The sequence below is a fragment of the Myxococcus sp. CA051A genome (assembly GCF_013336705.1).
Classification (GTDB): Bacteria; Myxococcota; Myxococcia; order Myxococcales; family Myxococcaceae; genus Myxococcus; species Myxococcus llanfairpwllgwyngyllgogerychwyrndrobwllllantysiliogogogochensis.
On sequence record NZ_JABUMS010000001.1, the window covers coordinates 399655 to 514086 of the forward strand.

General features: G+C 69.0%; 96 protein-coding genes (2 of these 96 cut by a window edge). 64 read left to right on the top strand and 32 right to left on the bottom strand.

Annotated features, from left to right (window positions below; genetic code table 11):
* The 14 genes from HUA74_RS01610 to ftsZ all read left to right on the top strand — a co-directional run.
* Positions 1-1512, top strand: the 3' portion of a protein-coding gene (locus HUA74_RS01610; protein WP_141648201.1) for a penicillin-binding protein. It extends 507 nt beyond the left edge of the window; 1512 of the gene's 2019 nt are visible here — the last part of the coding sequence; its start codon lies off the left edge, out of view; it ends in the stop codon at positions 1510-1512.
* A gap of 51 nt (positions 1513-1563) precedes the next feature.
* A complete protein-coding gene (locus tag HUA74_RS01615) occupies positions 1564-3087 on the top strand; it encodes a UDP-N-acetylmuramoyl-L-alanyl-D-glutamate--2,6-diaminopimelate ligase (RefSeq protein ID WP_141648200.1) in 1524 nt (507 codons plus the stop codon).
* Between the two features lie 32 nt (positions 3088-3119).
* Entirely contained in the window at positions 3120-4523 is a 1404-nt protein-coding gene (murF, locus tag HUA74_RS01620; protein WP_174453136.1) for a UDP-N-acetylmuramoyl-tripeptide--D-alanyl-D-alanine ligase, read from the top strand.
* Positions 4523-5701 carry a phospho-N-acetylmuramoyl-pentapeptide-transferase gene (gene mraY, locus HUA74_RS01625; protein ID WP_141648328.1) on the top strand — a complete coding sequence of 393 codons (1179 nt, stop codon included), beginning with the start codon at positions 4523-4525 and terminating at the stop codon, positions 5699-5701. Before murF ends, mraY begins: the two co-directional genes overlap by 1 nt.
* A gap of 23 nt (positions 5702-5724) precedes the next feature.
* Positions 5725-7092 carry a UDP-N-acetylmuramoyl-L-alanine--D-glutamate ligase gene (gene murD, locus HUA74_RS01630; RefSeq protein WP_174453137.1) on the top strand — a complete coding sequence of 456 codons (1368 nt, stop codon included), beginning with the start codon at positions 5725-5727 and terminating at the stop codon, positions 7090-7092.
* A gap of 4 nt (positions 7093-7096) precedes the next feature.
* Positions 7097-8260, top strand: coding sequence for a putative lipid II flippase FtsW (ftsW, locus tag HUA74_RS01635; protein WP_141648326.1), 1164 nt, complete (start codon positions 7097-7099; stop codon positions 8258-8260).
* A complete protein-coding gene (gene murG, locus HUA74_RS01640; protein WP_141648325.1) occupies positions 8257-9402 on the top strand; it encodes an undecaprenyldiphospho-muramoylpentapeptide beta-N-acetylglucosaminyltransferase in 1146 nt (381 codons plus the stop codon). The genes ftsW and murG overlap by 4 nt, the downstream gene beginning before the upstream one ends.
* Positions 9399-10817 (top strand): UDP-N-acetylmuramate--L-alanine ligase, encoded by a 1419-nt coding sequence (gene murC / locus HUA74_RS01645; RefSeq protein ID WP_174453138.1) that lies wholly within the window; start codon positions 9399-9401, stop codon positions 10815-10817. Before murG ends, murC begins: the two co-directional genes overlap by 4 nt.
* A gap of 5 nt (positions 10818-10822) precedes the next feature.
* On the top strand, positions 10823-11758 hold the full coding sequence (gene murB, locus HUA74_RS01650) for a UDP-N-acetylmuramate dehydrogenase (RefSeq protein ID WP_174453139.1): 936 nt from the start codon (positions 10823-10825) through the stop codon (positions 11756-11758).
* Entirely contained in the window at positions 11755-12711 is a 957-nt protein-coding gene (locus tag HUA74_RS01655; protein ID WP_141648322.1) for a D-alanine--D-alanine ligase, read from the top strand. The genes murB and HUA74_RS01655 overlap by 4 nt, the downstream gene beginning before the upstream one ends.
* Positions 12712-12848: 137 nt before the next feature.
* A complete protein-coding gene (locus tag HUA74_RS01660; RefSeq protein ID WP_174453140.1) occupies positions 12849-13703 on the top strand; it encodes a cell division protein FtsQ/DivIB in 855 nt (284 codons plus the stop codon).
* 44 nt (positions 13704-13747) lie between these two features.
* A complete protein-coding gene (ftsA, locus tag HUA74_RS01665; protein ID WP_141648320.1) occupies positions 13748-14980 on the top strand; it encodes a cell division protein FtsA in 1233 nt (410 codons plus the stop codon).
* A gap of 373 nt (positions 14981-15353) precedes the next feature.
* Positions 15354-22685, top strand: a complete 7332-nt coding sequence (locus tag HUA74_RS01670) for an Ig-like domain-containing protein (RefSeq protein WP_174453141.1) — start codon at positions 15354-15356, stop codon at positions 22683-22685.
* Positions 22686-23127: 442 nt separating this feature from the next.
* Positions 23128-24354 (top strand): cell division protein FtsZ, encoded by a 1227-nt coding sequence (gene ftsZ / locus HUA74_RS01675; protein WP_141648353.1) that lies wholly within the window; start codon positions 23128-23130, stop codon positions 24352-24354.
* Between the two features lie 19 nt (positions 24355-24373).
* On the opposite strand, the gene HUA74_RS01680 is transcribed toward ftsZ, so the two are convergent.
* The gene (locus tag HUA74_RS01680; RefSeq protein WP_246137771.1) at positions 24374-24757 is read right to left on the bottom strand and encodes a hypothetical protein; all 384 of its coding nucleotides are present in this window, start codon (positions 24755-24757) and stop codon (positions 24374-24376) included.
* Positions 24758-24898: 141 nt separating this feature from the next.
* Between HUA74_RS01680 and HUA74_RS01685 the strand changes: the two genes are divergently transcribed.
* Genes HUA74_RS01685 through HUA74_RS01695 form a run of 3 tightly spaced genes read left to right on the top strand, consistent with a single transcriptional unit; the run spans position 24899 to position 27276 of the window.
* A complete protein-coding gene (locus HUA74_RS01685) occupies positions 24899-26251 on the top strand; it encodes an acetyl/propionyl/methylcrotonyl-CoA carboxylase subunit alpha (protein ID WP_174453142.1) in 1353 nt (450 codons plus the stop codon).
* A 42-nt stretch (positions 26252-26293) separates the two neighbouring features.
* A complete protein-coding gene (locus HUA74_RS01690; RefSeq protein ID WP_141648351.1) occupies positions 26294-26506 on the top strand; it encodes a biotin/lipoyl-binding carrier protein in 213 nt (70 codons plus the stop codon).
* A gap of 5 nt (positions 26507-26511) precedes the next feature.
* Positions 26512-27276, top strand: a complete 765-nt coding sequence (locus HUA74_RS01695; RefSeq protein ID WP_141648355.1) for an enoyl-CoA hydratase/isomerase family protein — start codon at positions 26512-26514, stop codon at positions 27274-27276.
* Positions 27277-27306: 30 nt separating this feature from the next.
* Here HUA74_RS01695 and HUA74_RS01700 read toward each other — a convergent pair whose 3' ends face one another.
* Together HUA74_RS01700 and HUA74_RS01705 are read right to left on the bottom strand one after the other, a co-directional pair.
* Positions 27307-27900 carry a response regulator gene (locus HUA74_RS01700; RefSeq protein WP_141648350.1) on the bottom strand — a complete coding sequence of 198 codons (594 nt, stop codon included), beginning with the start codon at positions 27898-27900 and terminating at the stop codon, positions 27307-27309.
* A 95-nt stretch (positions 27901-27995) separates the two neighbouring features.
* A complete protein-coding gene (locus tag HUA74_RS01705) occupies positions 27996-29780 on the bottom strand; it encodes an FHA domain-containing protein (RefSeq protein ID WP_371817183.1) in 1785 nt (594 codons plus the stop codon).
* Positions 29781-29831: 51 nt separating this feature from the next.
* Between HUA74_RS01705 and HUA74_RS01710 the strand changes: the two genes are divergently transcribed.
* Positions 29832-31490, top strand: coding sequence for a rhomboid family intramembrane serine protease (locus HUA74_RS01710; protein WP_174453144.1), 1659 nt, complete (start codon positions 29832-29834; stop codon positions 31488-31490).
* A 59-nt stretch (positions 31491-31549) separates the two neighbouring features.
* On the opposite strand, the gene HUA74_RS01715 is transcribed toward HUA74_RS01710, so the two are convergent.
* From HUA74_RS01715 to HUA74_RS01725, 3 genes are all read right to left on the bottom strand, one after another.
* Positions 31550-32548 (bottom strand): RNA ligase (ATP), encoded by a 999-nt coding sequence (locus HUA74_RS01715; RefSeq protein ID WP_174453145.1) that lies wholly within the window; start codon positions 32546-32548, stop codon positions 31550-31552.
* A gap of 116 nt (positions 32549-32664) precedes the next feature.
* The gene (locus HUA74_RS01720) at positions 32665-33540 is read right to left on the bottom strand and encodes a hypothetical protein (protein WP_174453146.1); all 876 of its coding nucleotides are present in this window, start codon (positions 33538-33540) and stop codon (positions 32665-32667) included.
* A gap of 2 nt (positions 33541-33542) precedes the next feature.
* Positions 33543-34802, bottom strand: a complete 1260-nt coding sequence (locus HUA74_RS01725; RefSeq protein WP_174453147.1) for a hypothetical protein — start codon at positions 34800-34802, stop codon at positions 33543-33545.
* Positions 34803-35039: 237 nt separating this feature from the next.
* Here HUA74_RS01725 and HUA74_RS01730 point away from each other — a divergent pair, with 237 nt between their 5' ends.
* The 4 genes from HUA74_RS01730 to HUA74_RS01745 all read left to right on the top strand — a co-directional run bounded on the left by HUA74_RS01730 (position 35040) and on the right by HUA74_RS01745 (position 40335).
* On the top strand, positions 35040-37349 hold the full coding sequence (locus HUA74_RS01730; RefSeq protein WP_174453148.1) for a glycosyltransferase family 39 protein: 2310 nt from the start codon (positions 35040-35042) through the stop codon (positions 37347-37349).
* On the top strand, positions 37346-38263 hold the full coding sequence (locus tag HUA74_RS01735) for an ABC transporter ATP-binding protein (protein ID WP_141645501.1): 918 nt from the start codon (positions 37346-37348) through the stop codon (positions 38261-38263). The genes HUA74_RS01730 and HUA74_RS01735 overlap by 4 nt, the downstream gene beginning before the upstream one ends.
* Positions 38264-38266: 3 nt before the next feature.
* The gene (locus HUA74_RS01740) at positions 38267-39067 is read left to right on the top strand and encodes an ABC transporter permease subunit (protein WP_141645500.1); all 801 of its coding nucleotides are present in this window, start codon (positions 38267-38269) and stop codon (positions 39065-39067) included.
* Between the two features lie 221 nt (positions 39068-39288).
* Complete coding sequence (locus HUA74_RS01745; RefSeq protein WP_141645499.1) at positions 39289-40335, top strand: SPFH domain-containing protein; 1047 nt, start codon at positions 39289-39291, stop codon at positions 40333-40335.
* 74 nt (positions 40336-40409) lie between these two features.
* Here HUA74_RS01745 and HUA74_RS01750 read toward each other — a convergent pair whose 3' ends face one another.
* On the bottom strand, positions 40410-42185 hold the full coding sequence (locus tag HUA74_RS01750; RefSeq protein WP_174453149.1) for a chromosome segregation protein SMC: 1776 nt from the start codon (positions 42183-42185) through the stop codon (positions 40410-40412).
* A 30-nt stretch (positions 42186-42215) separates the two neighbouring features.
* Here HUA74_RS01750 and epmA point away from each other — a divergent pair, with 30 nt between their 5' ends.
* From epmA to HUA74_RS01765, 3 genes are read left to right on the top strand one after another with little or no spacing between them, the layout of a single operon-like run.
* Positions 42216-43220, top strand: coding sequence for an EF-P lysine aminoacylase EpmA (gene epmA / locus HUA74_RS01755; protein ID WP_174453150.1), 1005 nt, complete (start codon positions 42216-42218; stop codon positions 43218-43220).
* A complete protein-coding gene (locus tag HUA74_RS01760; RefSeq protein WP_174453151.1) occupies positions 43217-43960 on the top strand; it encodes a lysophospholipid acyltransferase family protein in 744 nt (247 codons plus the stop codon). Before epmA ends, HUA74_RS01760 begins: the two co-directional genes overlap by 4 nt.
* Complete coding sequence (locus tag HUA74_RS01765) at positions 43957-44646, top strand: inorganic pyrophosphatase (RefSeq protein ID WP_174453152.1); 690 nt, start codon at positions 43957-43959, stop codon at positions 44644-44646. The genes HUA74_RS01760 and HUA74_RS01765 overlap by 4 nt, the downstream gene beginning before the upstream one ends.
* 60 nt (positions 44647-44706) lie before the next feature.
* Here the strand turns inward: HUA74_RS01765 and HUA74_RS01770 are convergent, their stop codons facing one another.
* A complete protein-coding gene (locus tag HUA74_RS01770) occupies positions 44707-45777 on the bottom strand; it encodes a hypothetical protein (RefSeq protein ID WP_174453153.1) in 1071 nt (356 codons plus the stop codon).
* A gap of 122 nt (positions 45778-45899) precedes the next feature.
* On the opposite strand from HUA74_RS01770, the gene HUA74_RS01775 reads away from it, so the two are divergent.
* Positions 45900-46415: a hypothetical protein gene (locus HUA74_RS01775; RefSeq protein ID WP_174453154.1), complete on the top strand. Its 516-nt coding sequence runs from the start codon at positions 45900-45902 to the stop codon at positions 46413-46415.
* A 6-nt stretch (positions 46416-46421) separates the two neighbouring features.
* Here the strand turns inward: HUA74_RS01775 and HUA74_RS01780 are convergent, their stop codons facing one another.
* Complete coding sequence (locus tag HUA74_RS01780; protein ID WP_371745485.1) at positions 46422-47357, bottom strand: TonB C-terminal domain-containing protein; 936 nt, start codon at positions 47355-47357, stop codon at positions 46422-46424.
* A gap of 749 nt (positions 47358-48106) precedes the next feature.
* Between HUA74_RS01780 and HUA74_RS01785 the strand changes: the two genes are divergently transcribed.
* From HUA74_RS01785 to HUA74_RS01800, 4 genes are all read left to right on the top strand, one after another.
* Positions 48107-49552 carry a nicotinate phosphoribosyltransferase gene (locus HUA74_RS01785; protein WP_174453155.1) on the top strand — a complete coding sequence of 482 codons (1446 nt, stop codon included), beginning with the start codon at positions 48107-48109 and terminating at the stop codon, positions 49550-49552.
* A 25-nt stretch (positions 49553-49577) separates the two neighbouring features.
* The gene (locus HUA74_RS01790) at positions 49578-50549 is read left to right on the top strand and encodes a nicotinamidase (protein WP_174453156.1); all 972 of its coding nucleotides are present in this window, start codon (positions 49578-49580) and stop codon (positions 50547-50549) included.
* Between the two features lie 107 nt (positions 50550-50656).
* Positions 50657-53137: a type VI secretion system tip protein VgrG gene (gene tssI / locus HUA74_RS01795; protein WP_174453157.1), complete on the top strand. Its 2481-nt coding sequence runs from the start codon at positions 50657-50659 to the stop codon at positions 53135-53137.
* A gap of 24 nt (positions 53138-53161) precedes the next feature.
* On the top strand, positions 53162-55924 hold the full coding sequence (locus tag HUA74_RS01800) for a peptidoglycan-binding protein (protein ID WP_174453158.1): 2763 nt from the start codon (positions 53162-53164) through the stop codon (positions 55922-55924).
* A gap of 24 nt (positions 55925-55948) precedes the next feature.
* Here HUA74_RS01800 and HUA74_RS01805 read toward each other — a convergent pair whose 3' ends face one another.
* The 4 genes from HUA74_RS01805 to HUA74_RS01820 form a co-directional block, all read right to left on the bottom strand.
* Positions 55949-56647, bottom strand: a complete 699-nt coding sequence (locus HUA74_RS01805; RefSeq protein WP_174453159.1) for a hypothetical protein — start codon at positions 56645-56647, stop codon at positions 55949-55951.
* Positions 56648-56936: 289 nt separating this feature from the next.
* On the bottom strand, positions 56937-58055 hold the full coding sequence (locus tag HUA74_RS01810; RefSeq protein ID WP_174453160.1) for a glycerate kinase: 1119 nt from the start codon (positions 58053-58055) through the stop codon (positions 56937-56939).
* 239 nt (positions 58056-58294) lie between these two features.
* A complete protein-coding gene (locus tag HUA74_RS01815; protein ID WP_141645486.1) occupies positions 58295-58792 on the bottom strand; it encodes a YkgJ family cysteine cluster protein in 498 nt (165 codons plus the stop codon).
* A 51-nt stretch (positions 58793-58843) separates the two neighbouring features.
* Positions 58844-60151, bottom strand: a complete 1308-nt coding sequence (locus HUA74_RS01820; protein WP_174453161.1) for a class I SAM-dependent rRNA methyltransferase — start codon at positions 60149-60151, stop codon at positions 58844-58846.
* 30 nt (positions 60152-60181) lie between these two features.
* On the opposite strand from HUA74_RS01820, the gene HUA74_RS01825 reads away from it, so the two are divergent.
* Together HUA74_RS01825 and HUA74_RS01830 are read left to right on the top strand one after the other, a co-directional pair.
* The gene (locus HUA74_RS01825; RefSeq protein ID WP_141648065.1) at positions 60182-60721 is read left to right on the top strand and encodes a hypothetical protein; all 540 of its coding nucleotides are present in this window, start codon (positions 60182-60184) and stop codon (positions 60719-60721) included.
* 81 nt (positions 60722-60802) lie between these two features.
* A complete protein-coding gene (locus tag HUA74_RS01830) occupies positions 60803-61354 on the top strand; it encodes an FxsA family protein (protein WP_141648064.1) in 552 nt (183 codons plus the stop codon).
* 18 nt (positions 61355-61372) lie between these two features.
* On the opposite strand, the gene HUA74_RS01835 is transcribed toward HUA74_RS01830, so the two are convergent.
* Complete coding sequence (locus tag HUA74_RS01835) at positions 61373-62524, bottom strand: acyltransferase (RefSeq protein WP_174453162.1); 1152 nt, start codon at positions 62522-62524, stop codon at positions 61373-61375.
* 71 nt (positions 62525-62595) lie between these two features.
* Between HUA74_RS01835 and HUA74_RS01840 the strand changes: the two genes are divergently transcribed.
* From HUA74_RS01840 to HUA74_RS01890, 11 genes are all read left to right on the top strand, one after another.
* On the top strand, positions 62596-63468 hold the full coding sequence (locus HUA74_RS01840) for a YfiM family protein (RefSeq protein ID WP_174453163.1): 873 nt from the start codon (positions 62596-62598) through the stop codon (positions 63466-63468).
* Positions 63469-63652: 184 nt separating this feature from the next.
* The gene (locus HUA74_RS01845; protein WP_174453164.1) at positions 63653-64765 is read left to right on the top strand and encodes a cytochrome-c peroxidase; all 1113 of its coding nucleotides are present in this window, start codon (positions 63653-63655) and stop codon (positions 64763-64765) included.
* A gap of 41 nt (positions 64766-64806) precedes the next feature.
* Positions 64807-65205, top strand: coding sequence for a hypothetical protein (locus tag HUA74_RS01850; protein WP_141648060.1), 399 nt, complete (start codon positions 64807-64809; stop codon positions 65203-65205).
* 457 nt (positions 65206-65662) lie between these two features.
* A complete protein-coding gene (locus tag HUA74_RS01855; protein WP_174453165.1) occupies positions 65663-66505 on the top strand; it encodes a c-type cytochrome in 843 nt (280 codons plus the stop codon).
* A complete protein-coding gene (locus HUA74_RS01860) occupies positions 66502-67134 on the top strand; it encodes a respiratory nitrate reductase subunit gamma (protein ID WP_174453166.1) in 633 nt (210 codons plus the stop codon). Before HUA74_RS01855 ends, HUA74_RS01860 begins: the two co-directional genes overlap by 4 nt.
* Entirely contained in the window at positions 67131-67754 is a 624-nt protein-coding gene (locus HUA74_RS01865; RefSeq protein ID WP_174453167.1) for a cytochrome c3 family protein, read from the top strand. The genes HUA74_RS01860 and HUA74_RS01865 overlap by 4 nt, the downstream gene beginning before the upstream one ends.
* 12 nt (positions 67755-67766) lie before the next feature.
* Positions 67767-70748 carry a TAT-variant-translocated molybdopterin oxidoreductase gene (locus tag HUA74_RS01870; RefSeq protein ID WP_174453168.1) on the top strand — a complete coding sequence of 994 codons (2982 nt, stop codon included), beginning with the start codon at positions 67767-67769 and terminating at the stop codon, positions 70746-70748.
* A complete protein-coding gene (gene nrfD, locus HUA74_RS01875) occupies positions 70745-72220 on the top strand; it encodes an NrfD/PsrC family molybdoenzyme membrane anchor subunit (protein WP_174453169.1) in 1476 nt (491 codons plus the stop codon). Before HUA74_RS01870 ends, nrfD begins: the two co-directional genes overlap by 4 nt.
* The gene (locus HUA74_RS01880) at positions 72217-72738 is read left to right on the top strand and encodes a DUF3341 domain-containing protein (RefSeq protein ID WP_174453170.1); all 522 of its coding nucleotides are present in this window, start codon (positions 72217-72219) and stop codon (positions 72736-72738) included. Before nrfD ends, HUA74_RS01880 begins: the two co-directional genes overlap by 4 nt.
* A complete protein-coding gene (locus tag HUA74_RS01885; RefSeq protein ID WP_174453171.1) occupies positions 72735-73304 on the top strand; it encodes a cytochrome c in 570 nt (189 codons plus the stop codon). Before HUA74_RS01880 ends, HUA74_RS01885 begins: the two co-directional genes overlap by 4 nt.
* A complete protein-coding gene (locus tag HUA74_RS01890; protein WP_174453172.1) occupies positions 73301-74497 on the top strand; it encodes a hypothetical protein in 1197 nt (398 codons plus the stop codon). The genes HUA74_RS01885 and HUA74_RS01890 overlap by 4 nt, the downstream gene beginning before the upstream one ends.
* Before the next feature lie 53 nt (positions 74498-74550).
* On the opposite strand, the gene HUA74_RS01895 is transcribed toward HUA74_RS01890, so the two are convergent.
* From HUA74_RS01895 to HUA74_RS01905, 3 genes are all read right to left on the bottom strand, one after another.
* Entirely contained in the window at positions 74551-75921 is a 1371-nt protein-coding gene (locus HUA74_RS01895; RefSeq protein ID WP_174453173.1) for a hypothetical protein, read from the bottom strand.
* 194 nt (positions 75922-76115) lie between these two features.
* Positions 76116-76352 carry a hypothetical protein gene (locus tag HUA74_RS45340; RefSeq protein ID WP_254614265.1) on the bottom strand — a complete coding sequence of 79 codons (237 nt, stop codon included), beginning with the start codon at positions 76350-76352 and terminating at the stop codon, positions 76116-76118.
* Positions 76353-76493: 141 nt separating this feature from the next.
* A complete protein-coding gene (locus HUA74_RS01905) occupies positions 76494-77405 on the bottom strand; it encodes a hypothetical protein (protein WP_174453174.1) in 912 nt (303 codons plus the stop codon).
* 408 nt (positions 77406-77813) lie between these two features.
* Between HUA74_RS01905 and HUA74_RS01910 the strand changes: the two genes are divergently transcribed.
* Positions 77814-78749, top strand: a complete 936-nt coding sequence (locus HUA74_RS01910; protein ID WP_174453175.1) for a hypothetical protein — start codon at positions 77814-77816, stop codon at positions 78747-78749.
* Between the two features lie 220 nt (positions 78750-78969).
* Here HUA74_RS01910 and HUA74_RS01915 read toward each other — a convergent pair whose 3' ends face one another.
* Both HUA74_RS01915 and HUA74_RS01920 read right to left on the bottom strand, forming a co-directional pair.
* Positions 78970-79398, bottom strand: a complete 429-nt coding sequence (locus HUA74_RS01915; protein ID WP_371817184.1) for a hypothetical protein — start codon at positions 79396-79398, stop codon at positions 78970-78972.
* Between the two features lie 225 nt (positions 79399-79623).
* A complete protein-coding gene (locus HUA74_RS01920) occupies positions 79624-80067 on the bottom strand; it encodes a hypothetical protein (RefSeq protein ID WP_174453176.1) in 444 nt (147 codons plus the stop codon).
* Between the two features lie 199 nt (positions 80068-80266).
* On the opposite strand from HUA74_RS01920, the gene HUA74_RS01925 reads away from it, so the two are divergent.
* The 4 genes from HUA74_RS01925 (at position 80267) to HUA74_RS01940 (ending at position 84664) form a co-directional block, all read left to right on the top strand.
* The gene (locus HUA74_RS01925) at positions 80267-81223 is read left to right on the top strand and encodes a helix-turn-helix domain-containing protein (RefSeq protein ID WP_174453177.1); all 957 of its coding nucleotides are present in this window, start codon (positions 80267-80269) and stop codon (positions 81221-81223) included.
* 69 nt (positions 81224-81292) lie between these two features.
* Positions 81293-82399: an oxidoreductase gene (locus tag HUA74_RS01930; RefSeq protein ID WP_174453178.1), complete on the top strand. Its 1107-nt coding sequence runs from the start codon at positions 81293-81295 to the stop codon at positions 82397-82399.
* Between the two features lie 74 nt (positions 82400-82473).
* A complete protein-coding gene (locus HUA74_RS01935; protein WP_174453179.1) occupies positions 82474-83232 on the top strand; it encodes a hypothetical protein in 759 nt (252 codons plus the stop codon).
* A gap of 133 nt (positions 83233-83365) precedes the next feature.
* Complete coding sequence (locus tag HUA74_RS01940; RefSeq protein ID WP_174453180.1) at positions 83366-84664, top strand: SEC-C metal-binding domain-containing protein; 1299 nt, start codon at positions 83366-83368, stop codon at positions 84662-84664.
* 45 nt (positions 84665-84709) lie between these two features.
* Here HUA74_RS01940 and HUA74_RS01945 read toward each other — a convergent pair whose 3' ends face one another.
* Positions 84710-85321: a TetR/AcrR family transcriptional regulator gene (locus tag HUA74_RS01945; RefSeq protein WP_141645459.1), complete on the bottom strand. Its 612-nt coding sequence runs from the start codon at positions 85319-85321 to the stop codon at positions 84710-84712.
* 171 nt (positions 85322-85492) lie between these two features.
* Here HUA74_RS01945 and HUA74_RS01950 point away from each other — a divergent pair, with 171 nt between their 5' ends.
* Positions 85493-86725 (top strand): acetyl-CoA C-acyltransferase, encoded by a 1233-nt coding sequence (locus HUA74_RS01950; protein WP_141645460.1) that lies wholly within the window; start codon positions 85493-85495, stop codon positions 86723-86725.
* 96 nt (positions 86726-86821) lie between these two features.
* Here HUA74_RS01950 and HUA74_RS01955 read toward each other — a convergent pair whose 3' ends face one another.
* Positions 86822-87406: an SRPBCC family protein gene (locus HUA74_RS01955; protein ID WP_141645461.1), complete on the bottom strand. Its 585-nt coding sequence runs from the start codon at positions 87404-87406 to the stop codon at positions 86822-86824.
* A gap of 379 nt (positions 87407-87785) precedes the next feature.
* Between HUA74_RS01955 and HUA74_RS01960 the strand changes: the two genes are divergently transcribed.
* Both HUA74_RS01960 and HUA74_RS01965 read left to right on the top strand, forming a co-directional pair.
* Entirely contained in the window at positions 87786-88202 is a 417-nt protein-coding gene (locus HUA74_RS01960; RefSeq protein ID WP_141645462.1) for a YciI family protein, read from the top strand.
* Between the two features lie 47 nt (positions 88203-88249).
* Positions 88250-89065, top strand: a complete 816-nt coding sequence (locus tag HUA74_RS01965; protein WP_174453181.1) for a hypothetical protein — start codon at positions 88250-88252, stop codon at positions 89063-89065.
* Positions 89066-89131: 66 nt separating this feature from the next.
* Here the strand turns inward: HUA74_RS01965 and HUA74_RS01970 are convergent, their stop codons facing one another.
* Entirely contained in the window at positions 89132-90940 is a 1809-nt protein-coding gene (locus HUA74_RS01970; RefSeq protein ID WP_174453182.1) for a DUF885 domain-containing protein, read from the bottom strand.
* A 98-nt stretch (positions 90941-91038) separates the two neighbouring features.
* On the bottom strand, positions 91039-91740 hold the full coding sequence (locus HUA74_RS01975) for a sulfite exporter TauE/SafE family protein (protein WP_174453183.1): 702 nt from the start codon (positions 91738-91740) through the stop codon (positions 91039-91041).
* Positions 91741-91788: 48 nt separating this feature from the next.
* Here HUA74_RS01975 and HUA74_RS01980 point away from each other — a divergent pair, with 48 nt between their 5' ends.
* The 8 genes from HUA74_RS01980 (at position 91789) to HUA74_RS02015 (ending at position 101281) form a co-directional block, all read left to right on the top strand.
* The gene (locus HUA74_RS01980; protein WP_174453184.1) at positions 91789-94398 is read left to right on the top strand and encodes a heavy metal translocating P-type ATPase metal-binding domain-containing protein; all 2610 of its coding nucleotides are present in this window, start codon (positions 91789-91791) and stop codon (positions 94396-94398) included.
* Positions 94395-94592 carry a cytochrome oxidase gene (locus HUA74_RS01985; RefSeq protein ID WP_141645466.1) on the top strand — a complete coding sequence of 66 codons (198 nt, stop codon included), beginning with the start codon at positions 94395-94397 and terminating at the stop codon, positions 94590-94592. Before HUA74_RS01980 ends, HUA74_RS01985 begins: the two co-directional genes overlap by 4 nt.
* Before the next feature lie 4 nt (positions 94593-94596).
* On the top strand, positions 94597-96957 hold the full coding sequence (gene ccoN / locus HUA74_RS01990; RefSeq protein WP_174453185.1) for a cytochrome-c oxidase, cbb3-type subunit I: 2361 nt from the start codon (positions 94597-94599) through the stop codon (positions 96955-96957).
* Entirely contained in the window at positions 96957-97136 is a 180-nt protein-coding gene (locus HUA74_RS01995) for a CcoQ/FixQ family Cbb3-type cytochrome c oxidase assembly chaperone (protein WP_141645468.1), read from the top strand. The genes ccoN and HUA74_RS01995 overlap by 1 nt, the downstream gene beginning before the upstream one ends.
* On the top strand, positions 97129-97677 hold the full coding sequence (locus tag HUA74_RS02000) for a cbb3-type cytochrome c oxidase N-terminal domain-containing protein (protein WP_174453186.1): 549 nt from the start codon (positions 97129-97131) through the stop codon (positions 97675-97677). Before HUA74_RS01995 ends, HUA74_RS02000 begins: the two co-directional genes overlap by 8 nt.
* A 24-nt stretch (positions 97678-97701) precedes the next feature.
* On the top strand, positions 97702-99120 hold the full coding sequence (gene ccoG, locus HUA74_RS02005; protein ID WP_174453187.1) for a cytochrome c oxidase accessory protein CcoG: 1419 nt from the start codon (positions 97702-97704) through the stop codon (positions 99118-99120).
* Between the two features lie 141 nt (positions 99121-99261).
* Positions 99262-100632 carry an oxygen-independent coproporphyrinogen III oxidase gene (gene hemN / locus HUA74_RS02010; RefSeq protein ID WP_174453188.1) on the top strand — a complete coding sequence of 457 codons (1371 nt, stop codon included), beginning with the start codon at positions 99262-99264 and terminating at the stop codon, positions 100630-100632.
* 106 nt (positions 100633-100738) lie between these two features.
* Complete coding sequence (locus tag HUA74_RS02015; protein ID WP_174453189.1) at positions 100739-101281, top strand: hypothetical protein; 543 nt, start codon at positions 100739-100741, stop codon at positions 101279-101281.
* An 81-nt stretch (positions 101282-101362) separates the two neighbouring features.
* On the opposite strand, the gene HUA74_RS02020 is transcribed toward HUA74_RS02015, so the two are convergent.
* The 3 genes from HUA74_RS02020 to HUA74_RS02030 all read right to left on the bottom strand — a co-directional run bounded on the left by HUA74_RS02020 (position 101363) and on the right by HUA74_RS02030 (position 103650).
* The gene (locus tag HUA74_RS02020; RefSeq protein WP_254614262.1) at positions 101363-102079 is read right to left on the bottom strand and encodes a DUF4476 domain-containing protein; all 717 of its coding nucleotides are present in this window, start codon (positions 102077-102079) and stop codon (positions 101363-101365) included.
* 96 nt (positions 102080-102175) lie between these two features.
* Positions 102176-102784 (bottom strand): 2,3-diphosphoglycerate-dependent phosphoglycerate mutase, encoded by a 609-nt coding sequence (locus tag HUA74_RS02025; protein ID WP_174453191.1) that lies wholly within the window; start codon positions 102782-102784, stop codon positions 102176-102178.
* 11 nt (positions 102785-102795) lie between these two features.
* The gene (locus tag HUA74_RS02030) at positions 102796-103650 is read right to left on the bottom strand and encodes an AraC family transcriptional regulator (RefSeq protein ID WP_217439743.1); all 855 of its coding nucleotides are present in this window, start codon (positions 103648-103650) and stop codon (positions 102796-102798) included.
* Positions 103651-103731: 81 nt separating this feature from the next.
* Between HUA74_RS02030 and HUA74_RS02035 the strand changes: the two genes are divergently transcribed.
* Positions 103732-104637: an MBL fold metallo-hydrolase gene (locus tag HUA74_RS02035; protein ID WP_141645475.1), complete on the top strand. Its 906-nt coding sequence runs from the start codon at positions 103732-103734 to the stop codon at positions 104635-104637.
* A 19-nt stretch (positions 104638-104656) separates the two neighbouring features.
* Here HUA74_RS02035 and HUA74_RS02040 read toward each other — a convergent pair whose 3' ends face one another.
* From HUA74_RS02040 to HUA74_RS02050, 3 genes are read right to left on the bottom strand one after another with little or no spacing between them, the layout of a single operon-like run.
* A complete protein-coding gene (locus HUA74_RS02040; protein WP_174453192.1) occupies positions 104657-105370 on the bottom strand; it encodes a TenA family transcriptional regulator in 714 nt (237 codons plus the stop codon).
* A complete protein-coding gene (locus tag HUA74_RS02045) occupies positions 105340-106260 on the bottom strand; it encodes a GNAT family N-acetyltransferase (RefSeq protein ID WP_174453193.1) in 921 nt (306 codons plus the stop codon). The genes HUA74_RS02040 and HUA74_RS02045 overlap by 31 nt, the downstream gene beginning before the upstream one ends.
* Positions 106257-107231, bottom strand: a complete 975-nt coding sequence (locus tag HUA74_RS02050; protein ID WP_174453194.1) for a DUF3419 family protein — start codon at positions 107229-107231, stop codon at positions 106257-106259. The genes HUA74_RS02045 and HUA74_RS02050 overlap by 4 nt, the downstream gene beginning before the upstream one ends.
* Positions 107232-107307: 76 nt before the next feature.
* On the opposite strand from HUA74_RS02050, the gene HUA74_RS02055 reads away from it, so the two are divergent.
* From HUA74_RS02055 to HUA74_RS02070, 4 genes are all read left to right on the top strand, one after another.
* Positions 107308-108246, top strand: a complete 939-nt coding sequence (locus HUA74_RS02055; protein WP_174453195.1) for a fatty acid desaturase — start codon at positions 107308-107310, stop codon at positions 108244-108246.
* Entirely contained in the window at positions 108239-109138 is a 900-nt protein-coding gene (locus tag HUA74_RS02060) for a phosphatase PAP2 family protein (RefSeq protein ID WP_174453196.1), read from the top strand. Before HUA74_RS02055 ends, HUA74_RS02060 begins: the two co-directional genes overlap by 8 nt.
* A gap of 153 nt (positions 109139-109291) precedes the next feature.
* Positions 109292-109681, top strand: a complete 390-nt coding sequence (locus HUA74_RS02065; RefSeq protein WP_141645481.1) for a hypothetical protein — start codon at positions 109292-109294, stop codon at positions 109679-109681.
* A gap of 118 nt (positions 109682-109799) precedes the next feature.
* Complete coding sequence (locus HUA74_RS02070; protein WP_174453197.1) at positions 109800-111413, top strand: NAD(P)/FAD-dependent oxidoreductase; 1614 nt, start codon at positions 109800-109802, stop codon at positions 111411-111413.
* Positions 111414-111481: 68 nt separating this feature from the next.
* Here HUA74_RS02070 and HUA74_RS02075 read toward each other — a convergent pair whose 3' ends face one another.
* The 3 genes from HUA74_RS02075 to HUA74_RS02085 all read right to left on the bottom strand — a co-directional run.
* Complete coding sequence (locus HUA74_RS02075; RefSeq protein ID WP_174453198.1) at positions 111482-112225, bottom strand: hypothetical protein; 744 nt, start codon at positions 112223-112225, stop codon at positions 111482-111484.
* Positions 112226-112363: 138 nt separating this feature from the next.
* On the bottom strand, positions 112364-113101 hold the full coding sequence (locus HUA74_RS02080) for a hypothetical protein (protein ID WP_174453199.1): 738 nt from the start codon (positions 113099-113101) through the stop codon (positions 112364-112366).
* Positions 113102-113223: 122 nt separating this feature from the next.
* Positions 113224-114432, bottom strand: partial view of a Hint domain-containing protein gene (locus tag HUA74_RS02085; RefSeq protein ID WP_174453200.1) — the 3' portion only. Its footprint extends 675 nt past the window's final position; 1209 of the gene's 1884 nt are visible here — the last part of the coding sequence; the start codon falls outside the window, past its right edge; its stop codon occupies positions 113224-113226.

The window sequence follows — 114432 nt, forward strand, 5'->3', positions numbered from 1 at the left end:
GGCATGGTGGGCATGGACGGCAAGGGCCTGGAGGGCCTGGAGCTGGCCTTCGAGGACGAGCTGTCCGGGCAGAACTCCCGCATGTCGGGCTTCCGCGACGCCAAGGGCCGCAAGCTGCTGGTGCAGGGCGCGTTGGATCCGCTGGAGCGACAGGGCGCCGCCGTCACGCTGACCCTGGACCGGCATCTGCAGTACGTGGCCGAGAAGTCGTTGGCCAAGGCCGTGGAAGAGGCCAAGGGCATCGCCGGCATGGTGGTGGCGTTGGATCCGAAGACGGGGGAGCTGCTGGCGCTGGCCAACCACCCCCGCTTCAACCCGAACACTCCGGAGAGCATCGCTCGCGGAACGGTGCGCAACCGAGGCGCGCTGGACACCTTCGAGCCCGGTTCCACCACCAAGCCCTTCGTGGTGGCCACGGCGCTGGAGGAGAAGTCCATCACCGAGGAGAGCGTCTTCTTCTGCGAGAACGGCGCCTGGCGCGTGGGCCGCCACACCATCAACGACACGCACTCCTACGGGTGGCTGGCGCCCCGGGGCATCCTCCAGGTCTCCTCCAACATCTGCATGGCGAAGATGGCCCAGGTGCTGGGCCGCGAGAAGATGGTGGCCGGCTACCATGCCTTCGGCTTCGCCGAGCGCACGGGCCTGGCCCTGCCGGGCGAGGGCCGGGGTGTCATCCCGTTCCCCAAGGCGGAGGTCTCCCTGGCCACCCAGTCGTTCGGGCAGGGCATGACGGCCACCGCCGTGCAGATTGCGGCGGCCTATGGTGCGCTGGCCAACGATGGCGTGCTGATGCGGCCCTACCTCGTGTCGAAGGTGGTGGACCCCGACGGGGTGGTGCTGCTTGAAAACCGTCCCACCGAGGTCCGCCGGGCGGTTTCCGCGAAGGTGGCCCGGCAGGTGGTGGGCATGCTCGAAAGCGTGGTGGTCAAGGGAGGTACCGCGCCCAAGGCCGCCATGGAGGAGTACCGGGTCGCCGGCAAGACGGGAACCGCCCAGAAGGCGGATCCAGTGGCCCGGGGCTACTCGGACAAGCGGATTGCCTCCTTTGTCGGCATGGTGCCGGCCGAGGATCCGCGCATTGTCATCCTCGTGGTGGTGGACGAACCCAAGACAGACGTGTACGGGGGGCTCGTGGCTGCCCCTGCTTTCAAGGAAATTGCGACCGCTGCCATGGCCCACCTGGCCGTGCCCCCGTCTCGGACGGTGGCACCCGGGGTGGCCATGGCCGCCGCAACCCCCGTGCCTGTCGCGGCGAAGCCGGTGGCGAAGGCCACCGAGCCCGCTCGGCCGGTGTTGGAGGAGGCGGTTTCGGAGAGCCCTGAGGCCGGCACGGTGCGTGTGCCGGACGTCCAGGGCGCCGGAGGTCGTGAGGCCGTGGTGAAGCTGCTCGCCGCGGCACTCGAGCCACAGGTGATGGGCAGTGGACGTGTGGTGTCTCAAACCCCCGCCGCCGGCTCACTGGTGGAGAAGGGGGCCCGGGTGACGCTGGAGCTCGCGACGCGGCAATGAGGCCGCGCTCGTTCCAGGCCCCGCGCTTGCAATTCGTGTGAAGGGGAAGAGATGAAGCTGACGGATGTCCTCGCAGGGTGTGGTGCCGAGCAGACCTCGGGTGGTCGTTCCGCGGTCGACGTCACCGGTGTGACCCAGGACTCGCGGCATGTGAAGCCTGGCGACTTGTTCATCGCCATTCCCGGCACCAAGGAGGATGGTGCCCAGTTCATCGGGGAGGCCGTGTCACGCGGAGCCGTGGCGGTGGTCTCCGAGAAGCCGGTGCCTTCCTCGCAGGTGCCCTTCTTCAAGGTGGGCAGCGCGCGCAAGGCGCTGGCCCTCATCGCCGCGAACTTCCATGGCCGGCCGGCCGACAAGCTGACGTTGCTGGCGGTCACCGGCACCAACGGAAAGACGACGACGTCGTTCCTGTTGGAGGCGATGAGCGCGGCGGCCTACGTGTCCACGGGTGTCATTGGCACGCTGGGCTACAAGTTCGGGGGCAAGACGGTCGAGACGGCCAACACGACGCCGGATCCGCTGGAGCTGCACCGCATCTTCCGGGAGATGGTGGACGCGGGTGTGGAGACGGTGGTGATGGAGGTGTCCAGCCACGCGCTCGCGCAGGAGCGCGTGCACGGGCTGACCTTCAAGGCCGCGGGCTTCAGCAACCTGAGCCGCGACCACCTCGACTACCACAAGGACATGGAGGACTACTTCCAGGCGAAGCGGAAGCTCTTCGCGGAGAACCTGTCCTCCACGGGCGTGGCCGTCGTGAATGGCGACGACACGTATGCCAGCCGCATCTACAACGAGCAGCGCGGCCAGAAGCGCATGGCGTGGAAGTTCAGCCGCACCGGCAACGGTGAGATTTCGGCCTCGGACGTCACCTTCACGCTGGCCGGCATCACCGGCACGCTGAAGACGCCCTCGGGCGACATCGCGCTGAAGAGCAAGCTCTTGGGCCCCCACAACCTGGAGAACATCCTCCTGGCGGTGGGCATCGGCATCGGCGCGGGCTTCTCGCGCAGCGACGTGAAGGTCGGCATCGAGCGGATGACGCCCGTGGCCGGCCGCATGGAGCGCGTGGAGAACTACGGCCCCGCCGGGGCGCCCGCCGTGTTCGTGGACTACGCGCACACCGACGACGCGCTCAAGCGCGCGCTGGAGGCTGCGCGCGCGATGGCCAAGGGCCGCGTCATCACGGTCTTCGGCTGCGGAGGAGACCGGGACAAGGGCAAGCGTCCGTTGATGGGCGCGGTGGCCGCGGAGGCCGCGGACCTGACGGTCATCACCAGCGACAACCCGCGCACGGAGGACCCGGAGGAGATCATCAGCCAGGTGACGTCGGGCGTGGAGAAGGGCGGCCTGCGCCGCATCTCCGCGAACAAGGCGAAGTCGGGCGAGAAGGGCTACCTCGTCGAGGCGGACCGTCGCACCGCCATCGAGCAGGCCATTGCACTGGCGAGCGCGGACGACGTCGTCCTCATCGCGGGCAAGGGCCACGAGACCTACCAGCAGGTGGGCAAGGAGAAGCTCAGCTTCGATGACCGCCAGGCCGCCGCCAAGGCACTGGCGAGCCGCACCGCCGGCTGAGAAGGCTCGCGGACGGGACGCCCCACACCCCTATGGCAGCTCGATTCAGCGACGAAGAGGTGGTGCAGGCGACGGGGGCGACCCGGCTCGGAAGTCCCGGGCCGGCCGCCTTCGAGGCCGTCTGCACCGACACGAGGGCACTCACCCCGGGGTGCCTCTTCGTGGCGCTGGTGGGTGAGCGCTTCGACGCCCACGCGTTCGTGGACGTCGCGGCCAGGGGTGGGGCGGCCGGCGCGGTGGTGGGGCGGGGCCGTGCCCTGCCCGCGCTGCCCGCCGGTTTCACGCTCTACGAAGTTGACGACACGCTGATGGCGTTGGGGGCCCTGGGCCGCCACCACCGTCAGCGCTTCCGCATTCCCATCTGCGCGGTGGGCGGCTCCAACGGGAAGACGACCACCAAGGAGATGGTGGGCGCCATCCTCGCCACGCGGGGCCCGGCGCTGAAGACGGAAGGCAACTTCAACAACGAGGTGGGTGTCCCCCTGACGCTGTTCCGGCTGGAGCCCCAGCACGTGGCGGCGGTCATCGAGGTGGGGATGAACCGGCCCGGCGAAATCCAGCGGCTCACCCGCGTGGTGCGGCCGGATGCGGGCGTCATCACCGTCGTCCAGCCCGAGCACCTGGAGGGGCTGGGCAGCCTTCAGGGCGTGGCGGACGCGGAAGGGGAGATGTTCCAGGAGATGGGGCACGGGACGACGATTGTCGTCAACGCCGATGACCCGCTCATCCCCGCGCAAGCCGAGCGCAGTGAAGCGAACCGGCTGACCTTCGGCCGCGCGGAAGACGCGGACGTGCGGCTGGTGTCGGTGGAGACGAAGGGCCGCGACGGCATGGTGGCCACGGTGCGCCACCTGGGCCGCGAGTGGCCGGTGCGGCTGGGCTTCATCGGTCCGCACAACGCGCAGAACGCGACGGCGGCCTTCGCGGTGGCGCTGGCGCTGGGCTACACGGCGGAGGAGTGCGTGAAGGGGCTGGAGGCGGCGAAGCCGTACGCGCGGCGCCTCAACGTGGTGGACGGGTTGGGGGGCGTGACGGTGATTGACGACTGCTACAACGCGAACCCCGCCTCCATGGACGCGGCGCTGGAGACGCTGGGCACGCTGGTGACGCCCGGGGGCCGCGCCGTGGCGGTGCTGGGCGACATGCTGGAATTGGGCCCGGGCGAGCTGGAAGAGCACGCGCGGCTGGGCGGGCAGGTCGCGAGCAAGGCGGCGCTGGTGGCCTTCTTCGGCCCGCGCTCCGCGGAAGGGTTCAAGCACGCGGGGCTGGGTGGGTCCGCGGCGCATTTCACGGAGGTGGAGCCCCTGGTGGCGTGGTTGACGCCGAGGCTGCGCCCCCACGACGTGGTGCTGGTGAAGGCAAGCCGCGGAATGCGGCTGGAGCGGGTGGTGGCCGCATTGACGGGCACGACCGCGTCCTCCGGAGGAAACCACTAGTGCTGTATCTGCTCTACGAGCTCATCCAGAACACGGAAGCGGGGCGGGTTCTCAACTTCCTGCGCTACCCCACCTTCCGCATCATCGCCGCCGGGGTCTTCGCGCTCGTGCTGGGCATGTTGATTGGGCCGCGCCTCATCGCGAGGCTGCGCCTGAAGCAGCACGGACAGAGCAACGTCCGCGAGGACACGCCGGACTCGCATCAGAAGAAGAAGGGCACGCCCACCATGGGTGGCGCGCTCATCCTCATCTGCATCGCCGCGGGCACGCTGCTGTTCGCGGACCTGAAGAGCCGCGCCGTCTGGGTGGTGCTGCTCCTGACGTTCGGCTACGGCTTCATCGGCTTCCTGGACGACTGGCTCAAGCTGTCCAAGCGCAACTCCAAGGGCCTGGCGGGGCGCAAGAAGATGGTGCTGCAGACCGTCTTCTTCCTCATCGCCGTCTTCGGCCTGCTGACGACGTGGACGCAGCCGGACGGCTCGTTCGGCCCCACGCTGCTCATCAACACGCGGCTGACGCTGCCCTTCATTCCGTCCCACTGGTTCAACCTGGACCTGGGCTGGTTCTACGTCGTCTTCGCCTGGATTGTCATCGTGGGCACGTCCAACGCGGTGAACCTCACCGACGGCCTGGATGGGCTCGCGATTGTCCCCACCATCGTCTCCGCGATTACCTTCGCGGTGCTCTGCTACGTGGCGGGCACCACGCTGAGCATCGCGGACTCGGTGACGGTGGGCGGCACGACGAAGCTGGTGGCCACGCCGCTGTGGCAATACCTGGGCATCCTCCAGGTGCCGGGCGGGGCGGAGCTGGCCGTGTTCTGCGCGGCCATCGTCGGCGCGGGCATCTCCTTTCTCTGGTTCAACACGTATCCGGCCTCCGTGTTCATGGGGGACATCGGCTCGCTGGCGCTGGGTGGCGCCCTGGGCGGGCTGGCGGTGCTGTCCAAGAACGAGGTCGTCTCCGCCATCATCCACGGCATCTTCTTCGCGGAGGCGCTGAGCGTGATGATTCAGGTGGCCTCCTTCAAGATGACCGGCAAGCGCGTGTTCAAGATGGCGCCGGTGCACCACCACTTCGAGCTCAAGGGCCTGGCCGAGCCGAAGATCATCGTCCGTTTCTGGATCGTCTCCATCCTCTGTGGTGGCGTGGCGCTCCTGTCGCTCAAGCTGCGCTGATTCTCCCGAGGGGTGGAACATCCATGACGTTCGCGCTGTCCGGGCAGAAGGTGCTGGTGTACGGGCTGGCGAAGAGCGGCGTGGCGGCGCTGCGCTTGTTGTGCCAGCGGGGCGCGCGCGTGACGGCGCTGGACGCCCGGAGCGAGGACGCGCTGGGTGACGTGGCCCGCGAGGTGAAATCGCTGGGCGCCACGCTCGTCACCGACCCCGCGACGCCGGGCCTCTTGGAGTCGCAGTCGCTGGTGGTGGTGAGCCCGGGCGTGCCGCTGGCGCTGCCGGAGCTGCGCGCCGCCGCCGCCGCCGGCGTTCCCATCTGGGGCGAGGTGGAGCTGGCGTGGCGCTTCCTGGAGTCGGTGCCGCTGTTAGGCATCACCGGCACCAACGGGAAGAGCACCACCACGGCGCTCACCGGAGAGCTGTTCGTCCAGGGAAAGAAGCGCACGTTCGTCGGTGGCAATCTGGGCCGGCCCTTCAGCGAGGCCGCGCTGTCCCCTGGAGACTGGGACGCGCTGGTGGTGGAGCTGTCCAGCTTCCAGCTCGAGGGCATCCAGACGCTGCGCCCGCGCGGCGCCGCCATCCTCAACCTCACGGCGGACCACATCGACCGGTACGCGGACCATGGGGCGTACGGCGAGGCCAAGGCCCGCATCTTCCACCACCAGCGAGAGGGCGACTTCGCGGTGGTGAACGCGGACGACGCGGACGTGCTCGCGCTGGCGTGCCAGGCGCGGGTACCCGTGTACGGCTTCAGCGTCACGGGCAAGCCGGTGGCGGACGCACCGACGCTGGCGGGGCTCGCGGTGGCGGAGGCGGGCGGCTTCCGGCTGGATTTCCAGGGGGAGAAGTACCGGCTCTCCAACCGCGCGCTCAGAGGCGCCCACAACGCGCAGAACGCGATGGCGGCCACGCTGCTGGCGCGGCTGGGCGGCGTCCCGGCCGAGGCGGTGCAGGCGGGACTGGACAGCTACCCGGGCCTGCCGCACCGGCTGGAGAGCGTACGGGTGTTGGACGGGGTGGAGTGGGTGAACGATTCGAAGGCCACGAACGTGGACTCCGTGCTGGTGGCGCTGCGCGCGTTCCAGGGCGGGCTGTGGCTGATTGCCGGTGGCAAGGGCAAGGGCGCGCCGTACGCGCCCATGGTGGAAGAGGGGCGGGGCAAGGTGAAGGGCGTGCTGACCATCGGCGCGGACTCGGACCTGCTCGCCCGGGCGTACGAGGGGCAGGCGGCGGTGCATGCGTGCGGCACGCTGGCGGCGGCGGTAGCGAAGGCGCGTGAGCTGTCGAAGTCAGGTGACACGGTGCTGCTGTCGCCCGCGTGTGCGTCGTACGATCAGTTCAAGAACTTCGAGGACCGGGGCGACAGTTTCAAGCGCCTGGTCGGAGCGCTGTGACGGCATGAAGACCTCTCCTCCGTCGAATGCTCCCGTGCGGTTCGACCCCATCCTCCTGTGCGCCGTGCTGGGCCTGGTGACGATGGGACTGGTGATGGTGTACTCGGCGAGCGCGGTGCTGGCGCAGGACAAGCTCGGCGACAGCCTCTACTTCTTCAAGCGACAGGTCACCGCGGCGGCCCTGGGCCTGGTGGTGATGGCCGTGGCGATGAAGCTGGGCTGGCGCAAGCTGGCGCGCTGGGCGTATCCGCTGCTGCTCGCGGCGATTGTGCTGCTGGTGCTGGTGGCCATTCCCGGCATCGGCTCCACGGCGGGCGGCGCGCGGCGCTGGATTCGTCTGCCGGGCTTCAGCCTCCAGCCGGCCGAGGTCGCCAAGTTCGCCTGGGTCGTCTACCTCTCCTACTCGCTGGCGAAGAAGCGCGAGAAGGTGGCGACGTTCTCCGTGGGCTTCCTCCCGCACCTGGCGCTCTGCGGCATCCTGGTGATGCTTTGCATGCTCCAGCCCGACTTTGGCAGCAGCGTGCTGCTGGTGTTCATGTTGTTCGTGCTGCTGTTCGCCGCTGGCGCGAAGCTGAGCTACCTGGTCGGCTCCGTGTTGCTCGCGCTGCCGCTGGCGTACGTGGCGATTGCCTCCAGCCCGTATCGCATGAAGCGCATCCTGGCCTTCCTGGACCCGTGGGCGCACCGGCATGACGTGGGCTACCAGGTCGCCGAGTCGCTCATGTCCATCGGCTCCGGCGGCGTGGTCGGCCTGGGCCTGGGCGACGGCCGGCAGAAGCTCTTCTTCCTGCCGGAAGCACACACCGACTTCATCTTCTCCATCCTCGGCGAGGAGACGGGGTTGATTGGCGTGGGCGTGCTCGTCTCGCTCTATGCCATCGTCCTGTGGCGCGGCGTGCGCGCGAGCCTCGCGGCCGGAGAGACCTTCGGCACGTACCTGGGGTTGGGCTTCACCTCCATCATCGCGTTCCAGGCCACGGTGAACATGTGCGTGGCCATGGGGCTGTTGCCGACCAAGGGCCTGACGCTGCCGTTCGTGTCGTACGGAGGCACGTCGCTGGTGGTGCTGATGGGCGCGGCGGGGGTGCTGCTGTCGCTGAGCGCCAGCGCGCAGGGAGCGCCTCGGAGCGCGCGGGCGGGTTCGGACTTGAGGGAGGTGGCGGCGTGAAGGTGCTCATCGCGGGGGGCGGCACCGGGGGCCATCTCTTCCCGGGCATTGCCCTGGCGGAAGAGGTGGTGACGCGTCACCACGCCAACGAGGTCGTCTTCGTGGGGACCGAGCGGGGCCTGGAGGCGCGCGTGGTTCCGCGCGAGGGCTATCCGCTGGAGCTGGTGAAGGTGCAGGGCCTGAAGGGCAAGGGCTTCTTCTCCCTGCTCAAGGCGCTCTTCGCGCTGCCCCTGGCCTTCATCGAGTCGTTCCGCATCCTCGCCCGGCAGAAGCCGGACGTGGTGGTGGGCGTGGGCGGCTACGCGAGTGGGCCTGTCGTCCTGGCCGCGTGGCTGATGGGCATCCCCACCGCCATCCAGGAGCAGAACGCGCTGCCGGGCCTCACCAACAAGCTGTTGGGCAAGGTGGTGCGGGTGGTCTTCATCGCCTTCGATGAAGCGCGGCGCTTCTTCCCGGAGAAGAAGGTGCAGCTCATCGGCAACCCCATCCGCCGCAAGCTGATGGACAACTACCTGCGCAGCCACGTGGCGCACGAGAACTTCTCGGTGCTCGTCTTCGGCGGCAGCCTGGGCGCGCGGGGCATCAACCAGCGGATGTTGGAGGCGCTCGACTCGCTGGGCGACTTGAAGGAAGGCCTGCGCTTCGTGCACCAGACGGGGAAGAACGACCTGGAGATGGTGCGCAAGGGCTACACGGACAAGGGCTTCCACGCGGACGTGGTGGAGTTCATCGACGACATGTCGAGCGCGTACGCGATGGCGGACCTGGTCATCTGTCGCGCGGGCGCCACCACGCTGGCGGAGCTGACCGTGTGCAAGAAGGCGAGCATCCTGATTCCCTTCCCGCATGCGACGGATGACCATCAGACGGTGAATGCGCGGGCGCTGGTGGACGCGGGCGCGGCGCTGATGTTCCAGGAGTCGGAGCTGACGGGCGCGAAGCTGGCGGAGACGCTGCGGACGTTGAAGTCGCAGCCCGAGCGGCTCAAGGGCATGGAGAAGAAGGCGGCCCTGCTGGGCCGTCCCGAGGCGGCGAAGGAGCTGGCCGACGTGTGTGTGGACCTGATGGTGCAGACCTGGGGCCCCACCGGCCGCGAGCGTCCCACCCCCGAGGCGAAGACGGCACCCAGGAGCAAGTCGTGACGAAGAACAAGCCCCCCAGCCTCTTCAAGACGCGGCACGCCGCGCAGGTGCACTTCGTGGGCATCGGCGGCATCGGCATGAGCGGCATCGCCGAGGTGCTCATCAACCTGGGCTACCGGGTGTCCGGCTCCGACTTGAAGGAGAGCGACATCACCCGGCGCCTGACGCGCATGGGCGCCACCATCTTCGAGGGGCACAAGGCGCAGAACCTCGTGCAGGCGGACGTGGTGGTGATTTCGTCCGCGGTGCGCAAGGACAACCCGGAGGTCGTCACCGCGCGCCAGCGGAAGATTCCCGTCATCCCCCGCGCGGAGATGCTCGCGGAGTTGATGCGGCTGAAGTACGCCGTCGCCGTCGCGGGCAGTCACGGCAAGACGACGACGACGTCCATGGTGGCCACCGTGCTGAGCGCGGCGGGCCTGGACCCGACGGCGGTGGTGGGCGGCAAGGTGAACGTGCTCGACTCCAACGCCAAGCTGGGCAAGAGCGAGCTGATGGTGGTGGAGGCGGACGAAAGCGACGGCAGCTTCCTCAAGCTGCACCCGTCCATCTCCATCGTTACCAACATCGACCCGGAGCACATGGACCACTACGGCTCGCTGGAGGTGCTCCAGACGGCCTTCGTGGAGTTCTGCAACCGGGTGCCCTTCTACGGCCTCAACGTGTTGTGCCTGGACAACCCCAACGTCCAGGCGCTCCTGCCGCGCATCGAGAAGCGCTTCGTCACCTACGGCAGCTCGCACATGGCGGACTACCGCCTGGAGCGCATTGCCCTGGACGGCTTCACCACCACGTTCCATGCGTTCCGCCGCGAGGAGGACCTGGGCGAGTTCCGCGTGCGCATGGTGGGCGCGCACAACGCCTTCAACGCGCTGGCCGTCATCGCCGTGGCGGAGGAGATGGATATCCCCCTGGAGACGGTGCGCACCGCGCTGGCCGAGTTCGGCGGCGTGCAGCGACGCTTCACCGTGAAGGGCGAGGCGAAGGGCATCACCGTGGTGGATGACTACGGTCACCACCCGACGGAGGTGCTGGCCACGCTGGCGGGCGCTCGGCGTGCTTTCGGTCGCCGCGTGGTGGTGGCCTTCCAGCCGCACCGCTACACGCGCACGCATGACTTGATGAAGGAGTTCACCACGTCGTTCAACGACGCGGACGTGCTCTTCGTCACCAACGTCTACGCGGCCGGCGAGGAGCCGATTCCGGGCGCCACCGGTGACGCCCTGGCGGACGCCATCCGCGCGCACGGCCACCGCGATGTGACGTTCGTTCCCAAGCGCGCGGACCTGCCGGCGGCGCTGCTGCCCCGGCTGCGCGAGGGAGACCTCGTGTTGACGCTTGGCGCGGGCGATATCACCCACGTGGGGCCGGACCTGCTCGGCCTGCTCGGCAACGCGGCTCCGACGAAGGGCTAGCCGACATGGTGGAAGCGGGCGTGAAGACGGCGCTGGCGGCTCGCGTGGAGCGACTGCCGGATTGCGAAGTGAAGGCCGGCGAGCCGCTGGCTCCGCTCATCAGCGTCCGGGTGGGCGGCGCGGCGGAGGCGCTGGTGCGTCCGCGCTCGCCCGATGCGCTCGTCGCCGTGCTGAAGCTCGCGCGGGACGAGGGCGCGCCCGTGGCCATCCTCGGGGGTGGTGCCAACACGCTGGTGGGTGACGGCGGCGTGCCCGGTGTCACGGTGAAGCTGCCGGGAGACCTGTTCCCCGAGCTCATCGAGGTGGGGCCGGAGGACGGGCTCATCACCCTGGGCGCGGGCGCGGCCATCGTGAAGCTCGTCAACGTGATGCGCGGCCAGGGGCTGGTGGGCGCGGAGTTCCTCGCGGGCATCCCCGGGACGCTCGGCGGCGCGGTGTCGATGAACGCGGGCACCAAGAATGGCGAGGCGTTTCGCGTCATCGAGGCGGTGGAGGTCGCCACGCCTGACGGGGTGGGGTGGCTGACGAAGGCGCAGGTGCCGCATGCGTACCGGCACTCAGAGCTTCCGCCCGGGGGCGTGGTGACGCGGGTGCGCTTCCGGCTGCCCAAGGGCGATGTCGCCGCCTCCAAGGTCGCCATGGACGCGGACCTGGGCTACCGCAAGCGGACGCAGCCGTTGAGCCAGCCCAACTTTGGCAGCGTCTTCACCAATCCCCCCGGAGACCATGCCGGGCGGTTGATTGAGCTCGTGGGCCTCAAGGGGCACACGCTGGGGCGGGCACAGATTTCGACGCTGCACGCCAACTGGATTGTCAACCTGGGCGGGGCGACCGCCCGGGACGTGCTGGGGCTCATCACGCTGATGCGGACGCGTGTACAGGAGCACTCCGGTGTCGATATGAAACCCGAAGTCAAACGCGTGGGAGAGTTCCTGCCATGACAGCGAATCGCGGCGCCTTCTCGAAGGACGAACTCAAGAACAAGCGCGTGGGCGTGCTGTACGGCGGCCTGTCGTCCGAGCGCGAGGTGTCCTTGCGCACCGGCGCCGCCGTGGCCGGCGCGCTGCGCTCCCTGGGCTACGACGTGGTGGACATCGACGTGGGCAAGGACCTTCCCGCGCGCCTCATCGCGGAGAAGGTGGACGTGGCGTGGCTGGCGGTGCACGGCCGCTACGGCGAGGACGGCAGCCTCCAGGGCCTGCTGGAGTCCATGTTCATCCCGTACACCGGCAGCGGCGTGCTCGCGTCGGCGATGGCCATGGACAAGGTCTACGCCAAGCTCGTCTTCATCGCCCAGGGCATCCCCACGCCCGCATACCGCGCCTTCGCCGACGAGGCGTCCGCGCTGGCGGCGGGGGACTCGCTGGGGTTCGACTTCCCGGTGGTGGTGAAGCCCAGCCGCGAGGGCAGCAGCGTGGGGGTGCACATCTGCAAGGCGCGCGCGGACTACGACGCCGCCGTGAAGGACGCCGCGAAGTATGCGGGCACCCTCCTGGTGGAGCAGTTCGTCAAGGGACGTGAAGTGCAGGGTGGAGTGTTGGACGATGAGGCCCTGGGCGTCATCGAGGTCCGCGCCGCCCGCGAGTTCTACGACTACGATGCGAAGTACAAGGCGGGCACGGGAACGCAGTACCTCTTCCCCGCACCCCTGCCTCCGGATCAGTATGCACGGGTCAACGAGGTGTGCCTGGGCGCGCACCGGGCCCTGGGCTGTGCGGGGGCTTCGCGCTCGGACGTCATAGTCACCGACGGAGGCGATGTGTTCCTGCTGGAAACAAACACGCTGCCAGGCATGACGGCCACCAGCCTCCTGCCCAAGATTGCCGCAGGACGTGGTATCGACTTCCCAGCCCTGTGCGAGCGCCTGTTGCAAGGCGCATGTCTCAAGGCCTGAGACGGCCTTCCCCCTCGTCAAATCCCCCCTCGAAGTCCTGGCCTCTCGTGGGGCCGGGGCGCTACAGCGACGTCGCTGTAGCCAAAAACTGGCGTGGAGATCCATCCGCGCGCAGCATGGGTCCCAGCGTTCCCACCATGGCCTTCGGTCGAAGCAAAAACCGCCGCCGTCAAGACACTGCCCAGCGAAATGAGGCCGTGAAGAGCGTGGTGCGCTCGCAGGGGCCGGGCGTGGTGAAGGTGGTGGCGCTGACGCTGGTGACGGGGCTGCTGGTGTGGGGTGGGGTGGAGCTGCGCCGGTGGGCGCTGGTGTCGCCCCGGTTCGAACTGGCGGCGGTGTCCTTCACCGGCCTGCAGCGCGCGTCGCGCGTGGAGCTGCTGCGCCTGGCGGCTTTGACGAAGGGTCAGAACCTCTGGGCGTTGGATGTAGGGGGGCTGGAGCGGGCCATGCTTCAGCACCCGTGGGTGAAGAAGGTGGACGTGACGCGGCGCTTCCCGAACCGTGTCTCCGTGGAGGTGTCCGAGCACGTCCCGGAGGCGTTGGCGGTGATGGGGGAGCTGTACGTGCTGGACGAAGAGGGCGAGCCCTTCAAGCGGGTGACGCCGGGGGACGGGCTGGATTTGCCGCTCGTCACCGGGGTGGACCGCGAGGGCTACGTGACGGACCCCGCCGTGGCGCGCCAGCGGTTCCAGGCGGCGCTCGAGGTGGCGCGGGCGTACGCGAAGGAATCGCCGGGCAAGCCGGAGCGGCTGTCCGAGGTGCGGATGGAGGGGCGGGAGGTGACGCTGGTGGCCGCTTCCGGGCAGGAAGTGCGCCTAGGCGAAGGGAATTCCGAGGTCAAGCTGCAGCGGTTGGGCCGTGTCCGGCGCGAACTGGGCGCCAGGGGGCTTGCAGCGGAGATCATTCACCTGGATAACCGGGCCCGGCCCGGTTGGGTGGCGGTGAAGCTTTCGAGCCCCGTGTCCGAGAGGAACGGGAGCGCGAGGCAGTAAGAGGACGCCCCTTTCACGAGAGTGGGGGGCCTGGGAGGGTTGTCATGGCGAAGCAGAAGTCGGGGGAGATTATTGTCGGCCTCGACATCGGCACGACGAAGATTTGCGCCATCGTCGGGGAGCTGACCGACAGCGGTATCGACATCATCGGTATCGGGACGCATCCGTCGAAGGGGTTGCGCAAGGGCGTGGTGGTCAACATCGAGGCGACCGTCTCCTCCATCCGCCGCGCGATTGAAGAGGCGGAGCTGATGGCGGGCGCGGAGATTTCCCACGTCTACACGGGCATCGCCGGTGGCCACATCAAGGGTTTCAATTCCCAGGGCATCGTGGCGGTCAAGGACAAGGAGGTCCGCGAGGCGGACATCGCGCGCGTCATCGACGCGGCGAAGGCGGTGGCCATCCCCCTGGACCGGGAAGTCATCCACGTCCTGCCCCAGGAGTTCATCATCGATGACCAGGGCGGCATCAAGGAGCCCCTGGGCATGGCGGGCGTGCGCCTGGAGGCCAAGGTGCACATCGTCACGGGCGCCGTCTCCAGCGCGCAGAACATCGTCAAGTGCGCGAACCGGACGGGCCTGAATGTCTCCGACATCGTCCTGCAGCCGCTGGCGAGCGCCGAGGCGGTGCTGGGCGAGGACGAGAAGGAGCTGGGCGTGTGCCTCGTCGACATCGGCGGCGGCACCACGGACATCGCCATCTTCTCTGGCGGCTCCATCGTCCACACGGCGGTGATTGCGCTGGGCGGCAACAACCTCACCAGCGACATCGCCATCGGCTTGCGCACGCCGGCTCACGAGGCCGAGCGCATCAAGCAGAAGTACGGCTGCGCGCTGGCGTCGCTCATCAACAAGGACGACACCCTGGAGGTGCCGAGCGTGGGCGGCCGTCAGCCCCGCGTCCTCGGGCGGCAGATTCTGTGCGAAATCCTGGAGCCGCGCGTGGAGGAGATCTTCCAGCTCGTGCACCGTGAGATTCAGAAGTGCGGCTACGAGGACCTGCTGGCCTCGGGCGTGGTGATTACCGGTGGCTCCACGCTGCTGGCGGGCATGCCGGAGCTGGCCGAGGAAGTGCTCGGGCTGCCGGTGCGTCGGGGCATGCCGCGCGGCATCGGCGGGTTGGTGGACGTGGTGAAGAGCCCCATGTACGCGACGGGCGTGGGCCTCGTCGTGTACGGCGCCAAGCACCTGGACCGGCGCATGTTCCGCATCCGCGAAGAGAACGTGTACAAGAAGGTGAAGGGCCGCATGCGCGAGTGGCTCGAGGAAATCTTCTAGCGCCTCGGGACGCGTCCGCATCCTGGCGCCACGCGAAGGGGCTCTCCGGAAGGAGGGCCCCTTTTGCTTTTTCGACGGGGCGCGTCACGAACCGGCTCGGACGCCACGGTCTGTGCTGACGCGTCAACGAGGACCCGAGGCCCTGGGTTGACGAGTCAATGCGGGCCCGCAAGGCCCCAGTGGGGTGGGTCATCCGGTCCGGTTTCCAGAATCCGGATCCGTGATTCGGATCCGCTGCTTCGTCTCAGAGGGGACGGGAGGGAGAACCCCCCTGGGCCGGGGTAGGACCAGAAGTGGACGGAGGGTGGCTCCTGGATTGCTATGTGCCGTCGATGCCGCCCGGGCCCCACTTCACTCCGCGCGGCCCAGGCCTATGAAACCGAACCCACAAACTCCTACTTCGCTGGTCGAGTCGCGGCGCGTACGTGCTCGCTTGCCCGCCGTCGGCCTGCTGGCGCTCCTGTGTGCCGCGCTGGTGGCCCCTTCTGCCTACGCGTCCGCTGACACCGTCCACCTGGGCGATGGCTCGGATGGAGCGCTCACCGTCAACGCGGCTGGCACCATCGTCAACACCTATACGCGGGTGACGGCGGCGGTTCCCGCCGGCCAGAACTTCGTCACGGTGGCCTCGTCGACGGGCTTCGCGATGAACGACCTGGTGCTGGTGTTCCAGGCAGCGGGCCTCACGGCCCCGACGTCGGGCAGCCAGACGCCCATCGACCTGAACGCTCCCGCCAACGTGGCGGTGGGCCGGTGGCAGTTCGGGCGCGTGCAGGCGCTGACGGCGACGCGCCTCACCTTCACCGCGCCGCTCACGGTGGCCTTCGCGGCCAACACCGGGACGCAGGCCATCCGCGTTCCCGAGTACTCCACGGTGACCGTCAACGCGGCGGGAAGCCTCGTCGCCAGGCCGTGGGATGGCACCACGGGTGGCGTGCTCATCTTCCTGGCCACGGGCGCGGTGAACAACGCGGGCTCCATCTCCGCGACCAACGCGGGCTTCCGCGGCGGCATCTTCTGGAATGGTGCCGGAGATGGCTGCACCGGCATCAACCAGGCCTATCCGGGCGGCGCGCCGAAGGGCGAGGGCGTGGCGCTGGGGAGCTACGACAACACGGACCCCTTCGCGGCGGGAACGACGGGCTACGGCAACATCGCGAACGGCGCGGGCGGCGGTATCTGCCACAACTCGGGTGGCGGCGGTGGTGGCAGCGCGGGGGCGGGTGGCAAGGGCGGCCGCACATGGAGTGGCGATACTCATGCCACGACTGGCGCTCCTGCTCCCTCTCGTGACGTGGGCGGTCTGGGCGGCACGCGCATGGACTTCAGCGCGGTGGACCATCTGCTCTTCGGTGGTGGTGGCGGTGCGGGTCATAGCAACGACGACTTTGGCGGCGGCGGCAGCGCGGCGGGCGGCATCGTGTTCATTCGCGCGGCTTCGCTGGCTGGCGCGGGGACGATTTCCTCCAATGGCGTGGCGGGTGAAAACGCTCGCGAGGATGCCAACGACGCGGCGGGTGGAGGTGGCTCGGGTGGAACGATTTATCTGCGCGTCACGGGTGCGTTGACCTGCGGCAACAACCTGGTGTTGGCGCGCGGCGGTAACGGCGGCAGCACGGTCTTCCCTGAGCACGGCACGGGCGGCGGCGGTGGTGGTGGTCACATCCTGCTCCAGGGCGGCACGATGAATTGCTCCCCCTCCGTCGCGGGGGGCATCCCGGGCACGCAGCCCACGGCGGGCGCTCCGGATGGCCTCACCTACGGCGCCATCGCGGGCAGTCCCGGTGTCATCACCACCCTGGCGGGCCCCTTCGTGACGCCGTCGGCCCCGGTGGTCGTGACGCCCGCCAACGGCTCCACCACGGGCGTGCGTCCTCCCATCACTGGCACTGCGACCCCGAACTCCTCGGTCGTCATCTCCGTGGACGGCGTGGTGCTGGCCACCGTCACGGCGGATGCCGCGGGCAACTTCACGTACACGCCGGTCGTGGACCTGACGACGGGCGTGCACACGGTGAATGCCGTGTCCGTGCTGAACGGCGCCTCGAGCATGGTCAGCAACACCAACACCTTCACGGTGCAGAACGCGCTGCCTCCGCCGGTCGTCGTCACTCCGGCGAACAACGCGGTGCTCATGACCGCGCCAACGCAAATCACTGGCACGGCGTCGGGCGGTGCCACGTCCGTGGTGCTCACGCTGAATGGCGTGACGTACCCGGCCATCGCCGTGACCGGCGGTAACTGGACGTTCCCGATTCCCGTCGCGGTGACGGACGGCGTCTACAACATCTCGGTCGTGTCCCAGGATGCGACCCGTACGAGCACGGCCACGACGTCCACCTTCACGGTGGACACGGCGACGTCGGTGAGTGTCACGACGCCGGCCGAGGGTGCGGTGCTGACCAACGGTGTGGTGACGTACTCGGGAACTGCGGAGCCCGGCGCCTCGGTGGCGGTGGTGGTGGATGGCACCACGGTGGGCACGGTGACGGCGGCGGCGAACGGCACCTGGTCGGTGCCGGTGGCCGCGGCGCTGGCGGACGGCGCGCACTCGGTGACGGCGACGGCGACGGATGCGCTGAACCACACCGCGACGGACACGAACACCTTCACGGTGGACACGGGCACGTTCGTGAGCGTGACGACGCCGGCCGAGGGTGCGGTGCTGACCAACGGAGTGGTGACGTACTCGGGCACGGGTGAGCCGGGCGCCACGGTGGTGGTGCGTGTCGACGGCGCCACGGTGGGCACGGTGACGGTGCCGGCGAACGGAATCTGGTCGGTGCCGGTGGCGACGCCGCTGGCGGATGGGCCGCACTCGGTGACGGCGACGGCGACGGATGCGCTGAACCACACCGCGACGGACACCAACGCCTTCACGGTGGATGCGACGACGAACGTGAGCATCACCACGCCGGCGGAAGGCGCGGTGCTGGACGACGGCGCGGTGACGTACTCGGGCACCGCGGAGCCGGGAGCCACCGTGACGGTGGTGGTGGACGGCAATACGGTGGGCACGACGACGGCGGCGGCGAATGGCACCTGGTCGGTGCCGGGCAACTCGTCGCTGGGCGACGGTCCTCACTCGGTGACGGCCACGGCCGAGGACGCGAGCGGCAACACCGCGACGGACACGAACACCTTCACGGTGGACGCGTCGACGAACGTGAGCATCACCACGCCCGCGGATGGCTCGACCATCAGCGACCCGATGGTGACGTACTCGGGTACCGCGGAGCCGGGCGCCACGGTGACGGTGGAAGTGGATGGTACGGTGGTGGGCACGACGACGGCGGCGGCGAACGGCAGCTGGTCGGTGCCGGGCAACTCGTCGCTGGGTGAAGGTCCTCACACGGTGACGGCCACGGCCGAGGACGCGAACGGCAACACCGCGACGGACACGAACACCTTCACGGTGGACACGTCGACGAACGTGAGCATCACCACGCCTGCGGATGGTTCGACCATCAGCGACCCGATGGTGACGTACTCGGGTACCGCGGAGCCGGGCGCCACGGTGACTGTCACCGTGGACGGCACGGTGGTGGGCACGGTGACGGCGGCGGCGAACGGCAGTTGGTCGGTGCCGGGCAACTCGTCGCTGGGCGAAGGTCCCCACACGGTGACGGCCACGGCCGAGGACGCATTCGGCAACACCGCCACGGACACGAACAACTTCACGGTGAACACGTCGACGAACGTGAACATCGCCACGCCGGCGGACGGCTCGACGGTCGGCAACCCCGTGGTGACGTACTCGGGTACGGCCGAAGCGGGCGCCACGGTGACTGTCACGGTGGACGGCACGGTGGTGGGCACGGTGACGGCGGGTGTCGATGGCAGCTGGTCGGTGCCGGTGGCCACGACGCTGACGGACGGCTCGCACACGGTGGTGGCCACCGCCGAGGACGGCGACGGCAACACCGCGACGGACACGAACACCTTCACGGTGGACACGGCCACGACGGTGAGCATCACCACTCCCGCCGAGGGCGCGGTGCTGACCGACGGAGTGGTGACGTACGTGGGGACCGCGGAGCCGGGCGCCACGGTGACTGTCACGGTGGACGGCACGGTGGTGGGCACGGTGACGGCGGCGGCGAACGGCAGCTGGTCCGTGCCGGTGGCGGCGGAGCTGGCGGATGGAGCGCACTCGGTGACGGCCTCGGCGGAAGACGCCCAGGGCAACACCGCGACGGACACCAACGCCTTCACGGTGGACGCCACGACGTCGGTGAGCATCACCACGCCGGCGGAGGGCTCCACGGTGACCAACCCGGTGGTGACGTACTCGGGTACGGCGGAGCCGGGCGCCACGGTGACGGTGGTGGTGGACGGCACCACGGTGGGTACGGCGACGGCGGGCGTCGACGGCAGCTGGTCGGTGCCGGTGGCCACGCCGCTGGTCGACGGGCCGCACTCGGTGACGGCCACGGCGGAGGATGTGAATGGCAACACCGCCACGGACACGAACACCTTCACGGTGAACTCCGTGCCGGACACGCGCATCACCGCGAGCCCGCCCGTGAACACCGCCAGCACCGACGCGGAGTTCAGCTTCAACTCCGTCACGGGAGACCCGCGTGACACCTTCGAGTGCTCGCTCGACGGCGCGGCCTTCACCCCCTGCACCAGCCCCATCAACTTCACGGGCCTGCCCGAGGGAACGCACACCTTCCAGGTGCGCGCGGTGGACGCGGACGGCGACGTGGACCCCACGCCCGCCCACTTCATCTGGTCCATTGGCCTGGACACGGACGGCGACGGCCTGACGGACACGGAGGAGATTGCCATCGGCACGGACCCGAACAACCCGGACACGGACGGCGATGGCGTGTCGGACGGCATCGAGGTGGAAGTCGGCGGGACGGATCCTCTCGACGACGACTCGGATGACGACGGTCTGATGGACGGCACCGAGGACAAGGACCACGACGGCATCGTCGACGCGGACGAGACCGACCCGAACGAGGCGGACACGGACGGCGACGGCATCCAGGACGGCACGGAGCTGGGCCAGACCGTGCCCGAGGGCTCGGACACCGACGCGACGGTCTTCATCCCCGATGCGGACCCGACCACCGTCACCAACCCCCTCAACCCGGACACGGACGGTGGCAGCGTGCGTGACGGCGTGGAGGACGCGAACCACAACGGCCGCATCGACCCGGGCGAGACGGACCCGAACCTGGCCGCCGACGATGTGGACTCCGACTTGGACGGCGTGAGCGACGAGCGCGAAATCGAGCTCGGCATGGATCCGCATGACGCGGACACGGACGACGACGGCGTGCCGGACGGCGATGAGGCCCTCACCGACACGGATGGGGACGGCACCATCGACGCGTTGGATCCGGACAGCGACAACGACGGCATCAACGACGGCACGGAGAGCGGCGTGACGCGGGAGACGGCGCCTCCGGGCACCAACGTCGACTCGCCGAACTTCGAGCCGGACCTGGACCCCACCACCACCACCGACCCGACGAATCCGGACACGGATGGTGATGGTCTGAACGACGGCCGGGAGGACGCGGACCACAACGGCCGCGTGGACGCCACGGAGACGGACCCGAACGACGCCGACACGGACGACGACGACCTGAACGACGGCGTGGAAGTCACGGGTACCAATGCGACGAACCCCCTCAACCCGGACACGGACGGGGACGGCCTGAACGACGGCCGCGAGGACGCCAACCACAACGGTGGCTTCGACAACGGCGAGACGGACCCGAACAACCGCGACACCGACGCTGGTGGTGCGAGCGACGGTGACGAGGTCAACGGGGGCTCCAACCCGCTGAACGGCGATGACGACTTCGTCGTCGTGGGCCGTGGCTGCAGCACGGGTGGGGCGGGCACCTTCGCTCCGCTGGCGCTGCTGTTCCTGGCACTGCCCCTGTTCGGTCGCCTCCGCCGCGTGGCGGGGCGCTCGTCGCGGGGCGTGGCGGCGGCCGTCACCGGAGGCCTGGTCCTCGCGGGTACGCTCGCGGCCCAGCCTGCCCATGCGCAGGTGACGACGCCGGGCCCCGTGTCGCAGTCCATCGACGTGCAGCGCTTCAAGCCGGGCCCGGGCGCCGAGGACATCCTCGGCATCCACAGCGCCCGCGTGCAGCGCCACCTGGGGTTGAACCTCGGCCTGTCTCTCAACTACGGGAGCAAGCCGCTCAACTTCCTGGACCCTCGCTCGGACCGGTTCATCACCGCGCTGGTAAGCCGTCAGCTGGGCATCGACCTGATGGGCGCGGTGGGTCTGTTCGACCGCTTCGAAATCGGCGTGATTCTGCCCGTGACGATTCAGGGCTCGGACCCGGCGCCGCAGGTGGACTCGTCCTTCTCGCAGGGCGTGGGCGGCGGTGGTATCGGCGACCTGCGACTGGTGCCGAAGGCGCGCCTGATTGATGGGGAGCGCTTCGGCCTCGCGCTGGCGGTGCCGGTGTCGCTTCCCACGGCGGGTGGCAACGACTTCCTCGGCGGTTCCGGGGTGAGCGTGCAGCCCAAGCTGGTGGCCGAGTACGGCGAGAAGGTCCGCTTCGCCGCCAACGTCGGCGTGGACATCCGCGAGAAGCAGGTGCTGCGCAACCTGACGGCGGGCAACGCGTTCACCTACGGCCTGGGCACGGAGATTCCCTTCACGCTGGGCCGACTGCCGCTGTCCGCCGAGGCGACGGTGATTGGCGCCATCGGCCTGGACGAGCAGGACACGGAGGAGAGCCCGCTGGAGCTGCTGGCCGCGCTGAAGTACCGCGCGGTGAGCGGATTCACGGCGCACCTGGGCGGTGGACCGGGCCTCACCCGGGGCTACGGCACGCCCGGCTACCGGCTGCTGGCGGGCTTCGGCTACAGCCCTCCGCCCGAGCCCAAGAAGGCGGCGCCTCCTCCGCCGGTGGACACGGACGGCGACGGCCTCTACGACCCGGACGACAAGTGCCCCACGCAGCCCGAGGACAAGGACGGCTTCGAGGACGCGGATGGCTGCCCGGACCCGGACAATGACCAGGACGGCATCCTCGATGGCGACGACAAGTGCGTGAACGAGCCAGAGACGAAGAACGGCTTCCAGGACGAGGAAGGCTGCCCCGACGAGGCTCCGCCCGTGGACACCGATGGCGACGGCCTCTTCGACCCGGATGACAAGTGCCCGAACCAGCCCGAGGACAAGGACGGCTTCCAGGATGGGGACGGCTGCCCGGACCCGGACAACGACAAGGACGGCATCCCGGACGTCGCGGACAAGTGCCCCAACGAGCCCGAGGTCATCAACGGCGTGGCGGACGAGGACGGCTGCCCCGACAAGGGCAAGGTGAAGGTCCAGGTGGATGGCGAGCGCATCCTCATCCTGGAGAAGGTCTACTTCGCCACGGGCAAGGACATCATCCTCCCGCGCTCCTTCCCGCTGCTGAAGCAGGTGGCCGCGGTGCTGCGCGCCAACCCGCAGGTGGAGCTGCTGCGGGTGGAGGGGCACACGGATGACCAGGGCAACGACGCGTCCAACCTGGACCTGTCCAAGCGCCGCGCCGCCAACGTGCGTGCCTTCCTGGTGAAGGAGGGCATCGACGCCGCCCGCCTGGAGTCGCAGGGCTACGGTGAGACGAAGCCCGTCGACACCAACAAGACGGCGAAGGGCCGCGAGAACAACCGGCGCGTGGAGTTCAACATCGTCCGCATTGGCAAGGTGGAAGTGGAGCGCGTGGCCCCCTGATGTCGTCGCGCCGCCCCGGGCGCCCACCGTGGTGCCCCGGGGCTGACAGCCAAAGTCGTTGACGCGAGGGTGGTTCCGGCAAGTCGTCCGGGGCCACCCTCGGTTTTTTAGGGGAGGTCCGTCCACCACCCGGAGTCGGGGGCGCGTGACGCTCCGTGAAGACCCTCCACGTGTGTCGTGGAACAGGGGGGAAAGGGGTGGCGCCGATGCGGGGAGACCTGCCAGGGTGCTCCATCCAGCGCGAGTCAAGGGGCGAAGTGGACCCGCCACGCCGCGCTGCCTGCTTTCGGGGCCGCTGCGTAAGTCCGCGTCAGGACTCGGCGCCGCGCCATCCCGCTACATGTGCGTAGCGGAATACTTGCCAAAGATCCGGACTTGCTGATGATTGCGGAGGTTGGAGGCTTGCGCGCTGCATCGCGCGACGCCTGCCGAAAGGACCGCCATGGACCAGTTCGATCAGAACAAGCAGGCCGCCAAGATTCGGGTCGTCGGGGCGGGTGGGGCCGGCTGCAACGCGGTCAACACGATGATTCTGTCCAAGCTGGACCGCGTGGACTTCATCGCCGCCAACACGGATATCCAGGCGTTGGCCGCCAGCAAGGCGCCCACGCGGCTGCAGCTGGGCCAGACGCTGACCAAGGGCCTGGGCGCCGGCGCCAACCCGGAGATGGGCCGCGAGGCCGCGCTGGAGTCGCGAGACCAGATTGCCGCGGTGCTCGAGGGCGCCGACATGGTCTTCGTCACGGCGGGCATGGGCGGCGGCACCGGCACGGGCGCGGCGCCCATCATCGCCGACATCGCCAAGAGCCTGGGTTGCCTCACGGTGGGCGTCGTCACCAAGCCCTTCCTCTTCGAGGGCAACAAGCGCCGCAAGCAGGCCGAGCAGGGCATCGTCGAGCTCAAGGCCGCGGTGGACACGCTCATCACCATTCCGAACCAGCGCCTGCTGTCGCTCTCCAACGAGCCAATGCCGCTCTTGGAGACCTTCAAGCGCGCCGATGAGGTGCTGCTGAATGCCGTGCAGGGCATCAGCGACCTCATCCAGTACCACGGCTACATCAACGTCGACTTCGCCGACGTGAAGACCATCATGAGCGACAAGGGCCTGGCGCTCATGGGCACCGGGCACTCGTCCGGCGACAAGCGCGCGCTCACCGCCATGCAGCAGGCCATCTCCAGCCCGCTGCTGGAGGACGTCTCCATCGACGGCGCCACGGGCCTGCTCATCAACATCACCGGCGGTCGGGACATGACGCTCCAGGAGGTCAACGAGGCGTTGACCCTGGTCCACGATGCGGCGGACAGCGAGGCGGAGATCATCTTCGGCTCGCTCATCGACGACCAGATTCAGGATGAGGTGAAAATCACCATCATCGCCACCGGCTTCGTCCACCGCGACGCGCCCAAGGTGCGCACGGTGACGCCGGTGGTCCAGGTTCCCCTGGCGCGGCCCGCGCAGCAGTCGGTGCTCATCCACAGCGTGCGCGAGGAAGTGGCCAGCCTGGTGCCTGCCAAGAGTGGCGCTTCCCGTCCGCTGGCGGCCGTGGACAACAACAAGTCCGTCAGCAACCGGACCGCCGTGGTGAAGGACTCCGCGCTCCCCCTGGACGAGGACCAGTTCGACATCCCCACCTTCCTGCGCCGCCAGGGGCAGACCGAGCTGCCGTAGCCGTCAGGCGACGTGGGGCTCAGCGGGCGGGCAACCGCGCCACGCTCGCCTCGTCACGCCCGGCCAGCTTGTCCGCGCGGGTGAAGAGGGTGTCCAGCTCTTCATACAGCGCGTCGATGCGCTCCTGCTTGCGGGGCGCCGGAATCACGCCGCCACCGGCCAGCTCCTCCAGCCGGGCACTGGCGCGCTGCAGCAACTGGAGCGCCTTGAGGAGCGACAGCCCTCGGCGCGTACCCTCCTGGGTGAAGAGCGTGCCGCTCTGCGTGAGGGCTTCGAGCGTGCCTCGGACGCTGCGGACGCGGTCCGACTGGCGGGTCCGGTAGAGGTCCAACCGACGCGCGCGGCGAGCGCCATGGAGGTCGACCACGCCAACGCCGGTGCCTGAGGAAGAGGTGGGCTTCACGGTGTGGCAAGGTACGTCATGCCTTTGTAGAGCCGCAAATTTACTGGACTGTAGGGACCTGTTGCACGCCTGCCCGCGCCCTTGTCAGGGAGGGGGGCGGGGGTTAGGTTCGCCGCCCTTCCGCACACGAGGGCACGCGCCATGTTCCAGAAGTTGCTCATCGCCAACCGGGGAGAAATCGCCCGTCGCATCGGCGCGGCGGCCCGGCAGATGGGGCTCAAGACGGTGGCCGTGTACTCGGACCCGGACGCGGAGCTGCCGTTCGTGAAGGAAGCGGACGAGGCCGTGCGCATCGGCCCCGCTCCGGCGAAGGACAGCTACCTGAGCATCCCCGCGATTCTCGAGGCCGCGAAGAAGACGGGCGCCCAGGCCGTGCACCCCGGCTACGGGTTTCTGTCCGAAAACGGAGAGTTCGCCCAGGCGTGCCAGGACGCGGGACTCATCTTCGTGGGTCCGCCGCCGGAGGCCATGGCGCGGATGAAGGACAAGAGCCAGGCGCGCAAGCTGGTGTCCGCGGCGGGCGTCCCCGTGGTGCCCGGCAGCGAGGGTCTGGTGCCGGACGTGGCCACCGCGCTGGCCGAGGCCGAGCGCATCGGCTACCCGGTGTTGTGCAAGGCCGCGGGCGGCGGCGGCGGCATCGGCATGGCGGCGGCGAACAACCCCGCCGAGCTGGAGAAGGTGTTCCGCCAGTGCACGGACCGGGCGAAGTCCGCCTTCGGCCGTGAGGGCGTGTACCTGGAGCGCTACTTCCCCGCGCCTCGCCACATCGAGGTGCAGATTCTGGGAGATCACCACGGCCACCTCATCCACTGTCTGGAGCGCGAGTGCTCCATCCAGCGGCGCCACCAGAAGGTGGTGGAGGAGGCGCCGTCCGTGCTGTTCGCGGACGGGAAGAACGCGGAGCTGGCCCAGACGCTCTTCACCGCGGCCGTGACAGCGGCCAAGACGTTCGGCTACGCCAACGCGGGCACGGTGGAGTTCCTGTACTCGGACGGACAGGTCTACTTCATCGAGATGAACGCGCGGCTCCAGGTGGAGCACCCGGTGACGGAGCTGACCACGGGGCTGGACCTCATCGGCTGGCAGCTGCGCATCGCCGCGGGCGAGCACCTCACGGTGAAGCAGGAGGACGTGAAGCGGCGCGGGGCGGCGCTGGAGTTCCGCATCTACGCGGAGGACCCGGTGAAGTTCTTCCCGTCACCGGGGCCGCTGAAGGTGTTCCAGCCTCCCACGGGCGAGGGCGTGCGCCTGGACGCGGGCTATGCCGAGGGCAACACCGTCACGCCGAACTACGACCCGCTCATCGCCAAACTCATCATCTCCGGCGCCACGCGCGCGGAGGCGATTGAGCGCTCGGTGACGGCGCTTCAGTCCTTCCGCATCGAAGGCATCAAGACGAACATCCCGCTCCACCTGCGAATCGTTCAGGATGCGGCCTTCAAGGCCGGCGAGCTGGATACGCATTTCCTGGAGCATCACGCGAAGCCGGCGTAGTGGCAGGCTCCCGCTTCATCACCCCTTTGGAGGAACGGACTTATGGCGGACGTTGCGGCGCATATCACCGGCACCGTGTGGAAGATCGAGGTGCAGGTCGGCCAGCAAGTCAAAGAGGGCGACACGCTGGTCATCCTCGAGTCCATGAAGATGGAGATGCCGGTGGAGACGACCGAGGCCGGCACCGTGAAGGAGATTCGGTGCAAGGAGGCTCAGTCCGTCAACGAGGGTGATGTCCTCGTGGTGCTCGGGTAGTCGTGGTGGAGCCCTCGGTGGAGGTGGAAGACCGCGAGGGCGGCGTTCGGGTGTTGACGCTGTCCAACCCGGCCCGGCGCAACGCGCTGAATGACGCGATGCTGGCCCGGTTGGACGCGGCGCTGGAGCCCGCGCCACACGTGCGGGTGCTGCTGGTGCGGGGCGCGGGTGGCACCTTCTGCGCGGGCTACGACTTGACGCACCTGGGGCCCCCGGGTGCGGACGGGCGCCTGCCGGATGACGCGCTGGTGGAGTGTCTGCTCAAGCTGGAGCACCACCCCGTGCCCAGCGTGGCGCTGGTGCAGGGGGCGGCCGTGGGCGCGGGCTTCGACCTGGCGGCCTCGTGCGACTTCCGGGTGGGCGCGCCGGACACCGTCTTCCTCATGCCCCCGGCGAAGCTGGGCATCGTCTACTCGCCGGAGGGCCTGGCGCGGGCGACGCGCCTGGTGGGCCTGTCCCGGGCGAAGCAGCTCTTCCTCACGGCGCGGAAGCTGGATGCGCGTGAGGCGCTGGACTGGGGACTGCTCGACGCGTGCGAGGACGACGCGGAGGCCCAGGCCTTCGCGCTGTGCGCGACGCTGGCGGGCCATGCACCGGGCGCGGTGTCGGGGATGAAGGAGTCCTTCGGGCTGCTGTCGCGGGCGCCACTGCGTGACGCGGAGCAGGCGAGGCTCAGAGCGCTTCGCGCGACGGCGTTTGGGAGCGAGGACGCGAAGGAAGGGCGTGCGGCCTTCCTGGAGAAGCGTCCGCCCCGCTTCACCGGCCGCTAGTCACGCGGCCGGCGAGGCGGTTTCGGGGCTTCAGGTGTCGCCGAACAGCTCGCCCATGCGCAGCTGCAGCGCCGAGGCAATCTTGTAGAGCGACGAGATGGACGCGGAGGACTCCGCGCGTTCAATCTGGGACAGCAATGACACGGACAGGCCGGTGCGTCGCGCGAGCTGCTTGAGCGTGAGCTCCTGCGTCTTGCGCGCGTCGCGGATGGTGCGACCGATGGCGCGGTGCAGGTCCGCCTCCGGGTCCTGGGACAAGCCCTTCTTCTGGAGGGCGTTGCGGACCGCGGTGATGAACTGCTCCGGCTCCATGGGCTTCTTGACGTAGTCAGAAGCCTGGGCCTTGAGCGAGGCGACCGCCGTATCCACCGTGGGGTACGCGGTGGCGACGATGACGGCAACGTCCGTATCGTACTTGCGGATCAGCTCAAGCACCTCGGTCCCCGACATCTGCGGCATCATCATGTCGAGGATGACGAGGTGGAAGTCGGAACCTCGGAGGATCTCCACTGTCTGCGTGGGGTCCGTCGTGGTCACGACCTCGTAGCCTTCGCGGGTCAGCACCAGCTTGAGGTAGTCGCAGTTGTCCTGCTCGTCATCAACCACCAGGATGCGAATCTGCACAGCGTCTCCTCGCTGCAGGTGAACTTCGTCGAGCTGGGGCTCGGGGAGGGGGCGAGCACGCGCAGCCGATGGGGGGATGGTTCTCCTCCCTGGTTTTACTGCTTTCTGCCGTCGTAGTCTTTCAGTTGTGACTCGACGCCCTTGCGATAGGGATGGTCGGCCGGAGCGAGTTCCAGGAACCTCCGGTAGTGCTTCGCGCCGTCGTCAATCTCGTCGAGCCGGGCTTTGGCGATGCCCAGCATGAGATGGCAGTCGGGGTTCTCTCCATCCAGCTTGGCGCATTGGTCCGCGACGGCGAGCGCCTCTCGGTACTTCTGCTTCTTGATGAGCGCGCCAGCACGCGCCACGAGCTGACCGGTCTGCTCGTTGAGCGCGTCCGCGGCGTTGGCAACAGGCGGGGGCTCTTCCTTCCCGGCGGCCGGCACCGCCGCCGGAGGAGGCTTCGCCCTGGCCGCTTCGAGCTCCTTCATCTTCGCATCGTACTGGGCCTTCAGCGACGTATACCGCGCGATATAGAGCTTGGTCTTTGCGCTGGCTTCGAGCGGCGCCTTCGCCTCATCGGGCCTGTTCGCATCCAGCGCCTGCTTGGCCTTGTTGAGTTCGGTCTCGACGACCTCTTCGACCGCCACGTCGTCCAGGAGCTTCTTCGCGTCGCGGGGGTATTTTCCGTCCGCGCCGCGGGTCTTCTCCAGCTCGGTCCGGGCGCCCTTGAAGTCCAGGGCATCGAACGCCTTGAGCGCCGCGGCCATGAGCTCTTCGGTCGTCGGCTTCACCGGCTCGGGCGGGGTCTCCGGAGGGGCCGTCGTCCCGGTCTGCGCCGTCGGCGGAACCCGGGTGTCCTCGGGCGGCTTCACGGGAGGGGCGGGCGGAGGCTCCACGGGCTGGGTCGGCTGAGCAACCACCGGGTCCTGGATGGGCTGATTGCCCTGGCCCTGCTTGGACATCCAGAACGCGACGCCACCACCGCCCAGGAGCAGGGCGATGAGCCCGGCCACCAGCGGCATCTTCGACATGCCGCCTTCGCTGGCGGGAGCGTCCTCGCCGTCGCCGGCATCCCCCGCGCCCATGAAGCGCAGCTTCACGTGACCCAGCTCGACGATGTCGCCGCTGTTCAGGGTGGCCTGGGCGTAGCTCTCGCCGTTGACGGTCATCCCGTTCGCCGACTGCATGTCGATGACGCGCCACTCACCCGTCGCCTCGCGCACCAGCTTGGCGTGGGTGCGTGACAGCGAACGATGGTCCAACGTGATGTCGTTGTCGTCCGTGCGACCGATGCGCAGCTCGGTCCGGATGCACGCGAACTCCTGGCCCCGCAGCTCGTCCGGGGTCAGCACCACCAGCCGGGGCGCATCCTTTGTATCGATGTCCTCCAACTTCCGGGGCCGGTCGGCCTCGACATGATCCAACCGGATGATGGAGGTCGAGTTCCGCCGCTTGTCCGCGGAGGCTTGGGATGGGGGCGTGTGGTCGTGCTCGTCGCCGTCTCCAGGTGCCTCCTCCTCACTCTCCGAGCGGTCAGGCTCCTCGGGCTCGGCTTCCTGCCGGCGTGTGGGTACCTTGGTGGTGATGGGGCCAACGGCATTCGCGGCGCCCTCGGCCTGGAGTGCCAGGTCGTAGTCGCCAATCTGGATCAGATCGCCCTCACTGAGGGGCGACTGACCAGCGATGCGCTCTCCGTTGATCCGGGTGCCATTATAGCTCCCCAGATCCTCCACCACGACATGGCCGTTCAACCGCACCAGTCGTGCGTGACGACGAGACACGTTACGTTCGGTCAGGCGGATGGTGTTTCCCTCCTGACGTCCGATGGTGATCTCGTCGCGCACGAAGGGAACAACGGTCTTGCGCCCCTCGTCGTCTTCGATGATGAGCTTCAGCACGGGTCCGATCCGCGTACAGTCATAGCAGAACGGCCTTTCAACGCACAAGTCATGCATCCCCCTCAAATGACAGGGCTTTCTCCCCAGGAGGCGGGGCAGCCGGGTCTGTTGTCCATCGGTCAATCGGCCGGCCAAGGGAGCGCACGTCCGATTCCCTGGGTCACCCTGGCCCTCGCGGGGCTCCTGGTGGCTGTCCACGGGGTCCTCGTTGCCCTGGGTCCCGTCGACGTGGACGCGCTGGTGCGTTGGGGCGCGAAGGCGGGGCCGTTGGTGCTCGAGGCGGGGCAGGTCTGGCGGCTCTTGTCGGCCAACCTGCTGCACCGGGATGCGCTGCACCTGGCCCTCAATGTCACCGTGCTGGTGGCGGCGGGGACGGCGCTCGAAAGAGCCTGTCGCCGTCGTGACTATGCCGCGCTGCTCATCGCCACCGGACTGACCACGATGGCGAGTTCGCTCGCCTGGTCGGGCGCGGTGAGCGTGGGTGCCTCCGGGCTCGTCTATGGATGCATGGGCGCGCTGCTGGTGCTGGGCCGGCGTCACCGCTCGCGCCCGGGCTTCCGTGTGCGGTGGCTCTCCGGGGAAAGCGCGCTTCCCACGGTGCTCGTGTTCCTCTGGATGGGTTGGACGTCCGTGGGCGTGGACAACGCGGGGCACCTGGGTGGACTGGTGGCCGGGTTGCTGGCGGGAGCGTTCCTGGATCCACGCGATTCCGAGCGGGCCTCTCGGACGAGTCTGGCGAAGCCGCTGGCAGGGGTGCTCGCGGCGCTGTTCGTGGCGGGCGGGGTGGTGATGGAGCGCTCGGGCTGGCGCGTGGAGCGGGACGACGGGTTCGGCGTCGCGGTGGCGATGCCCGAAGGCTGGCGAGGCGAGGTGGACGGGCAGGGACGGAGGACCTTCTCCAATGGATTGCCCGGACTGGGGCGCGCCACGTTCTCCGCGGAGGCCATCGAGGCGGGCGAGCCGGTGGATGGTCTGGCGCAGGCCCGGCACTTCCATGACGAGACGCTGCCCTTGGGAGCGCCCGGACCCGAGGGGCGGACGTTGTCCGTGCAGGGGCCGTCGCGGACGCTGGTGGGAGGACGTGTCGCGCAGCGGCTGCGCGCGGAGCTCGAAGGGCCCGATGGAGGGCGCCATCTGCTCGCCTTCTTCGTGCCTCGGGGAGAGTGGGTCTACCGCCTCGTCTTCACCTGGCCCGCGCGGTGGCCCGCGTATCAGGAGGTCGTGGGCCGGATGGTGGCGGAGCTGCGCTTCGACGAGCCCTCCGTGCTGCGCGAGGCGCGAGGGCGGGCGTTGCTGTCGCCCGGAGCGCCGGGACCTCAGCGGGAGCTGGGCGCGGTGTTGCGGCGGCTGGGGTTGTCGCGGGAGGCCGTCACTCCGCTCGCGGAGGCGGTGCGTTTGTCACCCTCGCACGTGGGCGCTCGGGTGGAGCTCGCACGCGCGCTGCTCGATGCCGGTCGCGTGGAGGAGGGGTGTCACGCGGCGGACGAGGCCCAGGTCTATGGCCCCTCGGAAACGGGGGCGCTGGAGGCGGGCGTACGGTGCGAGCTGGCCCGGGGCGCGCTGCCCCGGGCGTTGGAGAGACTGGAAGAGGCGCGCCGCGTGGACCCGCAGGATGCGCGCCTGCGGGCCGCCGAAGCCGCGCTGAGGACGGTGCTGGAAGCGTCTCCGTCCTCGATGCCCCGAGAGACCTCGGGTCCAACGCCGCGCTGACGCGTTGGCTCCGAGGCTTCCCTCGGGAAGCCGTGGGCTCTCGGTGAGCGCGCCCGGCCTCAGTCCTCGTCCTTGAGCAGGAAGTCGTTGTTGATGACCTTGAACGACAGCCTGCCGCCCAGCGTGGGCGAGTGCCGCTCGACGAGCGGGCGGATGACGATGCCCTCCTTGCGGTTCTTCGTGCCCGGGTAGAGGCCCTGGGCGAGCCGCAGGTAGTGCTCCAGTCCCTGGTCAAACGTTCGCGCGGCCTCGCCCGTGACGACGTGCTCCACCGGCACCGTGCGCAGCCCGTGCCGCGCGCAGAACGAGACGAAGTCCGCATGGCCCAGGAACTGTCCCGTCCGGGTGTCGTGGACGCTGAAGACGAACAGGTCCACCTCGGCGAGCCCCAGTCGGTTCTTCTGGATGCCGGGGCCACACAGCTCCCCCTGGATGGCGAAGCCCGGGGGCAACGCGGTGTCCAGCGAGTACCGCTTCGCCACGGTCCACGCCCGGCTCGTTCCGGGTCGCAGAGACCAGTTCCGGGAGCACGCCACCAGCGGGCCGTCGAGCGGCTTGAAGAACGTCGCGGAAGTCCCATCCAGCTTCGTCGTTACGAAGAAGTCGTGGCCTCGAAGCTCGTCCAGGACGCCGAGCGCCGACTGCAGGCGGATTTCATCCGTCCTCGGCACCTCGCCCGGGAAGGGCCCGGCCACGTCGCTGCCCTCGGGCGGTGCCGGCTCGTACTTCACGACCCCCAGGCTGTCGCGCACGTCCGTGCCCTCGGGGGGCACCGCGCCCTCCAGGATGGAGGTGGGCAGCGCGAGCCCCTGGGACAGCACGCCCCGCAGTCGCGCGGTCTTCACGCGAAAGCTCCGGGCCCTGAGGAACTCCGCCCAGGGCGCGCCCTCCGGAAGCTGGCTGTCGATTTCGAAGAAGACGCACGCGTCACCGGGGGCGAACTCGCCCTTCCTCACCACCACGTCCCAGCCCATCACCCGTGCCTTCAGGATGTTGTCGGCTCCGGGGATGGCCTCCAGGTGGTCGATGCGCTGAATCGAGACGAGCTTTCTCTCCATGACGGGACCTCCCTCCTCGCCACCGGCGAGGGCCGGGGCTCCCGAGCGACGCCCTGGAAGGCTCCGGCTGACGGTGCCTCGATATCAGGAATCCCTGGGCTTCGGGCACGGCGGACTCACCACCGCGCGCTGAAGGCTCGCACCACGAGGCCCGCGCCGAGCGTCCACTCGTCACGGCGCGAGAGGCCCGCGTCACCCACGACGTAGCCGCCAGAGAGCCGCAGCGCCACGGGTTGGTCCGCCACGGCGAGGAACACGCGCTCCAGGGAGGCATCGGCGCGGGCGCGGAAGTCCGTTCCACCTTCGAGGCCAAGGGTCCACCCCGCGAGCCCCGAGGCACGAAGGGCCCACAGTCCATCTTCGCTCTCCAGGCCCAGGTCGAACATGAGCGAGGTGAAGGGAGACAGCGCGTGCTCGGTGGTGTCTCCCGCGCGGCGCAGCGTGTGGCTCGCCACCGGGCCGAAGCCGAGCCAGGCGCGCCCGGTCTCCGAGCGCAGCGGGTCGACAAGGAGCCCCATGCGCCCCGTCTCCAGTGTCCACCCCGGACCTTCCCACTCGCGCCGCTCCAGGTGCGCCGCGCGCAGCGCCACCGTCACGTCGAACGGGAAGGGGATGCGCACCGGGCGCGCGGTGGGAATCAGGATGAAGCCTTCCTCCAGGTGGCGGCGCAGCAGTCCGTCATAGGCGGTGAAGCCCCAGCCTCGCCGCTCGCCATCCCAGAGGTCCACGCCCAGGAGTCGGTGGTTGGTGAACCAGGGCGTGCCCTTGCTGCGGCTGGTGCTCCCGGTGCGGATGCGCACGCTCGAGTGCAGCGTCAGCGCCCCCACGCCGTCGCGCACCGTCGCGCCCGTGCCCACCACCCAGCCATCCCCGGGGTCGAAGCAGGTGGGAAACGGCTCGCCCCTCGAGTCCGTGGGGAGACACGGGTCCGGTGACGGAGGGCCCGCGCCTGGCGCCGAGGCCAGGAGCAATGCGAGTCCAAGCGCGAGCACGTTCAATCCCGGGCCTTTTCGGCGATGGGCGCGGAGCGGCGCGCGGGAGCCCACAGCGAGAAGCGCAGGCCCGCCGAGGCGGACCACTCCCAGCGCTCCGGCAGGAAGGCGATATCGTTGCGCCACACCCCGCGCGCGTCCGCGACCAGGCTCAGCGGCTGGTCATTGATGGCCAGCAGGATGAACTCGTAACCGGCGGAGAGCCTGAGCCGCTCGGGCCTGAGCGGACGACCCTCCACGGCGCGCGACAGGAGCACCTTCTCCGCCTCCACGCCGAAGCGCAGGTGGTGGAACCCATCCCGATCCAACGTCAGGTTGCCTTCGAGCGCCGCGCCGGGCACCAACGTGCTGATGCCGTTCTCGTAGTCGCGCTCCGCGGAGGGACCCGCGCGCACGCGCACGTAGGACACCAGGTCTCGCGAATGCCACAGGTCCAGGGTGGCGTGCAGGGTGCCCCAGGTGAGGAACCCACCCCGGGCCTCGCCGCGCTCCAGGTCCTCCACGCGCAGCGTCTCCAGCCACACGCCCAGGTTGATGCTGACGTCGTACCGTCGCGGCTCACCGAAGAAGGTCGTTATCCGGAAGAGCGGCTCATCGCGCTCGACGCTGAAGTCGTAGCGCAGCAGCGAGAAGTCGATGGAGGGCTCGCCGAGCGACAGCTCCGTCTCCAGGAAGTGCAGCCGGTGCAGCCGCTTGCGCGCGGCCAGCTCCAGCGCGATGCCGAAGTCCAGGCGCACGCGGTCCTCGCGCGCCTCGTCGCCGGGCCACAGCGGGCTCCAGGCGCCGCCCAGCCAGACGCGCCGGTGCAGGTCGAAGTTGAACTGCATCACCCGACCGCGCTCGTCGCGATACCAGCCCGGCGGCGCGTCCGCGATGGAGGGCTCCAGCCGGTACGTGCGCAGCTCCTCGTTCGGGACGGGCGCGGCCTCCTCGGGGACGCAGGGACGCACCCGCTCCAGGAAGCGCTCCGTCTCCTGGCCGTCGACATCCAGCTCGCGGCGCGGGGTGATGAGACAGCGACGCTGCTCGTGACTGCACTGCGCGCGCCACTGGCCGGAGGGCACGTTCGGCGTCGGCGGCAGCTCCAGGCACAGCGCGGGCCGCTCCGAGTCCTGGAAGGGCAGCGGCACGGCGGGCGGCTGGATGATGGGTGGCGCGACCTTGGCGGGGGCGACCTCGACGGGGGTAACCTCAGCGGGCGGGCCACCCTCCACCTGCCCCAGGAGCAGGGCACAACCCAACGTCACCGCGGACACGAGCATGGAGCCTCCAAATCTGGACGGGGGCGGGCAATACAAGGCCCGTGCCCCCGCTCGCCCGGCGGGCTCCCTCCATGTGGGCCTCCCACCTTCGTGCAGGCTCCTGCACAATGGCGCGCACGCTGCCTCACGGTGTGCCTCCGGCGGAGGTCGACCGGCGAGGGTGGCGGGGATATAAGGCCGCGTCCTGCCCGTGGTGCGCAGGCAACCGCCCGAAACGACTCAAGGAGCCCTTCACCCGTGGCGAGCGACGGCGAACAGCAGGAACAGCAGCAAGAGCAGACCTTCGCCGAGGCCATTCTCGGCAAGGAGACCTTCTCGGCGCGGTGGATGCAGCGGTGGCTCGCGCTCTCCGCCACCACCCGGGTGGTGTTTTCCACGGCCCTCTTCGCGGGCCTGCTCTTCATCCCCTACCTGGGCGCGGTGGGATTGTGGGACTGCTGGGAGACCCACTACGGCGAAGTGGCGCGGATGATGATCGTCCGCCGCGACTACCTGTATCCCTTCTGGGAGAACGCGTGGTTCTTCTCCAAGCCGCCGCTGACCATGTGGATGCAGGCGCTGGGCATGCAGGTGGTGGGCACGGTGCGCTCGGGAGGCCAGCTCGGGCTGTACACCGAGTGGGGCATGCGCGTGCCCTTCGTGCTCCTGAGCATCACCGCCGTGACGCTCCTGTCCCTGGCCGTGTCGCGCGTGGTGAACCGCCGCGCGGGCCTGGCCACCGGCTTCGTGCTGGCCACCATGCCGCTGTACTTCCTGCTCACGCGGCAGACGGTGACGGACACGCCGTTCGTCACCACGTTCGTCTGCGCGATGGCGTGCGCGCTCATCGGCCAGCTCGATGACACGACGAAGCACCGCGCCGCCTGGTGGTACGGCTTCTATTTCTTCGCGGGCCTGTCCACGCTGGCCAAGGGCCTGTTGGGCGTGGGTCTGCCCGCCGTCATCCTCGTGCTCTACGCGGCGCTGGCCGTCATGCCCTGGGACGGGCCGAGCCTCGATGCGCACCTGCGCTGGCTGACGGACGGAGGCTTCCGCAAGGACGTCCGAGAGGGCCGCCAGCCCATGCCGGTGCTGTGGGCGCAGATGCACAAGATGCACCTGGGCACGGGCATCCTCGTCTTCTTCGCGGTGGCCGCGCCCTGGTACGTGGTGATGTCCCTCTTCAAGAGCGTGGACGACGAGGGCAAGCTCTTCTGGTACCGCTTCTTCGTCCACGACCACCTCAACCGCCTCACCGCGGGCGTGCACACCACCACGCCGGGTGGCACGTTCATCTACTTCATCGAGCAGGGGGGCTTCGGCATCTTCCCCTGGGTGGCCCTGCTGCCCGGCGCCTTCGCCATCATCGCGAAGCTGAAGCTGCGCTCGGAGAAGAAGGCGGACCACCTGGCCATCATCGCCGTGGTGTGGGTGGCCTTCTCCTTCTGGCTCCTGGCCTCCAGCGCCACCAAGTTCCACCACTACGTCTTCCCCGTCCTGCCCGGCCTCGCGGTCCTCATCGCGCTCTTCATCGACCGGCTCTGGGAAGAGGGCATCTCCGCGCACGCGGTGAGCCTCATCTTCGGCCTGGTCCTCTTCGTCCTCGTCGGCAAGGACCTGGCGGAGAACCCGAAGAACTTCACCGACCTGTTCGTCTACAACTACGACCGGCCCTATCCGCAGGACCTGGTCACCAAGCCCATCGCGTTCTTCTCCCGCGCGCTCTGGACGGGCGACCTCGTCACGCTGGTGCTGCTCGCCTTCGGCGTCTACCTGTCGTTCGATGCGTTCTCGCCCAAGACGCGTGAGAAGGTGACGCCGGGCTCGCGCGCGGTGGCGCTGCTCATGCTCCTGGGTGGCGCGGCCACGCTGGCCGCGGTGGCGTCCGGCGCGAAGGTGTCCGCGACGGGGCTGGTGGGCGTGGCGGTGGCGGTGGTGGGCGGCTTCCTCGGGTGGCAGTCGCTGCGCCCGAAGACGGAAGGTCGCGCGTCGCTCCAGGCCCTGGCCGCGGTGCTGGCGCTGGCGGGCGTGGTGCTGGCGGTGCGCGGCTTCAAGAATCCCGCGGGTGAGGACTCGCTGCTGCGCTCGCTGTCGGAGCCCGTCAACATCAAGGGTGCGCTGGGCTTCGTCTTCGCGGTGGCGGGCGCCATGGCCGTCGTGGCGACGCTGATGCGGGCGCGGGTGATGTTGTTCGGCACCTTCTGGGTGCTGGCCGCCGGCTTCGCCCTCTGGTTCAACTGGAACCACTGGGTGGACCTGTCCCACCACTGGACGCAGCGAGACCTCTTCTGGCGCTACTACTCGCAGCGGCAGGAAGGCGAGCCCATCGTCGCGTACCTGATGAACTGGCGCGGCGAGACGCTCTACTCCAGCAACACCGTGGAGCAGTACCGCAGCGGTGACTACAACGCGAAGCTGCGCTCGCTCGTCGCGCGGCCCGGACGCGAGTGGGTGCTCGCCGAGCAGAAGATGCTCTCCTCGCTGCGCAGCGCGGTGGGCGCGGACAAGGTCGTCACCCCGGTCGACAAGGACATCAACAACAAGTTCGTCCTGGTGACCATCGATTGAGCGGCATCGACGTCCGGGGTCTGGGCAAGCGCTTCGGCGAACGCGTCGCCGTGGAGGGGCTCACCTTCCACGTGCGGCCTGGTGAGGTGTTTGGCCTGTTGGGGCCCAACGGCGCCGGGAAGACGACGACGGTGCGCATGCTCACCGGTCTGTTGACCCCCAGCGAGGGCGAGGCCGTGGTGTGGGGCCACCGCGCGGACCGCGACGGCGAGGGGCTGCGCAAGGTGGTGGGGCTGCTCACCGAGCAGCCCGGTCTCTACGAGCGGCTCACCGCCCGGGAGAACCTGCGCTTCTTCATGAAGCTGCACGAGCTGGACGAGTCCAAGGCGTGGCCGCGCACGCAGCACTACCTGGAGCGCTTCGGACTGGGAGGCCGCGAGGAGGAGCCGGTGGGTGGCTTCTCCAAGGGCATGCGCCAGAAGCTCGCCATCGTCCGCACCCTCGTGCATGACCCTCGCGTCATCTTCCTGGACGAGCCCACCAGCGGCCTGGACCCGGAGTCCGCGCGCACGGTGCGCGACGCCGTCGCTGAGCTGGCATCGGAGGGGCGCACGATTGTCCTCTGCTCGCACAACCTCTCGGAGGTGGAGCGGTTGTGCGAGCGCGTCGCGGTGGTGAAGCGGCGGTTGCTCCTGATGGGGCCGGTGCGGGAGCTGCGGCGCTCGGGGCAGTCGCTGGACGTGCGGGTGGACGGTGAGGCGGAGCGCTTCCGCAACGCGCTGACGTCGCTGCCCTTCGCGCCCAACGTGCTGGCCGAGGGCATGCGGCTGCGCGTCATGCTGGAGGACGAGGCCCACGCGCCGGACGTGCTGGCGTGCCTGGTGGGCGCGGGCGCGCGCGTGCACAGCGCGGTGCCGGCGCAGCGTCCCCTGGAAGAGGTGTACCTGGACCTGCTTCGTGAAGAGGGCGCTTGAGCCATGGCATTCCGTCCCCGTCGAGCCCTGGCCGTGTTCTGGAAGGACTTCCTGGACCTGCGCAAGAACGTGGGGCTGCTCGTCTCCATGGCGGTGCTGCCGGCCGTCATGGTGCTGGTGCCCATCGTCGTCGTGTGGACGTACGTCAACACTCCCAACAGGGCCGACCTGCGCAGCGTGGCCCAGTTCTATGACCCCACGCTGCCCTTGGGCGCCAGCGCGGCGCGCTTCCTCATCGACAAGACGCTCACCGACTGGTTCGGGCTGTTCCTCGTCATGCCCGTCTTCGTCCCCATCCTCATCGCGTCCCAGAGCGTCGCGGGAGAGAAGGAGCGGCGCACGCTGGAGCCGCTGCTCGCCTCGCCGGTGACGGCCGCGGAGCTGGTGGCGGGCAAGAGCCTGGCGGCGCTGGTGCCCGCGGTGGTGATTACCTGGGTGGCCTTCATCATCTTCTGCGTGGGCGTGGACATCGTCGCGTGGCCGATGGTGCAGGGACCCTTGATGCCCAACGCCCTGTGGACCTTCGGCGTGCTGGTGATTGCCCCGCTGTTCGCCTTCTTCGGCAACGGCGTCGCGGTGCTCATCTCCGCGCGGGTGAGCGAGGCCCGCATGGCACAGCAGATTTCGGCCCTGGTCGTCCTGCCGCTCGTCGGCATGGTGGGCGGGCAGGTGGCCGGCGTCCTGAAGGCCGGGCTGGGCTTCTACGCGCTCCAGGGCGCGGTGGTGCTGGTCCTGGACGTGGTGCTCCTCTTCGCCAGCATCCGCCTGCTGGACCGCGAGCGCCTGGTCAGCCGCTGGGGCTGAAGTTCCCCCGGAAGGCCTCCCACCCGTTCACCGGCGGCCACCCCAGGGCCGCCTGGCGGGCGAGCGGCTAGGCAATCGCCAGTGAAACTGGCATCTTCCAGGGAGGGCTGCCGGGCGGAAAGCGGGCGCGCTTTCGTCACGGACGCCATGTTCTTAGAGAGGGTCGGGTGGGGGCGCGGATTTGCCGGCCGCCATGGCGGCCACGGAGGCGCTGACTAGCAATGGGTATCTTCGACACCATCAAGGGTGAGGCGAAGCGCAACTTCATCGCTCGCGCGGACACGGCGAAGGGGGAGATCATCTACAAGTATCCGGAGAACAACATCCGGATGCTCACCCAGCTGACCGTCGACGCCGATGAGGTCGCCCTCTTCGTCAAGGACGGCAAGGTCGAGGGCAAGCTGGGGCCCGGCCGTCACCAGCTCGACTCGAACAACATCCCGTTCCTGTCCGCGCTCGTGGAGAAGTTCACGGGTGGCAACCTCTTCGTCACCGAGGTCTTCTTCGTCTCCGTCCGCGAGTTCGCGGGCGTGAAGTTCGGCGGGCCCATTGGCGACGTTCGGGACCCGGAGACGGGCCTGGGCATCGGCACCATGGTGTACGGCGACTTCTCCATCCGCGTGACGGACCCGGAGAAGCTCGTGGTGGGCCTGGTGGGCATGGGCCGCTCCAGCAACGAGGAGCTGCTGGGCTGGTTCAAGAACCAGGTGCTCAAGGTGACGAGAGATCGCATCGCCGAGCTGCTGGTGAAGAAGCGCTGGCCGCTGCTCGACGTGACGAGCGGTGCGTACACCGAGGAAATCGAGACCGAGGTCATCAGCGGCCTGAAGCCCCACGTGGACGGCTACGGCCTCACCGTGGTGCGGATGGGCAACTTCCACGTCAGCATCAAGGAGGAGGACGAGGGGACGCTGAAGAAGCTCTCCAAGGACGTCGCCTACTCCCGGCTGGCTGGTGGCTTCCAGCAGTACGCGCAGGGTCAGGCGATGCTGGGCGCGGCGGAGGGCATGGCCAAGGGCGGTGACGGCAGCGGCTCCGGCAACGCGCTGGGCGGCATGGGCATGGGCATGGGCTTCGGAATGGCCCAGCAGTTCATGAACCAGCAGGGCCAGCAGCAGCGCCCCCAGGAGCCCGCGCAGCAGGCGGCTCCCGCCGACACGCGCAGCCCCGCGCAGCGCCTGAAGGAAATCAAGGAGCTGAAGGACGCCGGCGTCCTCTCCGACGAGGAGTACAACGCCAAGCGCGCGGAGCTGATGAAGCTCCTGTAGTCCGCCCGGGAGGAAGTCCTCCCGGCACACCGTCAGGGCCTCCGTCCCCATGTGGGCGGAGGCCCTTCGTGTTTCTAGCGGCCGTCGCCGGTGCCCGCCTTGGGCGGAAGCGTGGGGCCCTGCTGCGTCCCCTGCGGCGCGGTGAACTCCTCCAGCCCCGGAGGCGGCGCGGGCTGGGTGAAGCCCTCCAGGCCGGGCGCCGCGGGGAGGATGCTGTCCTCCACGCCCTCCAGGTTCAGCCGGATGGGCACCTGGAGCGTGGTGCCCAGGCGCAACAGCAGCACGTCCGGTTCGATGCCCTTCTCGCCAATGGCCTCGGCCACCTCGCGCGAGGACAGCGCGTTGCCCTTCGCCCACAGCGCCTTGAGGAACTCACCCGACTGCGGCGCGTGCCACCACGCGGGACCGAAGCGCGCCTTGAGCTGCGCCTGGAGCTGGCCCGCGAGGAACCACGCGCGGAAGCTGTCCGCGGACTGGAAGAAGTCCTCCTGGTCCACCAGGTAGCGCGCGGTGTCCTCATCCGTCATCGGGATGTCGTCGGTGCGCGACATGACCTGGCGGTACAGCTCCTTCGGGTCCACCTCCACGCGCCGGTGCAGCTCCAACTGGTACAGGAGCCGGCCCGCGGCGTGGCGGATGAGGTACAGCTTGTGCGCGCTGGAGGCCGCCAGGTACTGCGAGCGCTGGTCTCCACTGACGCCCGCGTGCTCCTCCAGCCACACCGGGTCCTCCAGCAGGTCCTCGAAGAGCGACGAGTACGCCTCGCCCACCGTGGGGTTGCCCAGCCGCGCCAGCTCGAAGCGCGTCTCCTTCGTGAAGGCCGAGTGCAGCGCGTGCCCGAACTCATGCAGCACGCGCGCCTGATGCAACACGCCCGAGCCCGGCTTGAAGGACAGCCGCACATCGTCCGGCACGCGCACCGCCAACGCCAGCGGCCGGGTGTTCTTGCGCGGCAACTCCCGCGCGTCGATTTGAACGTTCTTCAGCTCGGCCAGGTCCAGGCCCATCCCCGACAATGTGCCGTGCGCCTTGAGCAGGGACTCCCCTTTCGGGAAGGCGTCCTCCACCTCGCGCGAGCGGAACAGCCGGGGGATGTCCGCGCGGGTGATGTCCTTGAAGGGCACTCCCAGCTCACGCTGCGCGAGCCGCTCCATCACCAACCGGTACGGCGCCTGCGTGGCCTGGAGAATCTCCTCCGCCAGCACGCTCAACTTGCCCAGGTCCGCCTGCCGCAGCTCGCTGCCGAAGGCCTCGTACGAGGGGAAGCCCAGCTCCTTCACCAGCTCCTCGGCGCGCTCCTCCTTGCGGCGCAGCGTCTGGTTGAGTCGCTCCAGCGGAGGCGTCGCCGCCGTGTACAGCGCCTTGCGCCGCGCCGCGCTCCGCTCGTTGGCGAGCAGTCGCTCCAAATCCCGGTAGCGCAGCTCCTTGCCGTCGACGGTGAAGGTGAGTGACGCCTCCAGGTTGGCGGACGCGTCGTTGTACTCGGCCAGCGCGTGCGACAGGTACTCGCCGGCGAAGTGCGAGTGCAGCGCGGTGAGGGCGCGCACCTCGCGCGCGTCCTGCGTGAGTTGCCGCAGCCGGTCCACCTTGCGGATGTTGTCGAGCGTGAAGAGGTCCTCCTGGCCCGCGTACGTCCCGGAGACGTCCACGTGGCGGCCCTCCGTCCAGAACACCCAGACGAGCCGGTGCTGCGCCTCCAGCAACGTCTCCGCTCGCGAGGCCAGCGCGCGCACGTCCGTCGTCAGGCGCTGCTCCTCCGTGGGAGGCTGCCGGGAGTCGGCGGGGGGCCCCTTGGGGCAGGCGCTGAGGCAGAGGGCAACAGCGAGGAGGAGGGGAATCCTTGGGTGCATGTCGGGCCTCATGTTACTTCCGCCAGGCCCATGCCCAACCTTTCTCAATGGCGGGCCGCCCGGGGACGCCAGGCCCTCTACTCCGCCCTTCGACGTTTCTTCGTCGCCCAGGGGTATCTGGAGGTGGAGACGCCGTTGCTCATCCCCACGCCGGGAATGGAGCCGCACATCAACGCCTTCGAGGCGGGCTTCATCCCCGAGACGGACGTCGGCACCGCGCGCACCCTCTATCTCCACACCAGCCCCGAATACGCGATGAAGCGTCTGCTCGCCGACGGGGCCGGCCCTCTCTTCCAGCTGTGCAAGGTGTTCCGGAACGGCGAGGTCTCCGCCACGCACAATCCGGAATTCACGATGCTGGAGTTCTACCGGCCCCAGGCGGACTACCACGCCATCATGGCGGACCTGGAAGGCGCGCTCGCTGAAGCGGGGCGCTCCACCACGGAAGGCGAGCCCGGCGCCGACCCGGCCTTCTTCACGCGCACGCCCTACGAGCGCCTGACGGTGCGCGACGCCGTGTTCAAGGCGACGGGCGTGGACATCCGCGTGCACTCGGACGGGCCCTCGCTCAAGCGGGCCGCCGAGGCCGCTGGCGTGCGGACGGGCGACGCGGAGAGCTTCGATGACGTCTTCTTCCACCTCTTCCTGCAACGCGTGGAACTCGGGCTGGGCCACGAGCGGCCCACGTTCCTCATCGAGTACCCGGCGTCCATGGCGGCGCTCTCTCGCTTGAAGCCTAGGGACGCCTCGGTGGCGGAGCGGGTGGAGCTGTACGCGAAGGGCCTGGAGCTCGCGAACGGGTTTTCCGAGCTGACGGACGCAGCCGAGCAGCGGGCGAGGTTGCTCGAGGAACAGGACCTCAGGCGCAAGCTGGGGCGTTCCGTGTATCCTTTGGACGAACGGTTCCTTGACGCAGTAGGTCGAATGCCGCCCTCGGCGGGAATCGCCGTGGGGCTCGACAGAATCCTGATGCTGCTGCTCGGGGTCCAGCGCATCTCGGACGTGCTCCTGTTCCCCGCCCACGAGTTCGTGTGATTCGAGACATCGTCCGGACGGCGTTCGCGGGTGTTTCAGCAGTGGGCCTGACGGGGGTGTTCTCCTCGGTCATCTCCGCGTTGTCGGTGGGAGGCGCGCACCGGGAGGCGGACAAGGCCCTGAGGGTCTGGGCGCGGGGCGTGCTGGCGTCGGCGGGTGTGCGTCACGAGGCGGTGGGGCTGGAGCACATTCCCACGGAGGGCCACGTCGTCTTCGTGTGCAACCACCAGTCGCACTACGACGCGCCGCTGAACATGGCGTACCTGGAGACGCACACGCGCTTCGTGGCGAAGGCGGAGCTGTTCAAGATTCCGGTGTTCGGCGCGGCGCTGCGGCGGGCGGGCAACATCCCCGTGGCGCGCAGCGGCGGCAGTGAGGACCGGGCCCGGTTGGAGGAGGCCGTGACGGCGCTGCGCGAGCGGGTGAGCGTGCTCTTCTACGCCGAGGGCACCCGCAGCGAGGACGGACGGCTGCGGCCGTTCAAGAAGGGGGCCGCGACGCTCGCCATCCAGGCGGGCGTGCCGGTGGTGCCCATGGCGGTGTCGGGGACGCGGCTCATCCTTCCCAAGGGAGGACGGGCGGTGCAGTGGGGCCAGCGCGTGGCGCTGGTGGTGGGCAAGCCCATCCCCACGCAGGGCCTGACGATTGAAGACCGCGACGCGCTCACGGGCGAGCTGGAAGACGCGGTCGCGCAACTCTACTCCGAGGCGTGCAGGCGCTCGGGAGACGTACCCACATGAAGAAGTCAGCACCTCAGAAGTCGTTCGCGGCTCATCCCTGGCACGGCATCACCCCCGGGAACGAGTCTCCTGAAATCGTCACCGCCTATATCGAAATCGTCCCCACGGACGCGGTGAAGTACGAGATGGACAAGGAGTCAGGCATCTTGAAGCTGGACCGGCCGCAGCGGTTCAGCAGCCAGTGCCCGACGCTGTACGGCTTCATTCCCCAGACGTACTGCGACGAGCTGGTGGCGAAGCGCTGCGCCGAGCGCACGGGCGTGAAGAACATCCAGGGCGATGGGGACCCCATCGACATCTGCGTGCTGACGGAGAAGGTCGTCAGCAATGGCAACCTCCTGGTGCGCGCGGTGCCCATCGGCGGCTTCCGGATGATCGACGGCAACGAGGCGGACGACAAAATCATCGCGGTGCTCGAGTCCGACCTGGTCTACGGAGAGCTGCAGCACATCGCCCAGCTCCCGCGTCCGCTGTTGGACCGTCTCAAGCACTACTTCCTCACCTACAAGCAGATTCCCGGTGAGGGAAAGCGCAGCGTCGAAATCGCGGAGGTCTACGACAGGCCGGAGGCGATGGAGGTCATCCGCCGCAGCATGAAGGACTACGACCGCGTCTACGGTCAGTCTCCGTCGACGCCGGTGCGCAGCCGCACGCGTCGCCCCGCGCGGAAGTCTCGCGCGTCCTGAAGTCGAAGCCACGCGCGGAAGCGGGAGTGAGTCCCGCTCCGCGTCGTCGGGCCTCGCCGCTCAGGGCTGGTTCGGGTCCGTGCCGATGCCCTTGAACGGGTTGAAGGTGTACGTCGTGGAGAACTGCGACGCCGGGCTGAAGTACCAGGCCGCGAGCTTCGCCGGATCATTCGCGATTTCGCCTCGGAGGATGGGGCCGTCGTTCTGGTCATCCCAGCCCCAGGGCGAGTTGGCGGAGTTCGAGCCGCAGTTGCCCGCCACGAGTCCGCAGCCGCCGCTGGTGTCTCCCCGGAACGTCCCGTACGAGGAGAACAGCGTGGTGAGCTCCCGCCTCGGCCAGAGCCCCTCCGCGCCGTAGATGTCCACCAGCTTGTAGCGCACGTCGGAGTCCGTGGCGGACGAGGGCTGCTCGGCGAGCGAGAGGGACGGGAAGTACTTCACGCCGTCACCGACGATGTCGTACGCGGGCCACGCCTTGAGGCCATGGCCCTTGGCCTCCTGCGCGGTGATGGGGTGGAGCTGTCCCTCGAACGAGGCCAGCGACAGCGTGCCGTCGAGCGACTCCGAGCCCGAGCCGAGCGGGCTGCCCGAGGGCACGAAGGAGAAGAAGTCCTTGTGCGCCACCGTCACCGCGCCGACGAGCGCGCCGTACTCGCTGCCGTCGCGCTGGATGACGAGCAGCACGCCTTCGCCGTCGTTCTCATGTTCGGTGTCGAAGATGCTGTCGGACCAGTCTCGCGGGTGGAAGAACGTGTAGAGCAGGTACCAGTGCGTGCTCGTCTCCACCACGGACTGATACGCATGCGCGGAGAGCACGCGCGAGCCGGTGTTGTCCCAGTTGTTCGTCCCGCTCCAGTCCCCGTCGAAGTCCACGCGGGTGAGGAAGTCGGACTTGCCGCTGAGCGAGTGCGAGCCCGTCACGTCCACGTCCTGGTAGTGGATGGGTGCCCACCGCTTCGTCAGGGCCGCGCGCGCCGCCGTGGAGCCCACGCCATCAAGCAGCGCCCGCCGCGCCTCTCCGAACGGGTCGTCTTCCGAAGAGCCCTCACCGCAGCCGGGCAGCAACGCGAAGGTCAACGCGACGACAGTGAGGACGAGGACATCGGAAACACGACGGAGGAGCGACGTCATGCGGGCCTGCCTTTCGGGAGGCGGACACTCCATGTCATCCAGGATGGGTTGTGAAGACTGTCTTTCGTGAAGAGCGCGTTAAGCCCGAGTGACCTGGTGGTTCCAGGGGGAGGTCCGTCGGGATGCGCATGAGTTCTTGGTGGGTGGTGCCGTCGATGTTGGGGCTGTCGTCGTTCGCTGGGGCGCAGGTGCCCCAGGCAGGGGTGTCCTCGTTACCCCTGGAGCGGCGGGCGAAGTCGTATGTCGATGAGGTGAGCTATTTTCAGACGGAGGCGGAGTTCCAGGCGTGGTTCGAGCTCCGCGCTCACCTGAGGCAGAACTTCGACGACATCTGTGGCGACACGTTCTGTGAGGGGGACTACGCGAACATCGAGTCCATCGTGTTTCGCTGTTCGGTGGAGACGCGGACGGGTGTCATCGGGCAGTGCCTCTGGGTGTTCGGTGGGAGCGCCGAGAACATCGATTCGCGCACGGGAGTCATCTCCACGCAGACGCGGACGTGGGCCTGCAGAAGTCCGCTGGCGCGGGGAACGACGATGGCGAAGCTGCTGACGGCGCTCGCGGGGCCGGAGCCGCTCTACGCGACGTTGCCGGGGACGAGCACGACGCTCTACGACGGCCTGGTGGACTGCCTTTAGGTCGCGCTAGCGAAGCTCGACGAGGCGCACTCGCTTGTAGATGCGCTTGTCCAGGGGCAGGCGCGTGTCGATGAAGCCGAGCGCCTCGTCGAACTCGAAGGTGAAGGTGGGGATGGGCGGGCTGATGGAGATGATCAGCTCGAACTCCCAGAGGCTGACGATGCGCTCGCGGCTCCCCACGGCTTCGGCGGGCGGCGGTGGGAGCTTCTCCGCGGCGGAGCGCACGTCCTTCACCGCCTCCTGGTCCACTTGAGGCTGGTGACTGGGCTCCACGAGCAAGACGTCGAGCAGGCGTCCCTGGCGGTCCTGGACGACGCGGATGAGGGCTCGGCGCGTGGAGCGGAAGCCTTCGCGCATCTTCTCGCGCAGCTCGCTGCGCATGCGCAGGGCCGGGTCTCCCACCGTGCTGGTCGGGCGGCGCTTGTCGTCCACGGGCTGGTTGTTCGCGACGAACGCGCCCGAGGAGCCGTAGTTGGCGGCGCGCTCGCTCCAGGCGCGGCCATAGGCGCGACTGCGCTCCATGCCCATGTCGAAGTAGCCCTGGAGGCCGTGCTCCTTCACGGAGCGGTCCGCGTCCCACAAGGCGACCAGCTTCTTGCCGAGCTGGCTGAAGTAGGGATGCACGAGCCCTCGGTCCACCTTGCCGCGCCCCACGCTCTCCGAGACGAGGTCCTCCACGAGCGCCTGGGGCGTGGGGGATTTACGTGCGTCCCGGATTCCCACGTCGGGCGCGGCCGTCGTGTCGCTCAGTCGCATCGGCGCCGCCTGGGTCCGAGCCGCCAGGAGCAGTCGCGAGCCGGAGGACTCCGAGAGTCGCGTGGAGTCCGCGGTCCGCGCCATGCTCTCCGGTGCGAGCGCGAAATCCGTGAGGGCGGTGGAAGAGGGCGCCGCCCGCGGAACATCGTTGGCGAGGAGCGGATTGGCGCGGGGGCTGTCGCTCACGGAGCCACGTGGCGCGTGTTCCCTCGCCAGGTCCATGGGCGGCGATGTATCGGCGAGTGCGTCGCTCGGCACGCGGGGCTCGCGTTCCGGTGCGTGCTGCGCGGCGGCGGACGTGTCGGTTCGCGGGCTGCTCCGCTCATTCTCTCGAGCGAAATCAGCGGGGGATGTATCGGTCCGCGGGCTGCTCGGCTCACTCTCTTGTGCACGCTCGGCGGTGGCGGCCGTATCGGCCAGTGGTGTGGTCGAGGCGTGGGGCGTGCTCTGTCGTGCTCGTTCCGTGGCGGCGGACATCTCTGTCGCCGAGTTGCTCGGTGGAGGAGGCCCGCTCTCTTCGGCTCGCGGCGTGAAGTCGGGCGCATGGGGAAGCGTCTTGTCTCCACGTGGGCGCTCAGTGAGCGCCTGCTTGTGCGCGCTCGACGCATTCGGGGGACGTGCCTCGCTCTCCTGTGCCGGGTTCGCCACGGCCGACGAGGTCACCTCCACCTCCACCCATTCCATCTCGGCGGGGCGGGAGAGGGCTGCCGGTGGCCGCGTGGCTGGAGGAGGCATCCCGTCGACGGCCAGCCACAGCAGCCCGTGCACGGCCACACTGGCCGCGAGCGCGGGGAGCAGGCGTCGGGAGGGGGCCGGCGACATGGACTCTGCTTTTAATCGAGTCGACACGGCACGCCCGGGAAAGCGAGCCAGAAGGGTAGGAAACCCATCATGGCGCGCGTAGTCTCAAGAAACACCGGAGGAAGGCACCCAGGATGGCGACCTCGCTGCTCGCGACGGATGGCTACAAGTTCAGCATGGCGGAGGCCGGCTGGCCGTTGCGCCGGGAGACGTTCTATTACTCACACCGCAAGGGCGGTCTCCAGGTCATGCCCCTGGACCTGGCCGCCTACGTGCGCTCGCTCCTCCCCGAGCCGAAGCCCGAGGACTACGACTTTCTCGCGCGCTACGACTACGAGATGGGCGTGGGCTTCAAGGCCGCCATCCTCCGCAAGGAGAAGCTCTCCATCCGCGCCATTCCGCGCGGCACGCTCTTCTTCCCGCGCGAGCCCATCCTCACCCTCACTGGCCCCTCCGCCCTGGTCTCCTGGGTGGAGCCGCTGCTGCTCCAGCTCAACTTCCGCATCCAGGTCGCCACCCAGGCCCTGATGGACCGGGATGTGCTGGCCCGCGCGCTCGCCCGCGTCACCTGCGATGAGCAGAAGACCATCGCCCTGGAGACGCTCGACGCGGTGGGCGTCAAGCCCGTGCCCATCACCGTGGACTCGGACGGGTATGCCCAGCGCGTGCGCGCCACCGTCCAGGAACTCGTCGACGTGGTGGAGGACCCCGCGCGCATCTTCGAGGTGGGCCTGCGCGCGGCGACCTGTCTGGGGCAGCACGACATCGCCCTGCGCGCCTGCAAGGACGTGGGCGTGACGCGCACCAGCAACGTGGAGGGCGCGCGCTCGCTGGGGATGATGCCGGTGGGCACCATGGGGCATGAGCACATCCAGCGCTACGGCTCGGATGATGCCGCGTTCCGCGCCATGCGCGAGCGCCGCCCCCAGCGCTCCAGCTACCTGCTGGACACCTTCGACACGCTCACCTCGGGCATCCCCGCCGCCTTCCAGCTCATCCGCGAGGACCCGGGCTCCGGCGACTCCATCCGCTTCGACTCCGGCAACAAGAAGCTCCAGTACCTCTACGCCGTGACGCGCGCGCGCGACATGGGCATCAAGCCCGTCAACATCCTCGAGGATGGCCTGGACGCGGAGGCCACTCGCGAGTTCGAGGAGCTGCGGCGACAGGTGGGCTGGGATCCGAGCGCGCAGTTCTACGGCTACGGCGGGCACATCGTCGCGCGCACCATGGACTGCCCCTTCACGCGCGACAGGGTGGCCGCCATCTACAAGCTGTCGCAGACGGGCCCCCAGCCGGTGATGAAGTTCGGCAACGAGCTGGCCGAGGGCAAGCAGAGCATCCCCGGCACTCCCGTCCTCTTCCGCCGTCGGCATGGCTCCGGCCCCATTGGCCTCGTGGGCCAGGAAGGCGAGCCGGTGCCGGAGGGCTACTTCCCGCTCATGGAGGCCGAGCCGGAGAAGCCGTCCCTGGTGGGCGCGCTGGAGGCGAGCGCGGAGCCCGCGAAGATTGCCCAGACTCCCGCCACGAAGGCGCTCGTCGAGGAGCTGACGCGGCGTCACTTCCCCAAGGGCCGCTGATACAGGCCCACCCCTGGAGGACCGCATGTCGCTGCCCATCCCCTGCTTCCACGAGGACGCTCGCTCGGGTCAGCTCTACCTGGAGCGCACCGCCGAGGTCGCCGACGAGGCCCGCCGCTATGTCGCCGAGCACGGCGTGCGCCCCGCGCGCGAGGACCGGGTGCGCATCGCCGCCTTCGGTATCGACGTGCAAGTGGCCTTCTGCACCCCCGGCGCCAGCCTCTTCGTCCCCGGCGCCGTCGAGGACACCCAGCGCACGCTGCGCTGGCTCTACTCGCACCTGGACCGGGTGACGGAGCTGGTGTTCTCGCTCGACACCCATCGCATCTTTCAAATCTTCCATCCCGCCTGGTGGAAGGACGCGGAGGGACGGCACCCCGCGCCGATGACGCAGGTGTCCGCGGCGGATGTCCGCTCCGGCCGCTGGCGGGCCTCGCGCTTTCCGGAAGAGAGCCTGGAGTACTGCGAGCGCCTGGAGGCGCAGGCGCGCTACGTGCTCACCATCTGGCCGTACCATGCGCTGCTCGGGGGCCTGAGCCACGCGCTGGTGCCGGCGTTCTACGAGGCGAGCGTGTTCCACGCCCTGGCGCGGGACACGGCCACCCACTTCGAGCTGAAGGGCGAGCACCCGCTCACGGAGAACTACTCCGTGCTCATGCCCGAGGTGACGGAGGTGAAGGGGCAGCGTGTGGGCGAATTCAATACGCGCCTCTTCGAGCGGCTGATGACGTTTGATCGCCTCTACGTCTTCGGTCAGGCCAAGTCGCACTGCGTCCTGTCCACGCTGAGGGACCTCCGGGAGCACATCGAGCGGACGGACCGCTCGAAGATGGGGCGGGTCCACATCCTGGTGGACGCGATGAGCCCGGTGCCCGCGCCGCCGCTGGAGCCGCTTCCGCCCTCGCTGGACTTCCCACGACTGGCGGACGAGGCCATCGAGGAGCTGCGGCGGGCGGGGATGCGGGTGGTGCGCACCACGGAGCCGCTGGACGTTTGAGCCGGACTTCCGGCGTGGGGCGTGCGCCGGGATTCACTCGGTGTGGTAGAATTCCGCCTCCGTCCCCGGCCTGCCGTTGATGGCTTGCCGCTGGTGAAGGGGGAGTCATGTCACGACAGAGCTCACCGGCGTTCTCGCTGAAGGTCGGCCCCCATGGCCCGGACGGGTTGGGCGTGTCGGGTGTCTCCGGCTCCGAGGGCCTCAGCCGGCTGTACGACTTCCGTGTGGACTTCTTCACGGTGGACGCCGAGCCGCTCGAAGTGGCGGAGCTCGTGGGACAGGACGCCCTGGTGACGTTCTCCGTGCGGGATTTCGCCGCCCGGCACGTTCACGGCTGGGTGCGCGAGGTGGAAGCCCTGGGGATGAAGACGGGGCGCAGGCGTTACCGGGCGCACGTGGTGCCGCGGTTGTGGCGACTGACGCAGGCCCACAAGAGCCGCATCTTCCAGGAGAAGACCGTCCCGGACATCCTCAAGGCGGTGCTGAAGGAGAACGGCATCGAGGTGCGCGCGGCCCTGTCCGCCGCCTACGCGCCGCGCGAGTACTGCGTGCAGTACCGCGAGACGGACTTCGCCTTCCTCAGTCGGCTGATGGAGTGGGAGGGCATCTTCTACTTCTTCGAGCACGCCGAGGACGGGCACACGCTGGTGCTGGGCGACAAGCCGAGCGCGCACGCGCCGCTGCCGCAGGGCAAGGCACTGCCCCTGCGTCCCAGTCTGGGCAAGGCGGTGGTGGAGGAGGAGTACCTCTCCGCGTTGGAAGTGGTGCACCGGCTGCGTCCGGGCGCCGTGCACCTGAAGGACTACGACTTCGAGAAGCCCGCGCTGGATGTCTCCGGAAAGACGGAGGCCGCGGAGGGCGTGACGGCGCTGGAGCTCTACGACTATCCCGCAGGCTACGTGACACCGGGCGTGGGCAAGTCCACGTCGAGCGTGCGCGTGGAGGAGGCCACGGTGGGAGGCCGGACGCTCGCGGGTGACAGCGTGGCGCCTCGGCTGACGCCGGGGTTCCTGCTGGAGGTGGAGCTGTCCGAGGAGGACGTCTTCGCGGGCGAGTACCTGGTCACCGACGTGGTGCACTCGGGCCTGCAGCCGGACGTCTCCGGGGGCAGCGAGTCGCTCCAGGGGCTCTATCGCAACCAGTTCCAGCTCCTGCCCAAGGCGGTGCCCTTCCGGCCGCGCCGCAAGACGCCGCCGCCGCGCATCGCGGGCCTGCAGACGGCCACGGTGGTGGGGCCCTCCGGCGAGGAGATCCACACCGACGCGCATGGCCGCGTGAAGGTCCAGTTCCACTGGGACCGCGAGGGCAAGAGGGACGAGAAGGCCTCCTGCTGGGTGCGCGTGGGCCAGCCGTGGGGCGGTCCGGCCTGGGGCGACGTGTGGCTGCCGCGCATCGGTCAGGAGGTGGTGGTGCGCTTCCTGGAAGGCGACCCGGACCGACCGCTGGTGGCGGGCGCCGTCTACAACGGCTCCAACATGGCGCCGTACCCGCTGCCGGACGAGAAGACGAAGAGCACTCGCAAGAGCGCGTCGAGCCCGGGCAGCGACGGCTTCAACGAGGTGCGCGTCGAGGATTCGACGGGCGCGGAGGAGATCTTCACCCACGCGCAGAAGGACGAAGACCTGCTCACGGAGAACAACAAGGACCAGCAGGTCGGTGGGTACGAGTCGCTGCTGGTGAAGAAGGACCGCAAGCGCACGGTGGAGGGGTTCCAGTCGTTGCTGGTGAAGAAGCACGACGTGGCGATGGTGGAGGGCAACCAGTCGCTGCTGGTGGAGAAGGACCGTGAGAGCACCACGCTCGGGAGCCACGACGAGGCGGTCGACGGCAACCAGGTGATGTCGGTGGGCGGCAACCTCTTCGTGGATGTCTCCAAGGCCTCCTCGGAGATGGTGGGCGCGGCGAAGGCCACCACGATTGGCGGGGCGCTGGCGGTGTCCGTCGCGCTGGCCTTGAACGAGGCGACCGGGGGTGTGAAGTCGCTTCAGGTCGGTGGCGCGCACTTCGAGAACGTCATCGGTCACCGCAGCGAGACGGTGGCGGAGAAGACGGAGCGGAAGGTCGGCACCGACTGGAAGACCGAGGTGAAGGGCGGCGCCACGGTGACTGTGGGCAGGGACCTGAAGGAAGAGGTGAAGGGCCTGTTCCAGATTGCCGTCAAGGAGGAGACGACCTTGATGGCCAAGACGTACTCGCTCAAGTCCGACAAGCTCTCCGTCATCGTCAACGGGAACCTGGCGTTGCAGGTGGAGAAGTCCGGCAACGTGAAGCTCTACGCCAAGACGCTCACGCTGGATGGCTCCGAGGTGAAGTTCAAGGGCGCCAAGGTGAAGATGGAGGCGGCGGGTTCGGCGAAGAGCGAGTCCATCAGCCTCAAGGAGATTGGAAAGCTGCCGCCGGCCGAGTCGGGCTCGATGAAAATCAAGATGAAGAGCCGGAGCGGCGGGTCCGTGGAGGGGCGCGAGTTCGAGCTCAAGCTGCCGGATGGCAGTGTCCGCAAGGGCACGCTGGACGGGCAGGGCGGCGCGAAGCTCGACAAGCTGCCGGAAGGTGAGTCCGTGCTGTCGTTCCCGAAACCGCAGGGCTGATTCGCTGGAAGGACCCAACTCGCAATGAGCACACGGCACAAGGTCAAGCAGGGGGAGTGGCTCTCGAAGATTGCTCGGCAGTATGGGTTCGCCAAGTGGCAGGAACTCTGGGACCACCCGGACAACGCGCCCCTGCGCGCGAAGCGGACGAATCCGTTCTGCCTCCAGGTGGATGACGAGGTGGTAATCCCGGAGCTGCCGGGACTCAAGGTCTCCGCGGGCTCCAGCTACAGCTTGCAGGGTGGAGACCCGCCGGACCGCATCCGGCTGGGCATGCGACGGGCGAACGCGCCGCTGGGGCTCAAGCGCTACGAGCTGAAGCTGGGCGAGAAGCTGCTGAAGGGGACGCTCACCTTCCAGGGGCTCCTGGACCAGCCTCTGCCACCGGAAGCGACGGAGGCCACGCTCAAGGTCTGGACCTCCGAGGAGCCCGAGCTGTCGTGTGAGTGGCAGTTGAAGCTGGGCCACCTGGACCCGCTGGACGCGCTCAGTGGCGTGCAGGCGCGACTGGCGAACCTGGGTTGGTACAACGGCCCCATCAACAACGAGCTGACGGAGGACACCCGCACGGCGCTGGCCAGCTTCCAGTTGGCGCTGCTCCTGACTCCCACGGGTGAGCTGAGCAAGGAGACGCTCGAGAGCCTCGCGGACCGGCACGAGCAGAACGGAGGCACGGAGGTCCTGCCGCCGTCCTTCGGGTCGGATGATGACGAGGAGGAAGTCGAGGAGGGTGGAGGCTCACCAGGTGGTGAGTCGTCGGCGGGAGCGGGAGCACCTCCGCCTCCTGCGACGGGTTCGGCGAGTGCGAGTCCGCAGGGTGGTGGTTCGAGCACGGGTGGCTCGGCGAGCGGCACGGGCACGGGTGGCTCGGCGAGCGGCACGGGTGGCTCGGGCACGACGACGGGCGCGACCGCGCAGAGCGGCACGGGCACGGGTGGCTCGGGCACGACGACGGGCGCGACCGCGCAGAGCGGTACTGGCACGGGTGGCTCGGGCACGACGACCGCCGCGACGGGGCAGACTGGCGGAGGGACCGCGACGGGCGGCGCGGCGACGGGTGGCACGGCTGCCGCCGCCACCGCGCAGCAGAGCGCCACGGCCGTGGACACGCACCGCTACGGTGGCTTCGTCCTCCAGCGAAGGGACCGCGACGACCAGCACCGCTGGGGTGGCGCGGTACAGCCTGTCGCCCAGGGCAACAACGGCGCTCCCACCCTGGTCGCTCCCGGTACTGGCACCGTGGGCAACGCCCTCACCGCGCCCACGCACGTGCTCCGTCTCCAGCGTGACCTGCGCGAGCTGGGCTTCCTCATCGGCGGCACTCCGGACGGCGCCTTCGGATTGGGCACCGACTGGGCCGTGCGCGAGTTCCAGATCTACTCGAAGATGGAGAACGTCGCGCAGGAGGACACCGCCAACACGAGCACCAACTACGTGGAGCGGCTGTCCCAGGTGGCCAACACCCAGATCTACCAGGGCGCGGTCAGCGGCATCGTCAACGACGACACCGAGCAGCGCATCCGTCACTGGCTCACCAATCGTTGGCGCTGCCCCGTCATCGTCCGGGCGATGAACGTGGCGAACGGCAACCCCACCACGGTCTTCCAGGACAACCTCTGGCGGCACGACGACTGCGCCAACACGGCGCCGCGCATCTACGTGCGCGACTTCACCGGCTACTACACGCTGCCCACCGGCCGGAACGAGGACGACCTGCGCGTGCTGGGCACGTACACCACCTATCCCAGCTACGGCGGGCCGGTGAGCATGCCCACCCGACACACGTGGGCGACCTCGGAGTTGCTGCCGTCCAACCTGGTGGGCGTCGCCAACTACAACTCGATGACGGCCTCCCAGCGCTCCACCTACAAAGTGGTCCGCGCCGCCGCCGAGCAGGAGAACCTGGGGTACTTCGACTCGCTCAACGCCTACGACAACGCCTTCATCTCACTGGGGCCGTGTCACTGGACGCTGGGCATCCTCTTCGCCGGCAGCGCCGAGCCCTCCGAGGGCGAGCTGTGCGGCTTCCTCGCCTACCTGCGCTCCAGCAACCAGGCCGCCTTCGAGGAGGCCATCGAGTTCTTCGGCCTGCGCATCGACGAGGACTGGGACGCGGGGGCCGGCAACGGCGCCACGCTCTACAGCAGCAGTGGCAAGAAGTACTCGGGTTGGCCCGCGCAGCAGCGCGACGACGCGACCTGGGCGCGGATGGACGAGACGGAATCGGCGGGCAACTACTACAAGACGTATCACTGGTACTACCGCTTCCAGATGGCGGGACGGACCATCGAGGGATTCCAGCGCGCCATGTGGAACGCGGCCCGCATCCGCCTGCGAGACATCCGCGACACGCCCTGGGGCACGGGTGTGGCCAACGTGGGCACCGGCGCCAACGCGCGTGCTCCGACCGTCGGCGACGTGGCGACGTCCGAGAAGCTCATGGGCATCCTGCTGCGCTGGCACATCTTCCGTCCCGGCCATGTCGCGGCGCAGAACTCCGCGGGGCAGCGGCTGCGCAATGCCTTCACGGCCGCGAAGCAGGCGAACCCCACGCTCAATTGGACCCAGGCCCCCAACCTCTGGACCAACGCTCACGAGACGGCGCTCATCACCCACATTCTCGCGGAAGCCTCCAGCGTGAATGACTCGGTGGACAACGTGGCGAACTGGCCGGGCTGGCTGGGGGGCACGGTGCAGACGACGAATCCGCGCAACTACCAGCTCGCGCTGCCCGCGGGCACCACGCTGTTGTCGACGCGCAACTCGTTCAACTTCGACGTGCCTTGAGTCGCCGGGAGGCGGAGTCGCCCGTCAGGGCTTCTCCGTCTCCGTGGATGCGTCCTGGTAGGTGTCGCCCTGGAAGCGCATCGTCACGCGCTTCGTCGTGGGCGCATCGAGCGTGCCGCCCTTTTCCCGGTGCACCACGTCGCGCCAGCCCTGGGTGCGGGTGTCGAGCGGCTTGAGCTCCAGCGTGTACTCGGGGCCCCAGACGGGGGCGTACCGGTCTCCGCTGCAGTGGACGTAGAGGGCCTGCACGGTGGCGCCATCGCTCCCGGCGTCCGTGGGGAAGACGACGTAGAGGTCCTGCTGGCCACGGCCGTCCAGGTCCACTTCCGCCGCGCGCAGGGCCTTTCCATGGCCAGGGTCGGGCTCCACCTGAAGGGCAGGGCGCGTACCCTTGCCCACCGTGGTGATGCGGAAGGTCTCATCTCGTGCGCAGGGACCCGATGCGGACGCCGTGGGAGCGGGGCTGCCCGCGCCTGGGGCCGTCGCGGGCGGTGTCGTGGACGCGGGGCTTGGGTTGCCTCCCGTGCCCTGTGCCGTCGTGGCCCCCGTGCTTGGGTTGCCTCCCGCGCCCGGAACCGTCGTGTTGCCAGTGCTCGCGTTGCCTTTCGTGCCAGTGGCTGGCGTGACTCCGGAGTTCGAGCTTCCGCCCGTGCCCTGCGCCGTCGTGGAGGGAGATGCACTCGTGCCTGGCGCATGGGCCGTGCCGCCAGATCCCTGACCCATCACCGGAGAATCCGCACGGGAGGGCGGAGGGGCTTCACCACTTCGAGCCTGGGATGCGGGGGACGCTGAGGCGGTGCGGAGCGAACCCTCGGTGCAGGCGGACGCAAGGCATGCTGCGGTAGCGGCGAGCAGGACGTGGCGCATGGCCGTGAAGTGTACCGCTCCCTCCCGTGCGTGTGCAGGCGCGCGCGCCCCATCCCCTTGCCGAGCGCCTCGCGGGAGAGCCCTCCCGCGCCACAGGACAGGTCTCCTTGTGCGGCGGCCTACATCCCGGGCGAGGCCGAGACTGTCAGCGACCGGACTTGAGCCGCGCCACCGTCCATCGCGCCACGGCTTCACTGAGCACGTCCGCCGCCGAGGCCCCCGGACGCGCCTGGGCGCTCAGGTCCACCACCGTGTGGAACAAGTCCAACTCCAGTCCCTCATCGCGCTGCACCGAGCCCGCGAACAGCTCCACCGGCGTGCCGTGCTCTCGCGCCAGTCGCGCCAGCCCACCAGGCCCCTTGCCCAGGGACGTCTGCCGGTCGAAGCGGCCCTCGCCCGTGAGCACCACCTCCGCGAGCAACACGCGCCGCTCCAGTCCCAGAGCGCGCGACACCAGCTCATACCCGGGCACCAGTCGCGCACCCGCGAGCGCCGTCAGTCCGAACCCGAAGCCGCCCGCGGCACCCGCACCGGGCCAGCCCGCCGCCGTGTCGCCCACCACGCGCGCGAAGTGCGCCAGCGCCGCTTCCAGCGCCTCGACCACCTCCGCGTCCGCGCCCTTCTGCGGACTGAACAGGTGCGCCGCGCCATCCGCCCCGAGCAGCGGCGACGTGACATCCGTGGCACCCATCAACTCCACCTGCCCGAGCCGGGGATGACGCTCCGTCGCCTCCACCCGAGCCAGCGCCGCCAGCGCGCCTCCACCCGGCGGCAGCGGGTTGCCGTGCACGTCCAGGAAGCGATAGCCCAAAGCCGTCAACGCGCCCGTGCCGCCGTCTGTCGTGGCGCTGCCACCCAGGCCGACGATGAGCCGCTCGCAGCCCGCGTCCAGCGCGGCGCGCATCAGCTCGCCCGTGCCATACGTGGAGGCCCGTCGCGCGTTGCTCGGAGTGGGCTCCATCCGCGTCAGCCCGGACGCCGCCGCCATCTCCACCACCGCGGTGCGGCCATCCTCCAGCAAGGCCCAGTGGGCCTCCACCTGCTGACCCAACGGACCATGCACATGGCACACGCGGCGCTCGCCCCGCGTGCCCGACAGCAGCGCGTCCACCGTGCCAGGTCCACCGTCGGCGAGCGGGGCGACATCCAGCACCACCTCGGGCGAGATTTCCCGCACGCCCTTGGCCATGGCCTCGGCGGCTTCCGCGGCCGTGAGGGTGCCCTTGAACTCCTGAGGTGCCACGAGCCAGCGAGGAGAAATCACGGCAGCGACTCCCGACTTTTCATCGGGTGGCTTCGATGACCTGTCGCTCCCTGCATCCGACTTCTCCGCAAGCCCACGCCTCCGCATCCGATTGACGCTGCAATCATTGCCCCGTCAGCGGACGAGTTCACCCTGATACATGCTCCCCTGTTATCAAAACTCCCGAATTGCAACGTTGCCTTGACTCCAAGAGCCGGATTCATCGCAGACCGGGTGCGGGCGCGGTACAGACAGACCCGTCAGGGTGTCTGTCGCGACGCCGCCGAGGCGATTGCCTCCGCGTGCCATTCGAGCAGGGGACGCGGCGCTTTCAGCGTGGCATCCCGGCTCTGGGACACGCGCTCCAGGCGCTCGAGCAGCACTCCCACGGTCTCCGCGGGTTGGCGTGCGGGGCCGCGAATGCGCTCGCAGAAGAACGTGCGGCAGCCGAACGGACGGTCCGCGTACACGGTGCACCGCTTGCCCGCCGCATCCAGGTAGGGGCACCCGCCGTCCGCGCGGGGTGGGGGCAGGGGACGGCCCTTCGTCAGGAGTTCCCACTCGGGCAGCCACAGCCAGGGCTGGCGGCCCGTCGTGGCCAACTGGCAGCACTCGCCGCTGGCGGAACACGAGAAGGGGACGTATGCGGCGTCCGCTTGACGGTAGATGGTGCGCACTTCCTTCAGTGCGCGCTCCTTCTCGCGAGTGCCCCCTGGCGCGCGCGAGTCCTCGTCTTCATCCCAGTCCCGGGTCCGCATGGTCAGCGCCGTTGTCTCATGCCACCGGAGCGCGGGTCGATGCGGGGGGCCTCACAGGGCGCGCAGCACGTAACACTTCAGGTAGCGGGTTTCCCGCAGGTTGAGCAGCACGGGGTGGTCCTTGCCGGCGCCACGTCGCTCGATGATCTGCATGCGGCGGCGCGCATCCGCGGCGGCGGAGGCGAGCATGTCCTCGAACGCCTGCTCGTCCACGTGGTACGTGCAGCTCGCGGTGATGAGGATGCCGCCGGGCCGCAACAGCTGCATGGCGCGGAGGTTGATTTCCTTGTAGCCGCGCACTGCGGCGGCGATGGCGTCCTTGTTCTTCGCGAAGGACGGCGGGTCCAGGACGATGGTGTCGAACTTGCGACCCTCGTCCACGGCGTCGCGCAGGAAGTCGAAGGCGTTGGCCACCACGACGTTCAGATTGGAGAGCTTGTTGGCGGCGGCGTTGTCGCGCAACTGGGCGGCCGCCAGCTCCGAAATCTCCACCGCCGTGACGCTCTGGGCGCGCGTGGCGAGCTGGAGGGCGAAGCCTCCCACATACGAGAAGCAGTCCAGCGCCTCGCCATGGGCGTACTGCGCGGCGACGACGTGGTTCTCCCGCTGGTCCAGGAACGCGCCCGTCTTCTGTCCCTCGAGCAGGTCCGCGCGCACGCGCACCAGGCCCTCATCGAAGGAGACGGGGCCGGGCGCCTCGCCGCGCAGCATGCCCTTCTCCGGCGTCAGGCCCTCCAGGTGGCGCACGCTCACGTCCGAGCGGTTGACGATGCCCTTCGGCTGGAACTGCTCCTGCAGCAGGTCCGCGATGAGCGCCTTGCGCTGCTCCACGGCGGGCACCAGGAACTGGGCGCTGAGGTAGTCGCCGTAGCGGTCCACCACGAGGCCCGGAATCCCGTCCGCCTCGCCGTGCATCAGCCGGTACGTCGTCTCGCCCGGGAGCGCGCGGGTGCGCAGGGCCTGCGCGGCCAGCAGGCGCTGACGGAAGAAGTCGTCGTCCACGGCCACGTCGTCGAAGCTGAGCCAGCGCAGCGAAATCTTCGACTGGCGCGAATAGAACGCCTTGCCGATGAACCAGCCGCGCCCGTCCACCACGCGCACCACCTCGCCGCCGACGAGGCCCGGGTCGCCGTTGAGGTCCGCGCGATAAATCCACGGGTGCCCCGCCTGCCAGCGGTCCACGCCCCGGCGCACCAGGGAGACCTGGGGCAGCCCGTCCGGGCCAATCTCGGGGGAAGTCCGGTCCGGGGCGACCTTTTCGGGGCGGTGGTGGGGGCGGCCACGGCCCGAACCGTGAGGCGGGGAGGAGGGCCTGCCACCGCGATGGGGGCCAGAAGGGGGCTTGGATGAGGTGGGCATGGCGATTCGCGGCGTATACTCGCAACCCGCGTGAGATACGAGTTGCTCCTACAGACGATGACGCCGGGCATGCCCTACGAGGCGGCGCGGGTGGATGGCCTCCTCTCGCAGAAGCGGGTGACCGTCCGTCCGGACGGCAACCGCCTCTGGCATTTCCAGCACGGCGACGTGGAGGTGGGAGTGCTGCGCGAAGGGGGCCGGGTGGTGGCCACCGAGCTGCGAATCCCCCTCGCCGAGCGCTCGGACCTGGTGCGCGAGGTGGTGGCCGAGGCCGCCCAACTGGCCTCCAAGGCTGGCGCCCGGCTCGTGGACCCCCAATTGGGCCGCTCCCTGGTGGCCTCCGACGAGGGCGTGGTCGCGGACCAGTACATGCGCACGGTGCGCTACGCGGGCGGCGCCTCCGGGATGTCGTCCGAGACGATGGGCGCCTCCTCCTCGTACACGCCGCTGACGACGGAAGGGCCCAGGGGCTTCCAGCCGGGCGCGAAGTTCTTCCTCATCGCCATTGGCGCCTTCTTCTTCCTCTACCTGCTCGTGGACTCGATGCTGTCGGGTCTCGGCGGGCGCTAGGTCCTCCGGGCGGGCATGAAGGCGCCTGCTTGCCCGCCGGGTTGTCCGGCACGAGGGAGCGCTCGGCGTTAGGTTGTGGGCGTGTTCAAGTACTTCCTGCTCGCGCTCATCGTTCCCTTCGTGGAGCTGTACCTCCTGGTCGTCATTGGCCGTGAGGTGGGATTCCTGCCGACGCTCGGCGTGGTGTTGCTGACGGGCGTGGTGGGCTCATGGCTTGCCCGTCGCGAGGGCGGCAGGGTGATGCGCCGCTGGCGAGACGCCCTGGCCCGGGGGCAGGTCCCCGAGGAGGGGTTGTTCAGCGGCGCGCTGGTCATGCTCGGCGGCGTGCTGCTGGTGATTCCCGGTGTCCTCACCGACGTGGTGGGCCTGTCGCTGCTCTTGCCGCCCGTGCGGAGGTTCGTGACGGCGCGCCTTCGCCGTGCCGTGGAGCGACGCATGCGCGACGGCTCGCTGCGCGTCACCACCCTCGGAGGCGTGGGCTTTCCGGGGCCATTCTCGGGCGAGCCTTCCCCCCGCGCTCCGTTTCCCGAGTCGTGGACGGACGACGCGGCGAGCCCGTCCGCGCGAATGCGCTCCGGGGCTTCGCGGTCCGAAGTCGACGCGGAGTTCACCGAGGACGAGCCGCGACACTGAGCCGCGCGGCTCGGGGCCTCAGCCTCGCGGACTCATCCGGGCGCTGCTGAGATTGGCCTTCAGCGTGGTGGAGCCCGAGCGCCAGGGGCGGGCCTGGTCCGTCAGCCAGCGGCCGAGCCGGGCCACACCCGCGCAGACCAGCAGCAGGCCGAGTCCCACGCCCAACGCGGCGGGAATCCCCAGCGTGGGGCCCACGCGGCTGGCGAGTCCCGCGATGTCCGCCCAGCCGTACACCACCGGCAGGTGAAGGACATAGAGCCACAGTGACAGCCTGCCCAGGGGCGCCAGCAGCCCACTGAGTCGAACGGGGGCCAGGTTCACCACCCCCAGCACCATGAGCCCCTGGCCCACGCGGTAGGCCACCATCCACGCGCTCGCGGGGCCCCAGTCGGCCACCGTGAGCTGGGTGAGTCCGAGCACCCCCGCGCCCAGCGCCAGCAGCGCCAGGCCCTGGGGCCAGCCCGGCTTCAACAGATGAAGCGCATAGGCGGCGAAGGCCCCCGCGAAGAAGAAGCCCGCCCAGGGGAAGAAGGGGAAGCGGCTGCCCTCGCCACTGCCCAGGAACTGTTGGACCGGCGCGGGCAGCCCCACGCCCAGCCGCCACATCGTCGCGCTCGCCAGCGGGACGGCCACGGCCAGGGTGAACAGGATGAGCGGACGGCCTCCTCGCGCGGGCACGAGCGCGAGCAGCACGGAGCCCACGAGCAGCGCGAAGCCGATGCACTGGAGCGCATCGAAGGCGAAGACGCGCGACAGCATCGCGTCCGACCAGCCCATGTCATGCACCGCCGGCCAGCCGGGCCAGTGCAGGACGTAGCCGAGGAACAACAGCAACAGCGACCGACGGACGCGACGACCGAGCGAGTCGCGCGCGGCATTGGGCTTGGTTCCCAGCGCCGCGACCACGGCCCATCCACTCACGAGGAGGAAGAGGGGCGCGGTGATTCCGCGAAAGCTCCAGTAGTGCTGCACCCAGGGATTCAGGCGAGCTTCGGGCGAGAGCAGCGCGTCCAGCGTATGTCCCAGCACCATGGCGAGGACCGCTAGCCCGCGCGCCCCGTCGAGCCCGGGGTGCCGGTTCGATTGCTGCTGGAAGGTGAACGAGGGGCCGAGTCGTTTCACGCGACCCGGAGCATAGGACGACCCAAGGGCCGCGTCTCGAAAAGGCACAGCTGGACGCGGTCTCTGCCACCCTCCGGGCGAGCCACCTGGACGGTCCGTGGGGTGCTACATGCCTGGGCATGCGGACCCTTTCCAAGCGCCTGGTTGCCCCGCTGCTGCTGTTGTCCACCACGACTCCCGCGCGGGCCGCGTCAGGAGATGACTGGCTGGGCTCCGACAAGCCGAAGCACTTCGCGGCGTGCTTCGTCCTGGCGGGTGTGGGTTATGGCGCGGGCGCGCTTCTCTTCGAGCCGCCCGAGGCGCGCTTGTGGACGGGCGCTGGGCTCGCGCTCGGGGTCGGCGTGGGCAAGGAACTGTACGACCTGGGGCGTGGGACGCGCTTCTCGCTCAAGGACCTGGCGTGGGACGCGGCGGGGACGGCGACGGGTCTGGGCGTGGCGTGGCTGATCGACCGGCTCGTCTTCGGTCCACCGTCGAGTGCGGGCCCGGCGGCGACGCTACGACGGGATGTTCCGCTCGTCGTGCTCGTCCCCGGAGGACGTGGCGTCGGCCCGGGTCGACAGGAGGTCTTCGTCGGGACGCGCGCGCGCTTCGATGAGTCGCAGCAGCTTCTCGCGCTCCATGAGCGGCTCCACCGTCATCAAGGCACTGCCTTGTCGCGCGCCTCCTCCGGTGACGAGCACGGTGACCTGTCCTCGGGGGCACTGCCGCAAGCAGCCGGTGGGCATGACCCGGACGGAGTCGGAGAGCCCTCGCTCGCTCAGCGAGCGCTGGAGCCAGCGCGGCAGCTCGATGCCACCCGACCTGGCGCCGCCGCGCATCAGGCACTTGCGACAGACGAGCACCTCGATGTCCTCGGGCGTCTCGTCCGTCTCCCCAGCGCGTTCATCCCGCATCCATCCTCCTCGTCGTCTTCGGAGCCGGGCACTTCCGCCGCGCGTCATGGCGCGGATGCGCCGCTGCGGAATGACCTGGTCCAGAGGAGGAGGTAGCCGCGCCTCCGCGGCCGCGCAGCCCGGACCCGCATGTCCGTGGAGCGAGGCGGCAAGGGGGCGACCGCTGACGGCGGGGCTGATGGACGCTGAAAGAGGGCGTGGGGTGCGTCATCAAGACGCGGGCGCCACGCGGGAGGTGGACTGGTAGCGTGCCGCCCTGTCCACGCCCCTGGAGTGCCTCATGTCGCGCAATCGGTTCCTGACGCTGCTCACGTTGACCTCGCTCGGCGCGGGTGGGCTGACGGCGTGCGAGCGGAAGCAGGAGGTCGCGCCGCCTGCGCCCGTGGTGGCACAGGCCGCGCCGAAGCCGAAGGGCCCCAAGCCGATGACGCCCGAGCAGCTCGCGCACTTCTTCCGCCCGCTTCCTCCGGCGAAGGATGCGAAGCCCGCGCCCAAGGACACCGAGGCGCAGGTGATGCTGGGCCGCATGCTCTTCTTCGAGCCGCGCCTGTCGAAGAACCACGACGTCTCCTGCAACACGTGCCACGGCCTGGACACCTACGGCGTGGACAACAAGGCGCTGTCGGACGGGCACAAAGGGCAGAAGGGCACGCGCAACTCGCCCACCGTCTACAACGCGGCGGGCCACATCGCGCAGTTCTGGGATGGGCGGGCCGACACGCTGGAGGCGCAGGCGTCCGGCCCCATCCTGAACCCGGTGGAGATGGCCATGCCGGACGAGCGGCGCGTGGTGGCCACGCTGTCGTCCATTCCCGAGTACGTCACGCGCTTCCGCGACGCGTTCCCCGAGGAGAAGCGGCCGGTGTCGCTGACGAACGCCGCGCGCGCCATCGCCGCCTTCGAGCGGGGGCTCACCACGACCTCGCGCTTCGACCGCTTCCTCGCGGGCGAACATGCCGCGCTCACCGAGCCGGAGCTGCGCGGCCTCCAGCTCTTTGTCGTCACGGGCTGCACCACGTGCCACAACGGCCCGGCGGTGGGGGGCCTTTCGTTCCAGAAGCTGGGGCTGCTGGAGGACTACCCGGGCCTGACGGACGCGGGCCGGTTCGACGCGACCAAGAACGAGGATGACCGGGGCAAGTTCCGGGTGCCCACGCTGCGTGACGTCGAGCGGACGGGACCGTACCTGCATGACGGCAGCGTGAAGGACCTGCCGACGATGGTGCGACTGATGGCGAAGCACCAGCTGGCGCGGACGCTGACGGACGGGGAGGTGGAGGACCTGGTGGCCTTCCTCACGAGCCTCACGGGGGCGCTGCCGCCCCGAGAGCGCATCGCCGCGCCGCCGCTTCCCCCCAGCACGAAGAAGACGCCCGAGGCAGATCCGTCTTGAAACGTGCTTCCCACCCCGTGCGTTGCTAAACCGCGAGCCCCATGGACCGAATGTTCTTCTACGCCCACTCAGGGCTTCGCTATCTGGTGCTGCTCGCGGGCGTGCTGGCCATCGCCTACTTCGCCTTCGGGTTCGCCACGAAGCGTCCGTTCGACAAGGGCGGACGCATCCTCGGCGCTTCCTTCGCGGGGCTGCTGCACCTCCAGGTGTTGCTCGGCATCCTCGTGCTGGTGACGCGCTTCTATTACCCGGCGCTCATCGGCCACATCGTGATGATGGTGCTGGCCGCCGTCGTCGCGCAGGTGCTCCTCTCGGTCAACCGCCGACGTCCGCAGCCCGGCTATGCGCTGCCGCTGGTGGGCGTGGGGCTCGCCTTCGTGTTCATCATCGGTGGCATCATGGCCATCGGCCGCGGCGTGTTCACCACCACCGCGATGTGAGCCCGTGCCGCGCGGGTGGAGCAACTCGCTCCCCGCGCGGCGCTGTGTTGCTCGTTTCCGCTGGAGGGCGTGCACCGCTCCCAGCCGGGAGCAGGGCTGCTCGTCGGCCCTCCCTGCACGGAGGTGCGAGCGAGCCCTGCCGACCTCTCGTGGCGCGGACGAGGCCTCCATTGGGACGCGCGCACCCTGTCGAGGTGGAAGCTGCTCGTTGCCGGGGCATGCTCACTGGCCCGGTAGGACGCCGCCTTGGAGGCGTGGCGCGGAGCCCGAGTCCGTTCGTGCCCTGGCAAACGGTGCGTCCGCTCGCGTCACGTGGCGCAAATGCTGCGCTCCCTTCTCACGATTTCCGGTGCTCCGTGCGGCCCTGAGCCGATGAGCCCCCTGGCCTCCTGGTTGCACTGATGCCGCGTGTGCCGAGCAATGGGCTCGGCTTCCCCGTGAGGAGGGGCACGCAGCAATGCGGACACGTGTGCTGGGAGGATGGCCGCGTCAGGAGCGAACGCTCGTCCCCATCATTCCGCTCCTGGCCATGCTGTCCGCGCCGTCCGCGCTGGCGCAGGCCTCGGGACAGGGCGCGCAGCTTTTCACCCAGCGGTGTGCGACCTGTCACTCGGTGGGCGAGGGCGACCGGATTGGTCCGGACCTGCACGGGGTGCTGGAGCGTCGCGACGAAGCCTGGCTCACCCGCTTCATCAAGAGCCCGGGCGCGCTCATCGACGCGGGAGACCCCGTCGCGGGCGAGTTGCTCGCGAAGTTCAACGGCGTGCGCATGCCGGACCAGTCGTTGTCCGACGCGGAGCGTGCCAGCCTCTTCGCCTTCTTCCGCGAGTGCACGCAGAAGGGGAAGGGCGGCTGCAAGCCCTCGCCCGCGGAGAAGATGGGCACGGATGCCACGCCCGAGGAAATCGCGCGGGGTCGTCGTCTCTTCGAGGGCACCGAGCCACTGACTCACGGAGGCGCCGCCTGCATCGGCTGCCATGACGTGCGCGGCCTGGGCGTCGCTGGCGGCGGCACGCTGGGCCCCAACCTCACCTTCGCCTTCGCGCGCATGGGCGAGAAGGGAATGCGGCCCGCGCTCGCGAAGCTGGAGGGGCCGATGATGGGTGCGCTGTACGCGAAGGCGCCGCTCGTCGAGGAGGAGCAATACGCCCTCAAGGCCTACCTCGCGGACGCCTCTCGTGATGGCAGCCGTCCGCGCGCGGACCGCGACTTCTTCTACCTGGGCGTCGTCGGGCTGGTCGCGGCGCTGGGCTTCATCGGGGTGGTCTTCACCACGCCGTCCGCGCGAGGTCACTCGTGAGCGACTCCCTCCTCTTCTCCTTCGTTCCATACGCGGCGGCGGGCATCGCGCTCGCGGGCATCATCCGCAAGCTGACGCTGCGCGAGACGCCCGCGCCGGGTTCTCCCTGGACTCCCGCCGGTCGCGCGGTGCTCGCGGGCGCCGCCATCGTCGCGTTCAACCACCTGCTGGGCCTCGCCGCGCCTCGCGCGATGCAGGCCTTCAACGCCTCGCCATCGCGGCTGTTCGCGCTGGAGTCGGTGAGCCTCATCGGCGCGCTGCTGCTGGGCTGGGGCTTGTTCTCCCTGACGCTGCGCCGGGCGCGTGAGAGACAGTGGGGCGTGGCGGTTGTCCTGGGGCTGGTGTTCGCCCAGGTGCTCACGGGCGTGTACGTGGCGGTGTCGCTGCGCTGGGGCTCCGCCTGGTACGTCCACGTGGTGGTGCCGTACCTGCGCTCGGTGCTGGCCTTCCAGCCGGACTCGACGCTGATTCGCGCCGCGCCGCTCGTCTTCCAGGTCCACCTGCTCACGGGCTTTGGCCTGTTGGCGCTGGCGCCCTTCTTCCGGATGAGTCGGGTGACGGCACCGGCTCGCGCTCCCGAGCCAGTCGAGCCTGGGCTGCTCGCCACGCCTCGTGAGGAGACGCCATGAGCCACGTCTCCTTCCGTGCCCTGGGCCACGCCGGTGCGCTCGCCGCGCTGAGCCTCGGGGGATGCAGTGGCCCGGTGAACAACCAGCAAGGCCACATGCCCGCGCAGCCGGTGGCCTTCTCCCACGCCGTCCACGCGGGCCAGTACGAACTGGACTGTCAGTACTGTCACGTGGGCGCGGAGCGCAGTCGTCACGCGGGAGTGCCTTCCGCCAGCGTGTGCATGAACTGCCACATGCAGGTGAAGAAGGACTCGCCGGAGATCCAGAAGGTGGCGGCGGCGGTGGCGGCGAATGCACCCATCGAGTGGGTGCGGGTCCACCGCCTGCCGGACCACGCCTTCTTCAACCATGCGAGCCACGTCACCGCGGGGCTGAAGTGCCAGACGTGCCACGGCCAGGTCCAGGAGATGGTGCGCGTGGAGCAGGTGGAGCCCATGACCATGGGCTGGTGCCTGGACTGTCACCGCAAGACGTCGACGGAGTCGCTGACCGCGCCGACGCCGTCCGCACCGCGCGCGGGTGAGCTGCTGGCCCTGTCTTCCGGCACGCCTCTTCCCGCGCCGTCCAAATCCCCCCGCATCCTCCGGCCGCCCTCGGATTGCTCGGGCTGCCACCGCTGAGGACCTCTCGCCATGTCCGACACCCTTCCCAAGTACTGGCAGAGCCTGGCCGAACAGGCCACCGACGCCGCGTGGCTCGAGCAGAAGCGCGACGAGTTCCCCGAGGAACTCCCGGTGGGCGTCGCGGCCACACCACCGGACGCGAGCAGCCGCCGCGACTTCTTCAAGATGATGGGCCTGAGCGCCGCCGCGGCCATGGTGGCCTGTCAGCGCGCGCCGGTGCAGAAGCTCATCCCCTACGTGTCCCGGCCGGACGAAGTCATGCCGGGCACGGCGCTCTGGTACGCGTCCACCTGCGAGGGCTGCTCCGCGCGCTGCGGTCTGCTGCTGAAGACGCGCGACGGCCGTCCCATCAAGGTGGAGGGCAATGACGAGCACCCCGTGTCGCGCGGAGGTGTGTGCGCGGTGGGGCAGGCGTCCGTGCTCTCGCTCTATGACGCGAGCCGCGCGCGGTTTCCTTCGCGCGCCTGCAATCGTGTGTCGTGGAAGGACCTCGATACGGAGGTGAAGGCCGGGCTGCGCAAGGCGGCCGAGGAGGGCAAGTCCATCCGGCTGGTGCTGCCGTGGGTGATGGGGCCCACCGCCGAGGCGGGAGTGAAGCAATTCCTGGCCGCGCACCCGCTGGCGCGCACGGTGCGCTACGAGCCGCTGGGTGAGCTGGCCGCGATAGGTGATGCCTGGCGCCTCACGCACGGCGCGCGCGTGGTGCCCGACCATCGCTTCGACCGGGCCCAGGTCATCGCCAGCTTCGGCGCCGACTTCCTGGGCACGTGGGTGTCGCCGGTGGCCTTCACGCGCCAGTACACCGAGGCGCGCGACGCGGCCGGGCGAAGGTCGATGGCGCGGCACTACCAGATTGAGCCGGTGATGACGCTCACCGGAGCTGCCGCCGACCGTCGTTTCGTGGTGGCACCCTCCGAGGTGACGCTCGTCCTGGGCGACGTGGTTCGCCGGCTCGCGGTGAAGGCGGGGCGTTCCGTCCCGGGTTTGAAGGAACTGCCGGCCTCGCGACTGGAGGAAGCCGCGCTGGACGAGCTTGTCGCCGCCCTGTGGTCGCACCGCACGGAGTCGCTGGTGGTGTGCGGCGGTGACGAGGTGGCGTCGCAGGTGCTGGCTGCGACGGCGAACGTGTTGCTCGGCAATGAAGGCACCACGGTGCTGCCGACGGAGGGCGTGGCGCTGGACGAGCAGGCCCTGTCCTACGGCGAGCTGTTGACCGAGCTGGGCGCTGGGAGCGTGGGCGCGGTGCTCTTCCTCGGCGTCAATCCCGCGCATGCGGACCCACGAGGAGACGCCTTGGGCGCGCTGTTGAAGAGCGTGCCGCTCACCGTGGCGCTCAATGACCGGCTGGATGAGACGGCGCTCCTGACGAAGCTGCATGCCCCGGCCTCCACGCCGCTGGAGTCGTGGGGTGACGCGGAGCCTCGTCGAGGTGTGCTCTCCCTGCGCCAGCCCGCGGTGGCACCGCTGCATGACACCCGGGACGCCGTGGAGTCGCTGTTGAAGTGGGCGGATGCCCCCGTGTCCCACCATGACTTCCTGCGGGCTCGCTGGGAGGTGGAGGTCTTCCCGCACGTCACGCAGGCGGGGCCGTCCTTCGGTGACTTCTGGGACGACGCGGTCCGCCGAGGCGTCGTGACGCTTCCTCCAGTACCGAGGGTTCCGCTGGCCTTCCGCGAGGACGCGTTGCCGAAGGTGCTGGCCTCGGTGGCCCGTCCGTCCGTGGAGTGGGAGTTGGTGCTGTTCCCCTCGGTGGCGCTGCGCGACGGCGCGCTCGCGAACAACGCCTGGCTCCACGAGGTTCCGGACCCCATCACCAAGGCGACCTGGGGCAACCCCGCGCTCATCGCGCCCTCGCGGGCGAAGGAACTGGGCCTGCGCGACGGCGATGTGGTGCAGGTGCGCGTGGGCGGCGAGTCGCTGTCCCTGCCCGTGCTGGTGCAGGCGGGGACGCACCCGTCCGCGCTCGGCATCGCGGTGGGCTACGGCCGGACGCGGGCAGGGCGCATCGGCGACGGCGTGGGCACGAATGTCTTCCCGCTGGCGGCGGTGGTGGACGGGCGCGTGCGGCGCTCGGTGCCGGGGGCGACGGTGGTGGGGACGGGGGAGCGGCAGAAGCTGGCGCTCACGCAGACCCACTCGAGCCTGGAGGGACGCCCGCACGTGCGCGAGGCGGAGCTGGCCGCGTTCCTGGCGAATCCGCGCGCGGGCAACGAGGAGCACGGCGGGCATGGTGGCAACGGCGCCCATCCGCTCTCCATCTGGTCCGGCCATGAGTACAAGGGCCACCGGTGGGCGCTGGCGGTGGACCTGAGCGCGTGTACGGGTTGTTCGGCGTGCGTGGTGTCGTGCCAGGCGGAGAACAACATCCCCAGCGTGGGGCGCGAGGAGGTGCTGCGGCAGCGCGAGATGCACTGGATGCGCATCGACCGGTACTACCAGGGGGACGAGGCGAACCCCCAGGTGGTGCATCAACCGATGATGTGCCAGCACTGCGAGAACGCGCCGTGCGAGACGGTGTGCCCGGTTCTCGCGACGGTGCACTCCAGCGAGGGGCTCAACCAGCAGGTCTACAACCGCTGCGTGGGCACGCGCTACTGCGCGAACAACTGCCCCACCAAGGTCCGCCGCTTCAACTGGTTCGACTATCCGCACGACGAGCCGCTGGAGCGGATGGTGCTCAACCCGGACGTGGTGGTGCGCAGCCGGGGCGTCATGGAGAAGTGCTCGCTCTGCGTGCAGCGCGTCCAGGAGGGCAAGGCGGCGGCGATTCGCGAGGGCCGGGCGCTGAAGGACGGCGACATCCAGACGGCCTGTCAGCAGAGCTGCCCCGCGAAGGCCATCCACTTCGGGGACGTGAATGACCCGAGCAGCCGCGTGGCGAAGCTGGCGAAGGACGGGCGCGCGTTCCGGCTGCTGGAGGAGCTGAACATCGGGCCGTCCATCACCTACCTCACGAAGATCCGGAACACCGGGTCGGGAAGCGGAACATGAGCCAACAGCACCTGTCCCCGCTGCGCGTGCCGCTGGTGACCGAGCCGCGCACCCTGGGCCAGCTCACCGAGGAGATCTGCGCCCCCATGGAGCGCGCGCCCACGTGGAAGTGGTGGGCGGCGTTCGCGATAGCGGTGTCCGTGCTGGGCACGGGCGCGGGAATCGTCGCGTACCAGGTGGGCACTGGCATTGGCGTGTGGGGGTTGAACAAGACCATCGGCTGGGCGTTCGACATCACCAACTTCGTGTTCTGGGTGGGCATTGGCCACGCGGGCACGCTCATCTCCGCCATCCTCTTCCTCTTCCGGCAGAAGTGGCGCACCAGCATCAACCGCGCGGCGGAGGCGATGACGCTGTTCGCCGTCATGTGCGCGGCGCTCTTCCCCGTCATCCACATGGGACGGCCGTGGTTGGCCTTCTGGGTGCTGCCCTACCCGAATACGCGCGGCAGCCTGTGGGTGAACTTCCGCTCGCCGCTCTTGTGGGATGTGTTCGCCATCTCCACGTACTTCACGGTGTCGGCGGTGTTCTGGTACGTGGGCCTGATTCCGGACCTGGCCACGGTGCGTGACAGGTTGAAGGCGGGCGTGAAGAAGGCCGTCTTCAAGGTGCTGTCGCTGGGGTGGACGGGCTCCCACCGGACGTGGAGCCGCTACGAGACGGTGTACCTGCTGCTCGCGGGGCTGGCGACGCCGCTGGTGCTCAGTGTGCACACCATCGTTTCGATGGACTTCGCCACGTCCGTGATTCCAGGCTGGCACACCACCATCTTCCCGCCGTACTTCGTGGCCGGCGCGGTGTTCAGCGGCTTCGCGATGGTGCTGACGCTGATGATCATCACCCGCGTGGTGCTGGGCTACGAGCACCTGATTACGCTGCGCCACCTGGAGAACATGACGAAGGTCATCATCGTCACTGGTGGCCTCGTCTCGCTGGCGTATGCGACGGAGTTCTTCATCGCCTGGTACTCGGGCAATCCGTACGAGCGCTTCGCGTTCATGAACCGCGCGTTCGGCCCCTACGCGTGGGCGTATTGGATCATGGTGACGTGCAACGTGGTGTCGCCGCACCTGTTCTGGTTCAAGAAGATTCGCACGTCGCCCGCGGCCATCTTCGCACTGTCGTTGGTCATCAACGTGGGCATGTGGTTCGAGCGGTTCGTCATCATCGTGACCAGCCTGCACCGCGACTTCCTGCCCAGCAGTTGGTCCATGTACACGCCGACGATGGTGGAGGTGGGGACCTTCATCGGGACGTTCGGCCTCTTCTTCACCCTGTTCCTGTTGTTCGTGCGCGTGCTGCCCATCATCTCCATCGGCGAGGTGAAGAGCGTCCTGGGCTTCGCCAGGAGCCCTCACAATCACGCCGAGGCACCTCCCCTGGCCCCCGCGCGGGATGCGCTGGCGGAGCCCTCGTTACCCCGACTCAACCCGCCGCTGGCCATCGCCACCCGGAAGGACGTCCCCGTATGAGTACCCCGGTCCTCATCGGCTATTTCGAGCATGAGGCGCAGGTCCTGGATGCCACCCGCGCGGTGCGCGAGGCGGGCCATGATTTGCGCGACGTGTACACGCCCTATGCGGTGCACGGTCTGGATGACGCGATGGGGCTCCGGCCCAGTCGGCTCACCTGGGTGTGCTTTGGCGCGGGGCTCCTGGGCTGCACGCTTGCCTTGTCACTCCAGCTCTACACCAGCGTGGTGAGCTGGCCGCTCAACGTGGGAGGCAAGCCGTTCAACTCGTTCCCGGCCTTCATCCCGGTGACGTTCGAGCTGACGGTGTTGTTCGCCGCGCTGAGCACGGTGGCGGCGTTCCTGGTGAGGGCCCGGCTGTTTCCGGGGAACAAGCGCCCGACGTTGCCCAGGGTGACGGATGACCGGTTCGCCATCGTCATCGCACCGCGCCAGTCCCCGGAGTCGCTAGAGGCGGCCGAGGACCTGCTGCGCCGGCATGGCGCGGTGGCCACGGACTTGAGGGAGGTGGCGCCGTGAGGAAGACCTGGGTGGGACTGGCGGCGCTGGGGCTGGCCGTCGGTGGCTGTGAGCAGGACGAGACGCGCCCGAACTTCGAGTACGCGCCGGACATGGTGGCCTCGGTGCCATACGACAGCTTCGCGCCCAACCCGAACACGGGGGACGGCAAGACGCTGCTGACTCCGGCGAAGGGCACCGTGCCGCGAGGCCACCTCCCGTTGCACCTGCTCGCCGGACCTGACGCGGCCGAGCGGGCCGGGAGCGAGCTGCGCAATCCGTATCCTTCGTCGCCCGAGGTGGTGGCGCGCGGCCAGACGGCATTCCTGCGCTACTGCTCGCCGTGCCACGGGGCCGGAGGGTTGGGGGATGGCCCGGTGACGGCGCGCTTCCCGATGCCGCCCTCGTTGCTGGCGGAGCACGCGGTGGGACTTCCCGATGGACGCATCTTCCACATCATCACCCATGGGCAGGGATTGATGCCGGCCCACGGCTCGCAGGTGGCGCCGGAGGACCGGTGGAAGCTGGTCCACTACCTGCGCACGCTCCAGAACCCCGCGCGCACGGCGCGCAAGGAAACGCCATGAGCACCCCTATCGATGCAGTCGCTACCGAGTCGCGGGGTGGCTTCGCGGTCTCGCCCGTCTTCCACCGCGCGGCGCAGGTGGCGGCGGGGGCGGGGCTGGGAGTGCTCGTGCTGGGGCTGGTGCAGGCTCCGGAGCGCGCGCTGTCGAGTCTGCTCACCAGCGGCTTCTACTTCCTGTGCCTGGGGTTGGGCGGCGCGGTGTTCCTCGCGCTGATGTACGTGGCGAACGCGGGGTGGTTCACCGTCTTCAAGCGAATCCCGGAGGCGTTCGCGTCCTATGTGCCCTGGGGCGCGGTGACGATGCTGGCGCTGCTGCCGTTCGTCACGAAGCTGTATCCGTGGGCGAAGCCAGGGGTGATGGAGACGGACCACCTGCTCCATGAGAAGGCGGCCTTCCTCAACGTTCCCTTCTTCGCGATTCGGATGGGGGTGATGTTGGCGGTGTGGGTGGGCTTCACGTGGATGTTGCGGCGCAACTCGCTGCGGCAGGACGTGGAGCATGGCGAGCCGTTGACTCGGAAGAACGTCACGGTGTCGGCGGTGTTCCTGGTGCTCTTCTCGCTGACCTTCTGCCTGGCGGCGTTCGACTGGCTGATGAGCCTGGAGCCGCACTGGTTCAGCACCATCTACGCGCTCTACAACGTGGCGGGGCTCTTGAGCTCCAGCGTGTGTGCAATCACCGTGGTGGCGGTGCTGCTGCACCGAGCAGGGGCGCTGCCTCGGCTCAACTCCAGCCATCTGCATGACCTGGGCAAACTGATGTTCGGCTTCGCCACGCTGTGGGCCTACCTCTGGTTCTCGCAGTTCATGCTCATCTGGTACGCGAACATTCCGGAGGAGACGGTCTACTTCATCGCGCGGATGCACGGCGGTTGGGAGGTGCCGTTCTATGTGAATGTGGTGCTGAACTGGGCGCTGCCGTTCGTGTTGTTGTTGCCGCGTCCCGCGAAGATGAACCCGAGCCACCTGCTGCGCGTGGCGGGAGTGCTGCTGGTGGGGCGCTGGTTGGATTTGCAGTTGATGGTGGCGCCCGCGCACCAGCCGGAGGGGCTGACGGTGGGGGTGTATGAGCTGGCGGGGTTGGTGGGGGTGGGGGCGCTGTTCACGCTGGCGGTGACTCGGGCGGTGAGGACGTCGCCGATGTTGCCGGTGGGAGACCCGTACCTGGTGGAGAGCCTGCACCACCACACCTGACGCACGACCCGAGAGAATCAAGTCCGTGGTTGCTGACCCCTTCGGGTCGCGATTCAACGCTCCTGGGCCGAGCCAGTCAGCGAGTACCCCTTGGTCCGGAATCCCGTACCGAAGCGGCCGACGAGCCTGTCCATGTGTTCGGGCGAAACAGGTGACGTGACGACCCCTGTCAGACGCGGCATGCCCTTCGCGCTCACGAGCGCGGCGATGACAGCATCCAGATCGGTTCCCGCGACCTCCTCGTCCTGACTCATGACCGTTGCGTCGAAGTCGAGGTGTAGCTCGGTGAGGTTGGGCAAGTCGGCGCGGCCGAGGCTGTCCGCGGTCGTGTGGTTGACCTCCAGCCGGAGCTCGAGCAAGCGAGGCAGGCGCCGACCGACGAGACCTTGCTGCGACGCCGTGAGATCGTTGCTCAGGGTCAGAGACTCGAGTGCGGCGAGAAGCTGAGACCGTCCAAACCCGGTGAGGGTCGTACTCGAAAGATGGCAGCTCCGTAGGTGCAGGTGGCGCAGAGCGGTCAGGTAGGGAGACGCGATGAGGGACGCGAGCTCGTCATCCTCGACTGCCCAGAGAACGAGGTGCTCGACGGTCGTCATTCGCGCCGAGCCGGCGACCACCGCGGCGGCTCCCGGGACGTCGCCCAGATCGAGATGCGCGACGGCCAGGCGCGGCGACGTGATGAGCGCCGAGAAGCCGGGGCCAGGCAAGGCCGAGTCGCCGGCATCGTCGAAGCCGAGACAGCCCTCGAGATCGAGCCCTCGAAGGCGAGACAGGCTCGAGGCCCGGGCCAGGGCGTGGCAGCCCTCTTCGCCGATCTCGGAACGTGCGAGGTCCAACCAGGCCAACGCGGGCAGGTCGAACAGGCGACTCAGCCCCGCCGGGCCGATGCCGACGCGGGGGAGCGCGAGGCTCTCCAGACGCTCGAGGCCGGCAGCAGCGAGGAGGTCGGCCAGATCATCACCCACGGGGATGTCACCATCCTGGGCGTCGGGCATCGCGAGGCCGAAGCGGCGCAAGTGGGTCATCTTGCGCCGAGCCAGCGGCTCGTATGCCTCGACCGTGTGGAGCCCGGCGGCCAGCTCGAGTTCGTCCAGGTGATGCAGGAGCGGTGACGCAAGCACCTCGGCGACCCCCGTGACACCGAGCCAGTCGCAGTCGAGGCGCAGCTCGGAGATGTCCCGTAGCCGAGAACACCGAGTGAAGGCGGGCACCAGGTCCTCGGACCCGAAACGCTCGTTGAGCCAGCCGCGATGGAGGTCGATCCAGGACTCGGCGACTTCCCTCTTGATGCCGCGAGCCATGCGGCCAGCCAGGACTTCGTCGAGTCGAACGAGCCCCACCACGGACAGACGCGACTCGACGGGGACGTCATCGCGGATCAGCTGCCGCGCGGTGAGCTCAAGGGGCCAGGGCCGTTGGAGCATGGTCGGAAAAGTATTGCCGAATCTGGCGCGGCGGCAAGTGCTGGCGTACGAGAAGGAGGAGGGAGGGGTGCGAGCAATGTCACCTACGCCGAGCGCACGAAGGCAGTGCCGGTCATCGTCACCGACCCCTCGCGCATCGCAGGGGTCCGCATCACCCCGAGTACCGTCACGCGCGTGCGCGTGCGCGACACCTTTCAGCTCAAGCTCGAGGGCCGACTGGATGACGCCGAGTCAGGCCGGGTCATCGACCTGACCCCGTCGACCCTCCGCACCGTCATGCGCAGATAGTCGAGCGGCAGCATTGTGTGACGGGAGCGGATGCCCACCCGCTCCAAAATCCACGCATCCATGGTCGCGAGTCCCAGCTCCCCCAGGAAGGTATTGGTGAGGAGGTTGGGCGGGTGGAAGTGACCGAGCGCGTGCAGGAACATGGGAACCCTCTAACCCCCCACCCTGCCCATTCTCTGTCAGCGTGCTGTCACGCCCGCGCCACTCCGCGAGGCGGCCGGCCATGCGCGCGTCACGCCGGACGACTCCCGTCACGGCGCGACACGGACTGGCGCGACGGGTCGTCAGGGCTTCGCGGCGGGCTGGACGGAGAAGAAGAGAACCGAGTCACCCTTGCCGTCCACCTTCATGCCCTGAGCCTTCATCGCGGGGCTGAGGGTGTAGACCACTGGCCCCTGCAGGTTGAGGGCGGTGAGCTGGGTGCCCTCGCCCAGGACGCTCATCGTCCCCTGGTAGGTGATGGTCGTCGTCAGGGGGTTCTGCGCGTCCGAGGCCCGCTCGAGCGTGGTGGAGAGTAGGAACAGGCCGACGAGGCCGCGCGGGTCTTCGTGTATCTCCTTGAGCTGGACGCGCGTCTTGCGGAACTTCACGTCCGCGAGGTTGCCGCGCCGCAGGAGCTTCTCGAAGGCGCGCGCCACGCCGTCCAGCTTCGCGCCCACCTTCACCGGCCCCCGGGGGAAGGCAACGGCGATGGGGTCCTCCGCGCCCAGCCCCTCCAGGTCCTTGCGCACCGCCTCCGCCTCCTCTGGCGTCACCGGCTGACCCTCCGCGTCCGTCACCTCGATGCGGCCCGCCCTGAACTCACCCACGTAGGTCTTCTGGCTGACGGGGGAGAGCCGCCGCTGCTGCTGGCCCCGCGAATCCTTCGTCACCTCCACCACGTCGCCATAGGCGAGCTTCGCGCGGGTGACGACGGGCCCCTTCGCCTCGAGCACGGTGAAGACCTGCGTCTGGGCCATCTCGGTGGAGACGTCGATGGGCTCCGGCTCCGTGCCCGGCGCGGTGATGTGGAAGTCCTGCCGCATCATCATCCCCATCCGCACCTCCTCGGCCAGCCCCACCACCGCGTCCAGGCGGGTGAAGGCCAGCGACCGCGCCTTGGACACGACGACCCGCGGCGGCTCGGTGGCCTCCACGGCGAGCGGTGACAGTGCCAAGAACCCCACGGCGATGACCCACGGCTCCATCCGGCGCATGTGTTCCCCTCAAGACACAATCCTTCCATGACGCGGCCATCCGCGATAGCAAATGCGCGGGACGGTGGGCACTGGGGGCGCTGTGATGACAGTCATTGGCGTTGTGTAGAGTGCGCGGCACGAGCGCCAAGGCCTCGTCCCGGGTCCACTTTCGTACGTGCAACCTGTGCGAGGCCATGTGCGGCCTGCGCATCGAGCTCCAGGAGGAGCGCATCACCTCCATCCGGGGCCCGTGTGTCCCAATGTCGCCATGTAACTGCAGGCCCGCGGCGAGCAGGAAACGGTGGACGCGATGAACGACGCGGTCATCCCGGCGCCGCAGTAAGCGGCCGGCGCTCACAAAAAATTGAATCGGTCCACGGTCGAGCGCAAGTACAGTCACCGCTGCCTTGATCAGGAGCGCCCGCCGTGACTCATGCGTTTTCGACCGCTGGATACCAACGCCTGCTCGACCTCCAATTGCGGCTGCACGCGTTCGCGGCCGACATCGTTGCCGAGTACGAACTCGACGTCGACACGCCCGACCACCCGCTCTGGGCTGCCCAGTACAACTACCTGAGCATCGCGCCGATGCGCAACGGGCTGCACGTGGAGTATTTCGGCGACGCCTGGGAAACCGCATTGGAAATGATGCTGGCGTGCCTGACCGAACAGGCGGTGGCGGACACCATCACCTCGTTGGCGTTCTCCGGTCCGGATCAGGGCGCGAACGGCACACGCGAGTGGTCCTTCGAGACACTGCTGAGCGCAGAGGTGACGTTCCCGATCCTGCGTTCGCTGTCCATCCGGCCGACCGAGCCCGATCACCACAACAGCTCGCTGATCGTCCACACGGGCACGATCATGGAGGAGGGTGGTGACATCGCACGGCTGGTGGCGAAGATGCCTTATTTGACCGAACTCACCGTGCCCAATGCGCCGGACGCGAGCATCTTCGCGCAGCCCTTGCCGCATCTGCGCGCGCTGCGCATCGGCGGCAGCTTCGACACGCAGGGGTTCATCGAGAACCTGGCGTCCGCGACGAATCTGCCCGCGCTCACGAGCCTGGACTTCACCGAGTCGACGGAACTGCAGATGACCTGGGCCAAGGACCGGGACGACGCATGCGTGACTTCGTTCGAGGCCTATGCACGCTTGCTGGCAAGCCCAGTGGGCGAGGCCTTGAAGGTGTTCATCCTGCGCAATTCGCGGCTCGACATCGACCAGTTGCAATCCCTGCGAGCGATCCGCCCGGGCCTGCAATTCATGGTGATCCAGGCCGCCCGGGGTGGCTATGTCAGCCACTTCGCCAAGCACGTCTTCCCGTGGAAGCATCTGGTGCCGGGCGACCCCGGCGTCCAGTAAGCGTTTGCCGCCGCCCACGCAAGGTGAGGTGGAGCGGCTGTCACGAGCGGAGGACGGCCGCATCGCCTATCCAACCCCAGACACTGCCGCCGCATGATGCCACCAAGGAGCCTTCCTCCCCCGAACCCCCTCCGAACCAACGACACACGATTCGGGACTCGACCGGCTGGTGGGGGCTTTGGTTCAGAGGCGAGCACTGGGCCAACCAACACGGGCCCACTCAGGGAGAATCGGACGCGTGGGTGAGGGCCTTGCCGTCCTTGGGCGCGGTGAACCGCGCCTCCTCCCGTGTGAAGCGGGACTTCCTGATGGATGAGAAGTCGCCCTTCGTCCGGGAGAAGTCGAGGTCCATGACCACCTCGCCTCCCTTCACGAAGACAAGCAGGCACTCCATTTCAGGGACGTCCCTGGCGCTGGACCAATCAATGCCGAGCCACTTCCGGACCTCTTCCGCGCCCACGTAGGGCGTGAAGATGTGAAAGGTGTCCCAGTCAAAGTCCGTCACCTCCGTCAGGAGGAAGTCGCCCCCCGTCGCCGAGGCGGCCTGGATGCGCTGCTCCAACTTCGTGGCGAGCGCCGCGCGTTCCTTGCCTTTGCCGCAGCCGCTCATCGTCACGCTGCAAGCGAGCCACATCGTCACCGCAATCACTGATGTGCCTGTCCATCTTCCGTGTCCGCGCATGCGCGACACTCTAAATGAGGGCTACACCAGGGGGAACGGCGTCTACGGCATCGAGGCGGGCGCGCGGGAGCACTTCGGCGTGTCCGCCTGTTGGACCGCGCGCCCGTGGTGACGGGCGGCGGTGGTGACGAGGATGTGGACGACGAGGGTTGAAACGCTGTGTCGTGCGGGAGCGTGAATCGAGACGGCGGGTCAGAAGCAGTCGTTGCCCGGATAGGGCGGGCCGAAGCCGTCGTTCACGCTCTCGACGATGTAGTACTTCACCCTGCCGTAGTAGCTCATGTCGCCCAGGCAGGTCTTGAGATGGGCGCTGTAGTAGGGGTCTCCCGAGCGAATCAGCGCGCCGTCGAGGTAGACGGTGAGCCCGCTGCTGAACGTCCCCATCGCGTCACTCGTGCGCAGGTAGCCGTCGAAGATGTTGTTGCACAAGGCCCTGATTCCGGAGCCATCGACGCAGTTGAAGTACTCCTTGACGAACGCCGGACCGAAGCCGGAGCGTTGATAGGCCAGCGTGCCATTGACGTAGATCTGGGTCAGGGCGCCACCGGTGCTCTGCGTCGACCAATAGCTCGCCAGGGCGGCGGTGCTGGCGAACGGACCGTCCTGCTGGGCCAGGGCAGGGGACGCGACGGACATGGAAAGCACAAACACCGCGAGGAACGCTTTCACAAACACTCTCCTTGGGAAGAACCGAGCGAAATGGGCGTCGGTGTGATGGATGTATAGAGGGGGAGAGGGGAGGGGGGCTCGGCCACCAGCGCACAGGAATTCGGCCAGGTGTGCAGGGGCCGTCGGACCGGGCGGATAATGTGTGCCTCCTTACCTGGGGTGGCCCATGCGCACAGTCTTCTCCACGGACGCGGTCTCCGAGCGGGAGCGACACGAGTACTGGCAGGAAATGGCGAGCAAGGTGCTCCTGGGACTGCGCACGGAGCGGAAGACGTCCAGTCCCTTCTTCGGGCGGCTCGACCACCACGAAGCAGGGCCGTTGGGGGTGACCTATCTCCATTCCTCGGCCCAGAGTGTTCATCGAGGGGAGACGGAGATCTCCCGCGCCCCCCGGGAGTGCTACTTCCTCTGCATGCAGGTGTCGGGGGTCTGCCGACTGCGCCAGGGGCGTGAGGAGCGAATTTCCCACCCAGGAGACGTGGAGCTCTTCGACGGGACTCGGCCAGGAGAGCTTTCGTTCGACGCGGAATACCGCCGCATCGTCATCGTGGCGCCTTATGCCACGCTGCGGCCACGGCTCTCACACCCAGATGAGATGGTCGGGAGTGTGCTCCACACCCGGGAGGGCGTCGGTGCCCTGGTGTCCGCCTACCTGCGCGCCTTCGCGGAGACCCAGGTCGCCGAGCCCGTCGCGGGCTCTGTCTCGGACAACCTGCTGGAGCTCCTCGCGCTGGCCTTCAACACCCAGGGCCGCGACATCCAGACCAACGCCGCGAGCGTGCGAGAGGCCCGGAGGCACGCCCTGCGTGTCTATGTCGAGCATCACCTCGCGGAGCCATCGTTGAGCCCGGCGACGGTCGCCGCCCGTTTCCGCATGTCCACGCGCTACCTGCATGGGCTGTTCGCGGAGAGCGGCGAGAGCTTCATGCGCTGGGTCCTCTCGCGTCGCCTGGTTCGCTGCCGAAAGGCGCTCGAGGACCCGGAGATGGACGCGCGGAGCATCGCGGACATCGCCTTCAGCTGGGGCTTCATGGACCTCACGCACTTCGGCCGCGCCTTCAAGAAGGCCTATGGCAGGACTCCCCGGGACTGGCGCTACGAACAAGCCCGACAGCGGTCGTGACATCCGCCGAGAGAGGCGCAGGCTCCTTCCTGGGCGGCGCGTATCCGGCGTGCTTCAATCCTTGTCCCCATGAGCGAGCCCGCCACCCCTCCCGCCCCCCTCCGCGTCGCCCTGTTGGGCTACGGCTTCGCGGGCAAGTCCTTCCACGCTCCGCTGCTGCGCACCGTGGAGGGCCTGTCATTGCGCACGGTGGCGTCCAGCCGGCCTGATGACGTCCATGCGGACCTGCCGGATGTGACAGTGATTCCGTCCGCGCGCGATGCCGCAACGCACCCGGACGTGGATCTGGTCGTGGTGGCGACGCCGAACGAGACCCATGTTCCGCTCACTGAAGCCGCGCTCCGTGCCGGCAAGCACGTCGTCGTCGACAAACCCTTCACCATTACGTTGGCGGAAGCGCGCGCCCTCTCCGCGCTCGCCCAGGAGCGGGGCAGGGTGCTCTCGGTGTTCCATAACCGCCGATGGGACAGTGACTTCCTCGCGCTGAAGGCCCTGCTCACGGATGGCACCCTGGGCCGTGTCACCCATGTCGAATCGCGGTTCGACCGGTTCCGTCCCGAGGTCCGCCAGCGCTGGCGTGAGCAGCCCGTCCCCGGGGCGGGCATCTGGTTCGACCTGGGGCCCCACCTCGTGGACCAGGCCCTGCAACTGTTCGGTCTGCCCGACACCGTGGTGGGGATGCTCGCGGCCCACCGGGACGGCGCGGCCGTGGATGACTGGTGTCAGGTGACCCTCGTGTATCCCCAGCGACACGTGGTCCTCCAGGCCTCGATGCTCATCGCCGGAGGGCTGCCGCGCTTCGCGGTGCATGGCACCCGGGGCTCCTGGCTGAAGTACGGGATGGACACGCAGGCGGACCGGCTCATCGCGGGAGAACTTCCCGGTGCGGCGGACTGGGGCGAGGACGCCTCGCCTGGGCGGTTCCTCGTCGGAGGCTCCAGCGAGGCCCGGATGACGTCGACGCCCCGTGGGGACTACCGCCAGTACTACGCGGGCATTCGCGACGCCGTGCGAGGCACCAGGCGCAATCCGGTGACACCCCTGGATGCGGTGGCAGTGGCCGCCGTGCTGGAAGCGGCCGTCCTGTCGTCGCGGACCGGCCGCGCATGCAAGCTCGACCTCACCTCGGAAGAGCGAGGCGCCTTCTCCGATGGTTGTGATTTGACGGCCAGTTGATGGGGGGCCGACACGGACCTGTTAGGTGAGTTGCTCCTGCAATCCCGTGGGACATGCACCGAGGAGGTTCGTGGATGAGAAGCGCATTCGTGGTGGCTTCAGCCGTGGTGGTCTCGATGGTCGCGTGCGGTGGGGCACCCGGCGACGAGGCACGGGACGCCACCGTCCAGCCGGCTCCGGCAGAGGCTCAGTGGACGGAGGTGGAGCGAGGCGTCTGGGAGCGGCCGAGGGTCGGCGGCGGCCATGAGCGTGTCGGCTTTGGCGTCGAGGGCCTCGAGTACGTGCTGCGGAAGACTCGCGCCGAGCGGGAGTCCCTGCTCAAGCAGGCCCCGCGGTCCTCGGCGGCTCGGCTCGAAGCCAACGCGCTGAGCCTCCAGGCCCTGGAGGCCCAGCTCCGCGAGGCCTCTGCTCCAGGGGGCTCGCTGCCTCCTCCCGTCGTGCCGCCCAAGGTCTCCAGCCCACCGGGGCGCGCCGCGAGCTTCGGGCTCGATTTCTGCGGGGGCGTCTTCGAGCCCGACGTCCTCTTCAACAACGCGCCTCACCTGTTGGTGGGTGAAGTCACCGCGAAGGGACGCTGGACGGAGCCGGCGCCTTACGCGACCAACATCAAGACGCTGTACACCTATGTCTACGCGGCGGCCTTGGACATGGGGCCGGGCTACTATGACGAGGACTACAGCATGGAAGGCCCGTTCTCCGGCTCGTGCTGTGCCTCTATCGAGACCTTCGGCGGCATCGCTCCGACCGGGATGGCGTACCTGCTGGGACGGGTCACCATCACCAGCACGCATGGTTGCTCGGACCAGCGGGTCTATGAGGCCACGAGTTACTGAGCGGATGCACCGGGCGCGCGAGCGTCCACTGGACGGGGAGGGGAGTTGCCTGTTCGCCCCGACCCGTCCACCTCCTGCTACGGTGCGCGGCGGATTCCACCGCTCGCCCCCGCGAGCCGAGAGGCACATTTCCTTGAGCACGAAGAAGCCCGGCCGCAATGACCCGTGTCCCTGTGGCAGTGGCAAGAAGTACAAGGCCTGCCACGCCGCCGAGGACCGCACGCGTGCCGCGCCTCCCGCCGATGTTTCCAGTCCGCTCGAAGAGGACTTCCGCGCCGCGATGGAGCTGCTCAAGAACCCGGACGTCGGCGACCTGTCCGCCGCGCTGGACCGAGTGGCCCGCCTGCTGGCCGAGTGGGGCCCCGTGCCCGGCCTGCGCTTCGACGCCGAGTCCTTCGACAAGCACGTGGGTGCGGCCCTCGCGCGCATCTCCGAGGACGAGGTCCTGGACGCGTCGAGCGCGCGTCGGGAGCTGTTGGTGAGCACGGTGAAGGCCCTCGCCACGAAGTCCTTCCTGGAGAAGCTGACAGCCACGCTGCACGGCCGCGCTGGAGAGCCGGGGCGTTCCTCGGAGGACCGGCGAGCCCTTCGCGCGGCCAGCCTGCTCGCCGCCGCGTCGAAGCGGGTGGGCAAGACGCGCATGGAGGACAACCCCGTCCTCGACCTCGTGTTCGACGTCCAGTTCCGCGAGTGGAGCACCCACCACAAGGAGTGGATGGCGAAGTACGAAGCGCTGGCGAGTGGGATGGATGAGGCCTCGCTGTCCGAAGAGGCACGCAAGGCGCTCCAACAGGCCCGCGAGGGTGATGTGGATGCGCTGGTGGACTACGTGAAGGAAGACCCGGGCCTGGCCGAGCGCATCGTTCGCGAAGCCAAGGAGCGCGCCACCCGCGTCGAGATGAAGTTGCGCGAGCCGTCCACGCCGCCCGTGTTCGCTCCCGAGGAGGAGCTGTGGCTCACCTGTGTCCTCTGGGAGCCGATGCAGGCCCTCAAGGGACTGCCCCCGGACTCAGCGCCCCCGGTGCGTCGCGAGGCGGTGACGGCGCTCCTGCGGGGCGTGAAGGGCGCGCTCGACGAGGAGTTCCTCAAGGGAATGCTGGGGCGCATGCGCGAGAAGGCCCAGGACGCCTCGGTGGATGAGGCCCTGCGTGCCTGGTACGCGGATGCCGCCATCGCCTTCGAGGCCGAGCCCGCGCGCATGTCCCTGGCCGCGCTGCTCACCGCGAGGCAGGAAGCGGCGGGGCGCTCCGCGGAGGAGATGGTGGCGCTGGCGGACCTCAAGGCGCTCACCACCTGGACGCCGGAGAGCTTCGAGCCCTATCGACAGCTCCTGCTTCAGATGGGGCTGTCCGCCTCTGCTGAGCGCATCGGCCGCTGCCAGGAATGGCTGCGGACCCATCCCGTGGAGCTGCGCGCCGCTCCTACGGAATGACGTCGAGGCGGCGAGTGGCTCCCGGTTGAGCCCCGCCAGTCCGCCTCACGGCGTCGAGCCACTGTCTCCCGGGCTCGACGAATCCGCGGCCAGCATGGCGACGCGCCGGGCCGCCTTGAGCAACTCGTCGGAGACCGCAGTGCCCGCCGTCGCCTTCGCCAGCGTCAGCGTGCCCACGCACAGCGCATACGTCGCCAGCGCCCGCTCCCGTGCACTGGCGCGCTCATCCGAGGGCAGGTGTCTGGCGAACGTCTCCGCCGTCAGATTCAGCTCGTGCGCCAGCGCTTCCTTCAGGTCCGCATCCCCGCGCACCACGTCGGACAGCACGGCGGGCAGGGCGCACACGGGGACCTCCGCGTCCCGGTGGGCCCGCGAAAGGTAGCGCCGCACCAGGTGGCTCAACCACTCCGCGCCCTTCAGGTCCTCCAGCCCCTGCGGCCAGTCCACTCGCTGTCGGCTCATGATGCGCTGGAGTGATTCGATGAGCAGCGCCTGCTTCGAGCCGAAGTGCGCATAGAAGCCGCCCACCGTCAGGCCCGCCGCGCGCATCACCGTGTCCACGCTCGTCCCCAGGAAGCCCTTCTGGCGGAACAACCCTCCCGCCGCTTCCAGGATTCGCTCGTGCGTGGACTGCTTCTGCTCCGGGGGATGGGGCATCCGAATCTCACCTCGCTGTACACCATTATACACGTCATCGCGTCGCCCGCCGCCCTTTGACGGGGACCGACCGCCTGCCCGCCGCCTTCACATTGCGACCATATTACGAGCATAATATGGTTGATTCACACGGGCGGGCGTGGAGCCACCCCGCGAACGGAGGGCTCGTCGATGGATGCCTACATCTTGGATGCGGTCCGTACCCCTCGTGCCCGAGCCAAACCCGGTAAGGGCGCGCTCAGCGGACTGCACCCGCAGGAGTTGCTGGCGCAGACGTTGAAACAGCTTCCGCTGCGCACGGGCGTGGACGTCGCGGACGTGGATGACGTGGTGGTGGGCGTCGTGTCGCAAATCGAGGCGCAGGGCGCGAACATCGCGCGCAACGCGGTGCTCGCCGCGGGGTGGCCCATCAGCATCCCGGGCTTCAGCCTCAACCGCTTCTGCGGCTCGGGCCTCCAGGCCCTGTCACTGGCGGCCATGGGGGTGGCGTCCGGCGCCCAGCAGCTGGTCGTCGCGGGTGGCGTCGAACAGATGAGCCGCTACGGTCTCAACGCGGATGGCGGCGGAACAGATGGTGGAAACGTCGACCTGCGCCGGCGCTTCTTCCAGGTCCCCCAGGGCATCTCCGCCGACCTCATCGCCACGCTGGAAGGCTTCACCCGGCAGGAGCTGGATGCCTTCGGCCTGCGCTCGCAACAGCTCGCCGTGCGAGCCCAGGCGGAGGGACGGTTCCAGCGCGGCCTGTTCCCCGTGAAGCATCCCCAGACGGGAGAGGTGTTGCTGGCGGTGGATGACCACCCGCGCGCGGACACGACCGCCGAGAAGCTGGCCGCGCTCGCGCCCGCCTTCACCCAGTTGGGGGCTCGGGCCGAGGGGCCCGACGGTGAGACGCTGGATGCGCTGGCGCTCCGGGCCTATCCCCGGGCAGGCGCGGTGCGCCACCTGCACACGGCGGGCACCGCGAGTGGTATCGCGGACGGCGCGGGCGCCATCCTCGTGGCGTCGAAGGACTACGTGCGCGCGCACGGCTTGAAGCCGAGGGCTCGCGTGCGGGCCGTCTCCGCCGTGGGCAGTGACCCCGTCCTCATGCTGACGGGGCCGGCGCTCGCGGCGCGCAAGGCGCTGGACTCCGCGGGGCTCAAGGCGCGCGACATCGACCTCTGGGAAATCAACGAGGCGTTCGCGGCGGTGGTACTACAGACGGCGCGGGCGCTGGAGATCGACCTGGACCAGGTCAACGTCAACGGAGGCGCCATCGCCCTGGGCCACCCGCTGGGCGCGACGGGGAGCATCCTGGTGGGGACCGCCCTGGATGAGCTCGAGCGACGGGGGCAGTCGCTTGCGCTGGTGACGTTGTGCACCAGCGGCGGGCAAGCGGTGGCGGCGATTCTCGAGCGCGGCTGAACCGAACTGGCCGAGCAACATCAACAGCATCATGGGTGTGCCTCCCCAGGGGGGACCTGGGGCTCCGGAAGGTGACGTCGAAGGAGTCCCAGTCCCTCAGTGGGCGAGTGACGGCGAGGCCGCGCTGGTCTCCATGAGCGCGGACTTCCGCGCGGGGGTCCGTGCGGCGGTCTCCAGGTCCACCAGGCCCTTCTCGAGCTGCTTGCCGATGAAGGACTCCATGAGTCCGAAGGCCATCATCGCCTTGCCCATGAAGGTGTTCGGACCGGACATGCTCCAGGTGACGCGCGTGCCCTTCTCGACGGCTTCGAGCACGAAGCTCGCCTGGTTGACGGCGGCGAAGGGCTCGATGAACTCCAGACGGATGTCGATGCGCTCACCCGGCTTGCTCTCCAGGATTTCCATCCGGCCCACGCCGATGTTCCGGTTCCCTTTGTACAGGTAGCTGGCGCCGACTCCCTCCACGGGGCCTTCGTACGTGCGCTCCATGTTCGGGTCGACGTTCTCGTAGGGCGACCACTGGCGCCACAGGGAGAAGTTGTTGATGAGCGCGTAGACAGCGTCGGGTGACGCATCGAGTTGCCGCGTCCGGGAGATGTGGAAGCTGTCCGGGCGGGTGGCGATGAAGGCAAGCACGCCGACGATGAGCACAACGACAGCGATACCAATGAGCTTGGCCATGTGAACGACTCCTGATGGGGTGTTGGGAAAAGGGGAGGCTCCGGGGTCTCCGGTCAGCCGCCTCGGTGGGTATGAATCCCGGCTTCAATGCGACGACGAATGGGCTTCGAGGGGATCGACACGACCCCTGTTTTTCACCATCCGAGGCGTGCAACCGGTTGGAACCATTGGCGATTTCGCCGTCGGGAAAATGCCCGGATTAATCCAGGGCCGGCCGCGGCATCGCGGTCGGACGGGGTCGCATACCCGGAGCGCGGGTGGGTCATGCCGCGGTGTCGATCCGCCGGTGTCTCGTTCGTCGCGAGGATGGAGCTTCGGCTCATGGCGGAGGGGCACGCCGTCGGATGCGTGCCTTTGGGACCGACGAGGAGATGCGACGATGAGATTCATGCTGCTGCTGAAGGCGAGCCAGGACACCGAGGCGGGAGCGCTCCAGGGCGAGGCACTTACCTCCGAGATGGAGCGCTACAATGAAGCGCTGGTGAGGGCGGGGGTCCTCCTGGATGCGGCGGGCCTTCATCCCAGTTCTCGCGGCGCGCGCATTGATTTCTCACAAGGCAAGCGGACGGTGACGAACGGGCCTTTCACCGAGACGAACGAGCTGATTGCTGGATTCTGGATGATTCAGGTGAAGTCGCGGGAGGAGGCCCTGGAGTGGGCGCGGAGATGTCCGCACCCGGAGGGGAGCGCGGATTCGCGAATCGAGCTGCGCCAGGTGTTCGAGCCGTCTGACTTCCCCACGGAGTCCCAGGAGCCGACGGAGCTGGAGTTGCGCGCGTCGCGCTCGCGGTCCTGAGTCGAAACGTGCTCCACTGAGGGGATTCGCGGGACCGAGGTGGGCACATGAAGGTGGTCGCACTCGTGGAGGTCCCGCCGGACATGCAGGCGGCGGCGATGGCCCTGGCATCCGCGACGGGCATGGCGCCGGCGGAGGCTCGGATGCGTCTGGCGCCGGAGCCGCCCGCGTTGCTCGCGCGGTTGGCGCCGGAGGCGGCGGAGGCGCTGGTGGCGTCGCTCAAGCGCCTGGGGCTGGCGGTCCTCGCGGTGGACGAGCAGGGGCTTGGTCAGGGGCGGGTGGTGGCGCGCCGCGTGACGTTCAACGCGGACACCGTGACGTTCACGTCGCGCGCGGGTGAGTCACTCGACGTGGCGTGGGGCGAGGTGGTCGCGGTCATCCGAGGGGCGAGCTCGGTGCGGACGCAGAGCGAGCACAAGGAGCAGCCGAGCAAGTTGGATGTCGCCAAGGCGTACGGCCTGGCGATTGCCACGCACGGGCTGATGCTGCCTCGGACGGGGGCGAAGACGGTGCGCCAGGAGTCCGAGGAGACGTCGCAGCTCATCTATGTCTTCGCGCGAGATGGTGGGAGCGCGGTGCTGAGCGAGCACGGGATGGACTACTCCTGCCTGGGGCCCGCGATGCAGCCCTCGCGCATCGCGAACATGACGATGCTCATGCGGATGCTGTGTGAGCGCGCGCCGGACGCCTTCCACGATGAGCGCCTGTTGCGCCTGGGCCGGCGCCCGCTGCCCTTCGTCGTGGCGGATTCGACGCAGATGGCGACGGGCGACGTGTCGGTGAGGCGGGTGAACACGCTGCAGGGCATGGACGTGCTCGCCGAGGTGATGCGTCAGGCCGTCGTCCAGGGGCTGCTGGGCTGACGGCCCCGCCAGGAGGACTCGCCGTCGCGAGACGCCTTCGCCGCCGTCGGGTGAGGCGCGCGAGTCCTATTCGTGCGCGGTCGCCTTCGCGGGGGCCTCGCCGAGCAGCAGTCGCCGGACGATGGGCACGGGCGGGTAGCCGTAGGACACCACCGCGTCGTGGAAACGCTGGAGGGAGAAGGCCTGGCCCCACTGCGCCTTCGCGTCCTCACGCAGCTCCATGAGCAGCTTCTTGCCCAGTGCGTAGACCAGGTAGGTGGGGTCCGACGTTCCCCGGCGGGCCTCGCGCTCCGCGTTCGTCTTCGTCATGAACGCCTCCTCCTCGAACAGCCGCACCGCCTGCTCGTACGTCATGCCGCGCGTGTGCAGGGACAGGCCCGCGACGTAGCGCGCCAGGCGCTGGAGGTAGAGCGCGAGCTGGTTCAGTCGCAGCTTGTCGGCCGCGGGTCCCGAGCGCCCACCGTAGCCCTCGTCGAGCATCATCTGCTCCGTGTAGAGGCCCCAGCCCTCGGAGAACGAGCCCGAGCCCAGCAGGCGCCGCACCTTGGACTCCACCCGGTTCGTCCAGAGGAACTGCACGTAGTGGCCGGGGTATGCCTCATGGATGGAGACGAGCGGCAGCGCATGATGATTGTAGAAGCTCATGTGCTGTTCGGTCTGCTCCGCGTTCCACGTCGGGTCCGGCGGCGTCACGTAGTAGTACGCCTCCGTGGCCTGCTTCTCGAACGGGCCGGGCGTGCTCATGCTCGCGAAGGACAGTGAGCGATTGAACGACGGCGTCTCCGCCACCTGCGCGCGGACCTCGCTGGGCACGGTGATGATGCGCTCGCGGATGAGGAACGCTCGAATCTCCTCCAGCGTCGCGGTGGTGCTGGACACCAGCTCCGCGGGCGTCGGGTGCTCCTTGCTCAGCTCCCGGTACACGTCCATGGGCGCCTTGCCAGGCCCCAGTCGTCCGGCCACCTCCCGGAACTGGGTCTGGGTGCGCTTCATCTCCGCCTGCCCCCATGCAAGCAGCGAGTCGATGCTCTCCGTCACGCCCTCCTCGTAGAGCAGCTTCTTGCGATAGGTCTCCTCGCCAATCGCGAAGTTCCCCTGGGAGCGGGGCAGCACGTCCTCACGCAGGAACTGAATGTACGCGTCGATGGCCGCGAGGCAGCGCGCCTGTTCCTTCTGGAACGCCTCGTTCAGCGCGGCATCCTTCACCGGCGCGAAGGCCTGGGACATCGTCTGTGCGTAGAGCGACCGGGTGCCCTGGGCCTGCTGGAGGGCAATCTCCGTCCACATCCTCGGCGGGTTCTTCAGCGTCGTCCGCGCCGCCGCGAACAGGTCCGGCACCTTCGCCATGCGGCTCACCGCCGAGCGCATCCGCTGTTCCAGTGGCGCGAAGTCCCGGTTGATGAGCTGGAAGACCGAGACGGAAGCCTGGCTCAGGTACGTGTTGGGGTTTCGCTCCCAGGAGCGCACCTCTTCGGAGTCCAGGATGCGCGCGCGGAAGTGGTTCTCCAGGATGTCGTAGTCGGCCCGGTCCAGGGGCGGCAGCGCGTCGCGGTCCACCGCCGTCGGCAGCGCGGCGAGTCGGCCCTTGAGATACGCGAGGTGTGACGCGCGCTCCTCGGCGGTGAAGCCGCGCAGTTCACCGTCGTAGGTGTGGACGCCCGCGGAGGTGGCTGACAGCGGGAAGCGACGGAACTGCTCGTCGAAGTGCGCGTCCACGAAGGCGCGGAGCGCCACCTGCGCGGGCGTGAGCGCGGCCGCGGCCTGGGTGACAGCCGTGGACGGAGACTCGCTCTGTGTCGGAGGGCGCGAGGTGGTGCAGCTCGCGGACAGCAGCAGCAACGCGGCGAGAGTGCTCGAAGTGCGCGGCGCGGTCATCGTTCCTCGGCGGGCGAAAGAGAAGGTGCCGGGAGCCTCGCCGATGCCACCGCGTGCGACAAGCGCACCCCGACTCATCGCGTGGGGACCGCCGACGCTCAGTGACAGCGCGGTGATGTGTCGACCGCGCGGAAGACGAGCACCGCCGCCGCCATGAGTGGCATGGCCCGACGAAGCAGGAACTCCGAGAGCCGGGGCCGCTTGCTCCACAGCCCTGCTTGAAGCTGTGCGCCGAGCAGCGCCGGAACTCCCCCCAGCGCGAAGGCTCCCATCACCAGCACGCCACCACCGAACGAACCGCTCGCGAGCGCCACGGTGAGCACGCCGTAGAGCAGGCCACAGGGAAGCAGCGGCGTCACCGCACCCATTGCGCCCGCGCGACCCACCCACGAAAACTTTGCGCTCCAGCGCGAGAGGGCGCCCGCCAGCCGCGAGAGCCCAGGCAGAGGGGGCAGGCGCTTCCCAAGCTCCAGGGCGGAGGCCACGAGCGCCGCCGCCATCAGCCACGGAAGGTACGGACGCGTGGATACGGCGAGCGCGCGCGTGACGCCGCCGCCCAGTGCGCCCAGCGCGCCTCCCACCAGCGCGTACGCCCCCAGGCGAGCACCTTGATAGGCGAGCAGCGCCCGGTGTCGCTCGGGCCCGCGCATCGCCGGGAGCCCCGCGCAGGCGAGCGGCCCACACATGAGGAAGCAGTGAACGCTGCCGGTGAGTCCCACGGTGAGTGCGCCGAGCGCGCCCGCCACCAGCGTCGGCGTCGGAGTCAGCGAGGTCAGCAGCAGCGGAACGTCGATGGGCATGAACGGGTCCTTCGCAACAGGCATGCCGTTCGCAAGGTGACAGCTCGCATGCCCGACTCCGCGCAAACCCGGCCCCATGTGGCCGTCTGCCTCCACTGTGGCAGCCGCGTGCCGGAGGGCACGGCCTCGCGCGAGTTCTGCTGCGCGGGGTGCGAGGTGGTGCATGGCCTGCTGGTGACGCAGGGGCTGACTCGCTACTACCAGCTCACGGGTGGGAAGACGGCGCCCGCGGCGGAGCCTGCTCGAGGTCGAGGACTCGCGTGGCTGGAGCCCCTGGTGGCCCGCGCGGAGGCCACGCCGGGCGCGCTGTGTTCGCTGGAGCTGGACGTCCAGGGCATTCACTGCGCCGCGTGTGTCTGGCTGATGAACGAGTTGTTCCGCCGTCAGCCCGGTGGCGCGGGGCTCACCGTGGACCCCGCGCTGGGCAAGGCGCGCATGCAGTGGAAGCGCGGGGCCTTCGACGTGGGCGGCTTCCTGCGAATGGTGGAGGGCTTCGGATACCTCTTTGGTCCCAGTCGCAAGCGGCCCGCGCCCGCGAGCCTGGACCTGCCCATCCGCCTGGGTATCTGCGTGGCGCTCTCGATGAACGTGATGTTGTTCTCGGTGAGCTTCTACGTGGGGCTCGCGCCGGAGGATGGAGACGTCTTCCAGCTCTTCACGCGGCTGAGCCTGGGGTTGTCCACGCTCGTCGTCGCCGTCGGAGGATGGCCGTTCTTCCGCTCGGCGTGGCAGGGGCTTCGTCGAGGCGTGCCGCACCTGGACCTGCCCATCGCGTTGGGCATCCTGCTGGTGTTCGGCACCTCGCTGGTGCAGGCCCGGGGAGGACGCGGCGACCTCGCCTACTTCGACACCCTCAACACCTTCGTCACGCTGATGCTGGTGGGACGCTGGCTCCAGCAGCGTGTCCTGGAGCGCAACCGGCGCTTCCTGCTGGAGGACGATGGCGCAGACGGCCTCTTCGTTCGTAGACAAGAGGGAGAGCGGCTCGCCACCGTGCGAGTGTCCCAGGTCGCCGAGGGTGACCTGCTCGTCATCGCGCCTGGGGACCTGGTGCCGGTGGAGGCGGAGTTGCTCGATGCGAGCGCGCGCGTCTCCACGGACTGGATGACGGGAGAGCCGGATGAGCGCGAGGTGGCCGTGGGGGAAGCGCTGCCCGCGGGCGCCTTCAATGCGGGGCGCGAGGCGGTGCGCGCGAAGGCGCGACAGTCGTTCCAGGACTCGCCGCTGGTGGCGCTGCTGCGCCGTGCGCCGGAGGGCACGAGCCGAGGCGCGGGCCACACGCGCTTCTGGGAGGCGGTGTCGCGGCGGTGGGTGGTGACCGTGCTGGCGGTCTCGGCATTGGGGCTCGTGTTGTGGTGGCCGTCGGGACCCGACAAGGCGCTGGAGGTGGCGGTGGCCCTGCTGGTGGTGACGTGTCCCTGCGCCATCGGCATCGCCACGCCGCTGGCCTATGAGTGGGTGCAGGCGCGCTTGCGTCGTGAGGGCTTCTTCATCCGCTCCACGGATCTGCTGGACCGCCTGCCGCGTGTACGTCAGGTGCTGTTCGACAAGACGGGGACGCTGACGCTCGGGCGGATGGAGCTGGTGGACCGGGCCTCGCTCGATGCGCTCACGGAGGAGGCGCGCGACGTGGCCTTCAATCTGGCCTCGCGCAGCAACCATCCGGTGAGTCGGTGTCTCTCGGACTCGCTCTCGCGGATGGGCGCCCGCTTCGTTCCGGAGGCGCGGGTGACGGAGCACCCCGGGCAGGGCCTGGAGTGGGTGCGACATGGCGTGTCGTGGCGCCTGGGACGCGCGGACTGGCACCTGGTGCGAGACAGTATCGCGCCAGGTTCCGCGGGGCATGGCCACGGCGCTGAGTTGTTCGAGGAGGGACTCGAAGGAACTGGCTTCACGTCACGGCTCGATGCGGGAGGCGAGGCAGCCTCATCGCAAGCAGGCGTTGCGTCGCATGGCTCGGAGAGCGGAGCTCCGGTCCTTCCCCGTGCCCTGCTGCGCGCCGACGGCACCGACGGGCCTCGTGGCACCGTGCTCTTTCGCGACGGCTCCCCCCTGGCCTCATTCCCGGTGCGTGAGGCCCTGCGACCGGACGCACGCCGCGAGGTCCTCGCGCTCCAGGCCGAGGGCCATGCTGTCTGGCTCATCTCGGGCGACGCACCCGCGAGGGTGCGCGAGCTGGCGGTCTCCATCGGCGTGCCCCTGGAGCGTGCCCTGGGTGGCCTTCGTCCCGAGGACAAGGCGTGGGCCGTCTCGCGCCTTGGCGCGACGGACTCGCTGTACCTGGGCGATGGCGTCAACGACAGCCTCGCTTTCGAGCGGGCGCTGTGCGCGGGAACCCCCGCGATTGATCGACCGGTGATGCCGGGCAAGAGCGACTTCTTCCTGGTGGGAGAGGGGCTCTCCTCCCTGCGCGAAGCCCTGCGACTGTCGCGCCACCTGCGGCATGTGGTGCGAAGGTTGTTGGTGCTGGCCATTGGATACAACGCCGTGGCGGTCGCCGTGTGCCTCGCGGGCTGGATGACGCCGCTGCGGGCCGCCGTGGCGATGCCGGCCACCAGCCTCGCCACCGTCCTGTTCACCTTGTGGAGCCTGTCCGCGCCCCGGGCTCCACGCGGTGCTTCGGCGCCCCTGGATCGTCCCACAGAGGTGCCCGCATGAACGTGCTCGTGCTCCAGGTCTTCGTGAGCCTGATGCTCGTGGCCAGCTCGGTGCTGCTGTTCATCTACAGCATGCGTCACCGGGACCACGAGCAGGCGGACCGGCTCGCGCTCTTTCCGCTCGAGGAGGACAGCGCGGCTCGCCCCGCCGCGTCTTCCGACGGGCCGTCGTCGCCTTCGGCTTCCCAGGAGTGACTCCGTGCAACAACAGCGAATCGTCTACGACGACACCACGGTCCGCCGCTTCATCTTCGCGGCGGTGGTCTTCGGCATCGTGGGCATGGCGGTGGGTGCGCTGGTGGCCAGCCAGCTCGCGTGGTGGCAGGCCAATCTGGGCATTCCCTATCTGACGTACTCCCGGCTGCGGCCCCTGCACACCAACGCGGTCATCTTCGCGTTCGTGGGCAACATGATGTTCGCCGGCGTCTACTACTCCACGCAGCGCCTCTTGAAGGCGCGCATGGCGTCCGACGTGCTCTCGAACATCCACTTCTGGGGCTGGCAGTTCATCATCGTCGCCGCGGCCATCAGCCTGCCCCTGGGCATCACCACCTCCAAGGAGTACGCGGAGCTGGAGTGGCCCATCGACCTGGCCATCACCGTCATCTGGGTCGTCTTCGCCATCAACTTCTTCTGGACCCTGGCGAAGCGCAACGAGAAGAACCTCTACGTCGCCATCTGGTTCTACATCGCGACCATCATCACCGTGGCGGTGCTGCACATCGTCAACAGCCTGGCGCTGCCGCTGGATGGGCTCAAGAGCTACTCCGTCTTCTCCGGTGTGCAGGATGCGCTGGTGCAGTGGTGGTACGGCCACAACGCCGTCGCCTTCTTCCTGACCACGCCGATTCTGGGCATCATGTATTACTTCCTGCCCAAGGCGGCGGAGCGGCCGGTGTACTCGTACCGGCTCTCCATCATCCACTTCTGGGCCCTGGTCTTCATCTACATCTGGGCCGGTCCCCACCACCTGCTCTACACGGCGCTGCCCGACTGGGCGCAGTCCCTGGGCATGGTGTTCAGCGTCATGCTGTGGGCGCCGTCGTGGGGCGGCATGCTCAACGGCCTGCTCACGTTGAAGGGCGCGTGGCACAAGCTGCGCGATGACCCGGTCCTCAAGTTCTTCATCGCCGGCGTGACGTTCTACGGCATGGCGACGTTCGAGGGGCCGCTCTTGTCCATCAAGACGGTGAGCGGGCTGGCGCACTACACGGACTGGATTGTCGGCCACGTGCACGGCGGCGCGCTGGGCTGGAACGGCTTCATGGCGGCCGGCATGTTCTACTGGCTGGTGCCCAGGCTGTACGGCACGAAGCTGTACTCCACCCGCTCGGCGGACGCGCACTTCTGGCTGGGGACGGTGGGCATCCTCCTCTACATCGTGTCGATGTGGATCAGCGGCATCAACCAGGGGTTGATGTGGCGGGCCACGCACGCGGACGGGACGCTGCTGTACCCGAACTTCGTGGAGACGCTGCTCGCCATCCGGCCCATGTACATCGTCCGCTTCGTCGGCGGCTCCATGTACCTGGTGGGCTTCTGCATGATGGCGTGGAACCTCTGGAAGACGGCGCGCGCGGGCAAGGCCGTGGACGGAGAGACCACCGTGGTGGTGGAAGACACGCCGGCTCCCGTGCCCACCGCGACGACGACGCCCGCGCCGGGCTGGGTGCAGGTCGTCACCGGTCGTCCGCTGGTGTTCGCCATCGCCATCCTCACGGTGACGATGTTCCTGGGCTGGGCGAAGCCGGTGCGCGCGCTGGTGCTGATGGGCGCCATCGTCGCGCTGGGCGAGCTGGCCTGGATTGTCACTCGCAAGGACCGCGAGGCGGGACGGCCGTCATGGTTCGCGCTCATCGAGGGCCGCCCATTGGCCTTCACGGTGCTGACGCTGGTGGCCATCCTGATTGGCGGCGTGGCGGAGCTGCTGCCCACCATCCTCATCCAGCAGGCCGTGCCCGCGCATGGCGAGGCGCAGAAGCCGTACTCGCCGCTGGAACTCCAGGGACGGGACCTCTACGTGCGCGAGGGTTGCTACACGTGCCACTCGCAGATGATTCGCCCCTTCGTGGCGGAGACGCAGCGCTACGGCGACGTGTCCCGCGCGGAGGAGTTCATCTACGACCACCCGTTCCAGTGGGGAAGCAAGCGCACCGGGCCGGACCTGCACCGCGTGGGCGGCCGATATCCGAACCTCTGGCACTACACGCACATGATGGACCCGCGAGCCACGAGCCCCGGCTCGAACATGCCGCCCTATCCGTGGCTGGCGGAGAACCGCATCCGCGTGAAGGACGCGCCGAAGAAGCTGTCGCTGATGCAGAAGCTGGGCGTGCCGTACACCAACACGGACGTGGACTCGGCCGAGGCACGGCAGAAGTCCCAGGGTGAGGCCATCGCCGCGGACCTGGCGACTCAGGGTGTCCAGGTGGCGTGGGACTCGGAGATGGTGGCCCTGGTCGCCTACCTCCAGCGCCTGGGTCGAGGTCCGCAGGATGTGCCGCCGCCGGAGGTCGCGCCCACCGCGTCGGCGGCGGGAGTCCAGGAAGGAGGCCGCTGATGTACAAGCAATTCTACCAGGGCATGACGTTGGAAGAGCTTCCCCTCTTCGCGCTCGTCCTGTTCATCGCCATCTTCCTGGGCGTCTGCGCCTGGGTGTTCGGAGCACGCAGGAGCCAGGACTTCGACGCGCTCTCACGGCTGCCGTTGTCGGAGCGCGGGGAGGGCGGTCATGAGTGAGAAGTCGCTGGTCAAACACATCTATGACGGCATCGAGGAGCACGACAACAACCTGCCGAACTGGTGGCTGTTCCTCCTCTGGACGACGCTCGTCTTCGGCGCGGGCTACTGGTTCTGGTACCACATCGCGGAGGCGGGGCCGGGACAGCTGGGCGAGTACGCCGCGGAGTCCGCTGAATACGCCCAGCGCATGGCCAGCAACACGCCCGCGTCGGACGACCTGCTGCTGAAGCTGGTGAAGGACCCGACGTCGCTGGAGGGTGGCAAGGCGGTGTTCCAGGCCAACTGCGCGGCCTGTCATGGCGCGCAGGGACAGGGCCTCATCGGCCCCAACCTCACGGACGGCTTCTGGCTGCACGGCGGCGCACCCATGGCCATCCACAAGGTGGTGGCCGACGGCGCAGTGGCCAAGGGCATGCCCGCCTGGGAGCGGACGCTGGGGGGCGAGCGCGTCAAGGCCGTCACCGCGTACGTGTTGACGCTCAAGGGGACGAACGCCGCTGGCGGAAAGGCGCCTCAGGGCGAGCCCGAGCAGCCGTAGCGCTCGCGCCGCGAGGACTCCGACATGGCGACAGCTCCCCAGCAGGAAGGCCCCCGCATCGACCAGCTCTCGTCCATCCACGCGGATGGCTCGCGGCGGGCGCTGCACCCGTCGGATGTGCGGGGCCGCTTCATCACCTGGCGCCGCGTGGCGTTCGCGGTGCTCATCGCCATCTATGTGGCCCTGCCGTTGATAGACGTGGGCGGACATCCCGCCGTGCACCTGGACGTGGCGGCGCGACGCTTCTTCCTCTTCGGCGCCACATACAACGCGCAGGACTTCTGGCGGGTCCTCTTCCTGTGCACGGCGCTGGGGTTCGGCCTGCTGTTCGTCACGGCGTGGCTGGGCCGGGTGTGGTGCGGTTGGGCCTGTCCGCAGACGGTGTTCCTGGAGGGGCTCTATCGACCGCTGGAGCGGCTCATCGACGGGCCTCGCGAGCGGCGGCTGCGCCAGGAAGGGACGTCGTGGACGGCGGGCCGGGTGGCGCGCGCGGTGGTGAAGCATGGCGCCTGGCTGGGCGTGTCGTTGCTCATCGCCCACGCCGCGCTCAGCCTCTTCGTGTCCGCCGGAGGGCTGGTGTCCATGGTTGCCGGAGGGCCGAGCGCGGCTCCAGTGGCGTTCACCTGGGCCATGGCCGTCACGGGCGCGCTGTACTTCAACTTCGCGTGGTTCCGGGAGCAGCTCTGCGTGGTGGTGTGCCCCTATGGGCGGCTCCAGTCGGCGATGCAGGACGGGGACTCGCTCATCGTCGGGTACGACGCGCGACGGGGCGAGCCTCGGGGGCGGTTGTTGAAGGTCCTCCCCACGCGGCCCGCGCCGCCGAAGGGCGACTGCGTGGACTGCCGCAAGTGTGTCACCGCGTGCCCCACGGGCATCGACATCCGCAACGGCCTGCAGATGGAGTGTCTGGCCTGCGCGCAGTGCATCGACGCGTGCGACGAGGTGATGGACCGGGTGGGGCGTCCGCGCGGGCTCATCCGCTACGACTCGCTCAACGGGCTCGCGGGCCAGCCCCGGCGCACGTGGCGACCCCGGCTGGTGCTGTATGCGGTGCTGCTGCTCGCCTCCGTGGGTGGGTTCGTGTGGAGCGTGGCGAGGCGCATCCCGTTCGAGGCGAACCTGCTGCGCTTCCAGGGAACGCCCTACCTCGTGGAGGCGGGCTCGGTGCGCAACCAGTTCGAGGTGCACCTGGTGAACAAGAACCCGGAGGAGTCTACCTTCTCCATCACCGTGCGGGGCCCGCCCTCCGCGCAGGTGGTGATACCGCAGGCCCAGGTGCGGCTCGCCTCGCTGGAGAGCTTCCGGGTGCCGCTGTTCGTCCTCGTCCCACAGGGGAGTGCCGAGGTTCCCTTCACCTTCCTCGTCGAGGTGGCGGACTCCGCTTCCGGCGAGGTGAAGCGGATGGAGGCGCGCTTCCTCGGCCCGCCGTCCCCGCGTCGCTGAGGGGGCAGGGCGGCAGGCTCACGGACTCTCCATCCGACGAAAGCCGTGCGTGTCTCCTGGGGCACTCCGCAGATTCTGCGGGCGCCTCCGGGGACCTCGGGCGACAGGCGTGGCACGCGCCTTGGAATGGGGTGGAGGGACATGGAACCGCTGCCAGGTGTCCCCCGGCCCACGCCGGAGCTGCTGAGTCGGTACGACGTCTCCGGACCTCGCTACACGAGTTACCCCACCGCGCCGGAGTGGCGTCAGGACTTCGGGCCGGAGGCGCTGGAGGCCCGGCTGCGGAGCGCTGGGACGCGGGACTCCGCCGAGCCGCTGTCGCTCTACATCCACCTTCCGTTCTGTCACAGCCTCTGCTGGTACTGCGGCTGCAACGTGGTCATCAGCAGGGACACGAGCGCGGCGGACCGGTACCTCGACCACCTGGTCATGGAGCTGGACCTGGTGACAGCGCGACTGGGCGCGCGTCGCTCGCTCTCGCAAATCCATTGGGGAGGAGGCACGCCCACGTTCCTCACGGAGCAGCAGCTCGAGCGACTGTGGACCGAGCTCACGCGGCGCTTCGTGCCACTGCCGGACGCAGAGGTCGCCATCGAGGTCCATCCCTCCGTGACGACGGTGGGGCAGCTCACGCTGCTGCGGAGCCTGGGCTTCAACCGCCTGTCCATGGGGTTGCAGGACTTCGACCCGCGCGTGCAGGAGGTGACGAACCGCCTTCAGACGCCCGCGCGGACGCGAGCGTTGCTGGAGCATGCGCGCGCACTCGGCTTCACCGGCGTGAACTTCGACCTCATCTACGGGCTGCCCTACCAGGAGCCGGAGGGCTGGGCGCGGACGCTGGAGACGGTGCTGGAGATGCGGCCGGACAGGCTGGCCGTCTATTCGTTCGCCTTCATGCCGGACGTGCTCAAGCACCAGAAGCGGATGCCGGCCGAGGCGCTCCCCACCGCGCCGGTGAAGCTGGAGTTGTTCCGCTCGGCCTATGCGGCGTTCGTGGGGTCGGGGTACCAGGCCATCGGCATGGACCACTTCGCGGTGCCGGAGGACGAACTGGCGCGCGCGCTGTCCGAGCGCCGACTGGGCCGCAACTTCCAGGGCTACACCGTGAAGGCGGCCTCGGACGTGGTGGCGCTGGGCAGCACGGGCATCAGCGACGTGGGCGGCGCGTATGCGCAGAACGTCCGTCCGCTGCCCGCCTACTACGAGCGCGTCTCGCGGGGGCGACTGGCCACCGAGCGCGGCCTGCTGCTCACCGAGGACGACCGGAAGCGCCGCGCGGTCATCACCCAGCTCATGTGCAACGCCTGGGTGGACCTGGGCGAGGATGGAGTCCGCGACTTCGCGCCCGAGCTGGAGCGACTGCGGCGCTTCGAGGAGGACGGCCTCGTGGTCCGCTCGGGCACGCAGTTGGAGCTGACGGCCCTGGGCCGACTGTTCGTGCGCAACGTGGCCATGGTGTTCGACGCGCGCCTGGCGCGGGCCGAGCGGCCTCGCTTCTCCCGAACGGTGTAGCCACCCGGACCACCGAGCAGGCAGGCCCCTCACGGGGCCGCTCCCCTGGCTTCCTCCCGAGGCAATGGCCACTTCACCTGCGCGCCCTCGGGCGACGGAGGTGGTGATGGAGCCGCGACAGTCGCGTGGGTCTGTTCGACGAGGGCTGAGGGCCTCCTGCCTGCTCGCCTCGCTCCTGGTGGCCTCACTGGCGGGCGCGGCGCCCAAGCCAGGGGAGGCCCTGCCGGAGCTGTCCTCGCAGGACCTGGAGGGGAAGACGCACCGCAGTCAGGAGTGGAGGGGACGGCGCACGTTGCTGGTGGTCCTCACCGACAAGGACGGCGGCGAGGAGATGCGCCGTTGGTTCGACACGGCCGCCACCCAGGTTCCGGACTCCGTGCACCGGGCCTCCGTGCTCACCTTCAAGGTGCCCTTCTTCGTCAGCGCGGACTCCGCGCGGGAGCGGGCGAAGAAGAAGGTGCCCGAGGCGTTCTGGACGGACACCTGGCTCGACAAGAGCGGCGCCGTGGGCAAGTCGCTGGGGCTGGCCTCCAGTCGCGAGCCCTATGCCATCGCGCTCGATGAACGGGGACAGGTGCTGGCCGTCGTGCACGGCAACGCGGACTCGCCGGAGGCCAGGGCCCTGCTGCAGAAGCTGTCAGGCCCGTGAGGCTTCTGGCGGTGGAGACACGAAGGGCGCCGCGGGTGGGTTCCCGCGACGCCCCGGTTCAGCGTGTCTGCTCGTTGGCGCTCAGCGCTGCGAGAGGATTTCCTGGGCGCGCTTCTTGTCGGTGGAGAACGTGAAGGCGTTGTAGAGCTGGTAGTTGTTCTCCGTGTCGAGGATTCGCGCCTTCACGGCGCGCAGCACGTTGAGCTTGTCGTCGTTGAAGGAGAAGCGGTCCATCAGCCGCATCACCTGGGAGACGAGGAGGTAGTTGTTCTGAAGGCCCGTGTTGAGGACGCGGAGCTTGTCGTCGGTGAAGGTCTCCCGGGAGATGGCGTCGAACCAGCGCTGGAAGGCGCCGTCCCCCATCGGGCGAACCATCGGCTCCGGCGGCGGGGGCGGCGGGCGCGGCATCACCGTGGCGAGCAGCGGGGCATCAGCGACCTGGCGCCTCACGTTCTCCAACGTCTCCTGGGCCTTGCGCACCTTGTTGCGCGAGTCCCGGTCCGCCCGGTCCTCGATGTCCTCCAGCAGGCGCTCCAGGCGCTCCAGGCGCTGCGCAAGGTCCTCGCGGCTGACCACCACCAGGGTTCCGGTGCTGTTCGGCGGGACGAACGGGCCCGAGTTGTTGTGCGGCGGGTACTGCGGCTGGGAGGGCTGCGACGGCTGCGGACGGCCCGGCGGGGGAGGACGGAACTTCTCCATCGTGGCGTCGGGCGCCTGCTGCTTCTCGACCTGCGGGGAGGTCTGCGCGAAGGAAGTGGCGGCGGTCAGCAGTGCGACGGCGATTGCGAGGGACTTCATCGGGAGCGTCCTTGTTTGTGTACTCGACAGTTCTGACGGGCCGAGTCTCATGGCATTCAAAGCCCCCAGACGACAAGGGGCCCCCTGTCTCATGTCTCAGGGAGAGGGGGTTCGTTTGGACAGCACGGACCCCTCGGCCGACAGCTCGTAGACGAGCGGAATGCCGGTCGCCAGCTCCAGCCCCACCACCTGCTCGCCGGTGAGTTGGTCCAGCTTCATGACGAGAGCGCGGTTCGAGTTGCCGTGGGCGACGACGAGGACGTTCTTCCCCAGGCGGACGTCGCCGGAGATGGCGCGCTCGTAGAAGGGGAGCACGCGCCGGGCGGTCATCTCCAGCGACTCGCCATTCGGCGGCGGCACGTCGTACGAGCGGCGCCACAGCTTCACCTGGGCCTCGCCGAAGCGCTGGGCGGCGTCCGCCTTGTTGAGGCCCTGGAGGTCGCCGTAGTGGCGCTCGTTGAGGGCGGCGTCGCGGATGATGGGCGGGCGCTGGCCGAGGGCCTCCAGGATGATGGTGAGCGTCTCCTGCGCGCGGGTGAGCGCGGAGGTGTAGGCGACGTCGAAGCTGATGCCCTGGAGTGCGCGCGCGGCGAGGCGGGCCTCGAGGCGGCCCTTCTCGGTGAGGGGCACGTCCACGAGGCCGGTGAAGCGGTTCTCGTGGTTCCAGAGGGACTGACCGTGGCGGACGAGTGCGAGAAGGGGCATGGCTCTCCCTGCTAGCGCAAGCCGGGCATCACGGCCAAGGGGCCCGCGCGCAGGAGCGCGACGGGGGTGACACCCGTCAGGCTCCGGAAGTCGGAGATGAGGTGGGCCTGGTCGTAGTAGCCGGTGGCCGCGGCGATGGCGCCCCAGTCTGGCGTGGCGGCGCGCGTGGAGGCCCGCATGGCGCGCTGGAAGCGGACGATGCGCGCATAGACCTTGGGGCTCATGCCCACCACGTCGTCGAAGGCGCGCCGCAGCTGTCGCTCGCTGACGCCCAGCCCTCGCGCCAGTGCCTCAATCCGGGGCAGCTCCTGTGACTGGGAGATGGCGCGGACCGCGCGGCGGACGACGTGCGCGGAGGCGGGCTCGAACACGTCACCGCGACGCAGGCGCTCGGTGAGCGCGGTCTCCAGCACCTGGACCTTCGCGGCCAGGGTGGTGCTCTCGTGCATCCGCTCACGGAGGTGGGCTCCGTCCTCGCCCCACAGGGTGTCGAGGTTGACGACGCGGTCGGTGAGGTGGGCCATGGGCACACCGAAGAAGGGGTAGGCGCCTCCGGCCTTGAAGCGCACGGCGACGGCCAGGGGCGGCACCTCCGTCCCGCCCTTCTGGAGCACATGCAGGCGCGTGCCGATGACATAGGCGTCGCCCCGGGTGTCGGAGAGGCGGACGATGAGCTCGGCCTCTCCATCGGGAAGGCGGACGTACGCGGGGCCGCCGCCCGCATCCCGGGGAACGGCGCGGAAGCCACGCACGAAGCCCGCGAGCGCGCCGTGGGCTTCGACCTGGAGCGACTGGGAAGTCACGGGGCCAGCATGCGGCACGCGAGGGGCGGGTTCAATCCGGGGCCAGGGCAGGCGAGCGCTCATGGCCGATTTCTCCAATCGACCCGAGGCCCGCGTTTCTACCTTGGGAGGGCACGACACCCCTGCTTCCCCCGAGGAACCTTCATGCGAGTCCATCACCTCAACTGCGGCACCCTGTGTCCCGCCGGCGGCGCGCGCTTCGTCCTGGGCGAAGGCGGCTTCTTCTCGCGGGCCCGGATGGTCTGCCACTGCCTCCTCATCGAGACGAATGATGGCCTCGTCCTGGTCGACACGGGGCTGGGGCTCAAGGACCTCCAGGACCCGACCCGACTGGGCCAGCGCTTCCTCCGCCGCAACTCGCCCCGGTTGGACCCTCGAGAGACGGCTGTCGCGCAGGTGGAGCGACTGGGCTTCCGGCGCGAGGACGTGCGTCACATCATCCCCACGCACTTCGACCTGGACCACATTGGCGGGCTCGCGGACTTTCCTGGCGCGCAGGTGCATGTCTTCCGTGACGAGCACGCGGCGGCCATGGTGCCGTCGGCGAAGAACGCGAAGTTCGGCTACCGGCCCGTGCAGTGGGAGCACCAGCCGTCTTGGAGGCAGTACGCGGTGGAAGGGGAGCGGTGGTTCGGCTTCGACGCGGTGCGCGTGATTCCGGGGCTGTCCACGGAGGTGTTGCTGGTGCCGCTCGTGGGGCACTCGCCGGGGCATTGCGGTGTCGCCGTGAAGACGGAAGGGTCGTGGCTGCTGCACGCGGGTGACGCCTACTTCAACCACAAGGAGCTGAACCCCGTGTCGCCGCGCAGTCCGCCGGGCCTGGCGCTCTTCCAGCGGCTGCGCTCGACGGACAACGCGGCGCGCCTCGCGAACCAGGAGCGGCTGCGGACGCTCGTGCGGGAGCACTCGGCGGAGGTGAAGGTCTTCTCCGCGCATTGCGCCGTGGAGCTGGACCGCTACGCGGTGGCGCAGCCCGTGACGGCGGAGCGAAGTGGCATCGCGTCTCCGAACCTGGAGCCCGCGTCCGGAGCGGGTGGCCGCGCCGCCTGAGGGACGTGCGCGGGACGTGTCAGGCCTGTCGGCGCCGACGGGCCCGGTACAGGTCTTCGTAGAGGCCGAGGAGGAGGTGGCCTCCCAGGATGAGTCCCTGCTCGATGTCGCGCGCGGCCGCGGGTGACGCGTCGTAGGGCGCGTCGAGCTGGCGGTAGAAGCCGTCAGCGTGCTCCTCGTCGAGCGTGGCGTGCGTGGGGTAGTGCACCACCTGGTCCGCGGTCAGCCAGCCTCGCGCGACGATGCCGCGACCCAGCTCCACGGAGATTCCGCTGAACAGGTCCTCGATGATGCCGAACACGGCGAGGCCCGTGTGCGGCGTCTCGAAGCCGGCGATGCCCGTCAGCGCGACGTTGAACTTGCGCACCTCCGGACCGAAGGCGCCGTCCTGGAGCCGCTCCCCGGACGCGCCGAGTCGCTCCAGGAGCAGTTGGAACGTGTGCTCGTGGCCGTGGGAGAGCGCGCCGCGCCCATGCTCATCGAAGACGTTCTCCACCAGCGGCAGGCGGAGCTCGGGGCGGGGAAGGCGGCTGGCGAGCAGGGCCATGGGCCGCGAGAAGTGCGCGACCGCCGAGAAGAACTGCAGCTGCGTCTCGATGAAGTCGCTCCGCTCGAAGGAGCCGTCTTTCAGCGCGCGCAGGTACGACGACGTCTCCAGGACGTTCCAGCCCGACTTCAGGCCAGCGATGTGGTGACGCAGGTTCAGATTTCGGAGGAGGGAAGGTGCACCCATGCAGGGGTTCCCTTAAGTCGGGTCAGGTCGAGAGAATAGACGGTGCAGACCGTGTCGGGAGAAATGCCGGCGTCCCGCAGCCAGTCGAGCTGCGCTTTCAATCGCTCGTCGAGCGTGAAGCAGGCCAGCGTGTCCGCGTTCCGCCCGGCGAGTTCCCGCCCGCACTCCCGGAGGTAATGCCCCCAACCCCGGGTCCAGGCGGTGGGAGGCGCCGCGAGGTGCACGAGCGGCCAGGGCTTGTTCGTCGAACGGAGCTGGAGGTCCTTGCTCCCCGACGTGGTGCACCAGCCCGCCCCTTCGAGCTTCCGGCCAGACGAGGGCCCGAGCACCAGCCCGTCACCTGGGACCTGCGTGGGCGCGCCCGCGAGCTCCAGCGCCGCGAGCCGCGCCGGGGGAACGAAGTAGAGCGCGAGCCGGCTCTCCGGCCGACCCATGCGCAGCGGGTTCCAGCCTCGCGCCGTGTGCATGACGTCGCCGCGCGCGCCCCGCATGGCGGCGCCGTACAGGAACCGGATGCCGCGCAGCGCGGGGATGCGGAACAGGTGCGTGAGCCCCTGGAAGATGAGCCTCCGCGCCAGTCCCGTGCCGCGCGCGTGCGGGGCCACCTTGAGGTCGCAGATGTAGAAGCCCTGGGCGGCGGTGTCGCCTCGCAGGACCTGCCGGGAGATTCCCGTCACGGAGCCCAGCAGTTGTTCGCCACGCAGCGCCAGCAGGAAGTACGCGTCCCCCATGGACGAGAAGAAGGGGTGGTACTCGGGTCCGTGGTCGATGAAGAAGTGGTCGGCGCCGTCGGCGATGGGGTACTCGATGCCCCGCTCGAGCTGGCGCAGTCGTTCCACATAGGGGCCGAGCGTGTCTGGCCGACACACCACGTAGCGCACGCCGCTCATGGTGCGGCGGTCCGTCGGAAGCCGACCTCGATGCGTTCGTAGAACAGGCTGCGGTCCCGGGCCTGGAGTTGCTTGCCGAGCGCGTCGTCGAACACGAAGGCTGGACTGAAGAAGCGGCGGAGGTCTCGCTGGTTGTTGAGCTGTCGCAGCAACACGGCGCAGCCGGGGCGAGCCTCGCGTGACAGCAGCGCGGCCCACTCGGCGACGAGCGTGTCATCCGACCAGTCGAAGATGTTGGACAGCGAGATGACGTCGAAGCGTCCCAGGTCAGGCACGTCGGGGAGCGAGCCCTGCACCAGCGTGACGGGGAGCGGCGCCTCCGCGCGCAGGTACTCGGGACGGTCCTCGGGAAGGTAGGCGCCGAGCAGCACGTGCTGCAGGTAGGGGTTGCGGTGGGCGTCCTCGCGCCGCAGTCCCCGCTCGAAGGTCGCCTGGAAGTAGCCGGGATAGGAGCCGGGCGTCGCGTGCTGGGTCGCCGCCGGGCCGAACATGGCGTGGAGGAACGGGTCCGCGAACGCGAGCTGGAATGCCACCGGCCAGTAGGACGAGGCGAACCAGCCGTCGCGCAGTGCGGCCCGTTCGGCGGCGGAGGTCGTGGGCGCGAAGAAGGCCGCCAGCTCGCGCGCTGGGGCCGCGAACTCCTCGAGGAAGTGGCGCAGGGTGCGGAACAGGCCCTCGAACTCGCCGCGCTGATTCAACCCCGTGGCGTCGGTGGCCCTCACGTTGAAAGCCTCCAGGCTCGCGGTGCCGAGGCTCGCGGCCTTCTCCCGTACGTGGGCGAGCTGTCGAGGGTTGAAGTCGAAGCCCACCAGCTCCAGGGACGGATTGCGCCGGGCCAGGGTCAGGAGCGTGCAGCCTCCGGACGCGACAGTGAGGAGGGCTCGGGCCTGGGTGCGCCCGATGAGTTCCTGCTCCAGCTCCGGGTCTTCACGGACGACGGCGAATTTCAGACGGGGGGGCGTGGTGCTCAAGTCGTCGGCGGGGGGCGAGGGTTGCTTCGGCGAGGGGGCGGATTGTAGGGCATGATGTCACCCACAGGAACAGCCCATGCCGACGCTCTCATCGTCCCTTACTCCCCAGCGATTGCGTGAGCTGGAGCAGGTCGACGCCCGCCATCTGCCCCGGCTCGGGGTGTTCCTCGCGCTCTACGGTGTGGCGGCGTGGGGGGCAATGGTGCTCGCGCTGGAGGCCCTGCCGGCTGCCCAGGTCTGGCTCGCGCGCGGGCTGCTCTACGTCGTCGCGGCGGCCTCGCTTCACGGCATCAGCCTGTTCACCCATGAGGCCGTGCACGGTGGGCTCTCCACGCGGCCGTGGCTGAACAGGCTGGGCGGGATGCTGTGCGCGTGGCCCGTGCTGCAGAACCTCGCGGCCTACAAGGTGCTGCACCTGCGGCACCACCGGGACCTGGGCGGTGGGTTGGACCCCGACCACTACGCCAACTACACGGGACGACGCTGGCTGGAGCTGGCGATGCACGTGGGCCGGTTGCTGCTCGGATATCCCGCGTACATCACCATGATTCCCATCCTGGGCTGGAAGCACGGGACGGCGTCCGAGAAGCGGTGGATTGCCTTCGAGGTGGCGATGGTCGTCGCGGGGGCGGTGCTCGCGGGCGTCTTCGTGCCGTGGCCCGTGTTGCTGCATGCCTGGGTCATCCCCATGGTCATCATCAACACGCTGGTCAATATCCGGGGCATGAGTCAGCACACCTTCCTCACGCAGAGCAGTCATCCGGTGCGGGGCTCGCGGACCATCCTCTCCAATCCGGTGACGCGGTTCTTCATGTGCAATGAGAACTACCACCTGGAGCACCACCTGTACCCGCGAGTGCCCTGGTACAACCTGCCGGTGCTGCACCAGTCCCTGCGGACCGAACTCGTCGAGCAGGGGGCGCCCTTCATCCCGTCCTATTTCTCGTTCGTCCGGGGGGTCTTCAGTGGCGCCCTGATGCGAGAGGCCCGGCGCGTCTCCTCCGCGGATGTCTGAGCGCCCCTTCCTTCACGAAGCGCTGCTGGCGACCTTCGGAGTGACGCTGTCGTGCGCGCTCCTGTTCGTGGCGGGGGCGCGGTCCGTCAGCTTCTTCCAGGTCGCGGGGGCCACGGCCCTGTTCATCCTCGCGGTAGCGGTGCTCGCGCGGCTGGACACCTGGGCGCACGTCTTCCGGGTGCGGCTGGTGCTGGCCTATGTGGCGACGTTCTTCTTCTACGCGTCGGTGAAGACCACCATTCCCGCGCTGGGGCTCGAGACCCAGGACGCGTGGCTGTTCAGCCTGGACGCGCGGGTGTTCGGAGGAAGCACTCCGTCGGTCTGGTTCCAGCGGTGGAGCGCGCCGTGGGTGCATGACGTGTTCAGCGCGAGCTATCTCGCGTTCCACGTGTACCTCCACCTCGCGATGGCCTGGGCGGTGGTGGGGCCCCGGGAGCGGGCGGAGCGCTTCTTCAGCCACGTCTTCTCGGCCTACGTGCCGGGTATCGCGGGCTACTATCTGGTGCCGGCCATTGGCCCCGTGGCGGCGTATCCCGAGTTGTTCACCGCGCCCCTCGAAGGAGGGTGGCTGACGCGGCTGAACGCGGCCGTCGTCGCGAGCGGCTCGTCCACCTACGACCTCTTCCCGAGCCTGCACGTGTACATCACCCTGGTGTTGCTGAGTCACGACGCGCGCGCGCATCCCTGGCGCTTCCAGGCGCTGGTGCCCGTGGCGGCGGCGCTCATCCTCTCCACCCTGGTGCTGCGCTACCACTACGCGGTCGACCTGCTCGCCGGTGTCGTCTGGTTCATCGCCTTCAGCGCGGTGTTTCCACGTCTCCAGACACGGTGGGCGTCCTGGCGGTGCGGGCTCCTCGCGGGCTCCGGGCCCGCGGTTCAACCCCGTCCTTGAGACGTCGCCCGCGTCTCGCTGTCACACGCTTGGCGAGGCATTGACGAATTGTCGCGCGGACGGCCGCGGACGGCCCCGCAAGTCCTCGGAATGTCGTGCGGGGCGGCTTGGAACGGCACGTGAAAGGCAAGGGGACAACAGGAGGAAGCCGCCATGGCCCGGTGCCGTCAGTCCCGTTCCCGCTCGTCTCCCGCCACCTTCACGTTCCTCGAGCGCAGCGCGCTCGGGGTGCTTCGACAGGAAGTCCTCGAGCTCATCCTCGACTTTGGACTTCGGACCCGCGCCGCGGGGGTGACACATGTCACCGTGCTGGAGCGCGACCTGCCCTTGCAACTCCAGGACTCGTCGCTGGCACGGCAGGCGCGGGGCTGGATTGTCCTGGTGAGTGATGACGAGCGCCTCATCACCTGTTACCGGCGCGGGGATGCAAGCGGTTTCATCCGCCGCAAGCCGAAGCATCGCCTTAACGGCGGACGCCCGCACCCCAACACGAGGACCCGTCGCGCACGTGACAGACACTCCACGGGCTACAGGGCCGGGTAGGGCTCACTGCTTCACAGTTGGGGTGTTCAATGACAGGCACCCTTGTATCAAGCGCTGCGCGCCGCGACAGGCTTTGGAAGGTGAGAGGGCGCAATCCCTCTCGTTTCTGGAGTTTTGTATGCCCCGCACACCGCTCTTCGACCTGTTCCGACAAACCACCCGGAAGGCGCTCGCCGCCGAGTCACCGGAGGCGAACGCGCTCGAAGCCCGACGCGTGGCTCGAATGGACCGCCGCTCCGTGTTGAAGGGGGTGACGGCGCTGGGGATGGGAATGGCGGTGCGGGCGGCGCGGGCCGAGGAGGCGCGTCCTCCCTCCGCGCTTCGCGTGGGCATCGTCGGTGCGGGGCTCGCGGGCCTCGCGTGTGCCTATGAGCTCAGGTGCTCGGGTGTGCAGGCCACGGTGCATGAAGCCCGGGAGCGCACGGGCGGCCGGGTGTTCTCGATGGGAGGCGCGTTCGGTGGGCCGGTCATCTTCCCCGGGCAGGTGGTGGAGCGGGGCGGGGAGTTCATCGACTCCGGACACTCGACGATGCTGGGCTATGCCCGTGAGTTCCACCTGGAGCGGGAAGACCTCCTGCGGGTGACGGGGGACGTCTTCTACTTCTTTGGCGGACAGCTCTATTCCGAGGCGGATATCCTGGAGGAGTACTGCCCGCTCATCGCGGCCATCAACCAGGACTTGAGCAGGCTGTCCGAGGCGCCCACGGCGGCCGACCACACGGAGCTGGACCGGCGGTTCGACCTGCTGGACCTGGTGACCTACCTGGAGGCGCGGAACACGGGGCCCCTGGTGAAGGCCGCCATCATCGCCGCGTACGAGGCGGAGTACGGCCAGGCAGCGGATGAGCTGAGCTGTCTCAACCTGCTGTTCCTGATTCAGACCGAGCAGTGTCGACGGTTCGAGCCGTATGGCGAGAGTGATGAGCGGTATCGCCTGCTCGGCGGCAATCAGCAGATTCCACGCGAGCTGGCGGCGCGTCTGCCGGGACAGGTCCGACAGGGCGAGCGGCTGGAGTCGGTCAGGAAGACTCCGACGGGCGCGCTCGCGCTCACGCTGCGGCGCGGAAGCACGTCGTACACGGCGACGTATGACGTCGTGGTGCTCGCGGTTCCGTTCACCGTCCTGCGACGGGTGGAGCTGGCGGCGTCCCTGGGCCTGCCGGCGTGGAAGACGCGGGTCATCCGGGAGCTGGGGTACGGCACCAACGCGAAGATGATGGTGGGGTATCGCGGGCCGGTGTGGCGGGCGAGCGGGTGCAGTGGGGCGAGCTACTCGGACCTGATGAACCATCAGGCCACGTGGGAGACGAACCCGACGCGGGCGACACCGGGCGACGCGGTGTTGACGGACTTCGCCAGTGGACCGCGTGGGGCAGGCATGGACCCGAGCAACGTGGCGGGCGAGGCGGAGCGCTTCGTGGCGGCGATGGGCCGCGTGGTGCCGGGGACGGCGGGCGCGGTGAAGCGGGGCGTGGACCGGCGCATCGTCGCGCACCTGGAGCACTGGCCGAGCAATCCGAACGCCCTGGGCAGCTACGCGTCCTATCGGCCCGGGCAGTTCACGTCACTCGCGGGCACCGAGGGGACACCCGTGGGCAATCTCTACTTCGCGGGTGAGCACACCAGCTCGTTCTACGAGGCCCAGGGCTACATGGAGGGCGCGGCGGCGACGGGCAAGAGCACCGCCCAGGCCATCCTGGCGATGGCGAACGTGGCGGCGGCGTCCGGGTGACCCGTGGAGAAACAAGGGCGGGCCCGCCGGAAGCGGACCCGCCCTCACGCACTCACGAAGGGCGCAGGTTACTGCGCGCAGTAGACGGCGCGCTCGAACTTGCCCGTCACTTCGACGATGGACGTGGCGCGAACCACGAACTCGCTGGCCCCGACGCGCGTGTCGGCATTGCACCAGTCATACGTGTAGCCCAGGCCCGTCCACGGGTACTGCGTCTTCTGCCAGAACCCATAGCTGGAGGCGAAGTTGGCGTTGATCCAGTTCTTGTGCTCGGTGGTGGCCGTGGTGGGGAACTGGAGGCCGCACGTGCCGTCGTCGATCTCCGAGTCCGGACAGGGGCGGAACATGTCTCCGGGCTTCACCCACAGCTCGACGATGTAACGCGCGTTGTCGCCTTCGGTCGCCGGGGGCAATCCCAGATACTGATTGACGCGCGGGACGAGCTTCTCCGCGGACACCGTCTTGCAGAATGTCTGGAGTTGGGGAGCGGCCGTGACCCAGACCTCGCGAGAGAGCGTGTTCGCTCCCAGGGTGTAGCCCTGGAAGGTGGTCCAGATGGCCATGCGCACGGCCGTCTTGGTCTCATTCCAGACAAGGTTCGGGTTGGACGGGCTGATGGCCCACAGCTGCGTGGAGATGTCTTCGGTCGTGGGCTCCGCAGCGTGGCGGACGGCCTCCGTATAGGTCTGCGCGTCGCACGCCAGCGGTTCGGGGACAGGGTCCTTCGTGTCGTCGTCACCGCATGCGGCGAGGGACAGGAGCGCGGCGGTGGCGGCGAAGCATCGCAGGGGGCGCGAGAAAGCGCTGAACATCAGGTCAACTCCATGGGGAGGGTAGGTTCACAAGGAGTGTAGAGGAAGGAAGGCGGGGCACCAGCCAAAACGACCGCGCGAGACGCGAGCCCGCGGCGAGGTTCCGTGCATTGAAAGACAGCCATCCTCCCTTGGGGCTCAGGTACCGCCGCCACCGAACAGGCCGAGCTGCTCGACGCTGCCCATGGGGGCGACGGGGCTGTCGTCGGCGGGCAGTTCGCGGCGCACGGGTACGGTCGGGACAGGGGGCGCAAGCACGCGGGGCTCTGGCTCTCGTGGCGCGGGAGGGGGTGGGGCGGGTGTCGCGTAGACCTCGGGACGCCAGATGCCGTCGCGGGCCAGGCGCACGCGCTCACGCAGCTCCGGCAACAGCTCCGGGTCCATGGGAGCGAGGCGCTGGGCAGGGGCCGCCACGAGCGGCTCGAAGACCTGCACTTCCTCCAGCCACCACGCCACGGTGCCGCGACAGGACGCACCCGGGGGCCACCACCAGGCGTCACGTCCAAAGGCGCGGGAGTCGTTGCCCACGGTGGACACCTCCGCGAGCCGGGCCATGGCGACATACGCGCCAGCGGGCAGCACGTCGCGGGTGGGGCATTCCAGGCCGTGTGCCCCGCGCAGCCACTCCACGGCCTCCTCGTCGTACTCACGGGTGGCGTAGAGGGCGAGCCAGCAGCCGAGCACGGCCTCGGGAGGGTGGAGCGGGTGGCGTCGCTCGGGGACACCGGGACGCGCGGGCTCCACGTCGTGGACGAAGACGCTCCACATGCCGTGGTGCGTGAGCGCCCACGTCCACGGCCGGCTCAAGGGCAGGTGGAACACTCCCATCCCCTTGCGCGTGTAGCGATAGGCGCCGGCGAGTGGGATGGAACTCATGGGGCCGCACCCTACACGACCGACCCGACATGATGCGCGGGCAGGAGGGCTCTCCGGACGGCCCGCCGCCGAGACGAAGACACCCGCCAGCCACGACGGCCAGCGGGTGCCGGTGCTTCACCTCACTTCGTGGCCGAGGCGCGACGCGGCGCTTCCAGCTCGCGCTGCATGGTGTCGTCGCCCACGAGCAGCCCGTCGGCGAACATGGTCCGCTCGTTGGGGCTCAGCGACTCCAGCTCCTCGGCCGTGCCCAGCTTGAGGTTGTAGACCTTGCCGTCGTACGGCACGCGCTCGGTGGCGGTGATGGTCGCCGTGCCCGTCTGCGTGCGCACGGTGTCCTTCACCTGGACCTTCTCCGCCGCGACCACCAGGCCCGAGGACAGCAGCACCGGGTGCTTCTCCGTCAGCCGCACGTCGTGGCCCTGGTCATCGCGCAGCCGGACCAGCGGCTTGGGCTCACGCCCGAAGATGAAGTCCTGCACGGTGAGCACCCGGCCGGCCGCGTTCGCGCGCACCTTGTCACCCACGCGCAGCGTCTCGATGGGCGCCAGCTTCCCGTCCGCCATCGTGATGCGCGTGCCCTCCGCCAGGCAGCTGTTGAGGACGTTGAGGTTGAAGGGGTTGGCGGGCAGCGCCGTGCTCGTGAAGGTCACGATGCGCGGAATCGCCGGGCCGCCACACGTCGACAACCCGTAGAGCGTCATGGACAGCACCACCGGCTCGTTCACGATGCGCTCCATGGTGCAGCCCGCGCCGCCGGACGCCGTGGTGTTCTGCGAGACGTTGACCAGCTGCTGAATCGTGCTGGTCCTCGCGCCCACCGGGAAGGCGTCCGAGAGGTCCGCCAACGTCGTACACGTGCCGCCCGACTCCGTCTTGATGAGGCGAAGCCGCGTCGTCGTCGCGCCGTTCTTCATCGCCTGGATGGTGCAGTCCGCCGTCGCCGAGGCCCCCGCGTCGAAGGTGCCCTGCAGGGGAATGTAGATGTTGGTGAAGTCGAAGGCGGTGCCCGGCTTGAAGGGGAAGTAGGCGGTGGGGTCGCCCGTCCAGGGGGCCCCCGTCTTGCGCAGCGCGAGCCCCGTGGACTGGGCCGGGAAGGGCGCCAGGGTGCCGCCGGCGTTGGCCACCATCGCGTAGTCGCAGTCCGCCCCGCCGCGAAGCTGGCAGGTGGTGAGGTTGATGTCCGGCCGAGGCCCCGGGCCCGCGAAGTGTGGATGGACCAGCGTGAAGGTCTGGGGCGTGGCCACCAGCGACGTCTCCAGGCTGGCGAACGAGACGTGCTCCTCACCCGTCTTGTCGTTGTGCGCCACCATCATCGACTCGATGATGAC

Coding starts and splice junctions, on each gene's coding strand:
- HUA74_RS01615 (WP_141648200.1), top strand. CDS start 1,564: ATGAAGCTGACGGATGTCCTCGCAGGGTGTGGTGCCGAGCAGACCTCG.
- murF (WP_174453136.1), top strand. CDS start 3,120: ATGGCAGCTCGATTCAGCGACGAAGAGGTGGTGCAGGCGACGGGGGCG.
- murD (WP_174453137.1), top strand. CDS start 5,725: ATGACGTTCGCGCTGTCCGGGCAGAAGGTGCTGGTGTACGGGCTGGCG.
- ftsW (WP_141648326.1), top strand. CDS start 7,097: ATGAAGACCTCTCCTCCGTCGAATGCTCCCGTGCGGTTCGACCCCATC.
- murB (WP_174453139.1), top strand. CDS start 10,823: ATGGTGGAAGCGGGCGTGAAGACGGCGCTGGCGGCTCGCGTGGAGCGA.
- HUA74_RS01655 (WP_141648322.1), top strand. CDS start 11,755: ATGACAGCGAATCGCGGCGCCTTCTCGAAGGACGAACTCAAGAACAAG.
- HUA74_RS01660 (WP_174453140.1), top strand. CDS start 12,849: ATGGCCTTCGGTCGAAGCAAAAACCGCCGCCGTCAAGACACTGCCCAG.
- ftsA (WP_141648320.1), top strand. CDS start 13,748: ATGGCGAAGCAGAAGTCGGGGGAGATTATTGTCGGCCTCGACATCGGC.
- HUA74_RS01670 (WP_174453141.1), top strand. CDS start 15,354: ATGAAACCGAACCCACAAACTCCTACTTCGCTGGTCGAGTCGCGGCGC.
- ftsZ (WP_141648353.1), top strand. CDS start 23,128: ATGGACCAGTTCGATCAGAACAAGCAGGCCGCCAAGATTCGGGTCGTC.
- HUA74_RS01685 (WP_174453142.1), top strand. CDS start 24,899: ATGTTCCAGAAGTTGCTCATCGCCAACCGGGGAGAAATCGCCCGTCGC.
- HUA74_RS01690 (WP_141648351.1), top strand. CDS start 26,294: ATGGCGGACGTTGCGGCGCATATCACCGGCACCGTGTGGAAGATCGAG.
- HUA74_RS01710 (WP_174453144.1), top strand. CDS start 29,832: ATGCATCCCCCTCAAATGACAGGGCTTTCTCCCCAGGAGGCGGGGCAG.
- HUA74_RS01715 (WP_174453145.1), bottom strand. CDS start 32,548: ATGGAGAGAAAGCTCGTCTCGATTCAGCGCATCGACCACCTGGAGGCC.
- HUA74_RS01725 (WP_174453147.1), bottom strand. CDS start 34,802: ATGCTCGTGTCCGCGGTGACGTTGGGTTGTGCCCTGCTCCTGGGGCAG.
- HUA74_RS01740 (WP_141645500.1), top strand. CDS start 38,267: ATGGCATTCCGTCCCCGTCGAGCCCTGGCCGTGTTCTGGAAGGACTTC.
- HUA74_RS01745 (WP_141645499.1), top strand. CDS start 39,289: ATGGGTATCTTCGACACCATCAAGGGTGAGGCGAAGCGCAACTTCATC.
- HUA74_RS01750 (WP_174453149.1), bottom strand. CDS start 42,185: ATGCACCCAAGGATTCCCCTCCTCCTCGCTGTTGCCCTCTGCCTCAGC.
- epmA (WP_174453150.1), top strand. CDS start 42,216: ATGCCCAACCTTTCTCAATGGCGGGCCGCCCGGGGACGCCAGGCCCTC.
- HUA74_RS01765 (WP_174453152.1), top strand. CDS start 43,957: ATGAAGAAGTCAGCACCTCAGAAGTCGTTCGCGGCTCATCCCTGGCAC.
- HUA74_RS01770 (WP_174453153.1), bottom strand. CDS start 45,777: ATGACGTCGCTCCTCCGTCGTGTTTCCGATGTCCTCGTCCTCACTGTC.
- HUA74_RS01775 (WP_174453154.1), top strand. CDS start 45,900: ATGCGCATGAGTTCTTGGTGGGTGGTGCCGTCGATGTTGGGGCTGTCG.
- HUA74_RS01785 (WP_174453155.1), top strand. CDS start 48,107: ATGGCGACCTCGCTGCTCGCGACGGATGGCTACAAGTTCAGCATGGCG.
- HUA74_RS01790 (WP_174453156.1), top strand. CDS start 49,578: ATGTCGCTGCCCATCCCCTGCTTCCACGAGGACGCTCGCTCGGGTCAG.
- tssI (WP_174453157.1), top strand. CDS start 50,657: ATGTCACGACAGAGCTCACCGGCGTTCTCGCTGAAGGTCGGCCCCCAT.
- HUA74_RS01800 (WP_174453158.1), top strand. CDS start 53,162: ATGAGCACACGGCACAAGGTCAAGCAGGGGGAGTGGCTCTCGAAGATT.
- HUA74_RS01805 (WP_174453159.1), bottom strand. CDS start 56,647: ATGGGTCAGGGATCTGGCGGCACGGCCCATGCGCCAGGCACGAGTGCA.
- HUA74_RS01815 (WP_141645486.1), bottom strand. CDS start 58,792: ATGCGGACCCGGGACTGGGATGAAGACGAGGACTCGCGCGCGCCAGGG.
- HUA74_RS01820 (WP_174453161.1), bottom strand. CDS start 60,151: ATGCCCACCTCATCCAAGCCCCCTTCTGGCCCCCATCGCGGTGGCAGG.
- HUA74_RS01840 (WP_174453163.1), top strand. CDS start 62,596: ATGCGGACCCTTTCCAAGCGCCTGGTTGCCCCGCTGCTGCTGTTGTCC.
- HUA74_RS01845 (WP_174453164.1), top strand. CDS start 63,653: ATGTCGCGCAATCGGTTCCTGACGCTGCTCACGTTGACCTCGCTCGGC.
- HUA74_RS01850 (WP_141648060.1), top strand. CDS start 64,807: ATGGACCGAATGTTCTTCTACGCCCACTCAGGGCTTCGCTATCTGGTG.
- HUA74_RS01855 (WP_174453165.1), top strand. CDS start 65,663: ATGCGGACACGTGTGCTGGGAGGATGGCCGCGTCAGGAGCGAACGCTC.
- HUA74_RS01865 (WP_174453167.1), top strand. CDS start 67,131: ATGAGCCACGTCTCCTTCCGTGCCCTGGGCCACGCCGGTGCGCTCGCC.
- HUA74_RS01870 (WP_174453168.1), top strand. CDS start 67,767: ATGTCCGACACCCTTCCCAAGTACTGGCAGAGCCTGGCCGAACAGGCC.
- nrfD (WP_174453169.1), top strand. CDS start 70,745: ATGAGCCAACAGCACCTGTCCCCGCTGCGCGTGCCGCTGGTGACCGAG.
- HUA74_RS01880 (WP_174453170.1), top strand. CDS start 72,217: ATGAGTACCCCGGTCCTCATCGGCTATTTCGAGCATGAGGCGCAGGTC.
- HUA74_RS01890 (WP_174453172.1), top strand. CDS start 73,301: ATGAGCACCCCTATCGATGCAGTCGCTACCGAGTCGCGGGGTGGCTTC.
- HUA74_RS01895 (WP_174453173.1), bottom strand. CDS start 75,921: ATGCTCCAACGGCCCTGGCCCCTTGAGCTCACCGCGCGGCAGCTGATC.
- HUA74_RS45340 (WP_254614265.1), bottom strand. CDS start 76,352: ATGTTCCTGCACGCGCTCGGTCACTTCCACCCGCCCAACCTCCTCACC.
- HUA74_RS01905 (WP_174453174.1), bottom strand. CDS start 77,405: ATGCGCCGGATGGAGCCGTGGGTCATCGCCGTGGGGTTCTTGGCACTG.
- HUA74_RS01920 (WP_174453176.1), bottom strand. CDS start 80,067: ATGTCCGTCGCGTCCCCTGCCCTGGCCCAGCAGGACGGTCCGTTCGCC.
- HUA74_RS01925 (WP_174453177.1), top strand. CDS start 80,267: ATGCGCACAGTCTTCTCCACGGACGCGGTCTCCGAGCGGGAGCGACAC.
- HUA74_RS01930 (WP_174453178.1), top strand. CDS start 81,293: ATGAGCGAGCCCGCCACCCCTCCCGCCCCCCTCCGCGTCGCCCTGTTG.
- HUA74_RS01935 (WP_174453179.1), top strand. CDS start 82,474: ATGAGAAGCGCATTCGTGGTGGCTTCAGCCGTGGTGGTCTCGATGGTC.
- HUA74_RS01945 (WP_141645459.1), bottom strand. CDS start 85,321: ATGCCCCATCCCCCGGAGCAGAAGCAGTCCACGCACGAGCGAATCCTG.
- HUA74_RS01950 (WP_141645460.1), top strand. CDS start 85,493: ATGGATGCCTACATCTTGGATGCGGTCCGTACCCCTCGTGCCCGAGCC.
- HUA74_RS01955 (WP_141645461.1), bottom strand. CDS start 87,406: ATGGCCAAGCTCATTGGTATCGCTGTCGTTGTGCTCATCGTCGGCGTG.
- HUA74_RS01960 (WP_141645462.1), top strand. CDS start 87,786: ATGAGATTCATGCTGCTGCTGAAGGCGAGCCAGGACACCGAGGCGGGA.
- HUA74_RS01965 (WP_174453181.1), top strand. CDS start 88,250: ATGAAGGTGGTCGCACTCGTGGAGGTCCCGCCGGACATGCAGGCGGCG.
- HUA74_RS01970 (WP_174453182.1), bottom strand. CDS start 90,940: ATGACCGCGCCGCGCACTTCGAGCACTCTCGCCGCGTTGCTGCTGCTG.
- HUA74_RS01975 (WP_174453183.1), bottom strand. CDS start 91,740: ATGCCCATCGACGTTCCGCTGCTGCTGACCTCGCTGACTCCGACGCCG.
- HUA74_RS01980 (WP_174453184.1), top strand. CDS start 91,789: ATGCCCGACTCCGCGCAAACCCGGCCCCATGTGGCCGTCTGCCTCCAC.
- HUA74_RS01985 (WP_141645466.1), top strand. CDS start 94,395: ATGAACGTGCTCGTGCTCCAGGTCTTCGTGAGCCTGATGCTCGTGGCC.
- HUA74_RS01995 (WP_141645468.1), top strand. CDS start 96,957: ATGTACAAGCAATTCTACCAGGGCATGACGTTGGAAGAGCTTCCCCTC.
- HUA74_RS02000 (WP_174453186.1), top strand. CDS start 97,129: ATGAGTGAGAAGTCGCTGGTCAAACACATCTATGACGGCATCGAGGAG.
- ccoG (WP_174453187.1), top strand. CDS start 97,702: ATGGCGACAGCTCCCCAGCAGGAAGGCCCCCGCATCGACCAGCTCTCG.
- hemN (WP_174453188.1), top strand. CDS start 99,262: ATGGAACCGCTGCCAGGTGTCCCCCGGCCCACGCCGGAGCTGCTGAGT.
- HUA74_RS02015 (WP_174453189.1), top strand. CDS start 100,739: ATGGAGCCGCGACAGTCGCGTGGGTCTGTTCGACGAGGGCTGAGGGCC.
- HUA74_RS02020 (WP_254614262.1), bottom strand. CDS start 102,079: ATGAAGTCCCTCGCAATCGCCGTCGCACTGCTGACCGCCGCCACTTCC.
- HUA74_RS02025 (WP_174453191.1), bottom strand. CDS start 102,784: ATGCCCCTTCTCGCACTCGTCCGCCACGGTCAGTCCCTCTGGAACCAC.
- HUA74_RS02030 (WP_217439743.1), bottom strand. CDS start 103,650: ATGAGCGCTCGCCTGCCCTGGCCCCGGATTGAACCCGCCCCTCGCGTG.
- HUA74_RS02035 (WP_141645475.1), top strand. CDS start 103,732: ATGCGAGTCCATCACCTCAACTGCGGCACCCTGTGTCCCGCCGGCGGC.
- HUA74_RS02040 (WP_174453192.1), bottom strand. CDS start 105,370: ATGGGTGCACCTTCCCTCCTCCGAAATCTGAACCTGCGTCACCACATC.
- HUA74_RS02045 (WP_174453193.1), bottom strand. CDS start 106,260: ATGAGCGGCGTGCGCTACGTGGTGTGTCGGCCAGACACGCTCGGCCCC.
- HUA74_RS02055 (WP_174453195.1), top strand. CDS start 107,308: ATGCCGACGCTCTCATCGTCCCTTACTCCCCAGCGATTGCGTGAGCTG.
- HUA74_RS02060 (WP_174453196.1), top strand. CDS start 108,239: ATGTCTGAGCGCCCCTTCCTTCACGAAGCGCTGCTGGCGACCTTCGGA.
- HUA74_RS02065 (WP_141645481.1), top strand. CDS start 109,292: ATGGCCCGGTGCCGTCAGTCCCGTTCCCGCTCGTCTCCCGCCACCTTC.
- HUA74_RS02070 (WP_174453197.1), top strand. CDS start 109,800: ATGCCCCGCACACCGCTCTTCGACCTGTTCCGACAAACCACCCGGAAG.
- HUA74_RS02075 (WP_174453198.1), bottom strand. CDS start 112,225: ATGTTCAGCGCTTTCTCGCGCCCCCTGCGATGCTTCGCCGCCACCGCC.
- HUA74_RS02080 (WP_174453199.1), bottom strand. CDS start 113,101: ATGAGTTCCATCCCACTCGCCGGCGCCTATCGCTACACGCGCAAGGGG.